Source organism: Mesorhizobium sp. M6A.T.Cr.TU.014.01.1.1 (assembly GCF_004022765.1).
GTDB lineage: Bacteria > Pseudomonadota > Alphaproteobacteria > Rhizobiales > Rhizobiaceae > Mesorhizobium > Mesorhizobium mediterraneum.
Window position 1 is genome coordinate 1 of the sequence record NZ_RZPG01000008.1, and the last position, 115,343, is coordinate 115,343.

A 115,343-nucleotide genomic window follows, 5' to 3' on the forward strand; every position below is an offset into this window, starting at 1 on the left:
CGCCGTCGTCTCGCTCGAAGAAGGCTACGGCGACTTCACGATCGACAGCTACGTTCCGCATGTCGTCGGCGGCGTGAAGTGGACGCAGGGCTGGGGCGCGATCACCGGCGTCGTTGCTTACGACAGCGCCTACGAAGAGGTGGCCGGCAAGGTTCGCCTCGACATCACGCCGATGGAGAACCTGTCGCTGTTCATCATGGCCGGCTACGGCACGGACGACAACCTCACGGATCCGGACTGGAGATTCCCCGCCGGCGGCCGCGGCATGTACAAGCTGTGGAGCGGCAATTGGGCAGTCTGGGGTGGTGGCACCTACACCATCAACGAGAAGACCTCGTTCAACACCCAGATCTCGTATGACGAGGGCGAAAACCTCGGCGTCGTGGCGAACATCGCCTATGACATCGTCCCCGGCCTGACGATCACGGCGGAAGCCTCCTACTTGCACGCCGGAGAGTTCGGCGAGGCCGGCTTCTCCAACTGGACCGGTGCGGACGACGAGGACAGCTTTGGCGGCCAGCTCCGCTTCCAGCGCTCGTTCTAATCAGCATCGTCTGACTGAACTCGAACCCGGCGGGCAACCGCCGGGTTTTTTCGTATCGGCCTGGCTGTCAAATTGCGTATGCATGGCGTCGCCAGGCGGAGCAGGAGCGAAGCGACGTCGCGGAGACCCTGGATTCACGCCGTTACATCAGCCGAAGAATGCAGCGGCTCAGAATGAAAGCCGTAGCGATCCTTCGCGCCCCCCTCTGTCCTGCCGGACATCTCCCCCACAAGGAGGGAGATCGGCCGTCATCACCGCTTTCGCCAACGTCCAACGTTGATGAACAGGCTCTGTCAGCGAAGCTGCCGATCTCCCCCCTCGTGGGGGAGATGTCCGGCAGGACAGAGGGGGGGCGCTGTCCCTCCAGCGTCTCGAAAGATTCTGCACCGCAGCAGCGCTTGGAAAGAACAGGATAGGCGTTCGCTTCGCTTGGGAGGGAAGAAGGTATAGTGGCATTTAGCTAATCGTTGGGGATTGGCGGCTGAAGGTCGGCTGGCAGCAAACTTATGCGATCCAAAGCCTCGCGGTCCACGCAATGTGGACCGCCGACCAAGTCAAATCTCTGCAAGATCGCCCAGCGACTGTATCAGCGGCTGAATTTCGTTTTCATAATTCTTCCAGCGCTTGACGGACGATTTGTAAATCGGTTGCCGAACCTGCCAGCGACTGGGCGTGTTGACCGCACCATCCCTGTCGAAAAAGCGCAGGCAGGCGTCATCCCAAGGGAGCCCGAGATAATCTATGAGGCGCCGCGACTGCGCTTCCTGGTCTTCCACCAGCGTTTCGTAGCGATTTTCGAAGATCAGGCCCGGAAAAACCTCGTTCCAATGCCGCATCAGGCGGTCATATTCGCGATAATACAGGCCTAGTGTTTTCAGGTCGGTATTGTAGCTGTGTCCCTCGCTGAAGTTGAGGACAAAGCAAGAGACGCAATTGTCGATGGCGTCACGACGGCAATGAATGATGCGCGCGTTGGGAAAGAGAAGGCCGATAAGGCCGATCAGTTCAAAATTGTGCGGCTCCTTATCGACGACGCGAAGCGCGGCAGGCGCCCGCTCCCGCAAATAGGACAGGTGCTCTTCGGCCAAGGTTCTGGACAGGTCTTCCGTGATCGACATGATTGGCTGGTTCAAATTCCCAGCCGCTGAGGTTTTGAGGCCGATTGCATTCGCGACCCGCCTTAATTTGCTAAGCTCCCCTGCACCATGAACAACTGGATGGCTGGCGCAGATCTGCTCCGTCAGCGTCGTCCCCGAGCGGGGCATGCCAACCACGAACACAGGCACTTCGGAAGGATTTCCATAGCCGGCCCTGGTAGCTAAAAAGTCCGGCGTGAAGATTTCAATCATCGAGTCGACCCAGCGACGATACAAGTCGATATCGAACTCGTAGCCGGAGGCCTGTTTCGCCTTGTTGAAATGGTCGAATGCCTCACTATAGCGCTTGAGGTCGTTCAGCACCTTGCCGGCGGCATAATGGAGTTGCAGCGCGCCGGCTGGATGGAGCTTCGGGCTGGCGAGTTCACGAAGGATGAATTGGAGTTCCTCAGGCTCTTCGGTGAACTTTCGCGTCTGTACAAGGTCGTTGTAGGCGCTCGGCACCTCAATGCGACGTTCGATCGCTTCTTTCAGGTAGACGGCGGCTTCATCCATGCGCCCCAGGCCGCTAAGCGCGCTGGCCAGACCCGCTCGAACCTTGGGATGGTCGCGGTTGATTTTCAGCGCCTTCTCGTAGAGCGGCAATGCCATGTCTGGTTTGTCAAACGCTATGTAAGCGCGCCCCAGTGCACAAAGTGCCTCGATAAGGTCAGGCTGCAGTTTCAAGGCGTACTGCATATGCTTGATTGCTGGCGAATATTCGCTGACCTTCACATAGGCCTCGCCCAGGCTGAGGTGGTAATAGGCGTTTTTAGGTTCCTCGCCGACCGCCCGTGCGAAATATCGCAAGGCCATCTCATTATCATAACCCAGATATAAGGTCCCCAAGATGTACAACGCGAGCGGATGGTTTGGTGTGCGCGCCAGAACGCGAAGGCATAGATCCTGAGCCTCGTCGAGGCGCTTTGCCTGCTGATGGATATATGCCTGTTTCAGCAGCGCGTCGTCGGCCTGCGCACGCGATTGAGCGTTTCCTTGATTCACTATCGGCGTCAGTATCGGCGCCTTCGCTTTTGGCGCGGGGCCGGGCTTGAGGTGCTTGGACCAGGCAGGCGGGAGTCGATTGTTCATGATATCTCGCTAGCAAAACGAGCGGGGAAAATCCAGCATGCTGGTTGCAGCCAAGGGGAGCTTGCGCGGCCAACTGTGCCGCGCTAGCAAGAAGCCCCTTTGGAACGAGCCTTTGCCATGCGCCAGCGCCCTCCCCTCACGCCAATCATCAGCGCGCTTCCTTCGACGGTGCCGTTTGTCGGCCCGGAGGCGCAGGAGCGGGACCGCGGCCGCGCGTTTCGCGCCCGCATCGGCGCCAATGAGAGCAGTTTCGGGCCGTCGCCGCGCGTCATCGCCCGCATGGCCGGTGTCGCCCGCGACATGTGGATGTATTGCGACCCCGACAATCACGATTTGAAGGTGGCCGTCGCCGCGCATCTCGGCGTCAGTGCCGAAAACGTGGTTGTCGGCGAAGGCATAGACGGTTTGCTCAGCCTCGTGGCGCGCATGTATGTGGCGCCCGGCGATGCGGTGGTCACCTCGCTCGGCGCCTATCCGACCTTCAACTTCCATATTGCCGGCGTCGGTGGCCGGCTGGTCGCGGTTCCCTACGAGAACGACCGGGAAAGCCTGGACGGCCTATTGGCTACGGTCGCCAAGGAAAACGCGCCGCTGGTCTATTTGTCCAACCCAGACAATCCGATGGGAAGCTGGTGGGAGGCGGCCGAGCTCGTCCGCTTCATCGAAGCCCTGCCAGAAACCACCATGCTGGTGCTCGACGAGGCCTATGGCGAGATGGGCCCGGCCTCGGCGCTGCCGTCGATCGATATCTCCAGGCCGAACGTCATCCGCATGCGTACCTTCTCGAAGGCCTACGGATTGGCCGGCATACGCTGCGGCTATGCGGTGGCGGACGCCCAGGTGATCCGCGATTTCGAGAAGATCCGCAACCATTACGGTGTCAGCCGCATGGCGCAGATCGCCGGCGTCGAGGCGCTTGCCGATCAAGACTATCTGGAGAGTGTGGTGGCGCGGGTCGCTGCCGGCCGCCGGCGCATCGCAGAGATAGCCGAAGCGAACGGGCTGAAGCCGCTGCCTTCGGCAACAAATTTCGTCACCATAGACTGCGGCGGCGACGGCGCCTTCGCGCTAAGTGTGCTGCAGGCGCTGCTGTCGCGTGACGTGTTCATCCGCAAGCCGATGGTGCCGGTGCTCGACCGCTGCATCCGGGTCAGCGTCGGCCTCGACCACGAGCTCGACATCTTTGCCGAGGAGCTGCCCGGTGCGCTGGCGGCGGCGCGGGGGAACTGAGGATCGCAAAGTCGTCGTTTCGGCCTGCCGCTATTTCCCCCCGTCACCGAGCAGGCACATGACCCGCTTCAAGGCGTCCGCAAGCTCGGCGGCTTCGTTGTCGGCCAGGCCAGCCGTCAGCCGGGTGAGATCGCGATCCGCCGCCGACTGAAGCGTGGCCAGCTCCGAGTTTCCCCGCGCGGACAGCGACAGGATGCGCCGACGCCGGTCGCCCGGGTCGGCACGCAGTTCGGTCAGGCCCATGGCGGCGAATTTTCTGAGGATCCGCGTGACATAGGCCGGGTCCAGCCGGAGTTCGCCGGCAATCGAGGACGCCGCCGGCCCAAGATCGAGATGGAATGCCTGCGCGAGAAACCCTGCCTCGCCGCTCGGGTTGGCAGCGCCGACGCCCGCCCGGTGACCCAGCTCGAACAGCACCCGCGCCTCGGTTAGCGTGTAGGTACTCTGCATCAAGGTCTCGTCGAGCAGCCCGATCAAGCTGGTGTAAAACCGGTTGAAATGGCGGATTTCGGTGACCATCGCATTCCGCACATCCGGCATGTCGGGCTCCTTCTCAGGAAATTCTACACCCAGATCATCACCATATTATTTGACTTAGTCAACCATTCAAAAAAACACAATCCCTATCCTGCAATGCATTCAGATCTTGAATTAATTGAACGTTCGTTTTATTATTGCACCTCTCGATGAGGTGACCATGGCGCGCACGACCGGTTCCGACGGGGAAAAGACCGAAGCAGCGGTCCGCGAGGCGGCGGTCAGCCTGATCGCGCGTCTTGGCTACGAGGCGATGTCGATGCGCCAGCTGGCCGCCGAGGTCGGCGTGCAGGCGGCCGCGCTCTACCGCTATTTCCCGACCAAGGAAGACCTCTTGTTCACGCTGATGCGCGAGCACATGGAAGGGCTGATCGAGGCGTGGGACGCGGCGCGCCCGACCGTGGCCGATCCGGCGACGCGGCTTGCCGCCTATGTCGAAAACCACATCGCCTTCCACATCGAGCGGCGCCACTCCACCCATGTCTCGAACATGGAATTGCGCAGCCTGTCGCATGACCGCCTGACGCAAGTCCTGCGCATGCGCACGGCCTATGAAAAGGAACTGCGCGCCATTCTGCGCGACGGCGCAGAAGCTGGCGTCTTCAGCGTCGAAGACACCGGGCTGACGGCCATGGCTCTGATCCAGATGATGACCGGCGTCATCGTCTGGTTCCGGCCAGGCGAGCGGCTATCGATCTCGGAGGTAACCGCCACATATCTTTCAATGACGATGCGCCTGGTTGGGGCAGCCCATGGCGCGACTACGACCTACGGCGCCGTGCGCGCCTTCGAACGCGCAAGGACGCTGTAGCACTTTGATTTTGCGCATGGTCCCTCCCGAAATCGGAATCGAATTCGATTTCGGGGCCATGCGCCGGGAGGAACGGCATGTACACGCACACACTCAACTTCGGACTTGACGAAGACATCGAGGCGCTGCGCGACCTGGTGCGGCGCTTCGCCCAGGAAAAGATCGCGCCGATCGCCGCCGAGATCGACCGCTCGAATGAGTTTCCGGCGCATCTGTGGCGCGAATTCGGTGGGCTCGGCCTGCTCGGCATCACCGCCGATCCGGATTTCGGCGGCACCGGCATGGGCTATCTCGCCCATGTGGTCGCAATGGAGGAGATTTCGCGTGCCTCGGCCTCGGTCGGCCTCTCCTACGGCGCCCATTCCAACCTCTGCGTCAACCAGATCAATCGTTGGGCGACGCCGGCACAGAAGGAAAAATATCTGCCTACGCTGTGCAGCGGCGAAAAGGTCGGCGCGCTGGCAATGTCGGAATCCGGCGCCGGCTCCGACGTCGTGTCGCTCAAGCTGCGCGCCGAAAAGCGCAACGACCGCTACGTGGTCAACGGCACCAAGATGTGGATCACCAACGGCCCGGATGCCGAGACATTGGTCGTCTATGCCAAGACCGATCCGGAACTCAGTTCGCGCGGGATTACCGCCTTCATCGTCGAAAAGTCGATGGCCGGCTTTTCCGTGGCGCAAAAGCTCGACAAGCTCGGCATGCGCGGCTCGAACACCGGCGAACTGGTTTTTTCGGATGTCGAGGTGCCGTTCGACAATGTGCTGCATGAGGAAGGGCGCGGCGTCGAAGTGCTGATGTCGGGCCTCGATTACGAGCGCACCGTGCTCGCCGGCGGTCCGATCGGGCTGATGGCGGCGTGCCTCGATGTGGCGGTCCCCTATGTGCACGAACGCAAACAGTTCGGGCAGCCGATCGGCGAGTTCCAACTGGTGCAGGGCAAGCTCGCCGACATGTATACGGTGATGAACGCCGCACGCGCCTACGTCTATGCCGTCGCCGCCGCCTGCGACCGCGGCCAGACGAGCCGCAAGGACTCCGCCGCTTGCGTGCTGTTCGCAGCCGAGAAGGCGACGCAGATGGCGCTCGACGCCATCCAGCTACTGGGCGGCAATGGCTACATCAACGACTATCCGACCGGCCGGCTTTTGCGCGACGCCAAGCTCTACGAGATCGGCGCCGGCACCAGCGAAATCCGCCGCTGGCTGATCGGGCGGGAAATCATGGCAGAGGGAATATAGTGGCACTATCTTGAAAATTGCCATTTATAGTACAACATGCCATATATTCGAAATATGGCACGTTTCTGGAACGAGGCGACAATGGCGAGCGGAACGAGAAAAGCTGGGTTTGACGAAAATCCGCAAACGCAATTCGAGGCCGGATCTCGGAAGGCTCCGCTCCGGGTTCCAGCGAAACGCGAGCGCGTGAAACTTGGCGAAGGCGGACGCTTCGTTATCCCGGCAGCGATGCGCGAGGAAATGGGCGTGAAGCCTGGTGAGGACTTGATTCTTCATGTCGAGAACGGCGAGTTGCGGGTAAGGTCGTGGCTCCAAAATCTGCGGCGCGTCCAGGCGGAATTGTCGGCTTTGAAAAAGCCGGGCGAAAGCGTCGTCGACGAATTTCTCAAGGAGCGGCGCGAAGAACAGCGCCGAAGCGATGAGCGTTTGGACCGGCTTCATGCCGAAGGAACGGCGAGGAAGGGAGCGAAGTGAAACCCTACGTCATGGACAGCTCCGCGGCGCTTGCGATCCTGCTCAACGAGAAAGGCACCGATATCGCCTTGGGTTTCGCGCCGGACGCACAATGCAGTTCCGTCAATGCGGCCGAAATCATCGCCAAGCTGATCGACAGAGGACGCAGCATGGAGGAGGCCGCGGACGACCTCGCCAGCCTCGGCATGCCGGTCGCCGTCTTCGACGAAGCGATGGGCATCGCAGCCGGGCAGCTTCGCGAGCTGACGCGACATCGCGGCTTGTCGTTGGGCGACCGGGCCTGCCTCGCACTGGCAATTTGCGAGAATGCCATTGCCGTCACCGCCGATCGCGACTGGGGCGACCTGGATATCGGCTGCAAGATCGAACTGATCCGGTAACGCCATGACCACCCTCACCTCGCAGATCTCGCCCGCCTCCGACACCTTCCGCGCCAATGCCGAGCGCATGCGGGCGCTGGTCGTTGACATTGCGGAAAAGGCGGCAACCGTCGAGCGTGGCGGCTCGGACGAAGCGCGCGAACGGCACCAGAGCCGCGGCAAGCTTTTGCCGCGCGAGCGCCTATCGCAATTGCTCGACACCGGCTCGCCATTTCTCGAGATCGGCCAGTTCGCGGCGTGGTCGATGTATGGCGAAGACATCTCATCGGCCGGCCTCATCGCCGGCATCGGCCGTGTCGAAGGCACCGAAGTCATGGTCGTCGTCAACGACGCCACGGTGAAGGGCGGCACCTATTATCCGCTGACGGTGAAGAAGCATCTGCGCGCGCAGGAGATCGCGCTCCAAAACAAACTGCCTTGCGTCTATCTGGTCGACAGCGGCGGCGCCAATCTGCCCAACCAGGACGAGGTGTTCCCCGACCGCGACCATTTCGGCCGCATCTTCTACAATCAGGCCAACATGTCGGCTTCAGGCATACCGCAGATCGCCTGCGTCATGGGTTCGTGCACGGCGGGCGGCGCCTATGTGCCGGCGATGTCGGACGAGACGATCATGGTGCGCAACCAGGCGACCATCTTCCTCGGCGGCCCGCCGCTGGTGAAGGCCGCCACCGGCGAGGATGTCAGCGCGGAGGAGTTGGGTGGCGCCGATGTGCACACGCGGCTTTCCGGCGTTGCCGACCACTATGCGCTGGACGACGAGCATGCGCTGGCGATCGCACGCCGCATCGTCAAGAACCTGAATCGAAAGAAGGAGATCGGGCTGGCACTTCGCGATCCGATTCCGCCGCTTCATGCAGCCGATGAGCTCTACGGCATCGTGCCGACGGATCTGCGCCAGCCTTATGACGTGCGCGAAGTGATCGCGCGCATCGTCGACGGCTCCGAGTTCGACGAGTTCAAGCAGAATTACGGCACCACGCTGGTCACTGGCTTTGCCCATCTCAACGGCATGCCGGTCGGCATCATCGCCAACAACGGCGTGCTGTTCTCCGAAAGCGCGCTGAAGGGTGCGCATTTCATCGAGCTGTGCTGCCAGCGCAAGATCCCGCTGATCTTCCTGCAGAACATCACTGGTTTCATGGTGGGGCGAAAATACGAGGCCGGCGGCATCGCCAAGGACGGCGCCAAGCTGGTGATGGCCGTCGCCACGGCGCGCGTGCCGAAGGTGACCATGATCATCGGCGGCTCGTTCGGCGCCGGCAATTACGGCATGTGCGGACGCGCCTATTCGCCGCGTTTTCTTTGGATGTGGCCTAATGCCCGCATTTCGGTGATGGGCGGCGAGCAAGCGGCAACCGTGCTTGCGGTCGTCAAGCGCGAGGGCATCGAGCGCAAGGGTGGCGAATGGAGCGCGGAGGAAGAGGCGAAATTCAAGAAGCCGATCCTGATGAAATACGAGCATGAGGGCCACCCGCTCTATTCGTCAGCCCGCCTCTGGGACGACGGCATAATCGATCCGGCCAAGACGCGCGAGGTGCTGGCGCTCAGCCTTTCCGCGGCGCTCAACGCCGAGATCGAGGAGACAAGGTTCGGCGTGTTCAGGATGTGACGATGAGCGAAAGCGATCAGAGGATTCGCGTTCATATCGGCGACATCACGAAGCTGGCGGTCGATGCCATCGTCAACGCCGCCAACACCTCGCTCTTGGGCGGCGGTGGCGTTGACGGCGCCATTCATCGAGCGGCCGGCCCTGAACTTCTGGCGGAATGCCGAACACTCAATGGCTGCAAAGTCGGCGACGCTAAGCTCACCAAGGGTTACAGGCTGCCGGCACGCTACATCATCCACACGGTCGGGCCGGTCTGGCAAGGCGGCGGCAAACGCGAAGCCGAGTTGTTGGCCTCCTGCTATCGCCGGTCGCTCGAACTTGCCGCCGCCAAGGGTTGCCGGACGGTGGCATTTCCGGCGATCTCGACCGGTGTATACCGATATCCAAAGGACCAGGCGACGCAGATCGCCGTTGGCACCCTGCGTGCCTTCATCGGCCAAAACGCGATCCCGGAAACCGTCATCTTCTGCTGCTTCGACCAGCAAACGGCGGAACTATACGAGCAGGCGTTGCTGCTTGGCGGAGCGTGACCGGCACAGGTAAGAAAATCCATCCATAGTTTTCAGATTTATTTTCGTTCACCGATCTGGCCAGATGAAAGAATCGCGACTATTGCTCATTGCAAATACCAATGGGGATTGGGCGAAGATGAGACTGCCGCTTTTTCAGAAAACAACTATGTCTGCACTTGCAGGATTGCTTATGTTAGCGGCACCTGACGCTAGTGCAACCGAATCGCTGGCGGGAAGCAAAGGCGACAGCCGCTACCCTGTGTATTTCGCGCCGGGCTCTACGGGAGGCTGTCAGAAGGCATACAAGGCCTATGTGGCGACTGGCAGCCATTCCGCCTATGCGTCGACCCCCTTCAATTGGGCGACCGAGTTCGTGGTTTGCGCGCGTGCGAATGCATTCGTCGCAAAAGGCTGCAGAGACGCTGGCGCTGAAAGACTGTCAATCCGCCCGGAAGCAATACAAGGTCACGACAGCGGGAGTCTGCAGCATCGCCGCCTCCAAGTAGCAATGCCTGTTGCCTCAGTTCATTCCAAGGGGGAAAAATGAAACCGAGATACGTCCAGAGAACAATTACATCGATACTTGCAGGATTTCTTATACTCACGGCACCTGGCATCGGAGCGGCGGAATCGTTGGCGGGAAGCAAAGGCGACACCCGTTTCCACCCGTTTTTGCCGCGGAACTCGAAGGATCCGTGTACCAAGGCTTACAACGCCTATGTAGCGGCCAGCGGCCATTCAGCCTATGCGACCACCCCATACATGCGGGTGACTTCATTGTACATCATCTGCGGGTCGCGCTTGAATGCACCGTCACAGAAAGCTGCCGAAGAGCTGGCATTGAAATCCTGTCAGGCCACCCGCAACAGTTACAAGGTCACGACAGGTGGGGGTTGCGAGGTCGCAGCCTCCAAGTAAGCAGTCCTCGCTTACCGATACTTTGACAATGGCCGGACTGCAAAGCAGGGTGTTGCCACAGCTCGCGTGAAGGAGCATTCGCGCCGTTGGCGGCAAGCTCTGGCTTTGGAGGTCCCATGTTCGCCAAAATCCTGATCGCCAACCGCGGCGAGATCGCCTGCCGGGTGATCCGCACGGCACGCAAGTTGGGCGTGCGTAGCGTTGCCGTCTATTCCGACGCCGACGCCGGGGCCCTGCATGTCGAGATGGCCGACGAAGCTGTGCATATCGGTCCCTCGCCTGTCGGCGAAAGTTATCTGCGCGGCGACAAGATTGTCGCGGCGGCTTTGGCCACCGGCGCGGAAGCCATCCATCCCGGCTACGGTTTTCTGTCGGAAAACCCTGATTTCGTCGACCAGGTGACGGCGGCCGGGCTCGTCTTCATCGGCCCGTCGGCCGCCTCGATCCGCGCCATGGGGCTGAAGGACGCGGCCAAGCGGCTGATGGAGAAGGCCGGGGTGCCGGTGGTGCCCGGCTATCACGGCGAGGCGCAGGAGATCGTGCTGCTCGCCTCCAAGGCACGCGAGATCGGCTATCCCGTTCTGATCAAGGCGCGCGCCGGTGGCGGCGGCAAGGGCATGCGGCGCGTGGAACATCCCGACGACTTTTCCGAGGCGTTGTCGGGTGCGCGGCGCGAGGCCAAGGCCGCTTTCGGCGACGACCGCGTGCTGGTCGAGAAATATGTCGAGAAGCCGCGCCACATCGAGGTCCAGGTGTTCGGCGATATCTTCGGCAATGTCGTGCATCTCTACGAGCGCGACTGCTCGGCGCAGCGCCGCCACCAGAAGGTGATCGAGGAAGCCCCCGCCCCCGGCATGACACCGGCATTGCGCAAGGCGATGACGGAGGCGGCGGTGAAGGCCGCCAAGGCGATCAACTATTCCGGCGCCGGCACGATCGAGTTCATCGTCGACGCCTCGCAAGGGCTGAAGGCCGACCGCTTCTGGTTCATGGAAATGAACACCCGGTTGCAGGTCGAGCATCCCGTCACAGAAATGGTCACCGGAGCCGATTTGGTCGAATGGCAGTTGCGGGTGGCCGCCGGCGAAAAGCTGCCGAAAACGCAGAGCGAGATCACGCTCTCCGGTCACGCCTTCGAGGCGCGCATCTATGCCGAGGACGCGGCAAAGGGTTTTTTGCCGGCGACGGGCACGCTGCATCACCTGAAATTTCCGGATACTGCGCCCGAGGGCGCCAGCATGCGGATCGAGACCGGTGTGCGGGCGGGCGATGTCATCTCGCCCTTCTACGACCCGATGATCGCCAAGTTGGTGGTGCACGGCAAGAACAGGCAGGCGGCGCTCGAAGCCTTGGGCATAGCCCTTTCGCGGACCGAGATCGCCGGCTCGACCGTCAACACCGCCTTTCTCGCGGCTCTTGCCGCTGACGCGGATTTTTCGGCAGGCGATGTCGATACCGGTCTGATCGGCAGGCATCAGCAAGCACTGACCGCAGTCCCGCCGCCGAGCAGCGAGATCGTCGCCGCAGCTGCATTTGCGGCATCCGGCGCCGGGGCTCAGGCGCCGTCCAACGACCCGTGGTCGTCGCTTGCCGGCTATGCGCATTTCCACACTGTTCCGCGGCGCACGCGGCTGCGCTACGGCGAGGACGAGATCGTCGCGCTTGTGTCGGTAATGCGGCCGGACGGGCGCTTCCAAGTGGCACTGGAGCCGCCTTATGACAGCGCCAATCCGCTTGATCTTCGCGCCGCCCCTCGCCTCGCCCGCTGGCCAGGCAACGTCACCGTGTTCGAAGGCGCCGTCGGTTACAGCTTCGCGGTGCCGGACCCGTTGGCAAGGGCCGACGAAATCGCCGCCGGTTCAGACAGCCTGCGGGCGCCGATGCCGGGTCTGGTCAAGCTGGTGCGTGCAGCCAAGGGCGAGGTCGTCATCAAAGGCCAGCCGCTGTTGATTCTGGAAGCGATGAAGATGGAGCACACCATTTCCGCTACTCATGACGGGACGATCGCCGAAATCGCTGTCGAGGGCGCGCAGGTCACCGACGGGACGGTGCTGGTTCGCTTTGCCGAGGAAGCCCACGGCTGACCGCTGCCCTTCATCCATAAGGCGACGTCGACGACTCCCGCCACAATCGCATGCCCAATGAAAATGGCCGGGTCAGACCCGGCCATTTTCGTTTACCGAAGGCGACGCCAATTGTTACGGCTGGATCGGCGCGTATTTGCCGTCGTGCCACTGGTTGATGTCGTAGCTGACGTTCTTGAGGTCGCCCTTTTCGTCGAAAATGACTGAGCCGACGACGGTGCTGATCGGCTCGCCGTTCTTCAAAGCTTCGGCAACCTTGGTCGGGTCGTCGCTGCCGGCGCGCTTGATGCCCTCGGCAAAGGCCTGGATCACGGCATAGGAGAACAGCGTGAAGCCCTCGGGAACGAAGCCGCCCGCCTTGATCTTTTCGACGGCCTCTTTGGCTTCGGGCTTCGCCTGCGGATCCGACGGGAAGACGAACATGGTGCCTTCGCCGGCCGGACCGGCAACCTGCCAGAATTCCGGCGTGGCAATCGAGTCCGGCATGATCAACTGATACTTCAGGTTCTGTTCCGCCGACTGGCGCAGGATGAGGCCGGCTTCGGGGTGATAGCCGCCGAAGTAGACGACGTCAGCCTTCAGGTCCTTCAGCTTGGTGACAAGCGCCGCGTAGTCCTTTTCACCGGCGTTGATGCCCTCGTAGAGGATCTCGTTGAGACCGTTCTGGTTCATCGTTGCCTTGACGGCATCGGCAACGCCCTGCCCATAGGCGCTCTTGTCGTGCATGATGACGACGTTCTTGCCGGCATATTTCTTGGCGATCCACGGGCCGATGAAAGCGCCCTGGGCATCGTCGCGCGTATAGAGGCGCATGATCGTCGGCCAGCCGGCTTTCGCCGCCGCGTCGGTCAGCACCGGGTTGGACGAAGCCGGGCTCATCATCAGCGCGCCGGCTTCGGCGTAGACAGCCGAGGCCGGAATGCTCGAGCCCGAGCAGGCATGGCCATCGATGAACTTGACGCCGTTGGCAACGATGCGGTTGGCGACCGAAACCGCCTGTTTCGGATCACACTGGTCATCCTGGACGTCGAGCTTGATCTGGCGGCCGTCGACACCGCCGGCCGCGTTGATCGCGTCGGCGGCGGCTTGCGCGCCCTGCTTGAACTGGTCGCCGATGGTGGCAAGCTGACCGGTCATCGGTCCGACCACCGAAAAGGTGATGTCGTCGGCGAAGGCAATCGGCGCACTCATCATCAGGCCTACTATGGCCGCGCTCAAAATACCCAACTTCTTCATGGTGATATTCCTCCACTCTCGCGCGGCCGCCCCGGCCGCGCCTCTTCCAGAGTGGGCGGGAGAATTTCACCCTTCGCCAAGCCTGTCTAGACGCATCGGCGGCACTCGATTGGGCCTGCAACGTTTCTGTTTGACCATGATCTTTTTCCAAAAAACCGGTTTCCACTTTTTGGGATCATGGTCCCGAAAACGCAAAAGCCGCGCCGGCCTTGTTCCGGCCGGTCGCGGCTTTTGTCGATCGAACCATCCCGAACGCTCCCGCGCCCCGAAAACCGCTCGCCTTCCCTGTCCGTCGCGCAGCTTGGCGTATCCAGCCTGCCGCGTTCTCGTCATTGTTGGTGAGACCGTCTTGCGCGGCCTTGTTCTTACCGGTCCGGCCGTCTTGCGCGGCCTCGACCTGAAGCGTCCCTGTCGGTGATCTCAATGCCTGATGAACTCAGGGCCCGATGAACTCAGGGCCAACTTAGTGCATCGTCATCCATTCGCGGGCTTCGCGCAGCGCCCTGGCGATCTCGACCTTCGACATGGCGGCCGATAATTCCGAGCGCAGTTCCGCGGCGCGGACCGAGCCCTTGATCGCGGCGATGTTGAACCATTTGTGAGCGGCGACGACATCGGTCTCGCAATCGCGGCCGGTCGCATACATCATGCCCAGTTCGAAAAGAATGTCGGCCTGGGCAGTTGCCCCCATGGCGCCGAAGCCGGCTTCAGGCATTTCAAAACGTGCCATTTCAATCCCCTGTTCTAGCCCCTGTCAGGCTCCCGAGAGCTGCCTCCTTCTGTCCCTTGGTATCTGTTGATAACCCTTGGGGCGGCCGCTCTTTCGATGCTTTCGAGAATGAACCGGAGGCTTGAATCCGTCGTTAAGTGGCGTGCTTAATTTGAGGAAAACAAAGCTAAAACAAGAGGTAAACGCGGGAATTCGTTAAGGATGCAAAGCCAGCAATTTCGCCGGTTTGGGCTAAATTTGACGAAAATTTGCGAGGCGCAAATCAAGACTCCGCTAACCACGGGAGACAAAGCCAGCATACCCGTCGTTTCATTTTTCGCCGACGAGACCGTCTCGGGCGGCCAGAAAATCCTGAAGTCTTCCCCAGCGGCACCGCTTTTGTTTTGCCGGGAGGTGGATTAGCTTACGTTTGCGTAAAGGGCAGACCGGACGGGCGGAACATCCGACCGGAAGCCCACAGGGAGGAAACATGTTTCGCAAAATCAGCATGGCCCTTGCGGCCACATTGATCATGGCCGGCACGGCTTGGGCCGATCCGATCGAAGGCAACTGGAAAACGCAAGCCGGTTCGACTGCCGCCATTGCTGGCGGCGGCGGCGCATTTTCCATCACGCTCAAATCAGGCAAGTTTGCCGGCAAGCGCATCGGTTCGTTCAAGGTGTCCGGCGCCAACAAATATACGGGCACCATAACCGACCCGGAAACCGACAAGACCTACTCAGGCAAGGCCTCGGTCTCAGGCGCCTCGCTCAAGATGAGCGGCTGCGTGCTCGGCGGGCTGATCTGCAGGAGCCAGACCTGGCACAAGCTCTGATCGTTTCCGCTGCCACAAATTTGAAAACGGGGCCGCGAAGGCCCCGTTTTTGCTTTCGCCGTCTGTTTGGGACGGATCGATCGTGCGAGCCGCGCGCCTTCTGCACTTAACAGCAATTTTTGCGCGTCCTTCGTCCGTATCACCAGCAAGATCGGGGACAGCAGCAAGACTGCGGCGACGCTCGTGGCCGGCGACGGCGCGGTGGGCGGCGGGCACTCAACAACTCGTCAATGAATTTGAACCGCAGATGAACGCTGGCATCAGAGCCGGTTCAGTCGGGCTCGGGCATTTTCGTGCGTATTGAAGGAGACACCACGCAATGCTCGCTCGCCGCTTCACCATCGTCTGCCTGCTGCTGAGCCTGTTCGGAATGTTGTTCGCCATCCTCGTCGCCGAGGCAGGCCGTCCGGCCCGCTCCTGGGACCAGGCCAATTCCTGCCGGTTCGGTTGCGTGAACCATTTTCGCCCCTGAACCGACAAAGACCTCGAGAGACAAAAGCAAAAGCCATGAACCGCATCGTCGCCAACGCCCTGAAAACCCTTCGACTCCTGCCGCGGGCGGCGCTTATCCTGGCCGTGCTTTCGGCGCCGGTTCTGGCCGTGCCCTCGATGCGCGCCGATGCCGGCTCGACGATCGAAGCGCCGGCGTTGAAGAAGAACGGCGTCGGCTTTGTGCTGTTGATCAGCCTGCGGCGTGGTTAGAGCCAATCGACCTTCATCGAAATCCCAATCGACCTTCATCGAAATCACTGAAAAAGAAAAACGATGTTTTGGCCGCGTTCAAGGCGGCATACCCCTCCCAACCGCATGGCCAAGCCTCTATATTGGGTCATGGAAAAGCGAATCTATCCCCAAGCCATAGACTCAGTCGTGATGCCGGAGCCGTTTGGCCGGCAGAGCTTCAATGATGCCGGAAAGGCCGTCGCGGCCTTGCAGGTCCTTTACGACCGCAACACCAAATTCCTGCGCGATTCGTTTACGGCGCTCGCTGCAGGCGGCGACAACAACAAGCGCTACCGGGCCTTCTATCCCGAGGTCGGCGTCACCACGACTTCGTTCACCCAGATCGACTCGCGGCAGGCATACGGCCATATGCCGACGCCTGGGCATTTCTCGACCACCATCACCCAGCCTGCCCTTTTCGAACGCTATCTCACCGAACAGCTTAGCCTGATCATGCGCAATCACGGCGTTCCAGTCACGGTTTCGGAATCGACGACGCCCGTCCCGCTGCATTTCGCGTTCCTGGAAGGCTCCCATGTCGACGGCACCGCAGCCGAGCGCATCAGGCGGCCGATCCGTGACCTGTTCGACGTGCCGGATCTCGACGGCACCGACGACCAGATTGCCAACGGCACGTTCGAAGTGGCGTTAGGCGAAGCCAGGCCACTGGCGGCGTTCACGGCGCAACGCATCGACTATTCGCTGCACCGGATGTCGCACTACACGGCGACCAGTCCCCAGCATTTCCAGAATTTCGTGCTGTTCACCAACTACCAGTTCTACATCGACGAGTTCGTCGCCCGTGCGCACGAGTTGATGGCGAAGGGCGGCGGCGGATATGTCGAATTCGTCGAGCCGGGAAATGTCGTCACCAAGGCTGGGCAAAACGCGCCTGGCGCTGGGGTGGCGCCGCCGCGCCTGCCGCAGATGCCGGCCTATCATCTGAAGAAGCCGAACCATGGCGGCATCACCATGGTCAATATCGGTGTCGGCCCCTCCAACGCCAAGACTATCACCGACCACATTGCGGTGCTCAGGCCGCATGCCTGGGTGATGCTCGGCCATTGCGCCGGCCTGCGCAACACCCAGGCGCTGGGCGACTATGTGCTGGCGCACGCCTATGTGCGGGAAGACCATGTTCTGGACGACGACCTTCCGGTCTGGGTGCCGATCCCGCCGCTGGCTGAAATCCAGGTGGCGCTGCAAGAGGCGGTCGCCGAAGTCACCGGCCTTTCCGGCTACGACCTCAAACGTATCATGCGCACCGGCACCGTCGCCACCATCGACAACCGCAACTGGGAGCTGCGCGACCAGCGTGGGCCGGTGCAGCGGCTGTCGCAGTCACGAGCGATCGCGCTCGACATGGAATCGGCTACGATCGCAGCCAATGGTTTCCGTTTCCGCGTGCCTTACGGCACCCTGCTTTGCGTCTCCGACAAGCCCCTGCATGGCGAATTGAAGCTGCCTGGCATGGCGACCGAGTTCTACAAGCGGCAGGTGGCACAGCATTTGACCATCGGCATCAGGGCGATGGAAAAGCTGGCCGAGATGCCGATGGAACGGTTGCATTCGCGCAAACTCAGAAGCTTTTCGGAAACGGCGTTCCAGTAGGACCGATCGGCTTCATCGGCCGGAGCATGGCCGTAGCATGATAACATCGCGGCAGGGCATTTCGTCATCTTGATTGGCTGCATTTCTGCCGATAAGCAAAGTAGATGGCACGCGTTCGAAACATGATGGCGTCGGTGGCATTCGTCGCAATGCTCGGCTGCTCGGTTGCGCTGGTGGCCGGGTTTTTCGGAACGCTGCATCCGGCCTTCGATTCCTTCGCCCATTTCCGCGTCCACCTTGCCGTGCTGATGGCGCTTTGCGCGCTGCCGCTGCTCGTGACTTCATTTCGCCTGCAGGCGGCCACAGCGCTGCTCTTTGCCGTGGCTGCCTTTGCCACCACGTCGAACGCGCTGCCCGTGCCCCGCCTGTGGCCGGTCCAGGCAGCCTACGAAGTTAACCCCGGTGACCAGACGGTCTACCCCGATGACCAGCCGGTCTATCGCCTGCTGCAGATGAACCTGCGGTTCAACAATCCGACGCCGAAGAAAGTGCTGTCGCTGATCGGCCGGACCAATCCGGACGTGATCGCTCTCGATGAAGTGTCGGAGATGTGGACGACCGAGCTTGGCTATATTGCCAGCGCCTACCCCTACCGGATCCTCTGCCCCTACCCCAATGGCGTGTTCGGCGTTGCGCTGCTGTCCAGACGACCGTTTGCCGCCGGTACGCAACCGCGCTGCGACAGGCGCGGTGCGATGGCCATCGCGACGGTCGATTTCGGCGGAACCGACGTCGACGTCGCCGCCATGCACCTCACCTGGCCATGGCCGCGCAACCAATCACGGCAGATCGGCGGATTGTCGGAGGAACTCGCCTCGCTTGGCGAGACGTCGATCCTGGCATGCGATTGCAACGCAGTGCCGTGGAGTGCCGCCGTCCGGCGCGTCGCAGATCTTGGCAAGCTGACAGTGGTGCCTTCGCCGGGGCCGACCTGGCTCTATATCAAGCTGCCGGATTTCCTGCGCTTCGCCGGACTGCCGATCGACCAGGTTTTCAGCAAGGGCGCGGTTCTCATCCATTCGGTGTCGAGGCTGGGAGGCACAGGCTCCGACCATCTTCCGGTGATGGTGGAATTCTCGCTTAGGCCGGAAGAAAAAAAGCCGGTCGACGAAGATGAAACCGCGACCGCTTCCGTGACACAGAACGGCAAGTTTCGAAGCTGAGCGCCTACTGCTTGCGCAGGGCACCAACGAGGTGCTCGACATGGCCGCCGTCGCGATGCTCGCGCGCGTCGAAGGCGTTCTGTTTCGCCTCGTATTCGGCATAGACGGCCTTGATCCGGCGCCTCGCCTCGCGGTGCGTCTTGCTGCACAACCAGTTGTCGGCGAACTCCAATCCAGTGATCGATTTCTCGGTGGCCCGCATCATTGTCCTGGCGATGCGGCCGTGGCTATGCTCGTGGGCACGAACGCCCGCGAAAAACCGCTTCCAGCGCTTCTGAAGCGCCGGCGTCGCGGCTGAGGCCATGCGGGGCAAGGTGTAGGTGAGATCGAGTGTCCCATTGGCCTGCCGCAGATGGCAGACACCACCCTCCCTGCGAACCTCAAGGTCCCAATTTACGGTATAGGCGGTCAGCGCGATGGCGTGTGTCATGAAGCCGTGCCTCTTTGGACCCTTGCGGTCCATGGCCCCGATCAGGGCGGCGCCCGTGGTTCCTGATATGTCGTAGGTCCGGGTCTTGACCAGCACCTTCGTGTCAGCCGATGCCGATGGTGCGAAGCCGCACAAGGCGCCAATCGCTGCAAGGCACGTCAGGATCGCCACGCGCATGGTCATCTCTCCGGGTCAGGAAGGAAGGGAACCACAAGCGCCGCGCCGCTTCAACGTTTTTTAGAGGCCGCAAATGTAGCGGGCCTCACCGACTGACGGTCGAGACCGACGCGGCGATTCTGGCGGACTGCCGTTTGATAGGCTACATGTTCTGGTAGACAGGTCCCTCGCCACCTTGTGGCGGCACCCAGGTTATGTTTCGGTTCGGGTCCTTGATGTCGCAAGTCTTGCAGTGGACGCAGTTCTGCGCGTTGATGACGAAGCGCACGTCCTTCGCCTCGGGATCGGCGGCGGCGTTGCCATCCTTGTCGACCCATTCGTAGACGCTGGCCGGGCAGTAGCGTGTCGAGGGCCCAGCAAAGACATCGTGCTCGGAACGCTGCTGCAGATCCATATCCGCGACCAGCAGGTGGACAGGCTCGTTTTCCTCGTGGTTGGTGTTGGAGAGAAACACCGAGGACAGGCGGTCGAAGGTGAGCACGCCGTCCGGCTTCGGATAGGCGATCTTCTTATGCTTGGCGGCCGGTTCCAGCGTCGCATAGTCGGCCTTGCCGTGCTTCAGCGTGCCGAAGGGCGAAAAGCCGAACAGCGTGTTCAGCCACATGTCGAGGCCGCCAATGCCGACGCCGACGACGGTGCCGAAGCGCGACCACAATGGCTTGACGTTGCGCACCTTCTTCAAATCCTTGCCGATGTCGGTCGCCCGCCATGCCGCCTCGTAAGAAGCCAGTTCGTCATTGCCGCGACCGGCGCCGATCGCCTCGGCGACATGCTCGGCCGCCAGCATTCCTGAGAGCACGGCATTGTGCGAGCCTTTAATGCGCGGCACGTTGACGAAGCCGGCGGCACACCCGATCAGCGCGCCCCCGGGGAAGGACAGTTTCGGCACCGACTGCCAGCCGCCCTCGGTGATGGCGCGGGCGCCATAGCCCAGCCGCTTGCCGCCCTCGAATGTGCCCTTGATCGCCGGATGGGTCTTGAAGCGCTGGAACTCGTCGAACGGCGACAGATAGGGGTTCTTGTAGTTGAGGTGGACGACGAAGCCGACCGCCACCTGGTTGTCCTCCAGATGGTAGAGGAAGGAGCCGCCGCCGGTCTTCATGTCGAGCGGCCAGCCGAAGGAGTGCTGGACAAGGCCTGGCCGGTGGTTCTCCGGCTTGACCTGCCAGAGCTCCTTGAGGCCGATGCCATATTTGCCGGGCTCGCGGCCGTCGGAAAGATGGTATTTGGCGATCAGCTGCTTGGCCAGAGAGCCGCGCGCGCCCTCGCCAATCAGCACGTATTTACCCATCAGCGCCATGCCCGGCGCGAAGCCCGGGCCATGCGTGCCGTCCTTCTCGACGCCCATATCGCCGGTGACAACGCCGGTGACCGCGCCTTCGTCACTGTAAATAAGATCCACGGCGGCAAAGCCCGGATAGATCTCGACGCCCAGCGCCTCGGCCTTGGTCGCCAGCCAGCGGCAGACATTGCCGAGTGAAACGATGTAGTTGCCGTGGTTGTTCATCAGCGGCGGCATCAGGATGTTGGGCAGATGGAACGAACCGGCGGGGCCGAGGACCAGGAAATGGTCTGCCGTGACCGGTGTCTTGAACGGATGCTCCTCTTCGTCACGCCAGCCCGGCAACAGCCGGTCGATGCCGATCGGATCGACGACGGCGCCGGACAGGATGTGGGCGCCGACTTCGCCGCCCTTTTCCAGGACGACGACGGAAAGCTCGGGATTGACCTGCTTGAGACGGATCGCGGCGGCGAGGCCGGCCGGACCGGCGCCGACGATAACCACGTCGAATTCCATGCTTTCGCGTTCGATCTCGCTCATCAACCCCTCACTGCCCAGAGTGCCGCGCGCCCATTGGACGCGCAAAGGACACTCTGGCAACTTTTATTTTCGCATGATCCTTTCCAAAAAGTGATTTCACTTTTTGGGGTCATGCGAGCGCATTTGCGCATCTTGCTGGCTTATCCGCTGCATAGCGCATCAATTCGCGACGCGAAACCGGCGCTGACGTGACAATGCCGATTTCGTCAAAAAGTCGCGCATCGTACTACAAAATCGCGATTTGGGGTCCACCCGAACATCGATCTGGGCCAGGCTCATTTCCAAGGAGAGCCGTCGCCCTCACGTTTTTAATTGTTCGACGGCTTGCTTATCGTCCATACTTCGCGCCATGCGCATATACGGGCCGACTGGCTTTTCATCGACGCGCTTTTTTTCCTCGCCCGGACGGATTTGCCGGGCGCTCGTTTTGGCCCTTTTGCCGCTGGCGCCCATTGGCGCCCATGCCGAGCCGCAAAGGGTCTGGGCGGCCGGAGCCTACTCCTTTTCCGACGAGCTCGGCGGCTTCCGCATCACCAGCGCCTCGGGCGTCGGGACAAAGGAGGACCCGCTTGTCATCACCGAAGAGCTGAATTCGGCAACGCCGGTTACACTGACTATCCGCACGACAAAGCCGATCCAGCCGTTCGGCACCGCGGGCCAATTTGCCAACGGCCTCATGTATATGCGCATCGACGTGCTCAACAACAGCGGCCAGGCCTGGGTCGAGTTCCAGTTCGAGCTCCAGGAGGTGCTCCACCGGCCGAGCGTGTTCGGCGACGGCCTGTCATTCGACCAGCGCAACAAGACGCCTGACAACATCTGGTCGAGCAGCTTTGCCGATTTCGATCGCGACTTCGAACCCTATGACCGGCTGCTGTTCAAGAGCGGCAAGATCGACCCGCTGAAGACAGCAAAATTCGATTACCTGATCACCGACTACACACCGCGCTGGACGTTCTATCTGGTGCAGGATCCCCGTATACCGTCGAGCTGAACTTGCAAATTCCTGCCGCGCGGCCGAATGTGAAGGCATGACTGCCGTTCCCCGAGACAACCGACCTGATATCGCCGACCTTTTGACCTTCTACGCCAGCGCGGGCGTCGATGAAGCGCTCGAAGACGAGCCGGTGAACAGGTTTGCCGAGGCTGCGTCAAGGCCACCTGAGCGGGCGCCAGCGACGGTTACGCCGCCAACTGGTGAAAAAGGCGCCGCACTGCCACGCTCGACCAGCGTCTCACGCGCCGAAATGGGCGAAAGGCAAGCTGCGGCACCGGCGGTGCGCGCGCCGTCGGGCACAGCGACGGTGCCCGACGAAGCGCAAGCGGCATTGGCGCGCCAGTTGGCAATGACGGCCGCAACCCTGGACGAGCTTCGCCAGCACATGGCGGCGTTTGACGGCTGCAATCTCAAGTACACCGCCAAGAACCTGGTGTTCGCCGACGGCAATCCGAATGCCGCTGTCATGCTGGTCGGCGAGGCGCCCGGCCGCGACGAGGACATAGAGGGATTGCCGTTCGTCGGCCGCTCGGGCCGGCTGCTCGACCGGATGCTGGCTGCGATCGGCCTCGACCGCACATCGGCTTACATCGCCAATGTCATCCCCTGGCGGCCGCCGGGCAACCGCACGCCGACACCGCACGAGACCGAGATTTGCCGGCCGTTCATCGAACGGCAGATCGAGCTGGTCAATCCGAAGGTGCTGGTCAACCTTGGCGGCCCCTCGGCAAAGACGCTTCTCAACGTCACCGAGGGGATCCTGCGGCTGCGCGGCAATTGGCGCGTCCACACGACCGCCTCCGGCATTGTCATTCCCGCCATGCCGACCCTTCACCCGGCCTATCTCTTGAGAACCCCCGCGCACAAGAAGCTGGCGTGGCGGGATTTCCTTGAGGTGAAGGCGAAACTGCGGGCGCTGGGTTGACGACCAGCGTTTCCTCGCCCCGCAAAGCCGGGAGAAGCGCCATAACCTGCCAGGTAATTGAAATACATCCGGTAGCGGCCTAGTCATGCGCTCATGACAGCAACCCAGACCTCCGCCGGCAGCCTCATTCGCGAATGGCGCACGCGCCGGCGCATGAGCCAACTCGATCTCGCCATGGAAGCCGAAATCTCACAGCGGCATCTGAGCTTCGTGGAGAGCGGTCGCGCGGCACCTTCGCGCGACATGGTGCTGCATCTGGCCGAGCAGCTCTCGATCCCGCTGAGGCAGCGCAACCAGCTCCTGCTGGCCGCGGGTTTTGCCCCTAGCTTCAGCGAGCGCTCGCTCACCGATGCCTCGCTGGCGCCGGCGATGGCGGCCGTCGAGATCGTGCTCAAGGGGCACGAGCCCTTCCCAGCGCTCGCTGTCGACCGGCACTGGAACCTGGTGTCGGCGAATGCCGCCATCGGCCCGTTCCTGGCCAATGTCGCCGAGCCCTCCTTGCTGAAGCCCCCGGTCAACGTGCTGCGACTCAGCCTGCACCCGGGTGGCGTCGCGCCGCGCATCGTCAACCTCGCCGAATGGCGCGCGCATCTTCTCGACCGGCTGAAACACCAGAACGACGCCTCAGGCGACCCGGTCCTGGTCGAACTGGAACGCGAGCTTCGGACCTATCCGTCCGGCCTGAACGGCGCACGACCGGTGCCGGTCGAGCCGAACGCGATCGTGCACCCGCTGCGGCTTGCCCATGGCGATGCTGTGCTGTCGTTCATCAGCACGATCACCGTGTTCGGCACGCCGCTCGACGTGACGCTGTCGGAACTGGCGATCGAATCCTTTTTCCCTGCCGATGAGCAGACAAGGACGGTGCTGGTGCGATTGGCGAAGGAGCGGGCCGAGCCGTTCTGATCATCCTTGCGGCGGGGTCGCCTGTCGGGTGCGCGCACGTTCGAGGCCAAGCTGGCGCTCGCGCCAGATGATAAAGATGCCGGCGGCAACGACGATCAGGCCGCCGATGAGCATATGAACCGTCGGGACGTCGCCGAAAGCAAGATAGCCGACGGCTATGCCGAGTATCATAGACGTGTACTCGAAGGGCGCCACGACCGAGGCCTCAGCATGGCGATAGGCTGCCGTCATCAGTATCTGAGCGACCCCGCCGCAAAAGCCTGACACAACCAGAAGGCCTGCCTGCACCGGTGTCAGCGCCTGCCAGCCGAACGGCAGCGAAAGCAACGCCAGGACGCTCGCCGTCACCGAAAACCACAGCACGATGGTTGCCGTCGGCTCGCTCTGGACGAGATTGCGCACCAGCAGCATGGCTACGGCCGAGATCGCGGCCGCGACCAGGGCGGCGATGACGCCGAGCACCTCCTGATCGCCGAGTGCTGCGCCCGAGCTAAGAAGCGTCAGTTCCGGCCATGAGATGACCACCACCCCCACCAGCCCGACCGCAACCGCGCTCCAGCGATAGACGCGGATCGCTTCGCCGAGGAAGATCGAACTGAACACCACCACCAGCAGCGGCTGTGCGTAGTTCAGCGTGATCGCCTCGGGCAGCGGCAGACGCGTCAGCGCGAAAAAGCCGAGGCCCATGGCGCAGACGCCAACAACGCCGCGCGCAATGTGGTTGAGCGGGCGTTTGGTGGAAAATGCGGTGCCAAGCTTTCCCTGGAAGGCCAGGAAGATGATGATAGGAAAGATGGCGAAGAAGGAGCGGAAGAAGACGATCTGGCCCGCCGGCACCGTGCCCGCCGCCTTGATGCAGGACGACATGCCGACAAAGACCGCCACCGACACGATCTTGAGCATGATCCCGGTCAGCGTGTTGTGTCCGCCGGGATGATCTGTAGGGCTCACTTAGCAGTTGCTTCCTGGATCGCTGCCCAGATGCGCGCCGGCGTTGCCGGCATGTCGATGTGCCTGATGCCGTAGGCGCGATACAGCGCATCCGTCACCGCGTTGAGCGCGGCCGGCGTCGCTCCGATCGTGCCGGCCTCGCCGGCCCCCTTGATGCCGAGCGCATTGGTGGTCGATGGCACATTGCGGGTCTCGAAATGGAAGAACGGTAAATCGTCGGCGCGCGGCATGGCGTAATCCATGAAGCTCGCCGTCAACAGCTGCCCGTCCTCGTCATAGACCGTGTTCTCGGTCAGCGCCTGGCCGATGCCCTGGACGACGCCGCCATGCACCTGGCCAGCCAGCAGGATCGGGTTCACGGTGACGCCGAAATCGTCGACGATCGTATAGCGAACAATCTCCGTCGTGCCGGTGTCGGGATCGATCTCGACCTCGCAGATGTGGGTGCCGTTCGGATAGGTGCATTCGTCCTGCACGAACTCGCCAAAGCCTTTGAGATCGTCCGGGTTCTTGGCGGCCTTGGCGACGCTCGAAAAATCGATCGTGCGGTCGGTGCCGACGATTCGGGCGACGCCGTTGGACAATTCGATGTCGCCGGCCGAGGCTTCCAGTTCATCCGCGGCGATGCGCTTGATCTTGTTGGCCAGATCCTCACCCGCGCGAGAAGCTGATACACCGCCAAGAGGGATCGAGCGCGAGCCGCCAGTGCCGCCGCCGGCCTTCAGCTCGTCGGTGTCGCCTTGGCGGACCTGGATCTTGTCGATATCGAGATGAAGCTTTTCCGAGAGGAATTGCGCATAGGCGGTCGCGTGCCCCTGCCCGTTGGTCTGGGTGCCGATCTTCAGCGTCACCGTGCCGTCGCCGTTCAGTTCGACAAAGGCCGGCTCAGAGCCCGGAAAGGCACAAGCCTCGATATAGGTCGCCATGCCGATGCCGCGGATCTTTCCTTCAGCCTTCGACTGCGCCAGCCGTTCCGGGAACGCCTGCCACTCCGCCTGTTCGATGGCGCGATCCATATGGCCTGCGAATTCGCCGGTATCATAAAGGCGGTCGGTCTGGGTGCGATAGGGAAACTGCGCAGGCCGAATGAAATTGCGCCGGCGGATCTCTTCGACGGGAAGGCTGAGATCGTGGGCGCAGGCGTCGACGAGCTTTTCCAGCAGGAATGCCGCTTCCGGGCGGCCGGCGCCGCGATAAGCATCGACCGGGCAGGTATTGGTGTAAAGGCCGGTCACCGAAACATCGAGCGCCTGGATATCGTAGACGCCGGTCGACATGGTGACGCCGATATAGGGGATGAACGGGCCGTATTGCGAGATGTAAGCGCCGATATTGGCGAGGAGATCGACCCTCATGCCGAGGAAGCGGCCGTCCTTGTCCATCGCCATCTCGGCGGTCACGACATTGTCGCGGCCTTGCGCATCGGTGAGGAAATGCTCGGTGCGGTCGCCGGCCCATTTGACCGGGCGGCCAAGACGCTTGGCAGCCTCGAGCACCAGCGGATGCTCGCGATAGACGAAGCTTTTCGGTCCGAAGCCGCCGCCGACATCCGGCGTGATGACGCGCAGCTGGTTCTTCTTGATCTTGAACACATCGGCCAGGATGTACTGCATCGAATGCACGCCCTGCGAGCCCGTGGTCAGCACGAAGCGGTTCTCTTGCGTGCTCCACTCGCCGATCGCCGAGCGCGGCTCCATGTAGTTGCAGACCAGCCGGTTGTTGATGAATTCGATGCGAGTGACATGCGCCGCCCCGGCGAATGCTGCCGCGGTCTTCGCCTTGTCGCCGATGTGATAGCTGAAGGCGCGGTTGGAGCCGAGTTCCGGCCAAACCAGCGGCGTGCCTTCGTCAAGCGCCGTGGCGGTGCCGGAGGCGGCATCCTCGCCCTCGTAATCGACCTCGATCAATTCGGCCGCGTCCTGCGCCAGCGCGCGGCTGTCGGCGACGACGAATGCGACGGCGTCGCCGACATAATTGACCCGGTCGCGGCAAAGGACCGGAATGTCGCGGGTCGGCGCCTTGGTGCCGTCCGGCTGCCTCTGCATGACGCCGGATTTCAGCTTGCCGAGATGAGCAAGATCCGCACCGGTCAGCACCAGATGGACGCCAGGTGCCGCCTTGGCCGCCTCGGTCGAACCGATGGTGAAGCTTGCCTTGGCCACCGGCGAGCGCAGGACGTAGCCGTGCAGGAGGCCGGCCGGCTGGATGTCGTCCGTATAGCGACCGAGACCTTTGAGGAAGGCCTGGTCCTCGCGACGCAGCACAGATGCGCCCATGCCGAATTTCGGAGTGACCACGGTCATGGATACCTCGCGATGATGTGGAGAACGAGTGCCTGAAATAGGCATTGCGCCAGTTTTGTCGAGTGACGGTTTCGTGTAAAGAGCGCGGGCTTCAAATTTTTAGACCAGCGGACCCACTTGCCGCTGCGGGAATCGACAGGAAACCCCACCGAATGCGCACTGACACCGGCCAGGTCTTCAAGCTCGAAGACTATCGCCCCAACGACTATCTCATTCCGGAAACCAGCCTGACTTTCCGCCTGTCGCCAGAAGCCACGCGCGTCACCGCCGAACTGACGGTCGAACGCCGCGACGGCGTGGCGGCGTCAGTGCCACTGGTGCTGGATGGCGATGGCCTGACGCTCAGCCGCATCGCAATCGACGGCCGGACACTCGCGCCGATGGATTTTTTTGCCACGCCCGATCAGCTGACGATCACCACGCCGCCCGCAGCACCCCGCTTCCAGCTCCTGATCGAAACCGAGCTAGCGCCGGCACACAACGAAGCCCTGATGGGCCTCTATCGCTCCAGCAACGTCTATTGCACGCAATGCGAGGCCGAGGGCTTTCGGCGCATCACTTATTTTCTCGATCGCCCCGATATCCTGTCCGTCTATACGGTGCGCATCGAGGCGCGGCGCCACGAGGCGCCACTGCTTCTTTCCAACGGCAACCCGGCGGGCAGCGGCGAACTTGCCGACGGCTGGCACTATGCGGTCTGGCACGACCCCTTCCCCAAGCCGTCCTATCTATTCGCACTGGTGGCGGGCGCGCTCGGCAAAGTCGCAGACAGCTTCATCACGCTATCCGGTCGCACGGTCGATCTCGGCATCTATGTCGAGCCGGGCAAGGAGCGGCTCGCCGGCTACGCCATGGACGCCCTGAAGCGGTCGATGAAATGGGACGAGGAGGCGTTCGGCCGCGAATACGACCTCGACGTTTTCAACATCGTCGCGGTGTCCGACTTCAATATGGGCGCGATGGAGAACAAGGGCCTCAACATCTTCAACGACAAATATGTGCTGGCCGACCAGGAGACCGCCACGGATGCCGATTTCGCCAATATCGAGGCGATCATCGCGCACGAGTATTTCCACAATTGGACTGGCAACAGAATCACTTGCCGCGACTGGTTCCAGCTTTGCCTGAAGGAAGGGCTGACGGTTTTTCGCGATCACGAATTCTCGGCCGACCAACGCTCGCGAGCGGTAAAACGCATTGCCGAAGTGCGCACGCTCAGGGCGCATCAGTTTCCCGAAGACCAGGGGCCGCTGGCGCATCCGGTGCGGCCGCGCCGCTACCGCGAGATCAACAATTTCTACACGGCGACGGTCTACGAAAAGGGCTCGGAAGTGGTGCGCATGATCCGCACCATTCTGGGCGCCGAGACGTTCCGGGCCGGCATGGACCTTTATTTCCAGCGCCATGACGGCGAGGCTGCGACGATCGAGGACTTCATCAAGGTGTTCGAGGATGTGTCCGGCCGTGACCTGTCGCAATTTTCGCTCTGGTACCATCAGGCGGGCACGCCCAATCTGACGATCAGTTCGACGCACAATGCGGCGACCCAGGAATTCACGCTCGAGATCGAGCAGTCGGTGCCGCCGACGCCGTCCGAAAGCCGCAAGCGGCTGATGCACATTCCGCTGGCCTTCAGCCTGGTCGGCGCCGATGGCAAAGCGATAGCCTATAGCGGCGTCGAGGGCGCCAGCGTCGAGGACGGCGTCATCCACATCCGCAAGCGCCGGCATATGGTGCGCTTCTCGGGCGTTGCCGAGCGCCCAGCCGTGTCGCTCAACCGCGGCTTCTCGGCGCCGGTGACGCTTTCCGTCGAGCAGAAGGCCGACGATCAGTTCTTCCTTGCCGGCCATGACGACGATACCTTCTCGCGCTGGCAGGCGTTCAACACGCTTTTGACCGACTCCCTGATATCCGCCTTCCGCCAGGTCCTTGGCGGCAAGCGGCCCAATTTCGCATCACGGTTGACCGATCTTGCCGGCAAGATCGCCGGCGACGAGACACTTGAGCCAGCCTATCGGGCGCTGGCTCTGGCGCTTCCGAGCGAAGCCGATATCGCCCGTGACATCGGCAAGAACATCGACCCCGATGCCATCCTCTCGGCCCGCGAGGCGCTGACGGCCGCGATCACCGAGACCAACAGCGAGATATTCTCCCGCCTCTACGATCGACTGGCCGACAAGGACGCTTTCAGTCCGGATGCGGCGAGCGCCGGGCGGCGGGCGCTGCGCAACATCCTGCTCGACTATCTCTCGCTGCTGCCGGGAAGCGCGGCGCTTGTGGCCCGGCATTTCCAGTCCGCGACCAATATGACGGACCGCGCCGCTGCATTGACCGTGCTTGCGCTCCGCCACAGCGGTTCGCCCGAGACGGTCAAGGCACTGGCTGACTTTGGAGCGAAATATGCGACCGATCCTCTGGTGATGGACAAGTGGTTCCAGATCCAGGCCAGCGTGCCAGGCCCGCAAACCATTCATGCGGTGCGCGCCCTGACCGGCCACCCGGCCTTCTCTATGGCCAACCCGAACCGGGTGCGCTCGCTTGTCGGCACGTTTTCCAGCGCCAACCAGACCGGCTTCCATCGCGCCGACGGCGAAGGCTACCGGTTTTTCGTCGAAACGGTCTTGCAGGTCGAAAAGCGCAACCCGCAGTTGGCCGCCAGGCTGGCGACGGCACTCAGATCATGGCGCTCGCTCGAACCTGCCCGGCAGGCCAAGGCAAGGGAAGCGCTGCTATCGATTGCCAATGTCGAGAACCTGTCGGCTGATTTGCGGGACATCGTCGAGCGCACTCTTGCGTGATCCCTCCCCCTTGAGGGGAGGTTGGACAGCCGCCGAAGGCGGATGGACGGGTGGGGTCGCTGCGGCAGTGCGCGGCCTCGACCGATCCGCCTGCCTCGACCGTTGATTCAAAGATGGAGCGCTTCGCCGACGACTCCTACCGGCCCTACGGGCCACCCGCCCCTCAAGGGGGAGGGAGATCGGCGGCTTTAGCCATTATTTTAGTCGATTTTTAATCTTTTTTCGCCGCGCCTCTGGACAAGGCGAATCACCTTTGATTCTTTAGCTGAAGATTCGGAAGTGCGGCGTCGCCGGATCGTCAAGCAGATTCAAAATCGGGGAGAGCCATTTATGGCGAAGGCGGACGCGTGGGGCGCGCCCGGAGGGACGGCTTTTGAGCGGCGTGAGGCGAGAAGCGATGGTCTCGCCGGCAATGCGCGGCTCATCGCCGAACCCGCCTACCGACGGCTCCTGGCAGCCGAGCCATTGTTGCGCCGATCGATACCGGCCCTGATCATCATTTTCCTGCTCGTCATCGCGGCGCTGCGGTTCCTGTCGCTGATGAACGAGCGCGACGACGTGGAACGCGACGCCAAGGCGATCCTCTCGCTCGCGGCGGGCCAACTGGCCAGTTCGATTAGCGTCGATGCGAAGATGGCGCCGGGCGCGACGCAGGACCTGTTGGAGGGCATTAGCCGTCAGGGCGCCATGGGCCGAAGCCACGTGCTTGCGGTCACCGACGGCGCGCTCAAGATCATTGCCGTGACACCGCTATCGACGCGCTGGGAGGGGCGACCGCTCGACGGCATCGTCCAAGGCGGTCAACCGCTGTTCATGTTCGGCGACCGCGCCGGCGTCATGGAGGTCAGCATCGGCGGTCAGGACTGGTATGCGGCAGTGAGCCTGGCAAGTGGCGGAAAAGGCGCTGCCGCAGCACTCGTTCCGCAGGAAGCGGTCTTCGACACGTGGCGCAAGACCGTTTCGCTCAACGTCACCCTCTTCGTGCTGACAGCCGGCGTGCTGATCATCATCCTCTACGCCTATTTCGGCCAGGCGGCGCGCGCCCAGGCCGCCGACCGTATTTATCTCGAAGCACACCAGCGCATCGACATGGCGCTGGTGCGCGGCCGCTGCGGCCTATGGGACTGGGACATGGTGCGCGGCAAGATGTACTGGTCGCGCTCGATGTACGACATGCTGGGCTACGAGCCCTGCGACACGATGCTGTCGTTCGGCGAGGTCGACGAGATCATCCATCCCGAGGACGGCGACCTGTTCGAGCTTGCCAACAGGATCGTCGCACGCGAGATCGATCACATCGACCAGGTGTTCCGGATGCGCCATGCCGACGGACAATGGGTGTGGATGCGCGCAAGGGCGCAGGTGATCGACCCGGAAGCGCCGGAGATCCAACTGATCGGCATCGCCGTCGACGTCACCGAGCAGCGGCACCTGGCGCTGCGCTCCGAGGCCGCGGATCTTCGCCTGCGAACGGCCATCGAAAACATCAACGAATCCTTCGTGCTCTGGGATTCCGCCCAGCGTCTGATCATGTGCAATTCCAAGTACCAACAGGATAACGGCCTGTCGGATCGCGACGTGATGCCGGGCGCCTCGCGCGCCGTTCTGGAGGAACGCATGCTTGCCTTCGCTTCGGAGCGCCGGCTTGCCAACACCAACGGGCAGCAAGGCGGCGTGACCTTCGAGCGGCAGCTTGCCGATGGCCGCTGGCTGCAGGTCAATGAGCTCAGAACCAGGGACGGCGGCACCGTCTCGGTCGGCTCCGACATCACCCAGATCAAGCTGCACCAGGAGAAGCTGGTAGACAGCGAGCGCCGGCTGATGGCGACGATCCACGACCTCAGCCTTGCCCGCCGGGCGGAGGAAGAGCGGTCGCGCGAACTGGTCGAGCTCAATCGCGAATACATGAAGGAAACCGAGCGCGCCGAGGCCGCGAACCGGGCCAAATCCGAGTTCCTGGCGAACATGTCGCACGAACTGCGCACGCCGCTCAACGCGATCATCGGCTTCTCGGAGCTGATGGAACAGGCGCTGTTCGGGCCCTTGGGCTCGCCGCGCTACGAGGAATATGCCACCGACATCAACGGCAGCGGCAAATATCTTCTGGGCGTCATCAACGACATCCTCGACATGTCGAAGATCGAGGCCGGCCAGTTCTCGATGGATCAGGAGGAAATCGACCTCTGCCCGCTGATGAGGGAAACGGTGCGCGTCATCTCGCTGCAGGCAGCGGAAAAGTCGATCACTGTCGAAACACGCATCCCCGATTCACTGACGCTTTTCGCCGACCGCCGAGCAATCAAGCAGATCGTCATCAACCTCCTGTCGAATGCGGTGAAATTCACCGGCCAGGGCGGCCGCATTGCGGTAAGGGCCCGCAACACATCCAGCGCCCTGGTCCTGACGATCGAAGACAATGGCTGCGGCATCCCGAAGGAGGCGCTGAGCAAGCTCGGGCGGCCGTTCGAGCAGGTGCAGAACCAGTTTTCCAAGAGCCATGCCGGATCCGGCCTTGGCCTTGCCATCTCACGCTCGTTGGCCGAGCTTCAGGGCGGCGCCTTGAAGATCCGCTCCACCGAAGGCACCGGCACGATCGTGTCGGTGCGCATTCCGATCAAGAAGTCGACGCAGCCGGTCAGGGCGGCGGCCTGACCCTCAGTTGTCGTGAAGCGGTTGGAACTTTCGGGAACGCCGGAGGGACAGCGCCCCCGATGCTCTCGCCGAAACAGCCGTTTTGACGTTACGCCCTCATGGTCGTTTCGCACGAAGCAGAAGGTCGAAATCTTTCCTGACCTTTTGCGACGTCTCCTTGAGGTGCGCTTCCAGCACACCGAAATCCGGCAGGTCGGTGACCGCCAGAAGCAGATCCGAAAGCCCCGGCGGAACGTCGTCCCGTTCGAACACGCCGGTGAGGCAGAGCCGTATCATCTGAGTCAGCGCCAGATAGAGCGCATAGGCATCGCAAAGCTCCTGCCTGACCTGGGCTTCAGCGAAATCCGGCGCCAGCCTCGACAGGACTTCCGCTGTCCCGGTGACCCGGCGGCCGGCTTCGACCTTGCCCGTGATCACCGCCACCTGCGCGATGAATTCGAGATCGATGAGACCACCCTGGATCAGCTTGATGTCCCAGAGATCGCGCGGCGGCTTCTCCTTCTCGATCATCGCGCGCATCTCGGACGCTTCGGCCATCACCTTGGCGCTGTCGCGCGGCAGGGCAAGCACCGCCGCCACCTCGGCCTCGACCTCGGTGCACAGCGCTGGATCACCACCGATCGCGCGAGCCCTGGACAGCGCCATGTGCTCCCATGTCCAGGCGTCCTGGCGCTGATACTTCTTGAAGGCATCGACATGGGTCGCCACTGGCCCCTTGTTGCCGGACGGCCGCAGGCGAAGGTCGAGCTCGTAGAGAACGCCCTCGGCGGTCGGCGCGGACACGGCCGATATCAGCCGCTGCGTCATCCTGGAGTAATAGTGGGACGGGGCGAGCGGCTTGTCGCCGTCGGATTCTTCGGCATCGGTGTCGTGATCATAGAGCAGGATGAGGTCGACGTCGGAGCCGGCCGTCAGTTCGCGGCTGCCGAGCTTGCCCATGCCGAGCAGCGCAACAGTGCCGCCAGCGACGCGGCCGTGCCGCAGCGCGAACTCGGCGATGACCGCCCGCAGCGCCGCGTCGATGGTAAGATCGGCCAGATCGGAAAAGGCACGGCCGGCGCGGACCGGATCGATCGAGCCGGCAAGCAGCCTGACGCCGATCAGGAATTTTTGCTCGGAAGCAAAGATACGCAAGCGGTCGAGCACGTCCTCATAGGCCCTGTCGCCTTCGAGGAAGGCGGCGAGACGCGCCGAGAGATAGGCGCGGTCCGGCAGCTCGGTCAAAAGGGCCGGATCCAGCAGGCCATCGAACACGTGCGGGCGGCGCGTGATGATAGCGGCCAGCCGGGGAGCCGCGCCCATGATCGTCGCCATCAGCTTCAGCAGAGCGGGATTGGACTGGAGCAGCGAGAAAAGCTGGATACCGGCGGGCAGGCCGGCAAGAAACTCATCGAAGCGTATCAACGCCTCGTCCGCCCGGCGCGTCTGGCCGAAGGATTGCAGCAGCGCCGGCGTCAGTTCGGTCAACCGCTCGCGCGCCTCGGCCGACCGGGTGACGCGATAGCGGCCGAAATGCCAGCCGCGGATAACGCGGCAGATGTCGCTCGCCCGCTGGAATCCCAATCTCTGCAGGGTCTGCAACGTGTCGGGATCGTCGACATCGCCGGTAAAGACCAGATTGCCGATGCCCGCCGAAAGCTCGGGCGCGGTTTCGAAAAGCGCTGCGTAGTGGCGTTCGACCTGATGGAGTGCAGCGCGGAACGCCCCGGCAAAGGCCGCCGTATCGGCAAAACCGAGCATACGGGCTATGCGTTCAAGCCCTTCGTCATCTTCCGGCAGTATATGCGTCTGCTCGTCGGCGACCATCTGGATGGCATGCTCGACGCGGCGCAGGAACCAGTATTGCCGGGCGAGCGCGTCGCGTGCATCGGCCGTGATCCAGCCGCGTGCCGCAAGTTGGCCGAGCATCGGCACGGTCTCGCGGCCGCGCAGCTCGGCGAAGCGGCCACCGGCGATGAGCTGCTGGGTCTGGACGAAGAATTCGATCTCGCGAATGCCGCCGCGGCCGAGCTTGACGTTGTGGCCCTTCACGGTGATCTCGCCATGGCCCTTGTGGGCGTGGATCTGGCGCTTGATCGAATGAACGTCGGCAATCGCCGCATAGTCCATGTATTTGCGCCAGATGTAGGGCTGGAGGTCCTTCAGGAACGCGGCACCGGCGGCGAGATCGCCGGCCACCGGTCGCGCCTTGATCATGGCAGCGCGCTCCCAGTTCTGCCCGCGCGCCTCGTAGTAGCGCAGTGCCGCCTCGACCGGGATCGCCAACGGCGTCGAACCGGGATCGGGACGAAGCCTTAGGTCGGTGCGGAAGACATAGCCGTGTTCGGTGCGGTCCTGGAGAATGCGGACCAGCCGGCGCGTCAGGCGCGAAAACAGCTCCGTCGCGTCGAGCGGATCGACGACGGCAGGTGCCTGCGGGTCGAAGAAAACGACGAGGTCGATGTCGGAGGAGAAGTTCAGCTCATGCGCGCCAAGCTTGCCCATGCCGAGCAGAATCCAGCCCGACCGGCGCGCCGGATCCTCGGGGTCCGGCAGGTTGAGCTTGCCTTGTCCGTGCGCGTCGCGAAGCAGAAAGTCGACAGCAGCGCGGGTGCAGGCGTCGGCAAGACTGCTGAGCCGCCGTACCGTGACGGCGGTTTCAGCCTCGCCTGCAAGATCAGCCAGTGCGATCAGGACATGCGCTTCCGCTTTCCATTGCCGCAGCTCCATCATCAGGCTGCTTTCGGAGATGGCTTCCGCCCGCGCGGCCTTGTCGATCGCCGTGCCGATCGTAATCAGCCGGGCCTCGACGGTTTGATCGAAAAGCGCATCGAGTATCTGCGGGCGGCGGCGCACTGTGTCGCGCAGAAACGGCGACAGGTCGAACACCGCGGCAAGGAAATCCTGGACGGCGCCCTTGCCGGCGAGAAATTTCGCCAGCCGAGTAAGCTCCTCTTCCTGCGCAGTGGAAGCGATTTCCGACAATTCCCGCCTGACGCGGTTCTGATCCAGGGGAACGAGCTTTGCCGCCGGCTTCAAGAGCCAGTTGGTCTGTTCCGCAGCCGCCCTCACCGCCATCAGCGATCCTCCCGTTCGGGAAAACTCATGACGACGGACAATCCGGGATCGGCCGGCAGAAGATCAAGCCGTCCGTTGTGGAATGTCATGATTGCCTTGGCGAGGCTGAGGCCCAGGCCGGAACCCGGCTGCGAGCGACTTTTCTCCAACCGCACGAAACGCTCGGTCGCCCTGGCGCGATCGGCATCGTCGGGGATGCCGTGGCCGTTGTCTGTGACGGAAAGCCTGATTTCCCTGCCGACGCGATCGAGCGCCACGCGGACGGACGGCTTGGCTGTCGAGTCGGTAGAATATTTGATCGCGTTGTCGACGATGTTCGACAGCGCCTGGCCGATCAGCTCGCGATTGCCTTCGACGGCGAAGGCATCCTGCACCGAAGTCTCGAGTGTCACCCCCGCCTCCTCCGCCACCGGCTCGTAGAGCTCGACGACATCGCGCACGGACGCAGCCAGATCGACCCGGCTGGTGCTTTCGGAGGAATAGCCCGCCTCCAGCCTGGAGATCATCAGGATGGCGTTGAAGGTTTTTATCAGCTGGTCGGACTCGGCGATGGTCCCTTCCAGCGCCTGCCGGTAGTCGGCGGCCTTGTACTTACCGGAAAGCGTCGCCTCGGCGCGGTTGCGCAGCCTAGTCAGCGGTGTCTTCAGATCGTGGGCGATGTTGTCGGAGACCTGCTTCAGCCCTTCGTTGAGCGTGGCGATCCTGGCCAGCATGGAATTGAGGTTTTCGGAGAGGCGGTCGAACTCGTCGCCTGCGCCGGTGACCGGCAGCCGGCCGGAAAGATCGCCGCCCATGATGCGGCGGCTCGCCTCCGACACCGAGTCGATACGCTTCAGCGCCGCGCGTCCGACAAAGAACCAGATCAGAAGCCCGCCAAGCCCCATCATGCCCAGCGCCAGCATCAGCGCGCGGCGGATGACGGCGCGGAACCGCTCCGGCTCGCCGAGGTCGCGACCAACCAGCATGATCATCTGGTTCGGCAGGCGCAACACCAGCGCAATGGCGTTATGCCCCTTCTCGCCCTCCACTTGCACTTCGTTCTGGCCGGACTGGGTGTCGTTCGGGTCGGCGACCGGATTGCGTTGCCGCTCGAGCTCGGCCTCGCCGAAGCGCCGGTAGGAAAACGGCTCTGTCGTCCAGCCTTCGGCCTCGAGAACGCCGGGCTCCAGGCTCTGCACGTTTCCGGTCAGGATCTGGCCGTTGGTGTCGGCGATCAAATAGAGATTGGCGCCGGGCTGGCGGGAGCGCTGCTCGACCACGCGGACCAGCAGCGGCAAGCCGCCGCGCTGATAGGCCCGGGCGAGGCCGAGCACCTCGTCGTTGATCGTGTCCTGGGTCTGGCCGGTCAGCATGCGCGCCGACAGCGAGGTCATGTAGAAGACGAGCAGCACCGCGCAGATGGCGAACAGCAGGAGATAGAGCGCCGAAAGCCGCGCTGCCGTCGTCCTCATGATGGCCGGCATGGAAAGAGCCATGCTACCCGCTCTTGAGCATATAGCCGGCGCCACGAACCGTGTGCAGGATCGGCTTGTCGAAGCCCTTCTCGATCTTGCCGCGCAGCCGCGAGACGTGAACGTCGATGACGTTGGTCTGCGGATCGAAATGGTAGTCCCAGACATTCTCCAGCAGCATGGTGCGCGTCACCACCTGGCCGGCATGGCGCATCAGATACTCCAGAAGCCGGAACTCGCGCGGCTGCAGCGTGATCTCGCGCGCCGCGCGCCGCACCGAATGCGAGAGCCTGTCGAGCTCAAGATCGCCAACCCGGTAGACGGTTTCGGCTTCCCTGGCGCTGGCGCGGCGGTTCAGCACCTCGACCCGGGCCAGAAGCTCGGAAAAGGCATAGGGCTTGGTCAGATAGTCGTCGCCGCCGGCGCGCAAGCCGGTGACCCGGTCGTCGACTTCGCCGAGTGCCGACAGGATCAGCACCGGCGTCGTGTTGCCTCTTGATCTCAGACCGGCGATGACCGACAGGCCGTCGCGGCGCGGCAACATGCGGTCGACGACCATCACGTCATAGTCGCCGGAATCAGCGAGCGCTAAGCCGGTTTCGCCATCGCCGGCGACATGGGCGGTGTGTCCGGCCTCAGTGAAGGCTTTCTGGAGGTAATCGGCCGCTTCGCGATCGTCTTCTATGACGAGAATCTTCATGGGACCGTTATACGCGATTTCGCTGGAAGATTGAGTGGCCGGCATATGCATCGTGGCCTCACCAGAGCGTATCGCGAACAAAGTGATTCAAGGATACGCCGTAAGTCTTTGTTTTGGAATGTCGTTGTCCCAAAGCCACCGGCACCCTCGGATCAAGACCGAGGCGGGCTTTTGGGCGACATGCTTCGTTGTTTGAGCATGTCGTCATCCCAAAACCGCTTCACACTTTTGGGCGACATGCTTCGTGTTTGAGCATGCCGTCATGCTCTGTTCGAGCGGCAGCGGGCGATGGGAGTCCGCTGCCGCTGGGGAACACGATGACTGACTGACTAACGTATTCAGGCCCCGTGCTTTCCGGTGCGGCGGCTCGGGGGGTGTTGAAAACCGCCGCACCGGAAAAGTCTGGAACGTCAGCCCTTGGCGACAGGCAGCGCGACGAAGCGGTTGCTATCGTCGCGGGTGATCTGCATCAGCACCGCCTTGCGGCCCGACTTCACCGCGTCGGCCATCGCCTTGGCGACATCGTCGGTGCCATTGACCTCCGTCGAATTGACCGAGGTGATGACGTCGCCCGGCTGGATGCCGCGATCGGCGGCATCGCTGTCGGGGTCGACATCGGTCACCACAAGCCCTTTGCCATCGTCGGATCTGGTGACGGTGAGGCCGAGATCGGCCAGCGTGTCGGCCTTTGGCGGAGCGGAAGGCTGCTGGTCGGCCGAAGCCTCCTTGTCGCTTGAAGGCAGCGTGCCGAGATCGACCTTGACGGTCGCACTCTTGCCGTCACGCCACACCGTGACGTCGACCGGCTTGCCGGGCTGGTAGGCGCCGATCAGGCGGGCGAGCTCCTTCGGCGAAGAGACGTCCTTGCCGTCCACCTGAGTGATGACGTCGCCAGCTGTGATACCGGCCTTCTTGCCGGGACCATCGTCCTGGGCGCTGGAGACGAGCGCGCCCTTGTCGGAGTTCAGCCCCAGCGATTCGGCGATTTCGGAGGTGACCGGCTGGATCTCGACGCCGAGCCAGCCGCGCTGGACGGTGCCGTCCTTCATCAGATCCTGCACGACAGCCTTTGCCGTCGAGGCAGGAATGTCGAAGGCGATACCGACGCTGCCGCCGGACGGCGAGAAGATCGCGGTGTTGATGCCGACGACCTGGCCGTTGAGGTTGAAAGTCGGGCCGCCCGAATTGCCGCGGTTCACCGAGGCGTCGATCTGGATGAAGTCGTCATAGGGGCCGGCGCCGATATCGCGGCCACGGGCCGAGACGATGCCGGCGGTGACCGTGCCGCCGAGGCCGAACGGATTGCCGACGGCCACGACCCAGTCGCCGACGCGAACCTTGGAATCATCGGCGAAGTCGACATAGGTGAACTTGCCGTCGCCTTCGACCTTGAGCACCGCGAGATCGGTGCGCGGGTCTGTGCCGACCAGCTTGGCGTCGAGTTCCTTGCCGTCATGCATCACCACCGTGAAGGACGAGCCGTCCCCGACGACATGGTTGTTGGTGACGAGGTAGCCATCCTCGGAGATGAAGAAACCGGACCCCTGGGCGACCGGCCGCGGCTGGCGGTTCTGATCACGGCGTCCGAAGCGCCGCATTCCATCCTGGCCCCCCTGATCGCCAAAGCCACGGAACTCCCTGAAGAAGCGGCGCAATTGCGGATCGTCGGGAAGATTGCCGAAGCCGTCGGGCAGGTCGGAGCCGTCGGCGGCGGTCGATTCTATCTTGGCTTTGACGCGTACACTGACGACCGCCGGCGAAACGCGCTCGACCACATCGGCGAAGCTCGGGACCTGCGGCGCCTCGACACGCACGGCCTCGGCCAGGACCGGGGCTGTCACGGTGGCAACCGCGCCGAAGCCGATCGCGCCGGCAATGGCCACTGAAGCTGCGGCAGCCATCAGGCGTTTGCGGGTGCGGGGATATGAACTGGGGGCAATATTCATGGGTCTCGTATCCTCTTCAAGGGATGCGCTTCGGTCGGCATCCTCGGGCAAGAGAAATAGAGGGGCGCACATTACGGCGCCATTTCCGGTGCATGAAACTTTCGTAATGTTTGCGGGTGGCCGCCGCCTTCAGTCCCGGTGCAAAATAGTGTCCAGCTCCGCCTGTTCCTCGGCGGTCAACGCATTGGTTGCCGTCGAACGGCGCGAACGGGCGGTCAGCACGAGGAAAATCCCGCCGGCAAGGAGCAGAAGGACAGGCGTGCCCCAGAGCAACGCATTGCGCAGGCTGAAGCGCGGCTTCAAGAGCACGAACTCGCCGTAGCGGGAAACGATATAGTCTATCACCTGCTGGTCGGTGTCGCCGGCAACGAGGCGCTGGCGCACCAGCACGCGCAGGTCGCGGGCAAGGTCGGCATCGGATTCGTCGATCGACTGGTTCTGGCAAACCATGCAGCGCAGCTCTTCCGAAAGCGTCCGCGCCCTCGCCTCGAGCGCCGGGTCGGCCAGAACCTCGTCGGGCTTCACCGCGAGTGCGGCGCCGGCAAACAACAGCGTCAGCAGCAGGATCAGCGAAGCCAGCGAAAATCTTGCGGTCATGGCAGGCTCGCGGAAGGCACGGCTCCGGTCGACTTGCGGCGGCGCGACGGTGCCCCGACGCGCAGGCGCCGGTCCATGAGCGACATCGCAGCACCTGCCATCATGACCAGGCTGCCCCCCCAGATCAGCGTCACCAGCGGCTTCCACCAAAGCCGCACCACGACGGAGCCGTCGGTCCCTTCGTCGCCAAGCGAGAGGTAGAGCTGGCTGAACCCAATCGTCTTGATACCGGACTCGGTCGTCGTCATCTGTCGGACCGGATAGGAGCGCTTGGATGAGGTGATTATGGCGGTTGTGCTTCCATCGGCGTCGAGCAGGGCAAAGCGGCCACGATCCTCGCTGTAATTAGGCCCCTGGGCCGGATAGAGCCCTTCGAAACGCAGCGTGTGGCCGGACAGTTGCACGGTCTCGCCCGCATGCATCGACAATATCTTCTCGGTGCCGAAGCAAAGCGTGCCGACGATGCCCAGCGTCGTCAGCCCGAGGCCGAGATGGGCGAGCGCGGTGCCGAAGACCGAACGCGGCAGGCCGGCGAAGCGCCTGAACATGGTGCCGGGCGCGACAGTGCCAAAGCCGGACTTGACGGCAATATCGGTGAGCGCGCCGCAGATCAGCCAAAAGGCCAGGCCGACGCCAAGTGCTGCGAACACCGACGCGCCGTCGATGAACAAGGCCGTCACCAGCACGGCCAGAAGCGCTGCGGCGAAGGCGACCATCAGGCGCTGGGCGACGGCGAAGATGTCGCCGCGCTTCCAGGCCAGCAGCGGCCCGAACGGGACCACGACCAGAAGCGGCACCATCAGCGGGCCGAATGTCAGGTTGAAGAACGGCGCGCCGACCGAAATCTTGTCGGCTGAAACGGCCTCGACCGCCAGCGGATAAAGCGTGCCGATCAGCACGGTGGCGGTGGCCGTGGTCAGGAACAGATTGTTGAGGACCAGCGCCCCTTCGCGCGAGATTGGATGGAACAGGCCGCCGGCCGTCAGCCTCGACGCGCGAAAGGCGAACAGCGCCAGCGATCCGCCGATGAACAGTGTCAGGATGCAGAGGATGAACACGCCGCGCGTCGGATCGGTGGCGAAGGCGTGGACCGAAGTGAGCACCCCGGAGCGCACCAGGAAGGTGCCGAGCAGCGACAGCGAGAAGGTCAGGATCGCCAGCAGCAGCGTCCAGATCTTCAGGGCCGAGCGCTTCTCCATGACGATCGCCGAGTGGAGCAGCGCCGTGCCCGCCAGCCATGGCATAAAGGAGGCGTTCTCGACCGGATCCCAGAACCAGAAGCCACCCCAGCCAAGTTCGTAATAGGCCCAGTAGGAGCCCATGGCGATGCCGCCTGTCAGGAACATCCAGGCGACCAGCGTCCATGGCCGCACCCAGCGCGCCCAGGACGCGTCGATGCGGCCTTCGATGAGGGCGGCGACCGAGAAGGAAAAGCAGATCGAGAAGCCGACATAGCCGAGATAGAGCAGCGGCGGATGGATGGCGAGACCGAGATCCTGCAGGATCGGATTGAGATCGCGGCCCTCGATCGGCGCCGGATTGAGCCTGGCGAACGGGTTGGACGTCGCCAGGATGAACAGGAAGAAGGTGGCGCCGATGGCCCCTTGCACGGCCAGCACATTGGCTCGAAGCGTCGCAGGAAGATTGCTGCCGAAAGCAGCGACGAGCGCGCCGAAGAAGGTCAGGATCAGCACCCAGAGCAGCATCGAGCCTTCGTGATTGCCCCAGGTGCCGGTGATCTTGTAGATCAGCGGCTGCTGCGAATGCGAGTTGTCCCAGACATTGGCCACCGAAAAATCGGACGTTGCATAGGCTATCGCCAGCGCCGCGAAGGACAGAGCGGTCAAGGCGAAGCCGGTCACCGCGACCGGACCGCCGACGGCCATCATCTTCTGGTTGTTCATGCGCGCGCCGAACAGCGGTACCAGCGTCTGCACCAAGGCCAGCGCAAACGCCAGGACCAGCGCGAAATGTCCGGTTTCAACCAAGGCTGTTACTCACTCTTGCTCTCCTGCCACACGCCCTTGGCCTTGAGACCGTCGGCCACCTCCTTGGGCATGTAGTTCTCGTCGTGCTTGGCCAACACGCTGTCGGCGACGAAGACGCCGTCCGGGCGAAACGTGCCTTCAGTGATGACGCCCTGCTCCTCGCGGAAAAGGTCGGGAAGAATGCCGGTGTAGGTGACTTTCACCTGCTTCTGATTGTCGGTCACCGAAAAGGCGACAGTGGCCCCCTGGCCGCGCTCGATCGTGCCTTTTTCGACGAGGCCGCCGAGCCTGATACGCTGCCCGGGCTGCAGGCTGGCGGTGGTCAGATCGGCGGGCATGTAGAAGTAGGAGGCCTTCTGGCCGAGCGCGTAGAAGGTCAGACCGGTGGCGGCACCGAGAAAGGCCAACCCTCCGGCGATCACCGACAGTCTTTTCTGCTTGCGCGTCATGTTTTACTCCGTCGCCGTCAGACCAAGCGAGACGGCAAAGGCGGTGAATTTCTTCGCTTCCTCACTATCGGAGCCAAAAACGGCGATACCGCGATTGAGCGCGTCGCGTGCCTGATCGGCCTTGCCCAGCACGACATAGGAACGAATAAGCTGCATCCATCCTTCCGCATCGCGCGGGTTTTGACGAAGTTTTTCATCAAGTCCCGCAACCATGGTGTTGATCATCGCTTCCCTGTCCTGCGGCGACATCGACGAGGCGGCATCGACATCCCCGGCGCCCGGGCCTTTTGCAGGCTCTCCCGAAGCGACGCTCCGCTTGGCGGATTCGGCCAGTGCCTGCTCGACGGCGCCGCGCCAGGCTGAGTCCTGCGGCAAGGCCGCTAGCATTTTCTGCCAGCCAGCTGTCGCCTCCTCAATGCGGCCTTCCTGCGCCATGCCCATCGCCAGATAAAAGCTCGCCTTCGGATTTGCCGGATCGAGCTTCAGCGCCGCCTCGAAAGCGGCCTGAGCGTCGGACGAAACAATGCCGCCCGCTGCGTTGGCGATCGCCTCGCCGAGGCCTGCCTGGCGGGCGGCGCTGTCACCGTCGAGGCGAATGGCGTTGCGATAGGCCGTCACCGCATCGGCGAAGCGCTGCATGCGCAGATAGATGGGCGCCAGAACGTCCCAACCCCTGCCATCGGACGGATTGGCGGCAAGGTGAGCCTCGGCGCGTGCCACCAGCTCGTCCACCGAACTGTCGGCGGGATTCTTGGTCAGCCGCTCGCTGAGCGGCTGCGACGGCAGATCGGGCGAGCCCAACTGGCTGTACAAGCCCCAACTGACCAGCGGAACCACCAGGACCGCGGCCGTCGCAACCAGCCTGGTCGCCATCGACGGCTGCCGCGCCGCTGCCTTGTCGGCGGGATCGGCCCCGGCCCCGGCATTGTCCAGGCGAAGGATGCGGCGAGCGATTTCGGCACGCGCCTCTTCGGCCTCCGCCGGCTGGATCAGGCCGCGCGCCACGTCTCGGTCAAGCTCCGACAGCTGGTCGCGATAAACTTCAAGGTCATGATCGCTGCTCGCCGAACCATCCTTCGGGCCGCCGGCCAGCGGCAGCAGAACCGCCAGGCTTGCACCCAGCGTGAGAATGGCAGCTATGACCCAGAACAGCATGCTTCTTCCAATAACGGCAGAGCCCTGCCCTGCCAACACAGGCATCCTGCGACGCTTTGACGGCAGGTGCGTCGCATGTGCTTGATTGATGTCAACCGGACCTATCCGCCCAGTCGTTACGTCAGCGGCGTCCAGCTGCCATCGGCGTTGCGGCAAGCGGTTCCGCGCGCGGTGGCGCCGGCGGCGCCGGTAAAGACCGTATGGGTGTATTGCCGGCAGTCCTGCGAGCCGACACGATAGGGCTGGGCGGCGACAACCTCGCCATAATGCGCCGACCGATCGCTCTTCCACGTCACCTTCTGGCCACTCGCTGTGTACTCGAGCGCCTTGTATTCCGCCTCCAGCGCCTTGCGCTTCTCGGAATCCTTCAAGCCGGCACCGATCGATCCGCTGACGAGGCCGCCGCCCATGGCGGAAATGATCATCGTCGCGATCTTGCCGTCAGTTGGCGGCGTGGCGGCAGGCTGCGGCGCCACCGTGGGGGCCGGGCTGTTGCCCAGCGTCGTGCAGCCGGAAACGGCCAGCAGTGCGGAAACGAGCGCGACGCGAATCTTCATGCCAACAACCGGTTTTCTTGAGTTAGAGCTGGGAGCCGCGCCATCGGGGAAGTCGGTGTGGCCATTAGTGTTGATGTTTGTCCGAAATTTGGCCGCGGCCGACGCTCCGGGACCAATCGACATGCCGCCATATCACGCACCGGCGATCAAGCATCATTGAAGGCTCCGAAATCGAACCACTGCCTTCAACCCGCCCATGCCGGACCGTTCCAGAGCCAGAACGCCTCCATACTCATTGACGAGGTCGGCGACAATGGCAAGTCCAAGCCCGGTCCCCGGCTTGGACTCGTCGAGCCGCCGTCCGCGCCTCAGCGCCTCGCGCGCCTTGTCTTCGGGAATGCCCGGGCCGTCATCCTCAATGCTGATCTCGAACAGATTGACGGCACCCTCCTTGCCGGCGCCACTCGTCTTGTCGGAGATTGGTGCCACCGACACGGCGACCGCGCTCTTTGCCCATTTCATGGCGTTGTCGAGCAAATTGCCAAGCAATTCTTCCAGATCCTCGCGTTCGCCGGCAAAAACGATATCGACTGCCGGCAGCGAAAGCGAGAGAGCGGTCTGCGGGTTGAGTTTTTGCAGCACGCGCACCATGCGCTGGACCAGCGGCGCCACCGGCGTACGGTAGACGACGCTGTCGCGTTGCGCCGCGACGCGGGCGCGCTGCAGATAGTGGTCAACCTGCTTCTGCATCGAGGCGGCCTGCTCGGCTATGAGCTTGCCCTTGGCGCCGCCAAGCGCCCGCCCCTCGTTGATCAGCACCGCCAGCGGCGTCTTCAGCGAATGGGCGAGGTTGCCGACCTGCGTGCGCGAGCGCTCGACGATACGCTTGTTGTTTTCGATCAGCGCGTTGGTCTCGTTGGCAAGCGGCTCGATCTCGGCCGGGAAGCGGCCGTCTAGCCTTTGCGCGGTTCCCTCGCGCACCATGGCGAGAGCGTTCCTGACCCGGCGCAATGGCTGCAGGCCCAGCAGGATGGCGATGGCGTTGATGGCGATCATGCCGACGCCGAACAGGGAAAGATAGGTCAGAAGGCGACGCTGGAAGGCGTCTATCTCCTGCTCGAGCTCGGTCTGGTTGCCCATGACACGGAAGCGCGCCGCGCGATTTTTCGCGTCGAGAACGAATTCGCTCTCGAACACTTCCAGCTCCTCGCCATTGATGCCTTCGGTGGCATAGCTGCGCTGGAAGCTGGCATTGAAGGGAACCTCGGCGACGCTTGGCGACGGGATCGTCTTGGTCATCGAGGAGGAGTGCAGATCGCCGCGCACGCCTTCCGACGCAGGCTCCACCGACCAGTACCAGCCGGAATTCGGCTCCGAGAACCGGAGATCGCCAAGGTCGGGAGCGCCGGTCAACGAACCGCCTTCGGACACGCCGACCGAGCCGATCAGGTTGAACAGATGCGCCGACAGCAAGCTGTCGAAACCGCGCTCGCTCGCCTGGCGATAGAGCGTCGTGATCAGCGTGAAGATGACGACCAGGGTGAGTATCGCCCAGACCGTGGAAAAGGCGATCACCCGGAACGCCAGCGAACGCGGCCAGAACCGCAGCGAAAGCGGCGTTCTTGCAGTCTGTTTGAGCGGTTCCGCCTTACGCCTCCGGCTCACGCATTCGATAGCCCATGCCGCGAACGGTTTCTATCATGTCGATGCCCATCTTCTTGCGAAGCCGCCCGACAAAGACCTCGATTGTGTTGGAATCGCGGTCGAAATCCTGATCGTAAAGATGCTCGACCAGCTCGGTGCGGGACACGACCTCGCCCATATGGTGCATCAAATAGGCAAGCAGGCGGAATTCATGCGACGTCAGCTTCAGCGGCACGCCGTCGACATCGGCCTTGGAGGCCTTGGTGTCGAGCCGCAACGGCCCGCAGGTCAACTCGGACGACGCATGGCCGGCCGCACGCCGGATGAGCGCGCGAACCCTGGCTAGCACCTCTTCGATGTGGAACGGCTTGGTGACGTAATCGTCGGCGCCGGCGTCGATGCCGGATACCTTGTCGCTCCAGCGATCGCGCGCCGTCAGAATCAGGACCGGCATCTTGCGGCCACCGCGCCGCCAGCGCTCAACCACACTGATGCCGTCCATCTGCGGCAAGCCGATGTCGAGCACCACGGCGTCATAGGGCTCGGTATCGCCAAGGAAATGCCCTTCCTCACCGTCGAAGGCCCGGTCGACGACATAACCGGCATCGACCAACGCGTCTGATATCTGCCGGTTGAGATCCTTGTCATCTTCGACGACCAGTACGCGCATGCTGGATCAACACCTGTTGAAGAATTGGTCAGATATAGGCCGATTCCGGCACGCTGGGAAACGGCGGGTCAATTCTGCGGAACGACGATCTCTGTGCGGCGCGGGCGCTGTCCCTCCTTGCCTGGAACCAGCACGACGATGACGCAGACCGGCTGGCCACCGCGCGTCGACTGCGATGCCTTGGCCAGCGTGCCGCCATTCTGCTCGGCGACCTGCTGACCGATCGCGTAGCAGTCGGAGGCAGCCAGGACGACCGGCCGGTTCTGCTCGGGCACGACGACCGGCAGCGCCGTCGCCTGCGATGCGAACAGAGCGGCCGCTGATAGCGCCAATGTCGCGGTTCGGAAGTGGGAACGAAGCGTTTTCATGGTCAGCGTTCTAACGCATCGGTGCTGAACGTGAAATGAACAGTGGACGCCTGCAACACATGCCTATCCCACCCCTGAAACGCGAGACAACCGACCTTATGATTTCGCCGCCCCAACCCGGCAAAATTCAACGAAGCGCCAGTCTAGACTGTGTTGCAGCCATATTGAAAGCGCGTCAGGCGTTTTCTTCCGTCACGGCGCGAAAGCGCAGCAGCCCGTGATAGGCCGAAAGGTCCTCGTCGTAACGGCCCTCGGTGAATTCGAGCCTGAGATTGAGGCGGTGATGCTCGTCGAGCGCGAGCGCCGCATCCTGGAGCCGGGCGCTGACCATGTCCATCACATCGAGCATTTCTTTCCTGGCCTCGGACTTCGACCAGAAATGCAGCGTGAAAAGCTGCTCGGCGTCGTTCTCCATGCCCGTTGTCCAGTCGTAGACGCTGGTCCGGCCGACGGTGACATAGGGAAACGGGACATTTTCCGGGGCATGGTCGAACAGTTTAGCGCCGCCCAATGCCGCTGACAGGGAACCGTCACCGTTCAGCGTTTCGAACAAGGCCTTCTGCAGCGCGGCCGCCGGCGCGGTCATCGTCTTCTCCCTCGCCCGTCACGACTGAACAGGCCTTCACCGTCAGCGATTCCTGCTTGCAGCGTAGCCGCGTTGACGTTCTGGCGCCAGATCACGGGACGGTCGGGATTTATCGAAAATCGGCTGCGGTCAGCACGTACATGCTCTTGCCGGTACGGGCATAAGCATTCCTTGCGACGTCATGTATGGGACCGACAGCCGCATCGAAGGCGGCGAGATATGTGGCTTCGGCTGTCGCCGTCCCCGACGGTGCCGTCGAGATGGCATCTACATCGACAAAGAAAGAAATCTGGGACATGCCGTCATAGCCGACGAAGCGGATCCGTCGGCTCGCTTCGTCGTAGCTGCGGCTTTGGTTTGGAAATGTCAGGCTCATGACTTGACGCCGTTAAGCGGCCCCCGCCTTCTTGACTGCCGCCCGCTTTTTCTTGGGGGCGACGGGATTGAGGGCCTCCGCGGCGCGGTCGGCCTCTTCCTTGGCCAGCCGCAGCGCCCGCAGCCTTGCCGTCTTGATGATCCTGGCCTTGGCTTCCGAAACATATTCGGCCGTTGCCTGGTTTCGCTCCGCGGTTTTCTTCTGCTTTTCCATGAAGCGCGCCTCAGCTTTTTCCATTATATTCTGACTGAATTCCGCCATCGATAAAATCTCCTTCTTGACTGAGATTATGAAAGTGAGTTTCTCTTCTAAAATAGGTACTCGGGCAGAAAAAATCAATTCCAGGATTATTTTATGCTCATCGAATCCATGGAAATGAAACTGCCAAATAATACTGTCAATAGTTTCCGATAAAGGACTAATATTTTTTGGCACTCCTATCTATCGAGTGCCAAAACGCCTATACAAGGGCGTGGCCGCCTAAGCCGGCCCCAGAAAGAAGTTCCCATGAAATTCCGGCCACTCCACGATCGCGTCGTTATTCGGCGCGCCGAAAGCGATACCAAATCCAAGGGCGGCATCATCATCCCCGACAATGCCAAGGAAAAGCCGCAGGAAGGCGAAGTGATCGCCGTCGGGCCAGGCGCGCGGGACGAAAGCGGCGCGCTGATCGCACTCGATGTCAAGGCCGGCGACCTCATCCTGTTCGGCAAATGGTCGGGAACCGAAGTCAAGATAGACGGTGAGGACCTTCTGATCATGAAGGAGGCCGACATCATGGGCATCATCGACAAGAGCGAGATGGGCATCACCGACAAGATCGTGGCTGCCAAGAAAGCCGCCTGATTGGAGCGCCGCGCGTCCTCTTGGACGCGCAGAGGATGCTCCAAGTTTTTGATTCAGGCGGGTGCTGCCAGCGCCTTGCCACAACCAATTGAACGGGACGAAAAAACATGTCTGCCAAGGAAATCAAATTCTCCACCGATGCGCGTGACCGGATGCTGCGCGGTGTCGAAATCCTCAACAACGCCGTCAAGGTGACGCTCGGTCCCAAGGGCCGTAACGTCATCATCGACAAGGCCTATGGCGCGCCGCGCATCACCAAGGACGGGGTGACGGTGGCCAAGGAAATCGAGCTTGCCGACAAGTTCGAGAACATGGGCGCCCAGATGGTGCGCGAAGTGGCCTCGAAGACCAACGATCTCGCCGGCGACGGCACCACCACCGCCACGGTGCTTGCCGCTTCCATCCTGCGCGAGGGCGCCAAATTCGTTGCCGCGGGCATGAACCCGATGGACCTCAAACGCGGCATCGACCTTGCGGTCACCGCCGTCGTCAAGGAAATCCAGGCACGCGCCAAGAAGGTCAAATCTTCCGGTGAAATCGCGCAGGTCGGCACCATTGCCGCCAATGGCGATGCCACCGTCGGCGCCATGATCGCCAAGGCGATGGACAAGGTCGGCAATGACGGCGTCATCACTGTCGAGGAAGCCAAGACCGCAGAGACCGAACTCGACGTCGTCGAGGGCATGCAGTTCGACCGTGGTTATCTCAGCCCCTATTTCGTCACCAATGCCGAGAAGATGCGCGTCGAGCTGGAGGACCCTTATGTCCTCATCCACGAAAAGAAGCTTGGCAATCTGCAGGCGATGCTGCCGATCCTCGAAGCCGTGGTGCAAAGCGGCAAACCGCTGGTGATCATCTCCGAGGACGTCGAAGGCGAAGCGCTGGCGACGCTGGTCGTCAACAAATTGCGCGGTGGCCTCAAGGTCGCGGCAGTCAAGGCGCCGGGCTTCGGTGATCGCCGCAAGGCGATGCTGGAAGACATCGCCGTGCTCACTGCCGGCCAGATGATCTCGGAAGACCTTGGCATCAAGCTCGAGAACATCACCATCGACATGCTCGGCCGCGCAAAGCGCGTGCTGATCGAGAAGGACACGACGACGATCATCGACGGTGCAGGCGAGAAGGCCACGATTCAGGCGCGTGTCCAGCAGATCAAGGGGCAGATCGAGGAAACCACTTCCGACTACGATAAGGAGAAGCTGCAGGAGCGGCTAGCCAAGCTCGCCGGCGGCGTCGCGGTCATTCGCGTCGGTGGTGCGACCGAGTCCGAGGTCAAGGAAAAGAAGGACCGTATCGACGACGCGCTGAACGCCACGCGCGCGGCGGTGGAAGAAGGGATCGTTCCCGGCGGCGGTGTCGCTCTGCTGCGCGCCAAGGCCGTGCTGAACGGGCTGACCGGAGCCAATGCCGATGTGACGGCGGGCATTTCGATCGTGTCGAGAGCGCTCGAAGCGCCGATCCGCCAGATCGCCGAGAACTCCGGCGTCGAAGGTTCGATCGTTGTCGGCAGGCTCATGGACAGCAAGGATCACAACCAGGGTTTCGATGCTCAGAACGAGATCTATGTCGACATGATCAAGGTCGGCATCGTCGACCCGGCAAAGGTGGTGCGGACCGCGCTCCAGGATGCCGGTTCGATCGCGGCATTGCTGATCACTGCGGAAGCCATGATCACCGACATTCCAGCCAAGGATGCCGCGCCTGCGGCCGGCGGCGGCATGGGGGGCTACTGACCATCGCCTAGACAAGCCTGCAGCGCCCGGCCGGAAAGGCCGGGCGACCGATCCCGACATCAACCAGGAGGAACTGTTCCGTGGCCATACAAAGCAGCAAGCCATCTCTCGCGCGTCGATGGGAAGATTACCAGCCGGCCAAATCCACGCTTTTGTGGGCATGCGCGGCAACCTTCGTCGCCACGCTGATCGTCGGTTTCAACTGGGGCGGCTGGGTGACCGGTGGCACCTCGCGCGCGGCGGCGACAACCGCCGGCGACGTGGCGCGCGGCGAGCTGGCCTCGGCGGTCTGCGTCGATCGCTTCAACGCAGCGCCCGATGCGGCCGCCAAGCTTGTAGAGTTCAAGGCCCTGACCGACAGCTACAAGAAGCGGCAGTTCATCGAGACGGGCGGCTGGGCGACCATGCCCGGGAAAACCTCGCCCGACAGGCTGGGTGCGCAAAGCTGTGCGGTCGCTCTCGCCGCCTGATATCATCGACCTCTCCGAGAGAAACGAGCTCTACACGAGAGCCTGAAAGAAAACCGCCGGGGCATCTCCCCGGCGCGCGGCCCGCCGGCAAGGAGATCGATCCATGATTGCGTTCGTCCCGAAGCCAAATGCCGTCGCGACAATCAAAGCGGTTGAGGAAAGTCGCTTCGATCGCATTCGTAGACTTGCCGATAAGCATAGGAAAGCTGACACCGGCACGATACGCCGCGACCCGCAAAAGACCGGCGACAAACGCCCTATGTGACGCCCGCGTGCCGCCACCTCACGAAACCGGTGCCGCACCGCCCTCTTCGGTGCGCCGCGCTATGAATTCGTCGAGGACGTCTGATGTGACAGCGGCCGAGGGCGGTGGCCGGAAGTCGGCCAACAGTCGTTTCCAGATGCCGGTGGCGCGCTCCGTGGCGGTTCTTGACCCGGCCTGCGTCCAGTTGCCGAAATTCGACCAGTCGGCCACCAGCGGCTCGTAGAATGCGGTGCGGTAGCGCGCCATTGTGTGTCCGGCCGAGAAGAAATGCCCGCCCGGCTGCACTTCGGCGATGGCCTCGAAGCCGATCGCATCTTCGTCGCCTGGCGTCGCCGCGCAGAGTTCGGCGACCGTCTGCAGCGCCTCGATATCGGTGATCAGCTTCTCGAAGGAGACGCTCAAGCCGCCTTCGAGCCAGCCAGCCGCGTGGATGCATACCGTCGCGCCAGCAAGCACCGAGCCCCACAGCGCGAACTGCGTCTCGTGGGCTGCCTGCGCGTCCGAAATGTTGGCGGCGCTGCCGCCGCCGGACCGCCAGGGAAGGCCGGTGAAGCGCGCAAGCTGACCGGCGCCGAGCGTCGCCTTGATGTGCTCCGGTGTGCCGAAGGCCGGCGCTCCGGATTTCATGTCGACATTGGACGAGAAGGAACCATAGACGACCGGCGCGCCTGGCCGCACGATCTGGGCCAGCGTCAGCCCGACCAGCGCTTCGGCATGCTGCAGCGTCAGCGCGCCGGCCACCGTGATCGGCGCCATGGCGCCGGCCAGGCAGAAGGGCGTGATGATCAACACCTGCCCCGCCTTGGCAAAGTCGATGATGCCTTGCGCCATCGGAATGTCGAGCTGACGCGGCGAATTGGTGTTGATGACGGTGTAGCAATAGGCCCCCGAACGGAATTCGTCCTCGGACAGGCCGCGCGCCAGCCGCAGCATCTCGAACCCGTCCTCGACCTGCGGCGTGCCGCGCGCGAAAATGAACGGGAACTTGTCGGACAGCGTCAGCTGAGCCCGGTTGACGGCATAATGGCGCAAACGGTTGTCGATGTCCTGCGGCTCGATGCAAGGCCCCAGCATATGCAGGACGTCGAAATGCTGCACCAGCCGAATGAGATCCTCGAAAGCGGCAAGCGTCCCCGGCCGCCGGCCGCGCTCTAGATCGGTGACGTTCGGCGCGCCGGATCCCGCCAGGAACGTCATCGAGCCGAGCTCGAGCATCAGGTCTCGGGCACGGTCGCCGGCGTGCGCCCGGATCGATTTCGGCGCCGAGGCCAGCGCCGCCGCGACGATGTCGCGGCCGAGGCGCACCATCTGACTGTCCTCGTCGACCAAAGCGCCGGCACGGGCAAGAATGAGACGCGCTTCCGGCAACAGCACCTTGACACCGAGTTCCTCGAGCACGCGCAGCGCCGTGTCGTGGATCGCGGCGACGTGGTCGGCCGAAAAGACAGGCTGCGGCAGGAACGGGTTCTTCAGCGAACGATAGTCCGGCCGGCGGCTGCTCTCGCTGCCAGCCTCGCCGGTTCGTCCGCGCCTGCGTTCGCGCCTGAGGTTGCGTGCGGCGTCATCGACCATGGCGGATACTCCTCATTGCCGTATTGCCTTGCCCTGGGGATCGTAGGGAGAGGCCGCGATGACGCGCGCCGGCCGTTCGTTAGGGGCGGCAGGATACTTGCACTGTACATATGTGTCTAGTATGGTTGTATGCAGCTCTCCCCCATGCCTATTGTGCGGCCATGATCATGATTGCTCCGCGGGACGAGCCGGCGCCCGGCAACATCAAGGTGACGCGCTGGGACTGGATCAGTCTTGCGCTCCAGACATTGATTTCAGACGGCATCGAAAGCGTGCGCGTGCTGCCGCTCGGCCAGAAGCTCGGCGTTTCGCGCTCAAGCTTCTACTGGTATTTCGATAGCCGTCAGGATCTGCTCGACCAGTTGCTTGCCCATTGGCGGGATACCAACACCAAGGCGATCGTCGAACGCGCGCAGCGGCCCGCCGAAAGCATCATCATCGGTGTCATGAACGTGTTCGAATGCTGGGCGGACGAGCGCCTGTTCGATCCTAGGCTCGACTTCGCCATCCGGGAATGGGCGCGTCGCTCCGATGACGTGCGCCGGGCAATCGACCAGGCCGACAATGACCGCCTGGGCGCGATCCGCGACATGTATCGCCGGCATGGCTATGACGAAGAGGATGCCTTCATCCGCGCCCGGGTGCTCTACTACATGCAGATCGGTTATTATGTGCTTGACCTCAAGGAGCCGGTCGAGGCGAGGGTCAGTCATCTCGCCGCCTACCTGCGCAGTTTCACCGGCCAGGAGCCAAGAGACGCCGACGTGGCGCATTTCATGCGCTTTATCGCGGCGCGGTAATATTGAAAGCGGATGCGCGCCTGCAAAGCGGTGGAGGTGGCCCCTCAAACTCCTATCTAAAAACTGTAACGCGCAAGTCTACCTCGCCCTTGTGAGCGGCGCCAAAATGAACGAATAGTCTTGGTAGGCGCGTCGCCCTGAAATTGCCCCCGTGCAGTTTCTCACTGGGAGGCGTAGCCGCAGCCGGATCCTGGAATGGCCAGTCCTTTGAAACCACGCAAGAGAAGAGGTCCGATTGCCGCAAGACTGCTGGCTGCGGATGCGTGGTTCGATTCCTCGCTCTACGAGATCGGCTTCAAGGCGCGCCGGTTCTGGGAAGCGGCCACCATTTTTTTCCGGCGCTTCCGCGTCTCCGGCTGGCGCCGCGGCATCATCGAACTGTTGAGCGAGGGTTTCACGCTCGGCGCCGGCGGCATCGTCGTCATGCTGGCGCTTGCGCTGCCAGCCTTCCAGGAGACCGCCGGCGACTGGCGGGCCCAGGGTGATTTCGCCGTCACCTTCCTCGATCGCTACGGTAACGAGATCGGCCAGCGCGGCATCATCCAGCGCGATTCGGTGCCGGTCGACGAGATGCCCGACCAGGTCATCAAGGCGGTGCTGGCCACCGAGGATCGGCGTTTCTTCGATCACTACGGCATCGATGCGCTCGGCCTTTCGCGCGCGATCTTCGCAAATGTGCGGGCGAATTCCGTGGTGCAAGGGGGCTCGAGCATCACCCAGCAGCTGGCCAAGAACCTGTTCCTGACCAATGAACGGACATTGGAACGCAAGATCAAGGAAGCCTTCCTGTCGCTGTGGCTCGAGGCCAATCTGTCGAAGAAGGAGATCCTGCAGCTCTATCTCGATCGCGTCTATATGGGCGGCGGCACCTTCGGCATCGAAGCGGCCGCTGATTTCTATTTCGGAAAAAGCGTCAAGGATCTGAACCTCGCCGAAGCAGCGATGCTGGCCGGCCTGTTCAAAGCACCGACCAAATACGCGCCGCACATCAACCTGCCTGCTGCCAGGGCGCGGGCCAATGTGGTGCTGTCCAATCTCGTCGAGGCCGGCTTCATGAGCGAGGGTCAGGTGCTGCAGGCGCGGCTGCATCCGGCCGAGATCGTCGACCGCGGCGAGCAGAAAAGCCCGGATTACTACCTCGACTGGGCATTCGAAGAGGTCAAGAAGATCGCGGCGAAGTCCGGCCAGCATTCGCTGGTCGCTCACACCACTTTCGACGCCAACATCCAGAAGGCGGCGGAAGAATCGATGGAGTTCCATCTCCGCCAGTTCGGCAAGGAATACAACGTCACCGAAGGCGCCATGGTCGTCATCGAAACCAATGGCGCAGTCAGGGCGATCGTCGGCGGCCGCGACTACGGTGCCAGCCAGTTCAACCGCGCCACCAAGGCGCTGCGCCAGAGCGGCTCATCGTTCAAACCCTATATCTATGCAACGGCGATGGAGCACGGCTTCACTCCGGACTCCGTCGTTTCCGGCGGGCCGATCTCCTGGGGCAGTTGGTCGCCTCACAATTACAATGGCGGGTCGGCAGGCAAGGTCACGCTGATCACGGCGATGGCCAAATCGATCAACACCGTGCCGGTGCGGCTGGCCAAAGATTATCTCGGCATCAAGCCGATCAAGGCGATAGCGGAAGCCATGGGCGTCGAATCGCCGCTCGAATCGCACAAGACGATGGTGCTCGGCACTTCGGGCATGACCGTGATGGACCAAGCGACAGGCTATAGCGTCTTCGCCCAGAACGGCTTTGTCGGCTCCCGGCATGGCATCACCCAGCTCGTCACCCATACCGGCGAGATGGTTTACGATTTCGCCAAGGATGCGCCGCCGCCGCATCGTGTGCTGTCGGAACAGGCGCTGAAATATATGAACACCATGCTGGCGGCGGTGCCGGTGATGGGCACGGCGCGGCGCGCTGCCCTTCCCAACATCGTTTCGGCCGGCAAGACCGGCACCACGCAATCTTACCGTGATGCCTGGTATGTCGGCTTCACCGGCAACTACACGGCTGCCGTGTGGCTCGGCAATGACGACTTCACCCCAACCAACAACATGACCGGCGGCTCGCTGCCGGCGATGGTGTGGCAGCGGCTTATGGTCTATGCGCACCAGAATATCGATCTCAAGCCGATCCCCGGTCTCGATCATCCCTTCGTCGACGAAAAAATTGCCGCCAAGGCCGAGGACGCGGAAAAGAAGAACGCCGAGCAGGCAGCGGCGGACGCCGCCGCCGAGCGCCCGCCGGTGCTGTCCAGCCAAACCACGCGGGCGCTCAAGGACATCACGAGGCTGTTCCAGTCGGCGCCCGTCCTCAAGGCACCTGCGACGCCGGAGACCCTGTCGGCGCTTTGACGCCCGCACACGACGGGTCATGCTCGCGCAGGCAATTCCACAGAGGTCCGCTTGCCATGGCCCCCTGCCCCGCGATATCCCCGAGCGGCACTCCTCTTTCCCGCGGCTCCTCATGCTCAAAAACGCATTCCTGACGCTCCTCGCGCTTGCCATAGCCATCGGCGGCGGCGGCGGCGGCGTCTGGCACGCTCTCAAGACGCAGGATGGCATCGGCGCGATCCGGATCGGCCCATGGACGGCGTTTCCCGATATCGGCACGCAGGCGGCGGACCCCTATTCGAAAGCCCGTGTGGCGCGCGAGGGTGTGCTGGCGCTCGGGCAGGCAGAGGGCCTGTCTTTTGTCGCCGAACGCGATTCCGGCGGCGAGCAATTGAAACGTCAATGCGCCTACGAAATCGAAGGCGGATTTCCAACGGCCCGGTTCTGGACCCTCTATGCCGCCGATCAGTCGCTCGGCGTGATCGAGACCGACAAGCCGAGGCTTGCGGCACTTCAATCCTACCAGGTGCTGCGCCAGCCCGACAATTCGGTGGTGATTTCCGTCGGCCACCGCCCCGCGCCCGGCAACTGGCTGCCTTCCGACGGCTCCGGTCGGATGTATTTCGTGCTGACATTCTACGACACGCCGATCGCCAGCAGCACGGGTCTTTCGGATATCACGCTACCGCAGATCCTGAAGGTCGGCTGCAATGCGTAGGCTGCTGCACGCGATCTTGCTCGGCCTGCTTGGCGCCGGTGTCGTGCATATCATCGTGCTGCTGCTCGTCCCGGAATTTTCCGAACGCGATGCCTGGTCGCGTCTGGCCATGGCCTCGGACCTCTATAGGATGACCAGGCTGGACGCAGAGGCCGGCGGCACGCCGGTGGTAAAATCCGTCGATCCACTGTTTTACGCGGCGGCTTGCCGGTTCGATCTGTCCGAAGGGATGGTGCGGATCAAGGCACCCGGAAACGTCCCGTTCTGGTCCGTATCGGTCTATGACCGCAGCGGCCACAACATCTATTCCTTCAACGACCACAGCGCGACCGGTAGAGTGCTGGACAGTATCGTGCTGACGCCGGCGCAAATGATCGAGATCCGCAAGAATCTTCCCGAGGAATTGCAAGGGGCAATCTTCGTCGAGGCGCCCATCGACGAAGGCATGTTCGTCATCCGCTCCTTCGTGCCCGACGACAGCTGGAAGCCGGTCGTGTCACGGTTTCTCGAGCAGAGTTCCTGCGAGCTGCAGGATTTCTAAAGGGATCCCGAAACTCAGTGGTGCGGAACAGGCAGCGTCCCTGACGAGCCTGGCATCGAGCCCGGCTTGTCCCGACCGGCGCCTGTCCGGCTCTCGCCCGTCAGTGGCCGTTGCTCATAACGGACGCCGGGGAAAATGATCACCGCCGCCGGCGTACCGGTGTTTCGTTCTGCTCGATTGGTTGCCGCCGTTCGCGGCACGAAAGACAGTACCATGCCCATGGTTCGTGCATTCCTCTCGGTTGCCCCGGAGCACAACGCAACGCCTCCAATCTGATTAAGGACGGCAGTAGGTTAACGGAACGCTAACGGATCGCCGCTAACTTGATCTTTGTTCTTGGGAAATGCGAAACCGACACAGTCCCGGTCGAGCATGGTCCAGATTGTGTCGAGTGTCAGGCGTATCCTTCGTGTCAGCTTCGGATTTCAGGCAAATCGCTATACGGGCTGAATCGGGAAAGGCTGAAAGGCTGTTCCGTGCCGCGGTGTCGGCGTTCTGTTCGCTCACCCGCCCTTCGCGCCGGGAGATCGCACAGCTTGAAGATCTGACGCTTCCACTTTTCGCCAATGTGTCGGTCGAATCGCGCCGCTACGTCGCTGCCGCCCTTTCCGAGTGCGAATATGCGCCCACGGCGCTGGTCCGGCGGCTTTGCGAGGAGCCGGTCGACATCGCCGCCCCGCTGCTCATCCGCTCGCGCGCGCTCAGCAACATCGATCTCATCGCGCTGATCGGGCGGCACGGCCTGCCGCATGCGCGCGCCATTGCGCGCCGCAAGGACCTGAACCCGACCATCGCCCACCTGATCAAGGCGCTTGAAAAGCCGACGCTGGTGAGCGTGCGGCAGCCCGAGACGATCGCCAAGACGGCGCCTGAAAGCGCCGAAGTCGCCGCGCCTGATGCCGACAGGCAGCAGGAGCCCGGCCCCGCCGCCGAAAATGCGCGGCGCCGGCTGCGGTCGATGATGCGTGCCGACGTGGAGAGCGGCGCAACCATCAATCCGTTCACCGGCTCAGAAACCTATGTCAAACTGCGCGAGACGGCGCTAACCGGGAACGCCGCATTTTTCCAGACAGCACTGGCCGACGCGCTCGAAATCGGTTTTTCAACGGCGCGGTCGCTCACCGCGAACCAGAATTACACATCGTTGCTAGCCGCCCTGCGCGCGCTCGATCTCGGGGAAGATAGGGCGTTCCTGATCACCGTCGCCGTCTACCCCACAGAGTTTCCGCATCCGCAGGCCATCCGCATTTTCCTCGACCGGTACCGCCTGCTGCATCGCGACGCAGCGCTGGACAGGGTTCGCGGCTGGAAGGCCGAGGCACTGTCGAAGGCCATTCGCAGTACCGGGCCCGTCGCGACAAACGCCGACATCCGCAAGGCGGACAGCGACAATGCTGCCATCAGCCTTAAGGCGCGTCGCGTCTGAAGGGATTCATGCGACGCGCGTTAAGTTTTTTGTTTTTATGCATGTCGTTATCCCAAAACCGCTGCGCACTTTTGGGCGACATACATCAAGGCGCGGCGCGTCTGAAGAGATTCAAGCGAACGCTTTAAGCCTTTGTCTTTCATGCATATCGTTAGAGCGACTTGACGGAAATAAGCTCCTCGACGGGAACAGCGCCGGCCTCGATCTCGACCACCCAGATGTCGGGATCGAATTTTTTCTCCCTTTCCAGTCGTGCGTCAAAGACGGCGGCATCGTCGCCGGCGCCGAGCAAACCGAAGAAACGGTCGTCGGGTCTGGCCGAATCGTAGCTCGTCTGCGGCGCCGGTCCAAACAAGGCAACCTCGCCCTGGCGGCCACGTGCCAGCACGAAGACCGCGCCGGCCTCGGTCGCGCCGCGCTTGACCACGGCGGCGAAGCCCCCGGCGCTGAAAACCCGGCGCAACAGGGCAGACACCCACAGATCGGTGGTTACGCGCATGGCAGGATTCTGGACGACATCGCACGGTACTTAGAGCAAAGGTCCGAAAACCGAAATCGGTTTTTGCCCATCGGGTTGGCGAACGGCTCGACCGTCAGGCGTCGACTGTCAGTTGGTCAGGCCGATCTCGCGCATCTTGACGTAGACGACCTCGTCGGGCTCGCCGGTCTCCGGCAACCCGAACAGCGACTGGAACTCCTTGATCGCTGCTTTGGTGCGTGCCCCGACCACGCCATCGAGCTGCATGTCGTCATTGCCAAATGCCTTCAAACCGGCCTGGATCTTGATAATGCGAGCGTCGGGTGCCTGCGCCGACGCATCCGCCGGCGCCGAAGCGGAAACGGGAATCGCAGCCATGTCGTGCGGGCGGGGAACCGGATGCGGCACGACCGTCGAGGCGGTTGGCGTGGCGCCTAGTTGATCGAGCAGAACGCTGTCGATCTCGCCGGAAGCGTTGAGCCCGACCTTCTGCTGATAGGCTTGTATGGCGTTGCGCGTGTTGGGGCCGGAAATGCCGTCGACCGTGCCGGAATAGAAATCCAGATCCTTCAAGATTCCCTGGACCTGCTCGACGACCGGATCGCTCTTGATCGGTGCCGGAGCCGGGCCCGGCCGCACGATGTTGATGGTGGTCTCTGGCTCGTCGGCGTCTGCGCGAGGAAAGCCCTCTATGCTCCTGGTCGCGAAAAACGCGCCGGCATGAGGAAAAGGCTGATACCACAGTGCATTCGCCGAGACGTAGAACAGCGTCACCAGGAAGGCGGTCGAACCGCCGACCAGAATCGGATTGCGCGAGATCAGGCTGCCGACGGCGACCGCGCCACCCTGGAAGGCATTGCCGCGGCGCTTGACCGCCTTAGGCTGTTTTGCGGAGCGAGCCATGCCTGTCCCCTTTTGTCTCCGCCTTGGCCGCAGGCATCGGCAGCACGCCGGGCTTGTCCGTCGACCGTCCCTTCGGTCCGTTCACCGGCAAGCTGATCGTTACTGTGGTGCCCTCGCCCGGCATGCTTTCGATCGACATCGTGCCGTCGTGCAGCGCCACCAGGCCTTTCACCAGCGACAGGCCGAGCCCGGTTCCCTCGAAGCGGCGCGTATAGTCGTTCTGGATCTGCATGAATGGCTTGCCGAGATTGGCAAAGTCTTCCTCGGCGATGCCAATGCCGGTGTCCCTGACCCAGAAATGCAGTCGCGAGCCGATCCGCTTGGCGCCGACGATGACATCGCCGCCATCGGGCGTGAACTTGATGGCATTGGAGACGAGATTGATGAGTATCTGCTGCACGGCACGACGGTCAGCGTTTATCTCGCCGGCATCCGGTGCGATCTGAGCCTGCAGATCGATGTTCTTAGCCTCGGCCTGCAGCCGCATCATGGACTGGCACATTTCGACCGCTTCCACGAACCGGAACGGTTCCGGCTCGGCCGCGTAGGTGCCCGATTCGATCCTGGACACGTCGAGTATCGAGGTGACGACGGCAAGCAAATGCTGGCCGGACTCCTTGACCAAGCCGACATATTCCTTCTGGCGCGGATCCTTGAAGGTGCCGAACATCTCATGCAGCAGCATGTCGGAGAAACCGATGATGGCGTTCAACGGCGTGCGAAGCTCGTGGCTGACGACCGCCAGAAACCGTCCCTTCGCCACTTCGGCAGACGCGGCCGCCTCGTTCGCAGCGGCAAGCTCTTCGCGCAATCCGGCGACTTCGTCGTTTTCGCGCAAGACGAGCGTGAAGACGTCCTGCTGCTCTTTCGCCCGCATCAGCTCAAGGGAAAACGGCCGGTAATTGTCCGCCGTCGGGCCGTTGCCGTTTTGCGGCAGTCGGACGCGAAGATCGAGCCGGCGCGCCGGCGCGCCATCGCGCATGTCGGCCAGCGCGCTGAGGTATGCGACACGATCGGACAGATGGATACGATCGAACAGACCGGTACCGAACAGCAGCTCCGGCTGCAGCTTCAGGATCGTGCGCGCTTTTGCCGACGCATCCAGAATCTCGCCATGCCTGCCGACCCGCAGGACAACGGCGTCGATAATGTTCTCGAGCCGTTCGTCGGTCGCCGGATCGAGCTGCGCGCTGGCCGGATTGCCAAGTGCTGCGATACGCGGAATGAAAGTGAGCGCCCAGGCCAGCGGCAGCAACCAATGCCACGCCGCGATTTCTGCCGCGCCGAACGGGAAGACAGAACCGACAAAAGGCTGCAGCGCGATAGCGACAAATGCGGATACGGCACCCCACAATGCAGCGCGACGAGATGCGCCGATCCACCAGGCTTCGAACGGCAGCGCCACGACAAGCATGGCGACCGGAGAGGCCAGACCGCCCGCCGCGGCAATGACACCGGCAAGGGCAAGACTGCCCATAGCCAGGGCGACCTGGCAGGCGAACGCCATCTTACCCGATGCCGCCACCAGCAAAGCGGCAAACCAGCAAAGGCCGAAAGTCACAAAGATCGCAGCCATGGTCACGGCCGCGCCCATGCCCGAGGTGACCAGCGTGACTGCTGCACCTGCGGCGAAGAACGGAGCGGCCAGCATGACACCGATAAACCGGCGCTGGCACCGACGATCGTTCTGTCCGAGGATGGACGGATGAACCATACGTTCGCAACCGGCTGACATCGCGCCGGGCAACTCAACGTATCTGGTCCCGATCGAACTCAACTCAACGCACTCGCACCCGGTCGTGAACAGCCCTGCTTCGCAGGTTGCTTTTGTTGATCTGAAACTCGCATCCAGCGTTTAAGGAATGGATAAGGCGTGACCGACCAATGCCCGGCCTGAGGCAAATATTGGGAGACCGTCGCAGCAAAATCTGGGCAATTGCAGCCATAGTAAATGGAGCGTTATCCGAGCGGATCGTCCTTCTGCCTCTGACAGTCGCCGCCGGCACGCCACACTTCTGGGAAATATCTATAGCAAACAGCCAGATAGATGGTTAACCTTAAGTGAAGAAAATCGGCGGGATTTGAGGCAAACGCGTTGCAAAATGCTTCGTTTCGAATTTGCCTAAAATTTGAGGAAAATTTTCGCTGACCAGGCAAGCCGTCCTTTGCGCGTCTATGCCACTATCGTACCCATAAAGAGGTCATGCCGCACGAATGCATGATCGGGTCATTGATGAGGGCATACAGATGGGCTTTCTGATAAGAATGGCTTTCTGGTTTTCGCTGGTGCTTCTGGCGCTGCCGCTGAATGTCGGCTCCGGCGAGACAGGCTACCAAAGCGTCGGGCCGATCCAAGCGTTGTTTGCGGCACGCGAAGCGGTCGGCGATATTGCCGGCATATGCGAGCGCAAGCCCGACGTCTGCGAGACCGGCAAGTCCGCAATGCACACGATCACCGCCCGAGCCAAGGAGACCGCCAAGATCGCGGCCGCCATGTTGGACGACAAGACCGCCGAACCCGACACGGCGACAACGACCGGCAGCGTGCCCGAGGACATCGTCTTGCCCGCGAGAGTCGACTTGCCGATGAAAGTCGACTTGCCGGCGAAAAACTGAGATATTTTTCAGCCGCATCTGTCGCTGCACCGCAGGCCCTCCGCCCTCTCGACGCCTAGGGTATTTTCCTCTTTTTTCGTGACGCAGCGTCGCCGGATGACTATATCCGGGGTGATGACCACGACGATCCAAACGATCCGCGACGACTTCTCCCTGCTTGACGAGTGGGAAGACCGCTATCGCTATGTGATCGAACTGGGCGAGGCCCTGCCGCCGTTTCCCGATGAGGAACGCAACCCCGCCAACAAGGTGCCTGGCTGCGTCAGCCAGGTCTGGCTGACCACTGAATATGGACCGGGGCCCGACCCAGTCGTCACCTTCGCCGGTGATTCGGACGCCCATATCGTGCGCGGCCTCGTCGCTATCATGCTGGCGCTGTTTTCGAGACGACCCGCCAGCGAGATCCAGAAAACCGACGCGGAAGCCACGCTGAAGGCACTCGGCCTCGACGAGCACCTGTCGCCGCAACGCGCCAATGGTCTTCGTTCTATGGTCAAGCGCATCAAGCGCGACGCCGAGGCGGCCTTGAGGCAGACCGCCTGATTAGGCCACAGCGGGATTGGCCTGCATGATGGCGAGCCCTCGCATATGGCGCAACGCCTATCGATTGCTCCAGCAATGCCCCAAAAGCAAAACGGCGCCCGAAGGCGCCGTTGATCGTCTAACCCAGGTTGGGAAAGACAGCCGGTATCAGCGCCCCTTGCGCTTGCGGCCGAGACCCATCTTCTTGGCAAGCTGTGAGCGGGCGGCAGCATAGTTGGGAGCAACCATCGGATAGCTTGCGTCCAGGCCCCATTTTTCACGATACTCGTCGGGCGTCAGACCGTAGTGGGTCATCAAATGGCGCTTCAGCGACTTGAACTTCTTGCCGTCTTCAAGACAGACGATGTAGTCGTCATGGACGGAGCGCTTCGGGTTTACTGCCGGCTTCTGCTTGTCGGCAGGAGGCTGTTCACTGGCCCCGCCCACGCGCCCGAGGGCGGCATGGACATCGGCGATAAGGCTCGGCAGCTCGCCGACCGGCACCGGATTGTTGCTGACATAGGCGGCTACGACATCGGCCGTCAATTCGATCAGCGCATCACTATTTCTGGAAGGTGTTTCGATAATATCCATGGCTTCATGGCCCCAACGAGAGTTGTTTCTATCCGCGCCCTATTTTTGGCAGGTCGGGCACCGCGCGAAATTTTTGCAGGAAAGAGCCTCTGCGATTCGCGTCGCAGCATTCTAATGAGCCAGTGCACCAAGTAAGTCAATTCGCTTCTTGTGCTATATTCATCGATGTTAATAAAATATTCCACGATCAGCTTCAATCTTTCGTGCACTCTGTAACTTTGCGATATTTTCTGGTCAGACCAGTGGCGGCTGACGCAGCGTCAAGCTGCCGTTACATCCGTGATGGACAGTAAAAATATCTGAATGCTTGGCTATGCTTGGTTGTAGCGTAAGCTATTTGGTTGTTTTCAGAGTCTACGAAACCATAGGTTGCGATTTATCCCTGCTGTCTGCGAGCAAGCCGGAAATCGGCGCTGCGGACCGGCACCGGGCCTTCATTGTGGCGTGATGTACTTTCCATAGACCCAGCCGGTGACGAAATTGCCGCTTTGGGCCGGATCGTGCCAGACTTCGCACCAGCGATAGCGGACTTTTTCCACCTGCTGCGAGGCCGGCTGATTGGCGATGTCGAGCAGGTTTATGCCGCCGGTGCATTTGCCGGTCATCTGCAAAACGGCACCGTTGGGATAGGCGGCCTGCTTCTGCGATGACCCGGCCGGATATTTGCGCACGTTGAGTGTGTCGCCAAACGGAACGTTGGTCACTTGCCAAGCTGCGAACACGGTTGCATGAGATTGGCCGGTAAAGGCCAAAACAGTCGAGGCGACGGCGAAAGCCGCGGCAGCGTGAAAACGGAATTTCATTTTTTCTCTCTCCTCCGGCTCATCTTCTGGAGCTCGGCGCAAAACATATATTCCGGCTCTTGAACCTGCGCTGATCGGCGTGTTCATTCTCCATTCAAGTAACTTCCACAGCGAGACGCAATGACCAGAACCCCAGCATTTCCGACTGTCAGCCCGCCACAACCAGAGAAGCGACCGGTCTTCGATATACATCATGGAGTAAACCGGACGGACGACTATGCCTGGCTGAGAGCCGACAATTGGCAAGAGATGTTCAGGGACCCGTCCCTGCTCGACGGCCAAATCCGCGCCCATCTCGACGCCGAGAACGTCTATCAGGCAGCGTTGATGGCCGACACCGCCCAATTGCGGACGCAGCTTTTCAAGGAGATGAAGGGCCGCATCAAAGAAGACGATTCTTCGGTGCCGATGAAGGATGGGCCATACGCCTACGGGTCATCTTTCAAGCTTGGCGGCGAGCAGCCGCGTTATTTCCGAACACCGCGCGGTGGCGGCGACGAGCAGATCCTGCTCGACGGCGACCTCGAGGCCGAGGGCAAGGCCTATTTCCGCCTTGGCGGCGTCGACCATTCGGCCGATCACGGCAAGCTCCTGTGGGCGTTCGACGACAAGGGCTCTGAATTCTTCACGCTTCGCGTGCGCGATCTCGCCAGCGGCGAAGAGTTGCCGGATAGGATTCCGGACACAGGTGGCGGCGGCGTGTGGGACGCAGGCAACGACGGATTTTTCTATACCCGTCTCGATCCCAACCACCGTCCTTCCAAGGTGCTGTTCCATACCCTTGGCGACAGTCATGAGAACGACCGGCTGATCTATGAGGAAACCGATCCAGGCTTCTTCATGAACGTCGGCGGCACGCGCTCCAACGAGTGGATCATGATCGGCATCAACGATCACGAGACGTCGGAGTACCGACTGATGAGCGCCAGCGAGCCGTTCGCCGAACCGAAGCTGGTTTCGCCGCGCGAGACCGGCCTGCAATACGACCTCGAAGAAGGCGGCGACATCTTCTTCATTCTCACCAACGCCGACGGCGCCAAGGATTTCAAGATCATGACGGCGCCGGCGAACGACCCGGTGCGTGCTAACTGGCAGGAACTGGTGCCGCACGAAGCGGGCCGGCTGATCCTCTCGGTGATCGGCTTCAAGGACCATATGGTCAGGCTTGAACGCAAGGAAGGCCTTCCGCGCATCGTCGTGCACGATCGCAAAAGCGGCGAGGAACACCTCATCTCTTTCGACGAGGAAGCCTTCTCGCTCGGCCTGTCGGGATCCTATGAATACGACACCGAGATCATGCGCTTTTCCTACTCGTCGATGACGACGCCGGCGCAGGTCTTCGACTACAACATGCGCACCCGCGAACGTGTGCTGCTGAAGACCCAGGAAGTTCCGTCCGGTCACGACCCGGACCATTATGTGACGCGGCGGCTGATGGCGCCCGCCGCCGACGGCGAACTGGTGCCGGTCTCGCTCATCCATCACCGCGAAACACCGCTCGACGGATCCGCGCCTTGCCTGCTCTACGGCTACGGATCCTACGGCATCACGGTGCCGGCCGCGTTCAACACCAACTGCCTTTCACTGGTCGATCGCGGCTTCGTCTACGCAATTGCCCATGTCCGCGGCGGCAAGGAAAAGGGTTACGGCTGGTACGACGACGGCAAGCGGGCGCACAAGATGAACACGTTCACCGATTTCGTCGCAGTCGCACACCACCTCGTCGCCGAGCGCTACACGGCCCATGACCGCATTGTCGCCCAGGGCGGCTCGGCCGGCGGCATGCTGATGGGCGCGATCGCCAACATGGCGCCGGAATGTTTTGGCGGGATCGTGGCCGAGGTTCCGTTCGTCGACGTGCTGACCACGATGCTCGACGCGACCTTGCCGCTGACGCCACCGGAATGGCCCGAATGGGGCAACCCGATCGTCTCGGAGGAAGACTACCGGACGATCGCAGCCTACTCGCCCTACGACAATGTCGCCGCGCTCGACTATCCGCCGATCCTGGCGCTTGCCGGCCTCACCGACCCGCGTGTCACCTACTGGGAACCGGCCAAATGGGTAGCGCGGCTGCGCGACCGCAAGACTGGCGACAATCCGGTGCTGTTCAAGATCAACATGGACTCCGGCCATGCCGGCGCATCCGGCCGGTTTTCCAGGCTCGAGGAAATCGCCTTCACCTATGCCTTTGCGCTGAAGGTGGCGGGCAAGGCCACCACAGCGCCGGCCGCCCTTTTGGACGCGCAAAGGGCGCTGTAGGAGCTTGATCTTGCGCATGATCCTCAGCGGAAATTCGATTCCGATCCCGGGTCATGCGCTACTGATTTTCTGCTCGCAATTGCGATGGCCGCGCGCTACCCAATGCGCGGCTTTTCGCGGCCGCCAACCAAAATCACCCAGTCACTCCAAAGGGTCTGCCATGTTGCTCGTCGACGTCTATCTCGACAAATCGCCTATCCAAGGCATTGGTGTTTTTGCCAAGAACCACATTCCCCGCGGCACACTGGTTTGGAAGCTCGATCCCAATTACGACCGGCGCATCCCTGTCGAGACCTATGAGCGCGAAACCGGGCCGATCAAAGCCTATCTCGATCGCTATTCCTATCCCGACCGGCGCGACCCCAACTACATCGTCTTCGAAGCCGACGACGCGCGCTACATGAACCATGCCGATGACCCGAATTGCGACGTCGCCTCGCCCGAGGAGACATATGCGTTGCGCGACATCGCGGCCGGCGAGGAATTGACCTGCGACTACAATCATTTCTTCGAAACCGGTTTCGATTTCCTGGGCGATCGCCACCCGTAATCGAACATTAGCTCGAAGGCTACTTGCGTGCCGGATAGCCGTTGGGATGCGGCGGTATGGCCTTCAGATAGGCTGATATCGCCGCCCGGTCCTCGGGCGTCAGCTCGGCCATGTTTCTCTGCACATCGACCATGGCGCCACCCACGGAATCGAAATCCGGCGTGAAGCCGGTTTCGAGATAGTAGGCGATATCGGTCTCTGACCAGTCACCGAGCCCGCCTTCGCCCGAAGTGATGTTCGGGACGATGCCGCTGCCTTCGGCGGCCGCAGCACCCGCTAGCCACTGGCTTTTCTTGCTGCCACCGATGAAATCCCGCGGCGTATGACATTCGCCGCAATGGCCAGCCCCTTCGACCAGATAACGACCTGCCAGCACCGGCTGCGGCGTCCCGTCCGGAAAGGAAACCACCGGCTGATCGCCCAAATAGAGACGTTTCCACAGCCCGATGCCGCGACGGATGTTGAACGGGAATCCTAGCGCATTGGGCGGCGCCTTGCCGGCGACAGCGGGGAGCGTCTTCATGAAGGCATGGAGATCGGCAATATCGGTCGGCTTCATGCGCGCGTAGGATGAATAGGGAAACGCGGGGTAAAAATGTTCGCCGCCCGGCGACACACCCTTCAGCATGGCGTTGGCGAGGTCTTCCACCGACCAGGCGCCTATACCGTCCTTGGCATCCTGCGAGATGTTCGGGGGCACGAAGATGCCGAACGGCGTCTTGAGTTGGAGACCGCCGGCCAGTTGAAGGCGCGCATCGCCCTGCGAGCCTGGCTTCGCATGACAGGACGTGCAGCCGCCGGCATAAAAAATGCGCTTGCCCCTGGCGGCATCGCCGGGGCCGAGCTGCGCCAGGGTCTCAGGGTCTAGCCTGACCGGCGCCGACAGGAACCAGCCGGCAACTGCGCCGGCGGCGCCTAGAAGAAGGGTCGCGCCGACGAGTTTTTTCAGCAGGCGCATCGCCCGCTATCAGCCCTTCTTTATCCTGTAGGTCTGGTGGCAGGTGCCGCAATCACCGCCAATGGTATTGAACTGCGCCTTCAAGGCATCGACGTCGGCAGGGGCGGCGGCCGCCGCAGCCTTGACGTTGGCGAGATACTTGCCCTCAACCTCCTTGAAGCCGGCCATATCTTCCCAGATCTTGGGAGCAGCCGTGGTGTCGCCGGTGTCGCTGCCCGCCGGGAAAAAAGTGTCGACGTTGGCATGGAATTTCTCCGCGTTGGCCTGCAGCGCCTGCAACGCCGTCAGCACGGCGGCGGCGTCGTAGGGGGCCTCGCCCTTGACAACTTTCGACAGCTGGCCGGCGATCTTTCCACGTTCCTTCATCAGGGCCTGCCGGTCCTGGATCGGATCGGCAAACGCCGCCGAACCGGCGAAGGCGAGCATCGAGATGGCGAGGATAAGCTTTCTCATTCAACTGGCTCCATGGTGAGGATGTTCGGGTGAAGGTCGGAACTGATCGATAACGGCAAAGGTGGCTTAAAAATTCCGGAAATTCGCCTCACGCTTATGTGAATTTTTGCGACAGTCGTTCTTGTGTGGAAATGAGCGACCGATCTCGAGCCAAAAGAAAAGCCCCGTTTCCGGGGCTTTTCTGCAACTCGAACGGCTTACGCCTTTTCGTATGTCTCGAGAACGTAGTCCCAGTTGATGAGACTGTCGACGAAGGCTTCGAGATATTTCGGCCGGGCGTTGCGATAGTCGATGTAATAGGAGTGCTCCCAGACATCGACGCCCAGGATCGGCGTCGCGCCATGGACCAGCGGGTTCTCGCCGTTCGGGGTCTTCGAGATCGCCAGCTTGCCGTCCTTGACCGAAACCCAGGCCCAGCCCGAACCGAACTGGGTGGTTCCGGCGGCGATGAAGTCCGCCTTGAATTTGTCGTAGCCGCCAAGATGGCTGTCGAACGCCTTTTGCAGCGCGCCGGGCAATTTGTTGCCGCCGCCGCCCTTCTTCATCCACTTCCAGAAGTGGATGTGGTTGTAGTGCTGGGCGGCATTGTTGAAGAGCCCGGCATTCTTGCCGAAGGACTGTTTTACAACGTCTTCGACCGACAAATCGCCCAGGCCGGCTTCGGCAGCCAGCTTGTTGCCGTTGTCAACATAGGCCTTGTGGTGCTTGTCGTGATGGTACTCCAGCGTCTCCTTCGACATGTAAGGCTGCAAGGCCTCGTAGTCATAGGGCAAGGCGGGCAGTTCAAAAGCCATCGGTCGTACTCCTCGTGGAAAAATCCGGTGTCGATACCGGACTAACATAGGTCTGGATTGATGTGGAGCAACTCCGGAATGAAGCGCCGGTTCGCTTTTTAGCCAGTCAGCTTTAGCCAGTCATCCGGCCGAAGTCGAATGCGCCCAATCCCAATAGAGTTCGCGCGCCTTCTTGGCTACAGGCCCGGGTTGTAGATTGCGGTCCTCGATGCGGGTGACCGGCACGACTTTCGAATGGTTTCCCGTCGAGAATATCTCGTCTGCTTCGAGGAAATCGCGCACCGACAGCGTCTTCTCGGTGGTCTTGAACCCGTACTCGCCAAGCAGCGTCATCGTCCGCGAGCGGGTGATGCCGGACAGGAACGTGCCATTCGGCGCCGGCGTCAGGACATGGCCGTCCTTGACCAGGAAAATGTTCGAGGTTCCGGTCTCGGCGACATTGCCCAACATGTCGAGCACCAAGGCGTTGTCGAAGCCGCGCATCTTGGCTTCGAGGATGGCACGGCCGTTGTTGGGATAGAGGCAACCGGCCTTGGCATTGGTCGGCATGGTTTCGATGGTCGGGCGCCGGAACGGCGAGACGCTGACCGAAAAGCCCGCCGGCGAGATCATCGGCGATTCGTAGAGGCAAAGGCAGAAACGCGTCGAGGCCGGATCGGCCGGCACGCCCATGTAACCACCATGCTCGGCCCAGTACATCGGCCTGATATAGACCGCCGTCTTGCCGTCGAACTTCTTCAGCCCGTCCCAGGTCAGTCCGACGATCTTTTCGGTGCTCATGGATGGTTTGAGACCAAGCGCGATCGCCGAGGCGTTCACCCTCGCGGCGTGGCGGTCGAGGTCGGGGGCGACGCCCTCGAACCAGCGGGCGCCGTCGAACACGCTGGTGCCGAGCCACATGGCATGGCTGCGCGGCCCCAGAATGGCGACGTTGCCTTCGTGCCAGTCGCCGTCCACGAAGGTCCATGTCGCGGATTGCGCCGCAGTCGCCAGTGTCATCGCTTGGTTCCGTTTCAGAGCTGTCCTGTGTCGCCAATGGAAGATGCTTTGGCGTCTGCCGTCAACGGGCATCGCTGAGATTTGTTGAGGCCAGCGCTATGTGAACTGCAATCTGTGCTTGCGCCTTGCCCTGCCTCGCCGCAAAACTGTCATCATGCACCATGCGGCTTACGTTTTCGACGCCTACGGCACGCTGTTCGACGTGCATGCCGCCGTACGCCGTCATGCCGACCAGATCGGGCCAGACGGCCAGCTGCTTTCGGAGATCTGGCGCGCCAAGCAGCTGGAATATTCCTGGGTGAGGACGCTGATGGGCGCCTACGCCGATTTCTGGCAACTCACCGAGCAGGCGCTCGATTTCGCCTTGCGTAAGGTTCCCTCCGCAGACAAGGGGCTCAGGGCCAAGCTGCTCGACGCCTATTGGCGGCTCGACTGCTATCCGGAGGTGCCGGCCGTGCTCAAGGCGCTCAAGGCATCGGGCGCGAGACTGGCGATCCTCTCCAACGGCTCGCCTGAAATGCTGGAAGCGGCGGTCAAATCCGCCGCGCTCGACCAGGTTCTGGACGACATCTATTCCGTCGATGCCGTCAGGCGCTTCAAGACCGATCCGTCGGTCTACGACTTGATCACGACAGGCTGGCGCCTCTATCCGGGCGCGGTGTCGTTTCAGTCATCCAACCGCTGGGACGTCGCCGGCGCGACCAAATTCGGCTTCCGGACAGTCTGGATCAACCGCTCCAACCAGCCCGAGGAATACCGGGACTTTCCGCCGGCCCTGATCCTGCCCTCGCTCGAAGGCCTGTTGGCCGGAGGCTAGCGCATGACCCCAAAGTCGGAATCGATTTTTGGAAAGGATCGTGGGCAAAGTAAAAGTGCCACAGCGTCCTTTACGCGTCCAAATGGACGCGGCGCCGTAGGCCTGTTGCCTCGGTGCAACAGCGGCGGCGCCGTCACAGCTTTGCCTTTGTTTGTCCACCCTCAGGCCAGAATCGGAACCGCCTATCGCGCCGGGGCATTGGTAGGGCCGGCGCCGTAGTGATCGGCGTATTCATGTTTTGTTTCGATTTGAGACCTAAAAAAAGGCAACCATGTCCACAACCGAAATCGAATCCTATCGCCTGAGCCGTCGCGGCTTTCTCAACGCCGCTGCGCTCGGCGCCGCCTCGATTGCGGTTTCCGCCTGCACCACGGTGGGAGGGCAGCCGGTTCAGCCTCCGCCGCCAGTCAGTGTCGAGCCGCCGCTCCTGGACTATGCAACAATGTACGCTCCGGTCAGCGACGGTGGGTTCGACCTCCCGGGCATACCGTTCGAGAAAATCGACGAGCAATTTCTGCGTCAGATCGTTCCCGATCCGACCGGCCAACGGCCCGGCACCATCGTCGTCGATACGGCCGGCCACCACCTCTATCTCGTGCGTCCGGGCGGACAAGCCATCCGTTATGGCGTCGGACTGGGTCGTGCCGGTTTCGAATGGTCGGGCGACGCCGTCGTCCAATGGAAGCAGAAATGGCCGAAATGGACCCCGCCGGACGAAATGATTGCCCGGCAGCCTGAGCTCGCAAAATACAGCGCCGACAATGGCGGCATGCCCGGCGGCCTCACGAACCCGCTCGGCGCGCGTGCGCTCTATCTCTTTCAGGGCAACCAGGACACACTTTACCGCCTGCACGGCTCGCCGGAGTGGAACTCCATAGGTAAATCGGTGTCATCTGGCTGCGTTCGCTTGATAAATCAGGACATTATCGATCTCTACGACCGCGTGCCCGGCAAGGCGCCGGTGATCGTTACCTCCGGTGTCGGTGAACCGATGGATGCCCCAGTAAACCGGAAGGCCATTCCGATCGATGACGGCGTGCCGGAAGGATCGATCCTGCTCGGCGCGGCCAGAACAATCTCGGACTCGATTTTCTGAGCTGGTCGAAAGTGCTGGAGGAGCGGACATTCGCCCTTCTCACTGTCGATCCGGACACGCCAAAGCATTCATGCACCCCGCCGAGTTCTCTGCCGCCGTCACTTGGCGGAATCTCGAAACACGCCGGCGTCCACGTCGAGCATGAAGCGGCTCACAAGAGCCGCGCATTCTCTATGATGGGTTTCCAAGAGCTGGTGTCCGCTTTCGAAGACGTGGATCTCCAGCGCATCAAGGGTGCGGTTGTATGCCATGATCTCGTTGATATCAAAGAAGGGATCGCGCCTACCCCAAAGCAGAAGGCACGGCGGCTGATGCTCGGAGTGGTAGGCCCGGATGGTCGGGAAACGCGCAATGTGCGACCCGTAATCGGAGAAGATCTTGAACTGGATATCGATGATTCCGGGCCGCGACAGACGCTCCCAGTCGAGATGCCAACCCTCGGGAGGATAGAGAGACGCCAGGCGCTCCGGCTGCTCTCCGACATACTGGTATCGGGTCGTCTCGAAATTCATCCAGTCGGGGAGCTTGGCCCTGTTCTCCTCGGTCGGGTCGGCAAAGAACGCCTTCGGGGCGTCCCATCCCTGCCCCAGCCCCTCCTCATGCGCATTGCCGTTCTGGACGATCAGACCACGGATGCGGTCCGGCCGGCGTGTTGCGAGGTGATAGCCTACCGGGGTGCCGAAATCGTGGATAAACAGGAAGAATCCCTCGAGGTCCAGCGCAGCGAGGAACGCGTCGATCGTGTCGGCAATGTTCTCGAACGTGTAGTCGTAGGCATCGGCGGATGGCGCGGAGGAGTAGCCGAAACCAGGCAGATCCGGCGCAAGGACATAGGCGGTTTCCGCCAATGGCTCGATGATGTTGCGATACATGTAAGACGAGGTCGGATAGCCGTGCAGCAGCAGGATCGCCGACCTCGCCGGGTCGCCGGCATGCCGGTAGAAGATGTCCAGGCCTTTGACATCGATGGTCTCGTGGCGGGTCTTGTGGTGATGGTTTTGCATCTCTCATTCCTCCTTCTCGTGCCGGACGTGACATCGCCCTGGCCTCGAAACCGGATTTCCATATTATAGCGGTTACAGTGCTTGTAACCGGATAACAGGTCAGACGAGGTTAGGTTCCGTGGCGAACGCACATACGCAATGGGTGCAGGAGCACTTCATTGGCGGGCACCCCGCCCTCGACCTGGCGAACGCCGTGTTCAATCGGCGGGTGCCCGAGCAGGATAACGAACTGCTTAAATCCGCCCGGGACATCGGAAACTGGTTCAAGGCATCGGGGCTTGCAGATGCTCGCCAGGCAGAAGCGGTCGCCAGCATAACGGGCGAACCGCTCATCGAACGGGTCCACGCGGTGCGGGAGGCGTCGGCCCGGGTCTTCGGGGCGATCGCCGCGGGCCGGCCCCCCGCGATGGAGGCGCTGAGCTTCCTGTTTTCCGGTGCGGCAAGCGGGCTTGCCGCCGGGTCCATCTTACCGACCGACGCGCGACCGGAACTCACTTTGGTCGAGTGGCGGAACCCGGCCGCCGTCACGGCCTTCCTGGCCGTGCTGTCGGTGGAAGCCTTCTTCACCCTGTCGCGGGAAAGGCTGCGCTCCTGTCCGCGCTGCGGCTGGCTTTTCCTGGACACGTCGCGAGGCGGGAAACGCCGCTGGTGCAGCATGCGGACTTGCGGAAACCGCGAGAAGGTGTCGCGCCACAGGGAGCATGCCTAACCGAACGGCTTCATCGTGATGTAGCGGCAGAGACAAGACCACAGCGGATGCCGTCGGCCGCCACATCTATCTTGGCGCTACCGCGTCCAGTTGCGCAAATGCGCTATGGCTGCTCAGGTTCGGACCACGTCGAGGCCCGCGGAAGGCTGAAGGTCCGCTTCCAAGAAATCAAGCCTCAAAGCTGCCAATCCTGCTTCGGCCCAGAAGCAGTCATCAAAAAGGAGCCGAACTCGCCGGCTGAACTGGCCAAGAACTCTCGTGAATAACCGAGGTTTCTCGAGCCTACATGGCAGGTCAACACGGTTGTCCAGTCATCCTCCGGCAAGACGCGGCAGCAGGAAAATTTCAGCACCTTCTGGCAATTCCTTCGACCAGGTATCGCGATAGATCGTCCCGTCTATGGCGACGGCAATGCCGCGATCGATCAAGGGCTCCAGGCCGGGATACTGTTCAGCCAGCTTCCTGAACAGCTCCCTTATGTCCTTTGCTTCGATGTCGACCTTGTTCTTGCCTCCGGCGGCCGCGCCAAGCGATCCCCAGAGCGTCACTTCAACCATCAGCCTGCCCGTTCGGCCTCGATCGCCGCCAGGATGCGCGGCGGCGACATCGGGATATGCGTCATCCGCACGCCCGCGGCGTTCGACACCGCATTGGCGATCGCCGCCAGCGGCGGCACGATCGATGTCTCGCCGACGCCGCGCACCCCGTAAGGGTGGTTGGGGTTGGGGATCTCGAGGATCTGCGTGTCGATCATCGGCAGGTCCGAGCAGACCGGGATGCGGTAGTCGAGGAAGCCAGCATTCTGAAGCCGCCCGTCCTTGCCGTAGATATACTCCTCGTTGAGCGCCCAGCCGATGCCTTGCGCGGCGCCCCCCTGGTACTGTCCCTCCACATAGGTCGGGTGCACCGCCTTGCCGGCGTCCTGGACGACGGTGTAGCGCAGCACCTTCGTGGCGCCGGTCTCGGGATCGACCTCGATATCGCAGATATGGGTGGCGAAGGAGACGCCCGCGCCATCGGCGACGAGTTCGCTGTGGCCGGCAATCGGCCCTCCAGTTTTGCCCGACTCGGCCGCGATCTCCTTCAGCGACAGTTTTCCGAGGTTGCCGTGCTTCTCGCCCTTGGCGACCGCATGGCCCTGTTCCCAGGCCACGTCGTCGACGGAAATGTCCCACATCTGCGCGGCGCGTTCCCGCAGGACCTTGATCGCGTTGCGGGCGGCCGAGATCGTCGCCATAGAGGACGAGAAGGTGCCCCGACTGCCGTCCGTCATATCATTGTAACCGAGGCTGGAAGTATCGGCGACCACCGCCTTGACCTGCTCATAGGCGATGCCAAGTTCTTCCGCGGCCACCAGCGACAGCGAAGCGCGCGAGCCGCCGACGTCAACGGTTCCGACGGCAAGCGAGACCGAGCCGTCCATGCCGATGTTGAGGTCCGTACAGGTCTGGCCGCCGAAGTTGAACCAGAAGCCGCAAGCCATGCCGCGGCCCTGGTTCTTGCCGAGCGGAGCCTTCATGTGCGGGTGGTTCTTCGCCGCTTCGAGCGTCGGGCCGATGCCGATCGGGCCATATACCGGGCCGTAGGACGATCTGGTGCCCTCCTGCGCGGCGTTTCTGATCCGGAATTCGACCGGGTCCATGCCGATCTCCTTGGCCAGTTCGTCGATTGCGCTCTCCACCGCGAAGGCAGCCATCGGCGCTGACGGCGCGCGATAGGCGGCGGTCTTCGGCCGGTTGACCAGAACTTCATAGCCGACCGTCTTGACGTTCTCGAGCCTGTAGCAGGCAAACGCGGTCATGGCACCGATCTCGGCCCACATGCCGGCATAGGGGCCGCAGGAATAGCGCAAGGTCGCCTCGGCTGCGGTGATCGTGCCGTCCTTGCGGGCACCGATCTTGACGTCGATCGAGGTGGCACTTGTCGGCCCAGAGGCGCGGAACACCTCGTCGCGCGTCATGACCAACTTAACCGGCCGGCCAGCCTTGCGCGACAGCGCCAGCGCCACCGGCTCGGCCCAGACATGAGTCTTGCCGCCGAAACCGCCGCCGATCTCCGACGAGGTGACGCGCAGCTTCGAGGCTTCCATGCCAAGCAACTGGGCGCAATGCTGGCGATAGACGAAATGCCCTTGCGTGCAGACCCAGAGGTCGGCGGTCCCGTCGGAGCTGACATTGGCCACGCAGGCATGCGGCTCGATATAGCCCTGATGCGTCTGCTCGGTCTTGAAGGAACGTTCGACGACGAAATCGGCCTGGCCGAAACCCTCATGGATGTCGCCATGGCCATACTGGGTGCGCTTGGTGACGTTGGAAGGCTTGACGGGCTTCTCCTCAAGGCCCTCGGTGAAGATCGCGTCGTTGAGCAGGGGTGCCGTGTGCTTCATCGCCTCGTCGACATCGGTCACATGCGGCAGCACCTCATAGTCGACCTCGATCAGCTTCAGCGCTTGCCTCGCTATGCGGGCGTCGACCGCTGCGACCGCGGCCACCGCATGGCCGTCATAGAGCGCCTTCTTGCGCGCCATGCAGTTGTCGAGGATGTCGTACATGGCGGCATCGCCATCGGTGAGGTCAGGCAGGTCGGCGGCGGTGATCACCGCCTTCACGCCGGGGAGCTTCTCCGCCTTCGACGTGTCGATCTTCCTGATCGTGGCGTGGGCGTGCGGGCTTCTCAGAACACGCCCGACCAGCTGGCCGGCCATGTTGAAATCCGCGCCGTAGCGGGCGCGGCCCGTCACCTTGTCGACGCCGTCGGGACGGATGGGGCGAGTGCCGACGGATGTGAAATTGCGCCCCGCGAAACGTGGATCGAAATTCATCGTCAGGCTCCCTTCATCACGCTGGCAGCGTCCTGGACGGCGCGCACGATCTTGTCATAGCCGGTGCAGCGGCAGAGATTCCCGGCGAGGCCAAAGCGGATTTCCTCCTCGGTCGGGTCGGGGTTCTTGGCCAAAAGGTCCTTGGCCGCAATCAGGAAGCCCGGCGTGCAGATGCCGCATTGCAGTGCTGCGTGTTCGAGGAACTTCTGCTGCAGCGGATGCAGCGTGTCGCCATGCGCCATGCCTTCGACGGTCTCGACGCGCCGGCCCTCGGCCTCCGCGCCAAGCACCAGGCACGAGCACACCAGCCGGTCGTCGAGGATGATGCTGCAGGCGCCGCAGTCGCCGGTGCCGCAGCCTTCCTTGGCACCGGTCAGGCCGAGGCGGTCGCGCAGCACATCGAGCAGCGTCTCGTCCGGTTGGCAAAGGTATTCGAAATTGTCGCCGTTGATTGTCGTTGAGACTGCTACGCCGGCCATCATTTGCCTCCTGCACGTGCATAGGCGGTCATGGCGGCCCGCCTGGCCAGCACACCCGCAACTTTTCTTCTGAATTCGACGGTGCCGCGCTTGTCGTCGATCGGACGGCAGGCCCCCGCGCAGACCTTGGCGAGCCGCTCAAGTGCTGCTTCGTCCATCTTCCTGCCGATGAGGGCCTCGGCGGCCTCCTCGACCAGCAGCACCGTCGCGGCCACGGCGCCCAGGGCCACGCGGGCCGCCTTGACGACACCTTGCTCATCGAGCGTCAGGTTCACGCCGGCGCTGACCACGGCGATGTCCATCTCCGTGCGTGGAATGAAACGCAGATAGGCATCGCCGGAGCGCGGCGCGCGCCTGTCGAGCAGGATCGCCTCGATGATCTCTCCCTTGGCGAGCGACGTCTTGCCCGGCCCGGTCGGCACGGTTTCCACTGGGATTGTGCGCTTGCCTCCGGGCCCGATAACCAACGCCCTGGCGTGGGCGGCCACCAGCGCCGGCACGCTATCGGCGGCCGGCGAGGCGTTGCAGAGATTGCCGACGATGGTGCAGCGCCCCTGTACCTGCTTGGAGCCGATCAGCTTAGCCGCTTCGACGACGCCAGGCCATGCTGTCTTCAGGGCCGCGTTCTCTCCCAATGCAGCGCAGGGGACCGCGGCACCAATGCTGAAGCCCTCCGCCGTTTCCCTGATTTCGCTGAGCCCATCGATCGCCTTGATGTCGACGATCAGCTCGGGTTCGATGAAGCCGCCTTTCATCCTCACCAGCAGGTCGCTGCCTCCGGCGAGAATGGCGGCTGTGCCGGACGAGCCGGTCAACTGGCCAACGGCGTCTTCGATTGAAAGCGGACGTATGTAACGCATCGTCTCCCCTTGGTTATCGCAATCTCATCAACCGTTATAAGGAGTCTCCTCACAATGGCCACCCGGTTCTGCATTTGCGGCAATTCAGCTAGGGCCAACCTGAAATGACGTGTGCCGTGACGGGATTTTTCAGACTCGGCGCCCGGCCGATTCCCACCTTTTTGGGTCCGATGCTCTCAGCGCCCCCTGGCGAGACTGCCGAGAATGCCGCGCACGATCGCCCGTCCCACGGACGAGCCGACCGAACGAACCACCGATTTGATCGCCGCCTCCGCCACCGTCTGGCGATTGGATGGGCGCCGCGCCGGTGCTCGGCCGGTGGTCTGGGGGGCGGGATCGTCATTGCCGAAGCCTGGAATGGTCCAGCGCGAGCGGCCGCTCTCCTGCTGCTGCGCCTCTGCGTCCAGAGCGTCCTTGGCTTTTTTCTGCAGCATCTCGAAAGCCGATTCGCGATCGATGGTCTGGTCGTACTGCCCCGCAACCGGGCTCTCAGTGATCAGCTTGCGGCGCTCGTCAGACGTGATCGGACCAAGTCGTGACGACGGCGGGCGAACCAGCGTCCGTTGGACCATCGAAGGAGCGCCCTTCGCTTCCAGCGTCGAGACCAGCGCCTCGCCAGTGCCGAGCTGTGTGATCACGGTCGCGCAGTCGAAGTCGGGATTGGGCCTGAACGTCTCGGCGGCCGTCCTCACCGCCTTCTGCTCCCGCGGCGTATAGGCGCGAAGCGCGTGCTGCACCCGGTTGCCGAGCTGGGCCAGAACCGTTTCAGGGATATCCAGCGGATTCTGGGTGACGAAGTAAACGCCGACGCCCTTCGAGCGGATCAGGCGGACCACCTGCTCGACCCGGTCGATCAGCACCTTCGGCGCATCGTCGAACAGAAGGTGCGCCTCGTCGAAGAAGAAGACCAGCTTTGGCTTGTCGGGGTCGCCGACTTCAGGCAGCTCCTCGAACAGCTCCGACATCAGCCACAAAAGGAATGTCGCATAGAGCCGGGGATTCGCCATCAGCTTGTCGGCGGCCAGCACGCTGATGGCGCCGCGCCCGTCGCGGGTGGTGCGCATGATGTCGGCGATCCGCAACGCCGGCTCGCCGAAGAAATTCGTCGCCCCCTGCTGCTCCAGGACCAGCAAGGTGCGCTGGATAGCGCCGACCGAAGGCTTGGTGACATTCCCATAGCGAGCCCCGATTTCCTGGGCGCGATCGGCAATGTTGGCAAGAAGCGCCTGCAGATCCTTCAGATCCAGCAGCAACAGGCCCTCCTCGTCGGCGATACGGAAGGCGATGTTCATGATGCCTTCCTGTGCCTCGGAGAGGTTCATCAGCCGCGACAGAAGCAGCGGCCCCATTTCCGAGACGGTGGCGCGTATCGGATGGCCCTGCTCGCCGAACAGATCCCAGAAGATGACCGGAAACTCCTGGAATTCATAAGGATCGAGCTTGACCTGCTCGGCGCGCTTGACCAGAAAATCCTGTGCCGTGCCCATCATGGCGATACCGGACAGGTCGCCCTTGATGTCGGCGCAGAAGACCGGCACGCCGGCATTGGAGAAACCTTCCGCCAGAATCTGCAAGGTCACGGTCTTGCCGGTGCCGGTCGCACCGGTGACCAGGCCGTGGCGATTGCCATACTGAAGCAGCAGATTTTCGGCGCGCTGGTAGCTGTCATCAGGCTTGCGGCTGGCCCCTATGAAAATACTGGTGTCGTCAGCCATGTGTCGGGTCTCCGCAAACCTGAAGTGTTGAACGCCCTGATCTATTGAAAGTAACCGGGCTCGCCGCAGGTATAATGACGCCATTGCGCAGCGACAATGGCCATGGTCGAAATTGAGTTTTTTGGAGCTTGCGGATTTTGCGCATGTTTGGCAATCGGTTGACGGTTCGCTGTCGCAGGAAGCGTGTTGCATTGTGATCTGCGACGGGGAACCGTAGACTGATGTTCCAGGCCGATGCGGCCGATAAGACGAGGAGAGCGGATGGGCGCCGGTGCCTTGAACCACGATGCCGAACTTCCGAACCCTGACCGGCAGCGGTGGCTGGCCCTTGCGGAAAAAGCTCTGGCCGGCGGATCCTTCGAGGAAAAGCTCGTGTCCCATACGGACGATGCGATCCGCATCGAGCCGCTCTATGATCGTTCGGTCACCGCAGAGCCTCTCGCGCGGGCAAATCCGAGATCGCCGTGGATCGTCAGCCAGCGTATCGACGATCCGGATATCGGCCGCGCCAAAGCCCAGGCCCTGGAAGACGTCGCACAGGGCGCCACCGGATTGTCGCTTGTCTTCGAAGGCGCGCCGAATGCGTTCGGCTACGGCCTGCCGAGGACTGCCGAGGCGCTGGAGACCGTGCTGGACGGTGTGCCGCTCAATCGCACCCAGGTCCGCATCGACGCCCATCCCTGGAGCCGCGCCGTGGCCGACTGGCTGGTTGCGTTCTTGAGCAAGCGCCGGTCAGATCCGGCAAAGCTCAACCTTTCATTCGGCATCGATCCGGCGGCGATATTTGCCGGAACCGGCCGGTTGCGCATGTCGATCGAAGCCCTGCAGGCGTCGATGCCGCAGTCCCTGGCGCATTTTTTCTCGATGGGCGTGCCCGGGGTTCTGCTGGAGGCAGACGGGCGCGTCTTCCACAATGCCGGCGCCACCGAAGCGCAGGAGCTGGGCACCATGATGGCTTCGGCGGTCTCCTATCTCCGGATGTTCGAGGAGGCGCGCCAGCCGCTTGTCTATGCGGCGCCCCATATCGGCTTTGCGCTGAGCGTCGACCAGGACCAGTTCGTGTCGATGGCCAAGGTCAGGGCCCTGCGCAGGCTGTGGGCGCGTGTTCAGGAGGCATGCTCGATCTCCGCCTCTACCGCCAACATCCATGCCGAGACGTCCTTCCGAATGATGACTTTGGCAGACCCGGAGACAAACATCCTGCGCAGCACCATTGCCGGTTTTGCCGCGGCGGCCGGCGGGGCGGATTCGATCTCCATCCTGCCGCATACGATAGCGCATGGCCTGCCGGCGGGCTTTGCCCGCCGTGTCGCCCGCAATACGCAACTGATCATGGCCAACGAAAGCCATATCGATCATGTCGTCGACCCTGCTTGCGGTTCGGGCGCCGTCGAAGCACTGACCGCCGAACTCTGCGAAGCGGCCTGGGAAGAATTCCAGCGGATCGAGGCGGAAGGTGGCGTGCTGTCCAGCCTGCAGCAAGGACACATCCAGAAACGGGTTCAGGCCGCCTCCGCCCGCCGCAATGCTGCCTATCAGGCGGGCGAGCGGGCCATCATCGGCACGACGCTTCACCCGTCGAAGACCGAACGTCCGGTCGAGACGCTGGCGGCAGAGCCGCGACCCGCCTTCACGGAAGGCGTGGCGGTGTGTGAGCCGCTGTTTCCGATCCGCATCGATCAATCGATCGGAATAGCAACATGATCCCGGATTTCAGCCAAGTCGGCTGGTCGACGCCGCGCCGGGCGCCGGTCGAGGTCAAGGGCCAGCGGATGACGCCGGAAGGTCTGGCCATCAAGCATCTGTACAATCAGGGCGACCTCAAGGGATTGCCGCATCTCGACACTTATCCGGGCCTGCCGCCATTCGTGCGCGGCCCCTACCCGACCATGTATGTCCAGCAGCCCTGGACGATCCGGCAATATGCCGGCTTCTCGACGGCGGAAGAGTCGAATGCTTTTTACCGGCGCAACCTTGCGGCCGGCCAGAAGGGACTGTCGGTCGCTTTCGACCTCGCCACGCATCGCGGCTACGACAGCGATCATCCGCGTGTTGTCGGCGATGTCGGCATGGCCGGCGTCGCCATCGATTCCATCCTCGACATGCGCCAGCTCTTCGACGGCATCCCGCTTGATGAAATGACGGTGTCGATGACGATGAACGGCGCGGTGCTGCCGATCATGGCGCTCTACATCGTGGCGGCGGAAGAACAGGGGGTTGCGCAGAAGGATCTCGCCGGGACCATTCAGAACGACATCCTGAAAGAGTTCATGGTGCGCAACACCTACATTTATCCGCCAAAGCCTTCGATGCGGATCGTGTCCGACATTTTTTCCTACACTTCGCAGCACATGCCGAAGTTCAATTCGATTTCGATTTCCGGCTATCACATGCAGGAGGCAGGGGCGACCGCCGACCTCGAGCTCGCCTATACGATCGCCGACGGCATCGAATATGCCCGCGCCGGCGTCGCCGCCGGTCTCGATATCGACCGCTTCGCGCCGCGCCTTTCGTTCTTCTGGGCGATCGGCATGAACTTCTTCATGGAAGTCGCCAAGCTGAGGGCGGCGCGCCTTTTGTGGTCGAGCTTGATGCTGAAGAACTTCTTGCCGAAGGACGAGCGTTCGCTGTCGCTGCGCACCCATTGCCAGACTTCGGGCTGGTCACTGACGGCGCAGGACCCCTACAACAACATCGTCCGCACCATGATCGAGGCAATGGCGGCGACGCAGGGTCATACGCAATCGCTGCACACCAACTCCTTCGACGAGGCGATGGCGCTGCCGACGGACCATTCGGCTCGCATCGCCCGAAACACGCAGTTGATCCTGCAAAAGGAATCCGGCACCACCCGCATCATCGACCCGTGGGGCGGCTCTGCCTATCTCGAACGGCTGACACATGATCTGGCGGCGCGCGCGCTTGCCCATATCGAAGAGATCGAGGGCCTGGGCGGCATGGCCGCCGCAACCGAAAAAGGCATACCCAAGCTGCGCATCGAAGAGGCTGCCGCGCGCACGCAGGCACGGATCGACTCCGGTGAGCAGATACTGGTCGGCGTCAATGCCCACCGCCCCGGGACTGATATCGAGGTCGACGTGCTGAAGATCGACAACGCCGAAGTCAGAGCGCGACAATTGTCGAAGCTGCAAAGGCTGAAAGGCACACGCGACGTCGGCGCGGTCGAGAGCGCGCTGGATGCGCTGAGCCGCGCTGCGGAGAGCGGCGAAAATCTGCTGGAGTTCGCCATTCGCGCCGCACGCGCCAACGCCACGGTCGGCGAGATTTCGCTGGCGCTGGAAAAGGTCTTCGGCCGCCATGTCGCCTCGGTCCAGACGATCTCCGGCATCTACCGCAAGGCGCTTGGCGACAGTCCGGTCGTCGACCGGCTACAGGACAAGATCGTGGCGTTCGAGGAGAAATCCGGCGGCAAGCCGCGCATTCTCGTTGCCAAAATGGGACAGGACGGCCATGACCGCGGCCAAAAGGTCATCGCCACTGCCTTTGCAGATCTCGGCTTCGACGTCACCGTCGGGCCGATGTTTCAGACGCCGGAAGAGATCGCCAGGCTCGCGGTCGAGCATGACGTGCATATCGTCGGCGCCTCGTCGCTGGCAGCGGGGCACCTGACGCTCATTCCCGAACTCAAGGATGCGCTGAAGAAGCTCGGGCGCGACGGCATGCTGATCGTCGCCGGCGGCGTCATCCCGCCGCAGGATTACGATGCCGTGCTGCAGGCGGGTGCCACGGAAATCTTCCCGCCAGGCACAGTCATCCCTGAAGCGGCGGAACGGCTGATCGATCGGCTTCTGCAAGTCAAGTAATGTGAGTTATAATGTCTGTTGCAACGACAGCACGTTGAGTTATAATCAGCGTTGCAACAGGATGTCTCACCATGAACACGACCATTCGCAAGATCGGCAATTCCGAAGGCGTGATCCTGCCCAAGGAAATTCTCGACCGCCTGAACCTGAAAGCGGGCGACAGCATCGTTATCGTCCAGGAGGGCGATGAGCTTCGCCTGCGCCGCACCGAGGACACCGCCGAAGAGTTCGAACGCAAGATGAAGATCGCGCGTGAGCGGATGAAAAAGTACGAGGTTGCCTACCGCGCGCTCGCAAAATGACCGAGTATCATTCGAGAGAATTCGTGGAGGCGCTTCACGCCGAGCAGTTGCGCCTTCACGGAGGAGCAGCAGGTATCCGCGACCAAGGAATGCTGGAGTCGGCGCTTTATCGACCGCAACAGAGAGAGATCTATGACGAGCCCGACCTCTGCGAGTTAGCATCCGCGTATCTTTTCGGCATCGCCAAGAACCATCCGTTCGTCGATGGCAACAAACGCACCGCTTTTGCCGCAGCCGACCTGTTTCTCTATTTCAATGGGCTGAGTGTCGAAGCCGAGCAGGCGGATATCATTCAATTGGTCATGATGGTCGCCGCCGGCGAGATCGACGAGGCCGGCGCGGCGGCATTCTTCCGCGACCATGTCATCAAGGTCAAGGACTAATTGTCGGAGAGCTTGACGATCTCCCATTCCTTGCCGTTCACCACGGCAATTTCGCCGATCCTCTTGCCGTACAAGGCCAGGGCCATCGGTGAAACATGTGAAATTGTGCCCTTGGCCGGATCGGCCTCATCCTCGCCGACGATCTTCCAGTGTACCTTCCTGCCGTCATCGCCTTCCAGCGTGACGCCCATGCCGAAGCGAACCAGGTCGCTGCCTGGTTCCGGCACGGAAAGCTCGGCGCTTTCACGCCGCGCGGTCCAGTAGCGCAGGTCGCGCGAGATGAGCGCGATGCGCTCGCGATCGGCCCTCTTCTCCGCCCTGCCCAGGTCATCGCGCAGGGCAGCCAGTTCGGCGTCGATCATCGCCAGGCCGCGTTCCGTCACCAGATTGCGGTGATGGCTGATCGGCCGCTCGCCGATGCCGGCAATGGCGTTTTCGCTATCCTCTTCGCGCGTGAAGGCTCTGCTCATTAATCGAACTTATGCCTCGCGCGGCGACTTCACAAGCCATTGCCGCAAACCGGGCCGGGGCCGATCCGGCCTGGCACGATTCCTGCGGTGCGATGGCCGAACGCTGGGAATCTGTGCCGATGTTGAACAGACGAAAATTGCTTACGCAGACCGCCGGCTTTGCCGTCATGGGCCTCTCGCTCGGCAAGGCAGCGGGGGCCAGCCTGCCCGGTATCGACAATGCCTCGATGCGCGGCTCGATCAATGCTGCTGACCTCGGCGTGCACCCCGGCGCGCTTGACGACCAGAGCAAGGCCTTCGCCCGGCTGCTGCGCAACGCAAACGACCGCGACATGCCGGTGTTCCTGCCGCCGGGAACCTATGTCGTATCCAACCTTTCGCTGCCCAGCCGTGTCAGGCTTTCCGGCGTGCCGGGTGCATCGCGGATCGTCTATGGCGGCAACGGCCATCTGCTCATGGCGGAACAGGCCGAGCACATCGAATTCACCGGGCTGGTGTTCGACGGCACCAACCGCTGGATGGGCGACTACGCGCAAGGACTGCTCGACCTGCGCCGCGTCGCTCACCTCGTCATCGACAATTGCCAGATATCAGGCAGCGGCAAGAACGGCCTGGCGATCGAACACGCTTCGGGCCGCATCGAGCGCTCGGAAATATCAGGCGCTGCCGACTCCGGCATCTATTCGGTCGAAGCCACCGGCTTGGCGATATCAGGCAACACTGTGTCCGACTGCGCCAATGGTGGCATCCTCGTGCACCGCTGGCAAGCGGCCGAGGACGGCACGATCGTCAGCGGCAACCGCGTCGAGCGTATTCAGGCGCGTAGCGGCGGAACCGGCCAGAACGGCAACGGCATCAATGCGTTCCGCGCCGGCAACGTCATCATCTCGGGCAATATCGTCTCGGACTGCGCGTTTTCGGCGATCCGCGCCAACAGCGCCAGCAATCTGCACATCACCGGCAACACCTGCTCGCGGTCGGGCGAGACCGCCGTGTATTCCGAATTCTCGTTCGAGGGGGCGATCCTCAGCAACAACATCATCGACGGCGCCGCCAACGGCATCTCGATCGTCAATTTCAACGAAGGCGGCCGTATGGGCGTGTGTTCAGGAAACATCGTCCGCAATCTCTCGACCAGCGGCCCCTATCCTGCCGATTCGCCCGGTTTCGGCATCGGTATCAACGTCGAGGCCGATACCACCGTCTCCGGCAACGTCGTCGAGAATGCGCCGCTCTACGGCATGCACATCGGCTGGGGGCCGTTCATGCGCAATGTGGTCGCTACCGCAAACGTCATCCGCAAGGCCGGGACCGGCATCGCCGTCACTGTGGTCGAGGGCGCCGGAACGGCGGTCATCTCCGACAATGTCATCGATGGCGCCCAAAACGGCGCGATCGTCGGCCACCGCTGGGCCGAGCCGGTGACCGGCGATCTCGCCTCATCTGGCAATGCCGGCTATGCGCATCTGACCATCGAGCGCAATCATGTGAGCTGAATGCCGTTCTCAGCTCAATGCGGCGGTGGGCCTGACAGCGCCAACCTTGGCGCCGACCCGGCTTTGGATGGGTGGATTTGCCTGCTCGATCAGCTTCGCCGCCAGCGCCTTGTCGGCGTGCAAAAACCTGGCCATGCATGCCACGACCATGACTTCCGCCGCACGGCCAGCGCCATCATCGCATTTCAACGCCACGCCAAGGCCAAGCTCGGGCAAAGCCGCGCAATAGACGCCTTCGGCCCCTCCCTTCACAAAAATCCGGCCGGGGGCGGCCTCCATCAGCGCAACATCAGCCCTGCCTGTGCCGGCAACCAGAAAGGGCTCGACCATGCAGGCGGAAAGCAGCCGCTTTGCGGCCTTGGCGCGCACGGGTTCAAAGCCGACGCCGGTCGCCATGCGGGCAAAGCCGAGCGCGAAGCTGCGTAGCGGCACGGCATAGGTCGGGATCGAGCAGCCGTCGGTGCCGCAATGATCGATGTCATGGGCGGCCCCGGTCACCGCTTGCATCGCATCGCGCACCATCTCCTGCGAGGCATGGCCTGATTTGACATAGCCGCGATGGGCGATACCGGCGTGAACGCAGGTGCAGAGGAAGCCCGCATGCTTGCCTGAGCAATTGTTGTGCAGCGCGTTTGGCAAGGTGCCGGCGCTGGCCAGCGCAACCGTCGCATCATGGCTGGACGGCCAATGCGCGCCGCATTCCAGCGCCGCCTCGTCCAGTCCGGCTTTCGCCAGCATCGCCCGCGCCAGTTCGACATGCGCCGGCTCACCGGAATGCGAGGCGCAGGCAAGCGCCAGTTCGCGGTCGCCGAAACCAAACGCATCGGCGGCGCCGCTTTCGACCAGCGGCAGCGCCTGGATAGCCTTGACCGCCGAGCGCGGAAATACCGGGCGGGCCGTATCGCCGATTTCCCAGACCGGCTTGCCGTCGGCATCGAAAACCGCAACGGCGCCACGATGCGCGCTCTCGACCACAGCGCCGCGCAAAACTTCGACCAGAACCGGATTTGTCATGATTTCCCCGCTAACGCATGACCTCGAAAATCGGAATCGATTTTCGAAAAGGATCACGCGTAAAATCAAAGTATTACAGCGTCCTTTTGCGCGCCCTAACGGGGCGCAGGGCGCTGTAATGCGGGCCGCTTTTATCTGATCCGGTCGAGAATGGAAACGTAGTTGGCGACTGCGGCGCCGCCCATGTTGAAGATGCCGCCGAGCTTGGCGCCTGGCACCTGAATGCCGCCGGCTTCGCCGACGAGCTGCATGGCGCTCAGCACGTGCATCGACACGCCGGTAGCGCCGATTGGATGACCCTTGGCCTTCAGCCCGCCGGACGGATTGACCGGCAGCCGGCCGTCCTTCGCCGTCTCGCCATCCAGCGCCAGTTTCGCGCCCTCACCCGGTTTCGCCAGGCCCATCGCCTCATATTCGATCAGCTCGGCGATGGTGAAGCAGTCATGCGTCTCGACGAAGGACAGATCGTCGAGCGTCACGCCCGCCTTCTTCAGCGCCTGGTTCCAGGCATGCTCGCAGCCTTCGAAGGCAAGTATGTCGCGCTTCGACATCGGCAGGAAATCCTGCACATGCTCGTTGGCGCGGAAGGCGACCGCGCGGCGCATCTTCAACGCCGTCGCCGTGCCGGCAAGGACCAGGGCTGCGGCGCCGTCCGAAACCAGCGAGCAGTCGGTGCGTTTCAGAGGCCCAGCGACGAAGGGGTTCTTCTCGCTCTCGTGCCGGCAGAACTCATAGCCGAAATCCTTGCGCATCTGCGCATAGGGATTGTCGACGCCGTTCTTGTGGTTCTTGGCGGCGATCATCGCCAGCGCGTCCGACTGGTCGCCATAGCGCTGAAAATAGGCTTGCGCGATCTTGCCGAAAACGCCGGCGAAGCCTGCCGGCGTGTCGCCCTCCTCGGGCAGATACGAGGCCCTGAGAAGGTTCCTGCCGATCTCTGGGCCGGGCGTTGTCGTCATCTGCTCGGCGCCGACCACGAGCACGATTCGGGCCGCATTGGCATCGATGGCGCGGATGCCTTGCCTGACCGCCGCCGAGCCGGTCGCGCAAGCGTTCTCGACGCGGGTTGCCGGCTTGAAGCGCAGCCGGTCGTCGGCCTGCAGGACCAGGCTTGCGGTGAAATCCTGCGCGGAAAAGCCGGCATTGAAGTGGCCAAGCACGATCTCGTCGACCTCGTCCGGACCGATGCCGGCATGATCGAGCGCTTCGGTTGCGACCTTGGTGATCAGGCTCTCCAGCGTCTCGCCTTCGAGCTTGCCGAAGCGCGAATGCGCCCAGCCAACGATGCATGCTGTCATGGCAATCTCCATCCTGCGGGCCCGGGCTACGCGATGTCACGGCGCGCCTCAGCATTGTTCAAGCATGAACCGTTCCGCCGACTTCGTGAAGGGCCAGAACCACACAATCGCTTGATCTTGATATCTGGTCATAGCGCCTGACCTTTGCCACAAAATCAGGCTGGATTTTTGTTGATTGATCCGTCAATAAAAAATAATCTTGTCGCAACAGGGCCGGAGCAAGAATGCCGAAAGTCGGAATGGAGCCGTTGCGCCGCAGGGCGCTCATCGACGCGACGATCTCAGCGATCGGCGAGCGCGGGTCGCTTGATGTGACCATGTCGGAAATCGCCGGGCGCGCCGGCGTGTCCTCGGCGCTTGCCCATCACTATTTCGGCGCCAAGGACGAGCTTTTGCTGGCAACGATGCGGCACATCCTGGCCGAGCTGACCGCCGACATGCGGCGCGCGCTTCGATCGGCCAGCACGGCACGCGAGCGCGTCTCGGCGGTGGTCGCCGTCAATTTCTCCGACGCCCAGTTCCGGCCGGAGACGATTGCGGCCTGGCTCGCCTTCTATGTCGAGGCGCAGAAATCGGCAGCACTTCGCCGCCTGCTTAAGGTCTATGCGAGGCGCCTGCATTCCAATCTGTTGAGCGGGCTGACCGGCATCCTGCCGAGAAGCGAAGCCGACCGCGTCGCCGAGGCGACAGCGGCGCTGATCGACGGGCTCTACATCAGGCGCGCGCTGAAGGACGGCGTGCCCAATGCCGCGACCGCGATCGCGCTGATCGAGGATTATCTCGAAACGAAACTAAGCCGGCGGAGCGCGCAGTGACGTCCAAGCGACCCAATTTCCTGATCGTCATGGTCGATCAGCTCAACGGCACATTGTTCCCGGACGGGCCGGCGGACTTCCTGCACGCGCCGCATCTCAAGCTACTGGCGGCGCACGCGACGCGCTTCAAGAACAATTACACCGCCTCGCCGCTCTGCGCACCAGGCCGGGCCGCGTTCATGAGCGGCCAGTTGCCGTCACGCACCGAGGTCTATGACAACGCTGCCGAATTCGTCTCGTCGATCCCGACCTATGCGCATCATCTGCGCGCCGCCGGCTACCATACTTGCCTGTCCGGCAAGATGCATTTCGTTGGGCCGGACCAGTTGCACGGCTTCGAGGAGCGGCTGACCACCGACATCTATCCGGCCGATTTCGGCTGGACGCCGGACTATCGCAAGCCCGGCGAACGGATCGACTGGTGGTATCACAATCTCGGCTCGGTGGCCGGTGCCGGTGTCGCCGAGATCACCAACCAGATGGAGTATGACGACGAGGTCGCTTTCCACGCGGTGCAGAAGCTCTATGATTTCGCCCGCGTCTCCGACGACGCTTCGCGCCGGCCGTGGTGCCTGACGGTTTCCTTCACCCATCCGCACGACCCCTATGTCGCCCGGCGGCGCTATTGGGATCTCTACGAGGACTGCCCGGCGCTTGAGCCCGAGGTGGGCTTCATTCCCTACGACAGGCAGGATCCGCATTCGCAGCGGCTGTACCGGGCCAGCGACTATGACAGCTTCGAGATCACGCCGGAGCAGATCCGCCGCGCGCGGCGCGGCTATTTCGCCAACATCTCCTATCTCGACGACAAGGTCGGCGAGTTGCTTTCGGTGCTGCAACGCACGCGAATGCTCGACGATACGATCATCCTGTTCTGCTCGGATCACGGCGACATGCTCGGCGAGCGCGGCCTGTGGTTCAAGATGTGCTTTTTCGAGGGCTCGGCGCGGGTGCCGCTGATGATCGCCGGCAAGGGCATACACGCCAAGCTGATCGAGACCCCAGTCTCCAATCTCGATGTCACGCCGACGCTTTGCGACCTCGCCGGCATCGACATGAGCGCGATTGCGCCATGGACCGACGGCCAGTCGCTGCTGCCGCTGCTCGACGGCAAGGAACGCACTGCGCCGGTGCTGATGGAGTATGCTGCCGAAGGCTCCAACGCGCCGATGGTGGCGATCCGCGAGGGCCGCTACAAATTCATCCATTGCGAGATCGATCCGCCGCAACTGTTTGATCTTGAATCGGATCCGCTCGAGCTGACCAATCTCGCCGCCGACCCGGCACATGCCGCTTTGGTTGCTGGTTTCACCGAAAAGGTCCGGGCGCGCTGGGATATGGCGGCCTTCGACGCCGCCGCGCGCACCAGCCAGGCGCGCCGCTGGGTGGTCTACCCGGCGCTGCGCAACGGCACTCACTACCCCTGGGAATTCCAGCCGCTGCAGAAAGCTTCGGAACGCTACATGCGCAACCACATGAACCTTGACCTGCTCGAAGAGCAGAAGCGCTTTCCGCGAGGCGAATGATGGCACTTGTTCCCTCGCTCGCTGATTTCATGGCGCATATGAACCATGCTTGAGGCGGATTTCGTCATCATCGGCTCCGGCTCGGCCGGCTCGGCCATGGCCTACCGCCTGTCGGAGGATGGCAAGCATTCGGTGATCGTCATCGAGTTCGGCGGCAGCGATGTCGGGCCGCTGATCCAGATGCCGTCGGCGCTGTCGATCCCACTCAACATGAGCCTCTACGACTGGGGCTTTGCCAGCGAGCCGGAGCCGCATCTCGGCGGCCGCGTGCTGGCGACGCCGCGCGGCAAGGTCATCGGCGGCTCGTCCTCGATCAATGGCATGGTCTATGTGCGCGGCCACGCCCGCGATTTCGACCATTGGGCCGAACAGGGCGCGGCTGGCTGGGGGTTTGCCGACGTGCTCCCCTACTTCAAGCGCATGGAGGACAGCAACGGCGGCGAGAATGGCTGGCGCGGCCACAGCGGCCCGCTGTCGGTGCAGCGCGGCTCAAGGACCAATCCGCTCTACGGCGCGTTCGTCGAGGCAGGCCGTCAGGCCGGCTTCGAGCTGACCGACGACTACAACGGTGCGAAGCAGGAAGGCTTTGGGCCAATGGAGCAGACCATTCGCGGCGGCCGCCGCTGGTCGGCGGCGAGCGCCTATCTCAGGCCGGCGCTGAGGCGGAAAAATGTGAGCTTGGTCAAGGGCTTCGCCCGGCGGGTGATCATCGAGAATCAACGCGCCACTGGTGTCGAGATCGAAACGCGCAAACGGATTCAGGTGGTCAAGGCGCGACGTGAAGTGATCGTTGCAGCCTCCTCGATCAATTCGCCCAAGATCCTGATGCTGTCCGGCATCGGCCCGGCCGAACATCTCAGGGAATACGGCATTCCGGTGGTCGCCGACCGGCCCGGCGTCGGCCGCAACCTGCAGGACCATATGGAGCTCTATATCCAGCAGGAATCGACGCAGCCGATCACGCTGAATTCGGTGCTGAACCCCTTCTCCAAGGCAATGATCGGCGCGCAATGGCTGTTCTTCAAGTCAGGTCTCGGCGCAACCAATCATTTCGAGGCGGCCGCCTTCGTGCGCTCGCGCGCCGGCGTCGACTATCCTGACATCCAGTATCATTTCATCCCGGCGGCGGTTCGCTATGACGGCAAGGCAGCGGCGAAGGCGCACGGTTTCCAGGCGCATGTCGGGCCGATGCGATCGAAGTCGCGCGGTTCTGTCACGCTGCGCTCGCCCGATCCCAGATCGAAGCCGGTGATCCGCTTCAACTACATGTCGCATCCGGACGACTGGACCGAGTTCCGCCACTGCGTCCGGCTGACGCGCGAGATCTTCGGCCAGTCGGCATTCGATCTTTATCGCGGCGAGGAGCTCTCGCCGGGCTCGCACGTGCAGTCGGACGACGATCTCGATGCCTTCATCCGCGACCATGCCGAAAGCGCCTACCACCCTTGCGGCACCTGCAAGATGGGTCGCGCCGATGATCCGATGAGCGTCGTCGATCCGGAATGCCGTGTCATCGGCGTCGAAGGGTTGCGGGTCGCCGATTCCTCGATCTTCCCGCGCGTCACCAACGGCAATCTCAACGCGCCGTCGATCATGACAGGCGAAAAGGCGGCCGACCACATTCTTGGCCGCACGCTGCTGGCGCCGTCCAACCAGGAACCATGGATCAATCCGCGCTGGCAGGTGTCGGACAGATAGGCCATGATCCGGCGGACTGCTCCGCTCTGGCGAAGACGATTGGAGAACAGCTATGCGCGCCCAACCAACGGCATCGCACTATGTCAACGGACGCTACATCGACGACGAGCAGGGTGCGCCACTGCCGGTCATCTATCCGGCAACCGGCGAGACCATCGCGATGCTGCGTTCGGCGACGCCGAACGTGCTGGAACTCGCGATCGAAGCGGCGCGTGCAGCCCAACCGGCCTGGGCGCGGCTGAAGCCGGTCGAGCGCGGACGCATCCTGCGCCGCGCCGCCGACATCTTGCGCGCGCGCAACACCGACCTGGCGCGCATCGAGACGCTTGATACCGGTAAGGCGATCCAGGAGACGCTGGTGGCGGATGCGCCGTCGGCAGCCGACTGCCTCGAATATTTCGGCGGCGCGGTCGCTGCCTATAATGGCGAGGCCTTCGATCTCGGTGGACCCTTTGCCTATACAAGGCGCGAGGCGCTGGGCGTCTGTGTCGGCATCGGCGCCTGGAACTATCCGATCCAGATCGCCGGCTGGAAATCGGCACCCGCACTCGCCATGGGCAACGCCATGGTGTTCAAGCCGTCTGAGAACACCCCATTATCGGCGCTGGCGCTCGCCGAAATCTATACCGAGGCCGGCCTCCCCGACGGGCTCTTCAACGTGGTGCAAGGCTATGGCGATGTCGGCGCCGGCCTCGTCGGGCACGATGTCGTCGCCAAAGTCTCGGTGACGGGCTCGGTGCCGACTGGGCGCAAGGTGCTTTCGCTCGCCGGCTCGAAGATGAAGCACGCCACCATGGAGCTCGGCGGCAAGTCGCCGCTGATTGTCTTCGACGATGCCGATCTCGAAAACGCCATTGGCGGCGCCATGCTCGGCAATTTCTATTCGACCGGCCAGATCTGCTCCAACGGCACGCGAGTCTTCGTGCAGAAGGGCATCCACGACCGTTTCGTCGAACGGCTGGTCGAGCGGACCAAGAAGATCCGCATCGGCGATCCGCTCGACCCGGAAACGCAGATGGGACCGCTGGTCTCGAAGGCGCAGCACGAAAAGGTCATCGGCTATATCGAGGCAGGCAAGCAGGATGGCGCTGTGCTCGCCTGCGGCGGCAATGTGCCTTCGCTGCAGGGTTTCCAGGGCGGCTTCTTCGTCGAGCCGACGGTTTTCACCGGCGTCACCGACACGATGCGCATCGCGCGCGAGGAGATTTTCGGGCCAGTGATGAGCGTGCTCAAATTCGACGGCGAGGACGAGGTGATCGACCGGGCCAACGATACCGAGTTCGGCCTTGCCGCGGGTGTGTTCACGCGCGACCTGCCGCGCGCCCACCGCGTTATCGCCGAGCTGCAGGCCGGGACCTGCTGGATCAACGCCTACAATCTGACGCCGGTCGAAATTCCCTTCGGCGGCTTCAAGCAGTCGGGAATCGGGCGGGAAAACTCGCTTGCCGCGCTGGCGCTCTATTCGCAGCTGAAGTCGGTCTATGTCGAGACCGGGGATGTGGCGAGCCCGTATTGAGGCACGCGGCTACTGCTGGTCAGCCGCAGTATTTGCCAGACTGGAAATCCGGTCGGATGCAAGCTCGATGAATGCCTTGACCAGGGGCGAAAGATGCCGGCTGCTCGGATATAGGACATGCAGCCCGCCAGCCGGCGTCGTGTAGTCCCGGAGAACGCGGCTCAGCCGCCCCCCATTGATGAGGGGCTCGGCGATGCTGTGCGGCAATTGGGCGATGCCGAAGCCTGCGAGCGTGGCCGCAACGACCGCCTGCATTTCATTAGCGGCGAAGCGCCCGGCCACCGTGACCGTCTCCTGACCGTGTGGCCCGTCCAGCACCCAATGGGTGCCGGAGGTCGAAGGGCCTGCGATGACGCACTGGTGGTGCGCGAGATCCGCCAGGCGTTTCGGCATCCCGTGCCTTGCGAGATAGTCCGGGCTGGCGCAGAGCAGCCTGTGCGTGGAGCCGAGTTTGCGGGCAATCAGCGTCGAATCCTGTAGGATGCCGGTTCGGAAGGCGAGATCTATACCGTCCTCAACCAGGTTGAGCTTGTCGTCGGTCAGGCGGAGCTCGACCTTGGTCTTCGGGTACATTGCCAGAAAGTCGACCACGGCAGCTGTGAGGAAATGGCTCCCGAAGCCAACGGGCGCCGAAATGCGAATCGTGCCCGATGGCTCCGCCTTCGCTTCCGCAAGGCGCAGATTTGCTTCCTCGATCGTCCGCAGCGCCTGGCTGCTCTGCTCGTAATACAGACGCCCGGCATCCGTCACGTTGAGGCTGCGCGTGGTGCGCTGCAGCAGGCGGACCCCAACCTCACGCTCGAGCGCGGCAACGCGTCGACTGACCGTCGTCTTGGGCATGGCAAGCAGCCGCGCGGCAGCGGTGAAGCTGCGAGCTTCGACGACGCGAGCGAACACCACGATATCATTGAGATCGATCATTGTATCCGCATATGGGACAAAGTTTTCCAATTATATGCAATTGTGCATCAATGTGACAAACCTTAATTTTGCTCCACCGCAAAAAAGGAGCAACCACATGACCACTAAACGAAGCATTCTAGTCACCGGCGCCACAGGCCAGCAAGGCGGCGCAGTTGCGCGTGCCTTGCTGTCGAGCGGACATCGCGTCAAGGCATTAACGCGCAGGCCGGACAGCGATGCCGCGCGGCAATTGGCGTCGGCAGGCGCCGAGATCGTGACCGGCGATCTCGGCGATACGGCCTCCGTTATGAAGGCTGCAAAAGACGTCGACACCATGTTCTTGATGGGCAACAGCTACGAGGCCGGGATGGAAGAGGAGACCCGCCAGGGGATTCTGGCCGCCGATGCAGCCAAGGCTGCCGGCGTCGGACATTTGATCTATTCGTCCGTTGCCGATGCCGACAAGAAAACCGGCATCCCGCATTTCGAAAGCAAATATCTCGTCGAGCAGCATGTCGAACGGCTCGGCCTTCCCTATACAATCAGCGCCCCGGTTGCTTTCATGGAGAATTTCGTCGCGCCGTGGTCGATCGGCGCGCTCAGCCAAGGCACGCATGCTTTCGCAGTGCCCGCCAAACGCCCCCTCCAGCTGGTCGCCCTGGCGGACATCGGCGCCTTTGTTGCCACCCTGGTCGAGCGGCGCGAGCGCGTGTTCGGCAAGCGTTTCGATTTCGCCGGAGACGAGTTGTCCGGCGAAGACCAGGCCAAGATCCTTTCGCAGGCCATCGGCCGCCCGATCAACTATCAGGAAATTCCGATCGCGGTGGCCCGCCAGCAAAGCGAGGACGTAGCGCTGATGTTCGAGTGGTTCGACCGCGTCGGCTACGACGTCGATATCGCGGCTTTGCACCGAGATTTCCCGGAGGTCCGCTGGCACAGTTTTGCTGACTGGGCGCGGAAGTTCGACTGGAACGCTCTTGAGCAGGCATCTTAAGCCCGACTGAGTTCCCCGTTTGCGATGATGCCCGGCGGAAGCGGATCAGCGACAAGCTGGACCGCTTCCCTTGCATGGTCCTCTCACCCTGGATGCGATGAGGCGCTACCTAGAAGGTCTGATTGTAAGCGCCGACTTCCGGGCTGCGGCGCAGCACTGCATCGACGCCTTCGAACATCTGCCGGCGCCGCTCCGACGACACCGGGCTCTCCACCACCACGACAAGCTCCGGCTTGTTCGATGACGCCCGCACCAGGCCCCAGGTGCCGTCCTCGGCAACGACGCGCACGCCATTGACTGTGATCAGCTCGGCGATCTTCTGGCCGGCGAAGACAGTGCCGTCCTGCTTCATGGCCTGGAAATCGGAAACGACCCGCTCGACCACACCGTATTTCAGTTCGTCGGCGCAGTGTGGCGACATGGTCGGCGTGCCGAAGGTCAGCGGCAGGGCGCGATAGAGATCGGCCATGCTGCTGCCCGGGCTGCGATCCAGCATCTGGCAGATGGCGATGGCTGTGATGAGACCATCGTCATAGCCGCGCCCGATCGGCGGATTGAAGAAGAAATGACCGGATTTCTCGAAACCAGCGATGGCGCCAAGCTCAGCCACGCGCCGTTTTATGTAGGAGTGGCCGGTCTTCCAATAATCGGTGACGGCGCCATCGGCGCGCAACGCGGCGTCGGTGTTGAACAATCCGGTCGACTTGACGTCGACGACGAAGGTCGAGCCGGGATGCAGTCGCGCGATGTCGCGCGCGAGCATGACGCCGACCTTGTCGGCGAAGATCTCGTTGCCTTCATTGTCGACCACGCCGCAGCGGTCGCCATCGCCGTCGAAGCCAAGCCCGACGTCGGCTCCCGTCTCCAGCACCTTGTCGCGGATCGCGTGCAGCATCTTCATGTCTTCGGGATTGGGATTGTAGTTCGGAAATGTATGGTCGAGCTCGACATCGAGCGGGATCACCTCGCAGCCGATCCGCTCCAGCGCTTCAGGCGCGAAGGCGCCGGCAGTGCCGTTACCGCAGGCGGCGACCACCTTGAGCTTTCGTGATATGCGTTTCCCAGTGGTCAGGTCGTCCAGATAGGTTTTGCGGAAATCCGCAACGAAGTCATAGGAGCCGCCGCCGACAAGGTCGAAGTCGCCGGCAAGCACGATCGTCTTCAATGCGCTCATTTCCTCCGGACCGAAGGTCAGGGGACGCGCCGCCCCCATCTTGACGCCGCTCCAGCCGTTTTCGTTGTGCGAGGCGGTGACCATGGCGACGGACGGCGTGTCGAGCGCGAACTGGGCAAAATAAGCCATCGGTGACAGCGCCAGCCCGATATCCCTGACCCGCGCGCCGGCGGCCATCAGCCCGGAAACCAGCGCCAGCTTGATTGCCAGCGAATAGGAACGGAAATCATGCCCGGTCACGATATCCGGCCCGGCGCCCAGGCGCCGGATCAACGTGCCGAGCCCCATGCCGAGCGCCTGAACACCGATCAGGTTGAGCTCCGGCGGCTCCGCAGAGCCCGGATGGCCGAACCACCAGCGCGCGTCATACTCACGAAAGCCGGACGCCTTGATAAGCGCCGAGGTTTCAAACTCGAAGGTGTTGGGACGGGCTTCGCTAACGATCTTCAGGGGCAAGACAGCAACTCCAAGCGGCTGGAATCAGAGTGGTTTCAACGCAGGTGGCCGATGCCTATAACACGAGCCTTTAAGCCGTGTTTATCCCCCAGGAAACTGAAACCTGTATGACGTTAAAGCGAAAGCGGAAGAAATGCGACAGAAGCGCTGCCATTGGCGCTTGCAGGAACGAAGTGCGGCGGCTATAAGCCCGCGGTCTGGTCACGGAGTGTAGCGCAGCCTGGTAGCGCACATCGTTCGGGACGATGGGGTCGCAGGTTCAAATCCTGCCACTCCGACCAGAAAAAACAAATACTTAGGCGGCCCGAATACCGCCTACCCCACAGAAAACCGGAAACAGCATCTAGGCACCTCGGTGCAGCTGGCAGACGCATGATTATCAAGCGCTATCTATGCCATTGCACCCGCCAGCCCGGATCGGCTTGTTTCCGCACCGACCAAAGCCAAGACCACATTAACCACTCGCGATTTTGCAGATGGTGCTCTCTGAGGCCGCGCCATCCAAACTAGTCTGCTGCGCGCCAAAAGCTCGCAACCGCCGACAGCTGTCGAATGACTTCAATGGGCAGGAAGCGGTCCGACCGGTTCTGGTAAGACGCGCGAGAATGCAAAAATTCAATCCGGTGGGTCCGACGTCTCGAACTGACCCGAAGACAACATCCATACTTCGAGCTACAGCCTGCCCCTCTGCGCCTCCATATCGCAACTGGCGATATGACCGCCTCGCGACTACAGCGCGGATTGTTTCGTTGTTTCCGCTGCGTCCTCAGTCCCGCCGCCCTCTCATCGAGTGGACCAGTCTCGTTTCGCGTCGCCCCGTTCCTTAGAACTGAGGCGATGGAACCGCGAATGGAATAGGACAAGATCGAGCAACGGTCGCCGGATAGTGCGCCGCCTCAGCTTTATCCACCTATGGAATAAATCGATAGGGGGATAAACACATGATCGAGCCCGAACAGGAACTCGTAGCCCGTAGTGCGGCAAGTGGTCAGGCCGGACGCGTCAGCGTCAGCATTCCTCTTCCCGCATTCGTTCATCGACCGCACAGCGAAGAAGCGTGCGCTTTTCTTGCGGCATGCCATGAACGCTGCGTTTGAACTCAGGCATCGGCGTCAGCGTTTTCATGATGAAAATTATCGGCCGCATCGAGCGCGCCGGCAACCGCCACGCCGCCGAGCGAGCAAAGAGCGAGTGTCCCGAGACAAGCCGGGAGCCTTAACCGCCTGATGCTTGCAACACCTTGATCTAAGCGCAATTTGCCTCATTCAAACAGACGAGGACAGTGGGCCAGCCTGCCCCTACGGTAGGAGATCGTTCTGTCGAACTCGTCCGGGGGCAATTATTGTGCGGAAACAGGGGCAACCTCGCGATTCTTCATGCAGACACTATGGCAGTTCATGCGCTCGCATCCCATAGGGGCGACATTGTCGAAGAACGATTGGGGGAATGACGATTTTCTCGGTGTTACCGCAAAAATCTACAAACCCCATTCGGTGATAGGCCGCCAGGATGACGATAACGATGAGATATTCATCGTAAAATCGGGTTGGGCCATCCTTTCCCACGGGCTACCGGACGGAGAACGGCAGATCATCGACACTCCCCTCACGGGGGACATTGTCGGTTTCCGTTCTGTGGACGGACCACGTTTAGCATCGCTGGCGTCCATAACCGAACTAACTGTTTATGAAATTTCCAGTAAGGAACTTGTCGAGGCCATCTTGTCGGAAGGCCGTCTCGGGAAGAAGATCGTCTGCTCCCTGGCCCGCCTGAACGCCATCCTTGCCGAACATCTCATGAATACCGGGCGGCGGACCGCGATGAGCCGCACCGCCCATTTCCTGCTCGAGTTGGAGGAGAGGCTCTCCATGGTTGGCTTGTCGGCCCATGGAAGATATGAGTGTCCCCTTACGCAATATGACTTGGCCGACATCCTCGGAATGACCACCGTTCACGTCAACCGAACGTTGGGGGAACTCCGCAAGGCCGATCTCGTCTCTTTCAAGGCGGGCCATGTACAGGTGATCAACCGCAAGAAGCTGGTCGAAATAGCCGGATTCGACAACGAGTATCTCAGGTAACGGCTATCTCCTAGAGCGGCAGCGCATGGGCCATTAGCAAATTTTCCGCTGGAAGACGACCCTCGGCCTTCGCTGGAACAGTTCCAGCCAAATGTTTCCGGACGACTGGTCGCGCGCGGCCTGGCGCGGCAGCGATATATCTCGACCACAGGGTATCCGCATCCGGCGTGCGGTGAAGGACGGGCCGAGCGGAATCTAACCTCGTCCGTGTTGAGCAATATGCAAAAGGCCCGACCATCATGACCGACGGCGACACGGCCTATCGCGCTGCGAGAGCGTGCCGCAGAATAAGTGCAAGTGGCTCACACACTGCGGCAGATCCATCGGGTGTTCTCACACCTAAAGCGTTGGGCAACGATATCAAAGCGCTGCGACCTGACCATGCCAACCACCACCTTCAGGAATCCTCGCGTATCGCTGCAATCGCTGCAGGCACGATCCCGATCGTCGTTCGACTACCAGCGGCTTGAGATGGCTAAGCCGTCCCATCCCTGCGTCTCCAGGCAGATTGCCGCGCCCTGGGTTCCAGCTTGACGTCCGTTTGCGGCGAAATTTACCGAAAAAGCAACCTATGTTAGAGACTGCTTATAAATAGATCTTACACTGCCCAACCTATTCTCGCCAAGGAGGGAGTGAGGAACTGCAAGAGACTCAAACCGGGGGCATCGAGTGCGGTTGGCGCGTGGAGTGCCCTACTCGACGCGTGTACCTCAATCGCGCCAGAGCGAGAGGCAATGATGACAAGACAATCTTTTATAACAGTACTTGTCGGGCCGAGCGAGTTACTCCGAGAAGGCCTTAGTCGAATCCTGGAAGCGGCAAAGTTTCGTGTCCTTTTCTCGGCGGCTTGTGTTCACGATCTTCTGCAGAAGCCGCTAGCCCAGCACCGGTCCATCTTGCTCATCATAGATGTCGGCGGTACTGATGCGGATGCTGAATTCGCACAAATTGCAGAATTCAAAGCGATTTATCCGACCAGCCATGTCGTCGCGCTAGCCGATCACTGTCGATCGACCGATATAGTTTCAGCTTTTCGTGCGGGGGCAGACGGGTATTTGATAAAAGTCGCTGCTTACGACACCTTCATCAAAGCTCTCGAATTGGTTATGCTAGGGCAGACGGTGTTACCTGCCGAAACTTCAACGGCTATTCAAGATATAAGGCATGATCTGAAACCTGACGCGGTAGCTGATGAGTTAACAAATGCGGTTGTTAAAGTGGAGCATGAGGATCAAGAACTATCAATTTTGTCAGATCGGGAAAACTGTATTCTACGTCGCTTAATCGAAGGGGAGTCTAACAAAGCCATCGCGCGCGAGATCAACATTGCCGAAGCTACGGTGAAGGTACACGTCAAGGCCATCCTCCGAAAGATCCGGGTCCGCAACCGTACACAGGCTGCAGTTTGGGCGATGAACCATGGCATGCTTACTGCCGCGTCTGGCAATGGCCCGTCAGGGAACGAAAAGATAGCAACTCAACCGTCTCACCATCCGCAAGATCTGCTTAAAGCACAAAAGGGGTACCACTCTCTCGATAATATTCATTCAATGAGACCCGCTTCCCTGCCTTGATATATCGGCATTCGGGCTGGTGCCTTCACTTGCCAAGCCTCACCCTGATACGAGGCTCCGCGATCAAGAACGTCCAGGTTCAAATCACCCTCGGCGGTGGCAACGAAAGAGGTGCGCCGTTTGTACTGGAAGCGGGCCGTCTCCGATCGGTTTTCCTCAAATCATGCGGCAAGCGTTGTCGTCTGTTCCTGCGTCGGCGGGATGTGCGTGACGCGGTAGCGTTGTCCAAGCGGCACGGGCTTCGGCCGAGGACGTGAGAACTGACGAAAGGAATATGAGGCGGGGCCAGGTCCGCTATGGTTACCTCACCTCTATGATGAAGTTGCAAACGGCGCAGCCATCCTGCGAATGCATGTTGGAGCCGCAGCCGGTTCGAGACGCTGCGTCGGTAAACCAAGATTTCCGCCTCTTCGTTGCGTTCGATCGCTTCTGTCCCGTTTGCCATCAAACAAGTTCGCCTGCAGCGCAGCAACCTGGCTATTGGACGAAGGCCGCGCTTTATCCGGAAGGAGTGCCCACAAAGGGATAGTTGTGCCGCTGGCGGCGAAGGGTCACGATAAGGCAGAGTCTTGCCTGTCGATCCGTACTCGACCAGTTCGGGACGGGATGGCCACCATTGAAAGCCACGCGCCATGGCCATGGATACAAAATACAATTCCGACCCCGTCGCTCCTTCGTCACGGGCGGCTCGCCGCGGGGGAATGAAGGCCGCCCTGCTTGCCTTTGGGCTCTGCGGGGTCGCCGCCCTGGGAGGGGCCGCGATCAGAGACTGGCGGGCCGTCGAGGTTGTTTCCGGACCCGTGATGCAGAAGGTCGAGGATATCTCCGGGGCCGTGATGCACAAGGTCGAGGTTGTTTCCGGCGCCGTGGTGCACAAGGTCGAGGTTGTTTCCGGAGCCGTGGTGCAGAAGGCCGCGGATGTCTCCGGAGCAGTGGGGCAGAAGGTGTCTGCTGCTATCGATAGCTGGCTAGAGCAACCGGTTCAAACCACGGCCGAACCCTCCCGCGCGATCGTTTCGGATGCATCGGCCGCGGCGTTGGTCGATCGGAGCGTCGTCCCTGCCCTCCCCACCAGTGCCGAGCGCCCCAAAAACCTCAGCAATGCGCCAGGCGTGCCAACCGGAGCCCTGTTTGTCGTCGGCGACCGCCTCAAGGTCGCGTTCTACGAGCGCATCGACGTCGAGGAAGACAAGTGGGGGCGCGCGTCCTCGGCCTTGCACGGCATCCAGCAGCGTCCGGAACTGAGCGGCGAATATATTGTCCAAGAGGACGGCACGATTTCCGTGCCTTTGCTTGGCTTCATTCCGGTCGCCAACCGGTCGACGCAACAGGTACAAGCCGACCTGGTGGAAACCTTCAATCAACTGCTGGGCCGCGACGGACTGGTCAACATCCTGGCGCTGGAGCGCCCGCCCATTTACGTGCTGGGGCCGGTCAAGAGTCCTGGCTCGTTCAAGTACGCGGCCGGTATGACGATCCTGCACGCGATCGCGCTGGCCGGCGGACTCGACCGGGCCGAGAGCGAGCCGTGGCAGAAGATCGAAACCGTGCGTGAGACCCAGAAGCGGAGCGGGGCGATCGATGCCATGTTGAAGTTGCTCGCGCGCGCGGCGGTGCTGAAGGCCGAGCGCGACGGTACGGAACCCACTATCCCGCGCCAGTTGCTGGAGCTGGCCGGCGCGACCGAAGCTGCCAACCTCGTCAACGAGCAGAGCGACCGGCGCAAGGCCGTCGCCACGGCCCGCAAGGATCGCGAGCGCGCGACCATGCAGGCGCTGGAGGCGGCCAAACAGGATGTTGTCGCTTATGGGCGCATGGAGTCGCTCGACGAACTCGTCAAGCTGCGCCAGGAGCGCGTCAACAGCATGCGCACGCTCGTGGACCGCAAAGTTCTCAGCATTACGGTGATGAATCAGATCCAGAGTGAGTTGTCCGACGCGGAACAGCGTCAGCAGGACGCCGTCAACCAGTACGCGAGCGCCAAGCAGCGCCTCGCTTGGCTAGAGTCTGAGGTGTTACGGACCCGGGCCGACCTCAGGAACGATCTGGAGGTCGAGATCGAGGCCACGGAGAGCCAGATCGCGGCCAATGCGCGCGAGTTGAACGTCAGCGAAGGCGTCCTTTACACGTTGCCGGTGACCCGCGCCCAGTTTGCGAAGGACGCAAACAGCGCAACTTATCAAATCGTGCGGCAATCGGCAGGCGGGCCGGTCAGCATCGAGTCCGTTGGGATGACCCTGTTGCAGCCAGGCGACCTCGTCAACATCATCGTGGGCCAAAGCGAGCCAAGAGAGCCGGCCGGTTCGCCGGTCCCGACCTCGTCTCCGACCGGCAATAGCTTGCCGGCCGCGTGCACTCTCTATGATGTAAGGCATGGCTGCGTGGTGGCAGAGCAGTCGATTGGTCCGAATTGATGCCTAGGCAAAAGGATTGATTTGAATGGATAAATTCATCGGGACGAAGCAGGAAGGGGACGCTCTCCACGGCCGGGGCGTGCTCCAATCGGAAGAAGAGTGGGAAGCGCGAAACCACCATCTCGCCGACAGTTTGAGTCGCCTCATCGACGAGCATGTCCACTTCTGCACCGGCAAGGCGCTAGACATCGGGTGCCAGAACGGGGAACTGACCGACCGCTACGCCGCCGCGACCGCGCTGAGCTGGCAAGGCATCGAACCGGATCTCGACCGCCCGACGCGGTCCGAAGCCGGCCTGGAGATGCTCCCGGGCGTCGCCCACGCCCTGCCCTTCGGCAATGAAAGCTTTGACTGCGTAGCCCTGGCGAACGTGTTCGAGCACATCAAGCCGGCCCTGCACAACGCGAGCATGAGGGAGATCTACCGGGTGTTGGCTCCAGGCGGGATCCTGGCCGGGCAGATCCCCAATCCGTATTTCCCGATCGAATCCCACAGCCGTCTGCCGTTCTTCGGTTTCGTGCCCCGCAAGCTTCAGCCGCTTTACTGGAGGCTGACACCGACGGGATGGGACTTCGAGAAGGCCCATTTCTTCATCGTCACGATGCGGCATGTGAAGAAAGCGGCCGCCGCTGCAGGCTTCTCGACGGTGCTGGCCCGGGACTTCAACTATCGGGCCGAGGCTATCCCCAAGGCCCTGCGCTGGGCCGCTCGGTTTCACAGCCGGCTGGGTATCATGCCTTGGGCATGGCAATTCGCCTTCCGGCGGCCGGAACACTAGTAGTCTAGCGCGCGTCCCGCTGAAACCAGAGCGTGGCGTTGGCGAAGTAATTGGCCGATGAGACGGTATCGAGGACCGGGGCGGTCGCATCAGAGACGGCCTCAGTCGTTCGTTTTTTGGCCTTGCGCAGTCAATGTTTGAGCTTGGCGGAAAAAATGTCCAATGGGCAAAGGTGTATGTCAGAATCTCTTGATGTCTCAGTTATCGATGCGGAACCCTATCGTGTGGCTTCAGACGAGCACCTGCCTCAGGATACGGTCATCGACGTTAGTGTGGAGACCTTGCAGAACATTGCGAAACTTGAGACCGATTGGAAGGAGCTCGAAGCGCGAGCAACTCACTCATTCTATCTGTCCTGGCTCTGGATCGGAACTTGGCTGCGGCATCTGCCGGGGGGCGCGCAACCACATGTTCTAGTCGCTCGGACGTCAAGCAGGATCGTTGGCCTGGCGATTATTTGCCGGCGGAGGGCGTGGAGTTTCGGGCGGCATGCGCGGGCGCGTTGGCTGCTCAATGAAACCGGAGACGTTCGTTTCGATCGATTGTTCATCGAATGCAACGATATTCTTGCGGATCGATCCCTGGCCGATGCCACTCGAGTGGCATGCGTCGAGGCCTTGGCGCATCACTTGCGCCGCTCTGACCAACTGGTGCTCTCCGGAATTGATCCGGACTTCGAGTTGGCCGCTTGTCGCACCGCGGGCCGGGCCGGGCTCCTTACCGAGGTGAAAGCAGAAGAAACGGCACGGTGGACCGATTTCGCCAAAGTCCGCCAGAAAGGCGGAAATTACCGCGCCACATTGGGCCGCAATACTCGCCAAGCGGTAAGCCGTGCCATGCGGTTATATACGGAACGCGGCCCCATTGCGTTCCGGACTGTCGAAGTGACATCGGAGGCGCTCGCCGCGTTTGATTTGCTCGCCGAGCTTCATCAGGCGCGGTGGGGACGCAAGGGAGCCTTTGCCAATCCAAGCTTCCGTCGATTTCACGAGGAGCTCATTGCACGCGGAGTTCCCACCGGGACCGTCCGCATCTCGCGGACGTTGGCTGGGGACCAGACAATTGGGGTCCTGTACAATTTCGTGCATGACGGCTGTGTTCTCAACTATCAAAGCGGCTTTCTGTATGAGCGCGACGGCCGGCTCAAGCCCGGGCTTATCAGCCATGTTCTGGCTATTGAGGACAGCATCGGACGCGGGGAGTGCGGCTACGATTTTCTGGCAGGCTCCGCCGGGCACAAGTCCCACCTGGCCAATGCGGAGCATTCCATGAAGTGGATCGCAATAGGCAGAGACAGTCCAGAGCGCCGCATAGAGGCAAAGCTGCGCGGTGCCAAGCGGGTGCTAGAGACCATTGCTACTCACATGAGACAGGCCGCGGCTTGAAGTGTCGACCAAAAAAAGGACCCGCCACTCAGTGTCAAGTGGGCAGCAGGTTCTTGTGGTCGGCGGGTGTGGCCTTCGGCAGGCGAGGATCCATGGGAGGTGCGCTTTGTATGCGTTGTGCGATGTGACCATTGTTGGTGCTGGCCCCTATGGACTGTCGGTAGCTGCACACTTGCGCGGACTGGGCATTGACTGCCGGATAATCGGCAGCCCGATGGAGAGCTGGAAAACCAAGATGCCGAAAGGCATGCTGCTCAAGTCAGCTGGGTTCGCATCAAACCTTTCTGATCCCGAGCATGCTTTTACTCTTCGGCAATTCTGCATCGAGCACGGCAATCCTTATGACCATTTGGATCTTCCAATTCCGCTGGAAACATTCTCCGCCTACGGGTTGGCGTTCCAAAAACGCTGCGTGCCGGGCGTGGAAGACGAGGAACTCGTTTCCTTGGTTCCGGCTCCAGAAGGATTCGATCTTCGCATGAAGAGCGGGCTATCCTTCAGGACGCGCAAGGTGGTGATTGCAACAGGCCTGACCTATTTCCGCCATATCCCCGAGTTGTTGTCCCGACTGCCCAGCGATAAGCTTTCGCATGCCGCTGACGTTCACGACCTCCAAAGATTCCGGGGGCAGCGGGTCGCGGTACTCGGAAGCGGAGCATCCGCAATTGATATAGCGGTGCTCCTGAACGAAGCGCAGGTCGACGTTCAGCTTATCTCGCGCAAGCCGGCCATCATTTACAGTGGCCGGTGGGGAGGCTCAGGCTCGCACCCGGTGCTACGCCGCCTAGCACGTCCCGTTTCTGGAATCGGCCCCGGTTGGAAACATCGACTGTTCGCGGACTGGCCTTGGCTCTTTCGGTATTTCCCCGAGTACTATCGACTTGAAATGGCAGAAAAGTTTCCCTCGCCGTCCGGAGGGGAGCCAATGAAAGATCGGGCAGCAACCATTCCTTTGCTTGTAGGACGCTCGCCACAGGAGGTGAGATTATCAGAGCACGAAATACAATTAAAATTGCTTTCCATGGACGGCAACACTCAAGTCGTAGAGGCAGATCATGTAATCGCGGCGACCGGCTATAAGGCCGACGTGCGTCGTTTGCCTTTCTTAAGCTCTTCAATTGTCGAACAGCTGCTTCTTGTCGGAAAAACTCCGAGGCTGTCCGCGAACTTCGAGTCGTCCATCCCGGGATTGTATTTCGTCGGGCATGTATCGACGACGACGTTTGGACCGGTCATGCGTTTCGTGTTTGGCACCGACTTCACCTCTCGCACGATATCAAGGCACCTGGCGAGTCTGCATCCTAGGCCGTGGCGAGAATCACCTCGCACGAGTGCGGGGCAGCACCGCTCCGCTGTCGACATCTTCAGCCCGGAAATGCCTGTGAACACTCACCTTGAACCAATCAAGGGAAGTCAGTCTTCTCGCTAGAATTGGGACTATCATGCCTAGTCAGGTGACAAATTCATCGCAACACAGTCTGGCAGCCGATGGCGCACCGACACCCCTGGTCTTAGGAGGAGGAATAAACGGCCTGTCCGCTGTACGCAGCTTGGCTCAAGCGGGGCTTCGGCCGATTGTAGTCGTTGAAACAAAATATGATGTGGCAGCTGTATCGCGATATGCCCGACGAGTTACCGTTTCCACGTTTAATGGCGAAGAATTTGTAGAGGAATTAGTTCGACTGCGAGAGGGAATGCCTCATGGAGGCGTAATAATATTTGCCGATGACCGTCCGCTATTGGCCGTGTCGCGGTACCGTGACCGTGTAGCTCCCTGGTTCGGCTTCCAACTCCCACTCCACCGACTGCTGGTCGACTTGACTCTGAAGGAGCCGTTTTTTCGTCTGGCCCAGCGCGGTGGCTTTCCGGTGCCAAAAACCCTCTTGGCGCATAACCATGGTGACTTGAACGGCCTGCGTGAGCTTCAGCCTCCATTGTGCGTGAAGCCAAACAGCCGTTCCCCGGCGTATGACGGCTCTTTTAAGAAAGCCTATCGCATCGAGACCCAAGCCGGCGCTCGGTTGCTCTGCGAGCAAGTGCTGGACGCGGCGGGGGAGGTGATTGTTCAGGAGTGGATCGAGGGGTCGAATGATTCCATCTACTTTTGCCTGTGCTACCTGCGCCCGGGTGCTTCGGTCGCCTTTACGGGCCGCAAAGGCCGTTCCTGGCCGCCTCAGATCGGCGTGACCGCTAGTTGCTGGGCGGCGCCAGAAGTCGCCGAGGAATTGGAGGATCTGACAATCCGCTTCTTCCGATCAATCGGTTTGACAAACGGCTTCGCCAGCATGGAATTCAAGCGCGACCAGCGTGACGGTGTATTCCGATTTGTCGAGCCAACCGTTGGCCGGGTCGATGGGCAGGTGGAGATCTCGGCCCTGTGTGGCATCAATCTCTGTCATGTCGGCTATTGCGATGCCGCCGGGCAGTCATACCCACGCTTGGAGCTTGATCCGACCCACGTCTGGCGCGATGATTTCAGGGATTTCATCTCGGCCAGGTTGCTTGGCGTCGGCTGCTACTATCCACCGGGTCACCGGATTCACAATGCTTACTGGCGCTGGGGCGATCCGGGTCCGGCCCTGCTGGAAACAGCAAAAGCCGCGAAAGAAACGCTGCGCCGTGTGATCTGGCGCCCCGTCAAGACTGAACTGGTTTCAACGTACCGGAAAGATCAACCAGGGTTGAGGTGCTGATTGTCTCAGCGTCATCTCTGCCATGGAGCGCACTTCACGGGGCTCTCGGTCGACATCCGGTGTGCCATTGAAGGGCTCCTGCAGCACCGCAGCCATGTGCTCATTGGCCGAGTTTTGTGACTTCGCCCAAGGCGGTGCCTTATCCGGAAGGAGTGCCCACAAAGGGATAGTTGTGCCGCTGGCGGAGAAGGGTCACGATAAGGCAGAGCTTTGCTCGTCGGCCCGGGCTCGACCAGTTCGGGACGGGATGGCCATCGTTGAAAGTGAAAGCCACACGCCAAATGGCCACGGATACAGAATACAATTCCGAGCCCGTCACTCCCTCGTCACAGGCGGCCCGCCGCAGGGGAATGAAGGTCCTCCTGCTTGTCTTGGGGCCCTCCGGGGTCGCCGCCCTGCGAGGGGGGCGGTAAGAAACTGGGAGGCCATCGAGGGATGATTGTTCTGCATGGATACATTCTGTGCTGGCCGGGGACTTCAACTGTCGGGCCGAGGCTTTCCCTAAGGCCCTTGTGTTGGGCCGCTCGGCTGCCGGGTGGGCCGCGCCAGCCGGTCGCTAGGGTCTCAGACTAGGCCACAGAAGCGGGCAGATCGAATGGAGCGCGCGTGCTGACAAATCTGAAGCCTGACTATGTCGCGATCCAGCGGCGCTGCAAGGACACACGGTCGCCCGAGCGCCTGATCGCGCACTACGAACTCGAACGCCGGCTCGCGGATCGACTGCGGGCCGCCTCCCGAGACGAGCGCTCCCGACTCTATCCCGAGGTCTATTCGGAACTGTTCAACAGCCTGCCGGACCATCCGCAGAAAGCCGCCGTCGGCTCGCGCACGGACCGGATCGCGAAACAGGTCAGGGTCCTCAAGCCTCTGATGGGGCGCGGCGACGTGTACCTGGAGATCGGCTGCGGAGACGCCTCGCTGCCCTTCGCGCTGTCCGGGATCACCCGTCAGGTAGTGGGCCTCGATGTCACGGACGCCCTGGTGGATTTCGCCGTTGCTCCAGCCAATTTCCGCTTCCTGAAGACGGACGGGGTCGAGATCCCGCTCGCGGACAACTCCGTCGATCTGGCGCATTCGGACCAGCTCATGGAGCATCTGCACGTGGAGGACGCCGAGGCTCAGCTCCGGGAGATCCACCGGGTGCTCAGGCCCGGCGGGCACTATGTGTGCACGACCCCTAGCAGCGTCACGGGGCCGCACGATATCTCGATGTTTTTCGACGAGGTGGCGACGGGCACGCACATGCGGGAATACGACTTCCGTTCACTGCGCGCCCTGATGCTCCAGGCGGGCTTTCGCCCGATCGAGTTCCCGCTGGTGGTCGCCGGATATTGGCTCGCCACGCCGCCCTACCGGCTGCTGCACGGCATCGAACGGGCTCTGCAACGGCTTCCGGCTCGGTTGCGGCGCAATCAATTGGCCCTCGTCCTGATGGGCATCACGGCAGTCGCCACCAAATAACAGCGCCGGACTTCAGGGCGCGGCCGGGACTTCCAGGTGCCTTGCCATTGGAGCGCGCGAGTTCATTGTCAATCCGGCAAGATAAGTTTGGCAGTTTCGCCTCCGGCAGGCCCTTTGCGAGCAGCAGCATGTCTGGGTCTTTTGATGTAGCCCATCCATACATCAAAATATCCACCAGGCGCTCCTTGCTTTCGCCCTTACGTGATTGTTTCATCAGGGAAATCCTAATGAAGGCGCTGCCGTTCATTAGAAAGAATTGCACTTGTGCGCATGAGCGCTCCCAGCGATCGGAATCCACGTATGACTTCTGACTGCTGCCTTGAGCTCGCCTTTATCCAATTTTCTGGCGCGGGCGAGGACGATCGCCATGGCGCGTTGGGCGCGAGCTGGAATTTTCATGCTGTCTCGGCTCGGCCGGGACATCGATTAATTCGACCCGTCAGATTCGGCGTCAGTCAGCCTCTTGTGGAGCCGGCACCGCCCCCTCCAAACTCTTTGGATAAAGTCGAGCTGAGACCCGGGATCATAATGCCGGTTCTCGAGAATGATGGTTTGGAGGTCCTGGCATTCATGCTCGATGCGGAGCAGAACGTCATCCGCGAGATAGGCGTTTGCCTCAACGAAGAGGAACGTCGGCGCGCCGAGGGATTGAGACTGGAGCGGGACCGCCGCCGCTTTGTCGCTACCCGTGGGCAGCTGCGCCGGGTCCTCGCTTCAAAATTGGGAATCTCGCCGTCCGACGTCGAACTAGAATATGGACGCCTAGGCAAACCCCACCTCTCGCACCGCATGCCTGCTCGCGATCTGCGCTTCAGCGTCTCACGATCCGGAGATGTCGCGGTCGTCGCCCTCTCGACCAGGCAGGAGGTCGGGGTGGACATCGAGGCAGTTCTCCCTGTGCCCGAAGAGGACGAGATCGCAGCGCTCTGCTTTTCCGCCTCCGAGTATGGGTCCTACACCGCCCTTGGTCCGGAAGACCGGCTGGAAGGCTTCCTCCGGCGCTGGACCCGGCTGGAGGCTATCTCTAAGGCCCTGGGGTGCGGCTTAGGACAGCCCCTCTCTTGGGATGAAAGGGATTGGGCTGTCCGTAGGTTCGTACCGAAACCTGGGTACATCGGGACCGTGGTAGTCCGGAATTGAGTGGTAGTCCGGAATTGAAGTGTCCGCGATGCCATCATTCACTTACGATACACAGCGGATAAACGAGGAGCTCGACCAATTCCATTGGACTGCGCGCAAGTTCGTTCGAACCGCACTTGTTTCCCACACTTCGCGGTGGGTCGCGATCGAGAACACGGGACAGCGCTTCACTGACATGTCCCGGGCGTACGGAGAACGAGGCGGCAGTTTCATCGATGAAACCGTCGTGCTGGAGGAGCTGGGACGCGGGAACCACTTTGGCTCCGTCGTGAATCATGGAGAAAGTGATCGGAAGGCCATATGTCGGCGGACGTGATGCAGTTCCCGGAGCTTCTCGCAGACCTCGCGGTCAAGGACATCAAGGTCTGGGTAGAGGGCGACCGGCTGCGGTGCAACGCCCCAGCTGGCGCACTGACGGCGGAGTTTCGCGACCAGTTGCGGGACCGGAAGGGCGAAATCATTGCGTTTCTGAATATGGCCACGGCGGCGGCCCGGCAACAGCCTGCAATCATTCCCCTGCAGTCTGGCGGAACACGCACGCCCATTTACGCCGTACCCGGGCATGTCGGGGTGCCCTTCTCATTCTCGGACCTGTCGAAGCACCTGGGCGGCGATCAACCGTTTTACGCACTTCAACCGTCTGGCTTCGATGGGCAGAGCGAGCCGATGGACCGCGTCGAAGATATCGCCGAGTACTTCGCCCGCCAGATCGTCGAATATCAGCCCACCGGTCCGTACATCATCGCCGGTTACTGCTCCGGCGCTGCAACCGCTTTCGAACTGGCGAAAATCCTGGGTCAACGCGGAGCGGAGGTCCCATGCATAGCGCTCTTTGGCCCTCTTCATCCCACCACCTATAAGGAATTGCCGCGTCTGCTGTATTTCTTTGCCAGGCGTAGCGCCGTTTCGTTCCTGCGAGATATGGCGAAGCTGCCGACATTCGGCGCCCGTCTCCGATATTTCGGCAGTCGCCTCCGGAATCTCGGCGAGTTCGTCCGCGCCCTCGTGACCCTTGTTCGCAAAAGCAAAGAGCCTGTCACGACAGATCCGGTGCTGGCGAGCAGAGCTCGACTCAAATCCACGGCGATCACGGCTTTGCGGCGGTACATTCCCACTCCGTATTCGGGTCGAGTATGCATATTCCTTCCGAACAAGGCCTGGCTGCGATCGGGTGCAGCACCGCACCGATGGCTTCGAGTGGTGCCCCATGCCGAATTTTATTTCGGGCCTGAGGACTGCAACGGTCCCCTTATGCTCGAGGAACCGGACGCACCTGCCATCGCACAACTTTATCGCCAAGCAACCCAAAAAGCTGAAACGATTGACGTGATTTGATTTTTTGATTTCCGCGATGGGGAGCGTATCTCATGAATGAAGTCCTACCTATCGCGGCGGAGGGCGTAGCGCTTCCCCTGCTGAAAGATGCCGATCATCAGGCGCTGATTGTCGAGTTCAATAGCACGGCAGCGCCCTACCCGTCCGACAGGACGATCATCGATCTCTTCCGCGACCAGGCGACGCGTAGTCCTGACGCTGAAGCGATCCGCTTCGGCGACGCAACGCTGACATACCAGCAGCTCAACGAACGCTCCAACCAGATGGCCACGCATCTGAGCTCGACCGGCGTGGGGCCGGGTCGGATTGCCGTTGTGTTCATGGAGCACTCCATTGAAGTCGTCGTCGCGATCTTAGGCGTCCTGAAGTCCGGCGCAGCCTATGTGCCGGTGGATGCGGCAACGCCGAAGGGGCGTCTGGCAACAATCCTGAAGGACATTGCTAACGGGACCGACGGGCGGGCGCCGGTGGCGATCACTCAGGCGCGCCTGCAATCCGTCATTTCCCCGAACCTTGCCGACATTTTCGTGCTCGACGCCGATTTCGCGTCGATTGTGAATCAGCCGGGCTCGGCCCGACCGTCCGCTGCCACTCCGGACGGCGCCGCCTATATCATCTTCACCTCCGGCTCGACCGGCACGCCCAAGGGCGTCGTGATCGAGCACCGGAACCTGGTGAACTACATCTGGTGGGCCGCTCGGGTGTACAGTTCGGGCGAACGTCTCGCATGGCCCCTTTTCTCACCCCTCGCCTTCGACCTGACCGTTACGACGCTCTTCACGCCACTCATCACCGGCGGCCGCATCGTGGTCTATCTTGGTGATCCCGGAGTCCAGAGCATGGTCGTGCTCAAGGTCATCGACGACAATGCCGTCGATATCATGAAGCTGACGCCGGCGCATCTCGCAATGATCCGCGACCGCAATCTTGAGACCACAAGGCTGCGCAAGTTCATCGTGGGTGGCGAGGACCTCAAAACCGAGTTGGCTCGCGATATCACGAAAGCCATCCCCCATCCTATCGAGATCTACAACGAGTACGGACCAACCGAAGCCACCGTGGGCTGCATGATTCACCATTTCGACATCGACCGGGATCAATCCGCATCGGTGCCGATCGGCGTTCCGGCCGCCAATGCGGGCATCTACATCCTCAACAAGGCACATCAGCCCACCTCCCCAGGCATCATCGGTGAGATGTTCATTGCCGGCGACGGTCTCGCGAGAGGCTATTTCAATCGCCCTGACTTGACCGACGAGCGTTTCCTCACGGTCACCGATCCCCGAGATGGGTTTTCGAAGCTGCGGCTGTACAGGACGGGCGATCTCGCCCGCTGGAACTCGGAAGGGCGCCTGGACTTTCTCGGCCGCGCCGATCATCAGGTGAAGGTTGGTGGCGCGCGTGTCGAGCTGGGCGAGATCGAAGCGCGGCTTCTGAAGCACCCGCACGTTCAGGAATGCGCTGTCGCTGCCATCGCCACCTCGGTGGCAAAACCAGCGACACAAGCGCGTTATTGCGACCGGTGCGGTGTTGAGTCCAGCCTGCCCGGCACGACATTCGATGCGGCAGGCGTCTGCAATCTATGCCGGGCCTTCGACACCTATGTCGACAAGGCGCAGACCTATTTCAAGACATCGGATGACCTCCAGGTTCTCATCGCGGAGATGCAGGCTAACCGGAAGGGACCTCACGACTGCATCGTGCTGTTGAGCGGCGGCAAAGACAGCAGTTTTATGCTGTGCAAGTTCGTCGCCATGGGAGTAAAGCCGCTTACCTTCACCCTCGACAACGGTTTCATTTCGGAAGGAGCCAAGGCCAATATCAGGCGGCTCGTGAACTCCCTCGGCGTGGATCACCACTGGGGAAGCACGCCGCATATGAACGAGATCTTCGTCGACAGCCTGAAACGGTTCGCGAACGTCTGCAACGGTTGCTTCAAGACGATCTACACCCTGGCCACGAACGTCGCCCGCGAACGAGGGATCGGGTACATCGTGACGGGGTTGTCCCGCGGCCAGTTCTTTGAGACGCGCCTGACCGAGGAGGTCTTCAAGCGGGACGACTACGATCCGGCCCGTCTGGACGCGCTCATCGCCGAGGCGCGCAAGGAGTATCACCGCCGCGAGGATGCTGTGTCGCGCTATCTCGACGTGGATGCCTTCCGGAACGACTCAGTATTCGA

102 protein-coding genes and 2 tRNA genes (1 of these 104 running past the window's edge) are annotated in these 115,343 nt (G+C 62.0%); 58 read left to right on the plus strand and 46 right to left on the minus strand.

The window, feature by feature from the left end:
• Positions 1-544, plus strand: a 544-nt coding sequence (locus tag EN885_RS10780; protein ID WP_164897819.1) for a porin, incomplete at its 5' end; no start/stop codon positions are given.
• A 554-nt stretch (positions 545-1,098) separates the two neighbouring features.
• On the opposite strand, the gene EN885_RS10790 is transcribed toward EN885_RS10780, so the two are convergent.
• Positions 1,099-2,772 (minus strand): tetratricopeptide repeat-containing sulfotransferase family protein, encoded by a 1,674-nt coding sequence (locus tag EN885_RS10790; RefSeq protein WP_128241940.1) that lies wholly within the window; start codon positions 2,770-2,772, stop codon positions 1,099-1,101.
• A gap of 117 nt (positions 2,773-2,889) precedes the next feature.
• On the opposite strand from EN885_RS10790, the gene EN885_RS10795 reads away from it, so the two are divergent.
• On the plus strand, positions 2,890-4,002 hold the full coding sequence (locus EN885_RS10795) for a pyridoxal phosphate-dependent aminotransferase (protein WP_095486582.1): 1,113 nt from the start codon (positions 2,890-2,892) through the stop codon (positions 4,000-4,002).
• A gap of 30 nt (positions 4,003-4,032) precedes the next feature.
• Here the strand turns inward: EN885_RS10795 and EN885_RS10800 are convergent, their stop codons facing one another.
• Positions 4,033-4,542: a MarR family winged helix-turn-helix transcriptional regulator gene (locus EN885_RS10800; RefSeq protein ID WP_095486581.1), complete on the minus strand. Its 510-nt coding sequence runs from the start codon at positions 4,540-4,542 to the stop codon at positions 4,033-4,035.
• A 157-nt stretch (positions 4,543-4,699) separates the two neighbouring features.
• Between EN885_RS10800 and EN885_RS10805 the strand changes: the two genes are divergently transcribed.
• The 7 genes from EN885_RS10805 (at position 4,700) to EN885_RS10845 (ending at position 12,571) form a co-directional block, all read left to right on the plus strand.
• Positions 4,700-5,350: a TetR/AcrR family transcriptional regulator gene (locus tag EN885_RS10805; protein WP_095486580.1), complete on the plus strand. Its 651-nt coding sequence runs from the start codon at positions 4,700-4,702 to the stop codon at positions 5,348-5,350.
• 77 nt (positions 5,351-5,427) lie between these two features.
• Complete coding sequence (locus EN885_RS10810) at positions 5,428-6,591, plus strand: isovaleryl-CoA dehydrogenase (RefSeq protein ID WP_127205178.1); 1,164 nt, start codon at positions 5,428-5,430, stop codon at positions 6,589-6,591.
• A gap of 81 nt (positions 6,592-6,672) precedes the next feature.
• The gene (locus EN885_RS10815) at positions 6,673-7,065 is read left to right on the plus strand and encodes an AbrB/MazE/SpoVT family DNA-binding domain-containing protein (protein WP_095486632.1); all 393 of its coding nucleotides are present in this window, start codon (positions 6,673-6,675) and stop codon (positions 7,063-7,065) included.
• Complete coding sequence (locus tag EN885_RS10820; RefSeq protein ID WP_095486578.1) at positions 7,062-7,445, plus strand: type II toxin-antitoxin system VapC family toxin; 384 nt, start codon at positions 7,062-7,064, stop codon at positions 7,443-7,445. Before EN885_RS10815 ends, EN885_RS10820 begins: the two co-directional genes overlap by 4 nt.
• A gap of 4 nt (positions 7,446-7,449) precedes the next feature.
• Complete coding sequence (locus EN885_RS10825; RefSeq protein ID WP_095486577.1) at positions 7,450-9,057, plus strand: carboxyl transferase domain-containing protein; 1,608 nt, start codon at positions 7,450-7,452, stop codon at positions 9,055-9,057.
• A gap of 2 nt (positions 9,058-9,059) precedes the next feature.
• On the plus strand, positions 9,060-9,587 hold the full coding sequence (locus tag EN885_RS10830; RefSeq protein ID WP_095486576.1) for an O-acetyl-ADP-ribose deacetylase: 528 nt from the start codon (positions 9,060-9,062) through the stop codon (positions 9,585-9,587).
• Between the two features lie 1,016 nt (positions 9,588-10,603).
• The gene (locus EN885_RS10845; RefSeq protein WP_128241941.1) at positions 10,604-12,571 is read left to right on the plus strand and encodes an acetyl/propionyl/methylcrotonyl-CoA carboxylase subunit alpha; all 1,968 of its coding nucleotides are present in this window, start codon (positions 10,604-10,606) and stop codon (positions 12,569-12,571) included.
• Between the two features lie 114 nt (positions 12,572-12,685).
• On the opposite strand, the gene EN885_RS10850 is transcribed toward EN885_RS10845, so the two are convergent.
• Positions 12,686-13,807, minus strand: coding sequence for an ABC transporter substrate-binding protein (locus EN885_RS10850; protein WP_128241942.1), 1,122 nt, complete (start codon positions 13,805-13,807; stop codon positions 12,686-12,688).
• 463 nt (positions 13,808-14,270) lie between these two features.
• Complete coding sequence (locus tag EN885_RS10855; protein WP_027152750.1) at positions 14,271-14,537, minus strand: sel1 repeat family protein; 267 nt, start codon at positions 14,535-14,537, stop codon at positions 14,271-14,273.
• Between the two features lie 469 nt (positions 14,538-15,006).
• Here EN885_RS10855 and EN885_RS10860 point away from each other — a divergent pair, with 469 nt between their 5' ends.
• The 5 genes from EN885_RS10860 (at position 15,007) to EN885_RS10875 (ending at position 18,848) form a co-directional block, all read left to right on the plus strand.
• Positions 15,007-15,351, plus strand: coding sequence for a DUF2147 domain-containing protein (locus EN885_RS10860; protein WP_128241943.1), 345 nt, complete (start codon positions 15,007-15,009; stop codon positions 15,349-15,351).
• A 319-nt stretch (positions 15,352-15,670) separates the two neighbouring features.
• On the plus strand, positions 15,671-15,823 hold the full coding sequence (locus EN885_RS33525) for a hypothetical protein (RefSeq protein ID WP_164897820.1): 153 nt from the start codon (positions 15,671-15,673) through the stop codon (positions 15,821-15,823).
• Between the two features lie 35 nt (positions 15,824-15,858).
• Positions 15,859-16,053 (plus strand): hypothetical protein, encoded by a 195-nt coding sequence (locus tag EN885_RS10865; RefSeq protein ID WP_095486571.1) that lies wholly within the window; start codon positions 15,859-15,861, stop codon positions 16,051-16,053.
• A 171-nt stretch (positions 16,054-16,224) separates the two neighbouring features.
• Entirely contained in the window at positions 16,225-17,685 is a 1,461-nt protein-coding gene (locus EN885_RS10870) for an AMP nucleosidase (protein ID WP_245493053.1), read from the plus strand.
• Between the two features lie 104 nt (positions 17,686-17,789).
• Positions 17,790-18,848, plus strand: a complete 1,059-nt coding sequence (locus EN885_RS10875; RefSeq protein WP_128241945.1) for an endonuclease/exonuclease/phosphatase family protein — start codon at positions 17,790-17,792, stop codon at positions 18,846-18,848.
• A 4-nt stretch (positions 18,849-18,852) separates the two neighbouring features.
• On the opposite strand, the gene EN885_RS10880 is transcribed toward EN885_RS10875, so the two are convergent.
• On the minus strand, positions 18,853-19,455 hold the full coding sequence (locus tag EN885_RS10880; RefSeq protein ID WP_127205174.1) for a DUF922 domain-containing protein: 603 nt from the start codon (positions 19,453-19,455) through the stop codon (positions 18,853-18,855).
• Positions 19,456-19,597: 142 nt separating this feature from the next.
• Entirely contained in the window at positions 19,598-21,277 is a 1,680-nt protein-coding gene (locus EN885_RS10885; RefSeq protein ID WP_128241946.1) for an electron transfer flavoprotein-ubiquinone oxidoreductase, read from the minus strand.
• A 349-nt stretch (positions 21,278-21,626) separates the two neighbouring features.
• Here EN885_RS10885 and EN885_RS10890 point away from each other — a divergent pair, with 349 nt between their 5' ends.
• From EN885_RS10890 to EN885_RS10900, 3 genes are all read left to right on the plus strand, one after another.
• Positions 21,627-22,271 carry a hypothetical protein gene (locus EN885_RS10890; RefSeq protein WP_127205172.1) on the plus strand — a complete coding sequence of 215 codons (645 nt, stop codon included), beginning with the start codon at positions 21,627-21,629 and terminating at the stop codon, positions 22,269-22,271.
• A gap of 37 nt (positions 22,272-22,308) precedes the next feature.
• Entirely contained in the window at positions 22,309-23,199 is an 891-nt protein-coding gene (locus EN885_RS10895; protein WP_128241947.1) for a uracil-DNA glycosylase, read from the plus strand.
• A gap of 93 nt (positions 23,200-23,292) precedes the next feature.
• Complete coding sequence (locus EN885_RS10900) at positions 23,293-24,105, plus strand: helix-turn-helix transcriptional regulator (protein ID WP_128241948.1); 813 nt, start codon at positions 23,293-23,295, stop codon at positions 24,103-24,105.
• Here the strand turns inward: EN885_RS10900 and EN885_RS10905 are convergent, their stop codons facing one another.
• Both EN885_RS10905 and EN885_RS10910 read right to left on the minus strand, forming a co-directional pair.
• Positions 24,106-25,008, minus strand: a complete 903-nt coding sequence (locus tag EN885_RS10905) for a DMT family transporter (protein WP_128242049.1) — start codon at positions 25,006-25,008, stop codon at positions 24,106-24,108.
• 44 nt (positions 25,009-25,052) lie between these two features.
• Positions 25,053-27,359: a xanthine dehydrogenase family protein molybdopterin-binding subunit gene (locus tag EN885_RS10910; protein ID WP_128241949.1), complete on the minus strand. Its 2,307-nt coding sequence runs from the start codon at positions 27,357-27,359 to the stop codon at positions 25,053-25,055.
• A gap of 152 nt (positions 27,360-27,511) precedes the next feature.
• Between EN885_RS10910 and pepN the strand changes: the two genes are divergently transcribed.
• On the plus strand, positions 27,512-30,157 hold the full coding sequence (gene pepN, locus EN885_RS10915; protein ID WP_128241950.1) for an aminopeptidase N: 2,646 nt from the start codon (positions 27,512-27,514) through the stop codon (positions 30,155-30,157).
• Between the two features lie 330 nt (positions 30,158-30,487).
• Positions 30,488-32,809, plus strand: coding sequence for a PAS domain-containing sensor histidine kinase (locus tag EN885_RS10920; RefSeq protein WP_126102915.1), 2,322 nt, complete (start codon positions 30,488-30,490; stop codon positions 32,807-32,809).
• Positions 32,810-32,905: 96 nt separating this feature from the next.
• Here EN885_RS10920 and EN885_RS10925 read toward each other — a convergent pair whose 3' ends face one another.
• The 15 genes from EN885_RS10925 to EN885_RS10995 form a co-directional block, all read right to left on the minus strand.
• Positions 32,906-35,866, minus strand: a complete 2,961-nt coding sequence (locus tag EN885_RS10925; RefSeq protein WP_128241951.1) for a bifunctional [glutamine synthetase] adenylyltransferase/[glutamine synthetase]-adenylyl-L-tyrosine phosphorylase — start codon at positions 35,864-35,866, stop codon at positions 32,906-32,908.
• A complete protein-coding gene (locus EN885_RS10930) occupies positions 35,866-37,341 on the minus strand; it encodes an ATP-binding protein (RefSeq protein WP_095486560.1) in 1,476 nt (491 codons plus the stop codon). The genes EN885_RS10925 and EN885_RS10930 overlap by 1 nt, the downstream gene beginning before the upstream one ends.
• A 1-nt stretch (position 37,342) precedes the next feature.
• Complete coding sequence (locus tag EN885_RS10935) at positions 37,343-38,017, minus strand: response regulator transcription factor (RefSeq protein WP_164897821.1); 675 nt, start codon at positions 38,015-38,017, stop codon at positions 37,343-37,345.
• A 410-nt stretch (positions 38,018-38,427) separates the two neighbouring features.
• Positions 38,428-39,963: a Do family serine endopeptidase gene (locus EN885_RS10940; protein WP_127289131.1), complete on the minus strand. Its 1,536-nt coding sequence runs from the start codon at positions 39,961-39,963 to the stop codon at positions 38,428-38,430.
• A 129-nt stretch (positions 39,964-40,092) separates the two neighbouring features.
• On the minus strand, positions 40,093-40,560 hold the full coding sequence (locus tag EN885_RS10945; RefSeq protein ID WP_128335178.1) for a cytochrome c-type biogenesis protein: 468 nt from the start codon (positions 40,558-40,560) through the stop codon (positions 40,093-40,095).
• Positions 40,557-42,548, minus strand: a complete 1,992-nt coding sequence (locus EN885_RS10950; protein ID WP_128241954.1) for a heme lyase CcmF/NrfE family subunit — start codon at positions 42,546-42,548, stop codon at positions 40,557-40,559. The genes EN885_RS10945 and EN885_RS10950 overlap by 4 nt, the downstream gene beginning before the upstream one ends.
• Positions 42,549-42,553: 5 nt before the next feature.
• Positions 42,554-42,997: a cytochrome c maturation protein CcmE gene (ccmE, locus tag EN885_RS10955; protein WP_095486555.1), complete on the minus strand. Its 444-nt coding sequence runs from the start codon at positions 42,995-42,997 to the stop codon at positions 42,554-42,556.
• 3 nt (positions 42,998-43,000) lie between these two features.
• Positions 43,001-44,152: a c-type cytochrome biogenesis protein CcmI gene (gene ccmI, locus EN885_RS10960; protein WP_095486554.1), complete on the minus strand. Its 1,152-nt coding sequence runs from the start codon at positions 44,150-44,152 to the stop codon at positions 43,001-43,003.
• 116 nt (positions 44,153-44,268) lie between these two features.
• Positions 44,269-44,709, minus strand: a complete 441-nt coding sequence (locus tag EN885_RS10965; protein WP_128241955.1) for a hypothetical protein — start codon at positions 44,707-44,709, stop codon at positions 44,269-44,271.
• A 153-nt stretch (positions 44,710-44,862) separates the two neighbouring features.
• Positions 44,863-46,314, minus strand: coding sequence for an ATP-binding protein (locus tag EN885_RS10970; protein ID WP_128241956.1), 1,452 nt, complete (start codon positions 46,312-46,314; stop codon positions 44,863-44,865).
• A complete protein-coding gene (locus EN885_RS10975) occupies positions 46,298-46,963 on the minus strand; it encodes a response regulator transcription factor (RefSeq protein WP_023800820.1) in 666 nt (221 codons plus the stop codon). Before EN885_RS10975 ends, EN885_RS10970 begins: the two co-directional genes overlap by 17 nt.
• A gap of 68 nt (positions 46,964-47,031) precedes the next feature.
• Positions 47,032-47,331: a hypothetical protein gene (locus EN885_RS10980; protein ID WP_128241957.1), complete on the minus strand. Its 300-nt coding sequence runs from the start codon at positions 47,329-47,331 to the stop codon at positions 47,032-47,034.
• A gap of 175 nt (positions 47,332-47,506) precedes the next feature.
• Positions 47,507-47,917, minus strand: a complete 411-nt coding sequence (locus EN885_RS10985) for a DUF3168 domain-containing protein (RefSeq protein WP_128241958.1) — start codon at positions 47,915-47,917, stop codon at positions 47,507-47,509.
• 109 nt (positions 47,918-48,026) lie between these two features.
• The gene (locus tag EN885_RS10990; protein WP_128241959.1) at positions 48,027-48,293 is read right to left on the minus strand and encodes a DUF1488 domain-containing protein; all 267 of its coding nucleotides are present in this window, start codon (positions 48,291-48,293) and stop codon (positions 48,027-48,029) included.
• A gap of 12 nt (positions 48,294-48,305) precedes the next feature.
• Positions 48,306-48,554, minus strand: a complete 249-nt coding sequence (locus EN885_RS10995; RefSeq protein WP_095486548.1) for a hypothetical protein — start codon at positions 48,552-48,554, stop codon at positions 48,306-48,308.
• A 246-nt stretch (positions 48,555-48,800) separates the two neighbouring features.
• Here EN885_RS10995 and EN885_RS11000 point away from each other — a divergent pair, with 246 nt between their 5' ends.
• The 4 genes from EN885_RS11000 (at position 48,801) to EN885_RS33530 (ending at position 51,607) form a co-directional block, all read left to right on the plus strand.
• On the plus strand, positions 48,801-49,139 hold the full coding sequence (locus EN885_RS11000; protein ID WP_095486547.1) for a co-chaperone GroES: 339 nt from the start codon (positions 48,801-48,803) through the stop codon (positions 49,137-49,139).
• Positions 49,140-49,246: 107 nt separating this feature from the next.
• Positions 49,247-50,872, plus strand: coding sequence for a chaperonin GroEL (gene groL, locus EN885_RS11005; protein WP_095486546.1), 1,626 nt, complete (start codon positions 49,247-49,249; stop codon positions 50,870-50,872).
• Positions 50,873-50,952: 80 nt separating this feature from the next.
• Positions 50,953-51,342, plus strand: coding sequence for a hypothetical protein (locus EN885_RS11010; protein WP_128241960.1), 390 nt, complete (start codon positions 50,953-50,955; stop codon positions 51,340-51,342).
• Between the two features lie 103 nt (positions 51,343-51,445).
• Positions 51,446-51,607 (plus strand): hypothetical protein, encoded by a 162-nt coding sequence (locus tag EN885_RS33530; RefSeq protein WP_164547001.1) that lies wholly within the window; start codon positions 51,446-51,448, stop codon positions 51,605-51,607.
• Positions 51,608-51,625: 18 nt separating this feature from the next.
• Here the strand turns inward: EN885_RS33530 and EN885_RS11015 are convergent, their stop codons facing one another.
• Positions 51,626-53,179: a trimethylamine methyltransferase family protein gene (locus tag EN885_RS11015; protein ID WP_127289115.1), complete on the minus strand. Its 1,554-nt coding sequence runs from the start codon at positions 53,177-53,179 to the stop codon at positions 51,626-51,628.
• A gap of 161 nt (positions 53,180-53,340) precedes the next feature.
• Here EN885_RS11015 and EN885_RS11020 point away from each other — a divergent pair, with 161 nt between their 5' ends.
• The 5 genes from EN885_RS11020 to EN885_RS11045 all read left to right on the plus strand — a co-directional run bounded on the left by EN885_RS11020 (position 53,341) and on the right by EN885_RS11045 (position 58,998).
• Complete coding sequence (locus EN885_RS11020; protein ID WP_128241961.1) at positions 53,341-53,979, plus strand: TetR/AcrR family transcriptional regulator; 639 nt, start codon at positions 53,341-53,343, stop codon at positions 53,977-53,979.
• 195 nt (positions 53,980-54,174) lie between these two features.
• The gene (locus tag EN885_RS11025) at positions 54,175-56,334 is read left to right on the plus strand and encodes a PBP1A family penicillin-binding protein (protein ID WP_128241962.1); all 2,160 of its coding nucleotides are present in this window, start codon (positions 54,175-54,177) and stop codon (positions 56,332-56,334) included.
• 112 nt (positions 56,335-56,446) lie between these two features.
• Positions 56,447-57,031, plus strand: a complete 585-nt coding sequence (locus EN885_RS11030; protein ID WP_095486541.1) for a DUF1214 domain-containing protein — start codon at positions 56,447-56,449, stop codon at positions 57,029-57,031.
• Positions 57,024-57,572: a DUF1254 domain-containing protein gene (locus EN885_RS11035; protein WP_095486540.1), complete on the plus strand. Its 549-nt coding sequence runs from the start codon at positions 57,024-57,026 to the stop codon at positions 57,570-57,572. Before EN885_RS11030 ends, EN885_RS11035 begins: the two co-directional genes overlap by 8 nt.
• Before the next feature lie 409 nt (positions 57,573-57,981).
• Entirely contained in the window at positions 57,982-58,998 is a 1,017-nt protein-coding gene (locus EN885_RS11045) for a hypothetical protein (protein WP_128241963.1), read from the plus strand.
• A gap of 151 nt (positions 58,999-59,149) precedes the next feature.
• Here the strand turns inward: EN885_RS11045 and EN885_RS11050 are convergent, their stop codons facing one another.
• The 3 genes from EN885_RS11050 to EN885_RS11060 form a co-directional block, all read right to left on the minus strand.
• Entirely contained in the window at positions 59,150-59,497 is a 348-nt protein-coding gene (locus EN885_RS11050) for a DUF1491 family protein (RefSeq protein ID WP_128241964.1), read from the minus strand.
• 108 nt (positions 59,498-59,605) lie between these two features.
• A complete protein-coding gene (locus tag EN885_RS11055; protein ID WP_128241965.1) occupies positions 59,606-60,379 on the minus strand; it encodes a peptidoglycan-binding protein in 774 nt (257 codons plus the stop codon).
• Complete coding sequence (locus EN885_RS11060; protein WP_128241966.1) at positions 60,354-62,093, minus strand: PAS domain-containing sensor histidine kinase; 1,740 nt, start codon at positions 62,091-62,093, stop codon at positions 60,354-60,356. Before EN885_RS11060 ends, EN885_RS11055 begins: the two co-directional genes overlap by 26 nt.
• Positions 62,094-62,626: 533 nt before the next feature.
• On the opposite strand from EN885_RS11060, the gene EN885_RS11065 reads away from it, so the two are divergent.
• Together EN885_RS11065 and EN885_RS11070 are read left to right on the plus strand one after the other, a co-directional pair.
• Positions 62,627-62,995 carry a DUF5330 domain-containing protein gene (locus EN885_RS11065; protein WP_128241967.1) on the plus strand — a complete coding sequence of 123 codons (369 nt, stop codon included), beginning with the start codon at positions 62,627-62,629 and terminating at the stop codon, positions 62,993-62,995.
• A gap of 114 nt (positions 62,996-63,109) precedes the next feature.
• Positions 63,110-63,538, plus strand: coding sequence for a SufE family protein (locus tag EN885_RS11070; RefSeq protein ID WP_095496748.1), 429 nt, complete (start codon positions 63,110-63,112; stop codon positions 63,536-63,538).
• A gap of 147 nt (positions 63,539-63,685) precedes the next feature.
• Here EN885_RS11070 and EN885_RS11075 read toward each other — a convergent pair whose 3' ends face one another.
• Together EN885_RS11075 and EN885_RS11080 are read right to left on the minus strand one after the other, a co-directional pair.
• A complete protein-coding gene (locus EN885_RS11075) occupies positions 63,686-64,111 on the minus strand; it encodes a MucR family transcriptional regulator (RefSeq protein ID WP_023800837.1) in 426 nt (141 codons plus the stop codon).
• 434 nt (positions 64,112-64,545) lie between these two features.
• Positions 64,546-64,914, minus strand: a complete 369-nt coding sequence (locus tag EN885_RS11080; RefSeq protein WP_095486534.1) for a hypothetical protein — start codon at positions 64,912-64,914, stop codon at positions 64,546-64,548.
• Positions 64,915-65,034: 120 nt separating this feature from the next.
• On the opposite strand from EN885_RS11080, the gene EN885_RS11085 reads away from it, so the two are divergent.
• The gene (locus EN885_RS11085) at positions 65,035-67,176 is read left to right on the plus strand and encodes a S9 family peptidase (RefSeq protein ID WP_128241968.1); all 2,142 of its coding nucleotides are present in this window, start codon (positions 65,035-65,037) and stop codon (positions 67,174-67,176) included.
• A 160-nt stretch (positions 67,177-67,336) separates the two neighbouring features.
• Positions 67,337-67,726, plus strand: coding sequence for an SET domain-containing protein-lysine N-methyltransferase (locus tag EN885_RS11090; protein ID WP_126102929.1), 390 nt, complete (start codon positions 67,337-67,339; stop codon positions 67,724-67,726).
• Between the two features lie 19 nt (positions 67,727-67,745).
• Here the strand turns inward: EN885_RS11090 and EN885_RS11095 are convergent, their stop codons facing one another.
• The 5 genes from EN885_RS11095 to EN885_RS33535 form a co-directional block, all read right to left on the minus strand.
• The gene (locus EN885_RS11095; protein ID WP_128241969.1) at positions 67,746-68,684 is read right to left on the minus strand and encodes a cytochrome c; all 939 of its coding nucleotides are present in this window, start codon (positions 68,682-68,684) and stop codon (positions 67,746-67,748) included.
• A 9-nt stretch (positions 68,685-68,693) separates the two neighbouring features.
• Positions 68,694-69,137 (minus strand): cytochrome c, encoded by a 444-nt coding sequence (locus tag EN885_RS11100; protein WP_095486530.1) that lies wholly within the window; start codon positions 69,135-69,137, stop codon positions 68,694-68,696.
• Between the two features lie 197 nt (positions 69,138-69,334).
• Positions 69,335-69,931, minus strand: a complete 597-nt coding sequence (locus tag EN885_RS11105; RefSeq protein ID WP_128241970.1) for a superoxide dismutase — start codon at positions 69,929-69,931, stop codon at positions 69,335-69,337.
• Between the two features lie 120 nt (positions 69,932-70,051).
• A complete protein-coding gene (locus tag EN885_RS11110; protein ID WP_128241971.1) occupies positions 70,052-70,930 on the minus strand; it encodes a branched-chain amino acid aminotransferase in 879 nt (292 codons plus the stop codon).
• Positions 70,931-70,991: 61 nt separating this feature from the next.
• On the minus strand, positions 70,992-71,267 hold the full coding sequence (locus EN885_RS33535; RefSeq protein WP_158302625.1) for a hypothetical protein: 276 nt from the start codon (positions 71,265-71,267) through the stop codon (positions 70,992-70,994).
• Between the two features lie 139 nt (positions 71,268-71,406).
• On the opposite strand from EN885_RS33535, the gene EN885_RS33540 reads away from it, so the two are divergent.
• From EN885_RS33540 to EN885_RS11120, 3 genes are all read left to right on the plus strand, one after another.
• Positions 71,407-71,485 (plus strand) — tRNA-Phe (locus EN885_RS33540).
• Positions 71,448-71,747 (plus strand): HAD-IA family hydrolase, encoded by a 300-nt coding sequence (locus EN885_RS33545; RefSeq protein ID WP_158302624.1) that lies wholly within the window; start codon positions 71,448-71,450, stop codon positions 71,745-71,747. The genes EN885_RS33540 and EN885_RS33545 overlap by 38 nt, the downstream gene beginning before the upstream one ends.
• Positions 71,748-72,018: 271 nt before the next feature.
• Entirely contained in the window at positions 72,019-72,843 is an 825-nt protein-coding gene (locus tag EN885_RS11120; RefSeq protein ID WP_128241972.1) for a L,D-transpeptidase, read from the plus strand.
• 98 nt (positions 72,844-72,941) lie between these two features.
• Here EN885_RS11120 and EN885_RS11125 read toward each other — a convergent pair whose 3' ends face one another.
• Positions 72,942-73,847, minus strand: coding sequence for an alpha/beta fold hydrolase (locus EN885_RS11125; protein WP_128241973.1), 906 nt, complete (start codon positions 73,845-73,847; stop codon positions 72,942-72,944).
• 118 nt (positions 73,848-73,965) lie between these two features.
• Between EN885_RS11125 and EN885_RS11130 the strand changes: the two genes are divergently transcribed.
• On the plus strand, positions 73,966-74,556 hold the full coding sequence (locus EN885_RS11130; protein ID WP_095486525.1) for a CGNR zinc finger domain-containing protein: 591 nt from the start codon (positions 73,966-73,968) through the stop codon (positions 74,554-74,556).
• Positions 74,557-74,867: 311 nt separating this feature from the next.
• On the opposite strand, the gene EN885_RS11135 is transcribed toward EN885_RS11130, so the two are convergent.
• The 5 genes from EN885_RS11135 to EN885_RS11155 all read right to left on the minus strand — a co-directional run bounded on the left by EN885_RS11135 (position 74,868) and on the right by EN885_RS11155 (position 80,431).
• Positions 74,868-75,113 carry a MoaD/ThiS family protein gene (locus EN885_RS11135; protein ID WP_095486524.1) on the minus strand — a complete coding sequence of 82 codons (246 nt, stop codon included), beginning with the start codon at positions 75,111-75,113 and terminating at the stop codon, positions 74,868-74,870.
• Entirely contained in the window at positions 75,113-77,377 is a 2,265-nt protein-coding gene (locus EN885_RS11140; protein WP_126102935.1) for a xanthine dehydrogenase family protein molybdopterin-binding subunit, read from the minus strand. The genes EN885_RS11135 and EN885_RS11140 overlap by 1 nt, the downstream gene beginning before the upstream one ends.
• 2 nt (positions 77,378-77,379) lie before the next feature.
• Positions 77,380-77,856, minus strand: coding sequence for a (2Fe-2S)-binding protein (locus EN885_RS11145; protein ID WP_126107184.1), 477 nt, complete (start codon positions 77,854-77,856; stop codon positions 77,380-77,382).
• Positions 77,856-78,716, minus strand: a complete 861-nt coding sequence (locus EN885_RS11150; protein WP_095486522.1) for a xanthine dehydrogenase family protein subunit M — start codon at positions 78,714-78,716, stop codon at positions 77,856-77,858. Before EN885_RS11150 ends, EN885_RS11145 begins: the two co-directional genes overlap by 1 nt.
• A 176-nt stretch (positions 78,717-78,892) precedes the next feature.
• Positions 78,893-80,431 (minus strand): helicase HerA-like C-terminal domain-containing protein, encoded by a 1,539-nt coding sequence (locus EN885_RS11155; protein ID WP_128241974.1) that lies wholly within the window; start codon positions 80,429-80,431, stop codon positions 78,893-78,895.
• A gap of 261 nt (positions 80,432-80,692) precedes the next feature.
• Between EN885_RS11155 and EN885_RS11160 the strand changes: the two genes are divergently transcribed.
• The 4 genes from EN885_RS11160 (at position 80,693) to EN885_RS11175 (ending at position 84,940) form a co-directional block, all read left to right on the plus strand.
• A complete protein-coding gene (locus EN885_RS11160; RefSeq protein WP_128241975.1) occupies positions 80,693-82,135 on the plus strand; it encodes a methylmalonyl-CoA mutase subunit beta in 1,443 nt (480 codons plus the stop codon).
• The gene (scpA, locus tag EN885_RS11165) at positions 82,132-84,255 is read left to right on the plus strand and encodes a methylmalonyl-CoA mutase (RefSeq protein ID WP_128241976.1); all 2,124 of its coding nucleotides are present in this window, start codon (positions 82,132-82,134) and stop codon (positions 84,253-84,255) included. The genes EN885_RS11160 and scpA overlap by 4 nt, the downstream gene beginning before the upstream one ends.
• A 71-nt stretch (positions 84,256-84,326) precedes the next feature.
• A complete protein-coding gene (locus EN885_RS11170) occupies positions 84,327-84,557 on the plus strand; it encodes an AbrB/MazE/SpoVT family DNA-binding domain-containing protein (RefSeq protein WP_127289086.1) in 231 nt (76 codons plus the stop codon).
• Positions 84,554-84,940: a type II toxin-antitoxin system death-on-curing family toxin gene (locus EN885_RS11175; RefSeq protein WP_128241977.1), complete on the plus strand. Its 387-nt coding sequence runs from the start codon at positions 84,554-84,556 to the stop codon at positions 84,938-84,940. Before EN885_RS11170 ends, EN885_RS11175 begins: the two co-directional genes overlap by 4 nt.
• On the opposite strand, the gene greA is transcribed toward EN885_RS11175, so the two are convergent.
• A complete protein-coding gene (gene greA, locus EN885_RS11180) occupies positions 84,937-85,410 on the minus strand; it encodes a transcription elongation factor GreA (RefSeq protein WP_126102940.1) in 474 nt (157 codons plus the stop codon). The genes EN885_RS11175 and greA overlap by 4 nt on opposite strands.
• A gap of 119 nt (positions 85,411-85,529) precedes the next feature.
• Between greA and EN885_RS11185 the strand changes: the two genes are divergently transcribed.
• On the plus strand, positions 85,530-86,906 hold the full coding sequence (locus EN885_RS11185) for a TIGR03808 family TAT-translocated repetitive protein (protein WP_128241978.1): 1,377 nt from the start codon (positions 85,530-85,532) through the stop codon (positions 86,904-86,906).
• A gap of 9 nt (positions 86,907-86,915) precedes the next feature.
• Here the strand turns inward: EN885_RS11185 and EN885_RS11190 are convergent, their stop codons facing one another.
• Together EN885_RS11190 and EN885_RS11195 are read right to left on the minus strand one after the other, a co-directional pair.
• On the minus strand, positions 86,916-87,920 hold the full coding sequence (locus EN885_RS11190; protein WP_128241979.1) for an asparaginase: 1,005 nt from the start codon (positions 87,918-87,920) through the stop codon (positions 86,916-86,918).
• Positions 87,921-88,051: 131 nt separating this feature from the next.
• Positions 88,052-89,218, minus strand: a complete 1,167-nt coding sequence (locus EN885_RS11195) for an acetyl-CoA acetyltransferase (protein WP_128241980.1) — start codon at positions 89,216-89,218, stop codon at positions 88,052-88,054.
• 224 nt (positions 89,219-89,442) lie between these two features.
• Between EN885_RS11195 and betI the strand changes: the two genes are divergently transcribed.
• From betI to betB, 4 genes are read left to right on the plus strand one after another with little or no spacing between them, the layout of a single operon-like run.
• A complete protein-coding gene (gene betI / locus EN885_RS11200) occupies positions 89,443-90,033 on the plus strand; it encodes a transcriptional regulator BetI (RefSeq protein WP_128241981.1) in 591 nt (196 codons plus the stop codon).
• Positions 90,030-91,559 carry a choline-sulfatase gene (betC, locus tag EN885_RS11205; RefSeq protein ID WP_128241982.1) on the plus strand — a complete coding sequence of 510 codons (1,530 nt, stop codon included), beginning with the start codon at positions 90,030-90,032 and terminating at the stop codon, positions 91,557-91,559. The genes betI and betC overlap by 4 nt, the downstream gene beginning before the upstream one ends.
• 45 nt (positions 91,560-91,604) lie before the next feature.
• Positions 91,605-93,257 (plus strand): choline dehydrogenase, encoded by a 1,653-nt coding sequence (betA, locus tag EN885_RS11210; protein WP_128241983.1) that lies wholly within the window; start codon positions 91,605-91,607, stop codon positions 93,255-93,257.
• A 52-nt stretch (positions 93,258-93,309) separates the two neighbouring features.
• Positions 93,310-94,773, plus strand: coding sequence for a betaine-aldehyde dehydrogenase (gene betB / locus EN885_RS11215; protein ID WP_128241984.1), 1,464 nt, complete (start codon positions 93,310-93,312; stop codon positions 94,771-94,773).
• A gap of 9 nt (positions 94,774-94,782) precedes the next feature.
• Here betB and EN885_RS11220 read toward each other — a convergent pair whose 3' ends face one another.
• Positions 94,783-95,694 (minus strand): LysR family transcriptional regulator, encoded by a 912-nt coding sequence (locus tag EN885_RS11220; protein WP_126102948.1) that lies wholly within the window; start codon positions 95,692-95,694, stop codon positions 94,783-94,785.
• A gap of 97 nt (positions 95,695-95,791) precedes the next feature.
• Between EN885_RS11220 and EN885_RS11225 the strand changes: the two genes are divergently transcribed.
• The gene (locus EN885_RS11225; RefSeq protein ID WP_126102949.1) at positions 95,792-96,670 is read left to right on the plus strand and encodes an NmrA/HSCARG family protein; all 879 of its coding nucleotides are present in this window, start codon (positions 95,792-95,794) and stop codon (positions 96,668-96,670) included.
• Between the two features lie 109 nt (positions 96,671-96,779).
• Here EN885_RS11225 and EN885_RS11230 read toward each other — a convergent pair whose 3' ends face one another.
• A complete protein-coding gene (locus tag EN885_RS11230; protein WP_126102950.1) occupies positions 96,780-98,300 on the minus strand; it encodes a phosphomannomutase/phosphoglucomutase in 1,521 nt (506 codons plus the stop codon).
• Between the two features lie 204 nt (positions 98,301-98,504).
• Here EN885_RS11230 and EN885_RS11235 point away from each other — a divergent pair.
• The 9 genes from EN885_RS11235 to EN885_RS11275 all read left to right on the plus strand — a co-directional run bounded on the left by EN885_RS11235 (position 98,505) and on the right by EN885_RS11275 (position 110,686).
• Positions 98,505-98,581 (plus strand) — tRNA-Pro (locus tag EN885_RS11235).
• Between the two features lie 1,143 nt (positions 98,582-99,724).
• The gene (locus EN885_RS11240) at positions 99,725-100,381 is read left to right on the plus strand and encodes a Crp/Fnr family transcriptional regulator (RefSeq protein ID WP_245465500.1); all 657 of its coding nucleotides are present in this window, start codon (positions 99,725-99,727) and stop codon (positions 100,379-100,381) included.
• 734 nt (positions 100,382-101,115) lie between these two features.
• Positions 101,116-101,955, plus strand: coding sequence for a response regulator transcription factor (locus tag EN885_RS11245; protein WP_126102952.1), 840 nt, complete (start codon positions 101,116-101,118; stop codon positions 101,953-101,955).
• A gap of 701 nt (positions 101,956-102,656) precedes the next feature.
• Positions 102,657-104,369 carry a polysaccharide biosynthesis/export family protein gene (locus tag EN885_RS11250; protein ID WP_128241985.1) on the plus strand — a complete coding sequence of 571 codons (1,713 nt, stop codon included), beginning with the start codon at positions 102,657-102,659 and terminating at the stop codon, positions 104,367-104,369.
• Positions 104,370-104,394: 25 nt separating this feature from the next.
• Positions 104,395-105,147 carry a class I SAM-dependent methyltransferase gene (locus EN885_RS11255; protein ID WP_128241986.1) on the plus strand — a complete coding sequence of 251 codons (753 nt, stop codon included), beginning with the start codon at positions 104,395-104,397 and terminating at the stop codon, positions 105,145-105,147.
• A gap of 176 nt (positions 105,148-105,323) precedes the next feature.
• Positions 105,324-106,532: a GNAT family N-acetyltransferase gene (locus tag EN885_RS11260; protein ID WP_128241987.1), complete on the plus strand. Its 1,209-nt coding sequence runs from the start codon at positions 105,324-105,326 to the stop codon at positions 106,530-106,532.
• 124 nt (positions 106,533-106,656) lie between these two features.
• On the plus strand, positions 106,657-107,961 hold the full coding sequence (locus tag EN885_RS11265) for an NAD(P)-binding domain-containing protein (RefSeq protein WP_245493061.1): 1,305 nt from the start codon (positions 106,657-106,659) through the stop codon (positions 107,959-107,961).
• A 388-nt stretch (positions 107,962-108,349) separates the two neighbouring features.
• The gene (locus tag EN885_RS11270) at positions 108,350-109,225 is read left to right on the plus strand and encodes a hypothetical protein (protein ID WP_128241989.1); all 876 of its coding nucleotides are present in this window, start codon (positions 108,350-108,352) and stop codon (positions 109,223-109,225) included.
• 606 nt (positions 109,226-109,831) lie between these two features.
• Complete coding sequence (locus EN885_RS11275; RefSeq protein ID WP_245493054.1) at positions 109,832-110,686, plus strand: class I SAM-dependent methyltransferase; 855 nt, start codon at positions 109,832-109,834, stop codon at positions 110,684-110,686.
• On the opposite strand, the gene EN885_RS11280 is transcribed toward EN885_RS11275, so the two are convergent.
• Positions 110,664-110,900 (minus strand): hypothetical protein, encoded by a 237-nt coding sequence (locus tag EN885_RS11280; RefSeq protein ID WP_128241990.1) that lies wholly within the window; start codon positions 110,898-110,900, stop codon positions 110,664-110,666. The genes EN885_RS11275 and EN885_RS11280 overlap by 23 nt on opposite strands.
• A 281-nt stretch (positions 110,901-111,181) precedes the next feature.
• Between EN885_RS11280 and EN885_RS11285 the strand changes: the two genes are divergently transcribed.
• From EN885_RS11285 to EN885_RS34170, 3 genes are all read left to right on the plus strand, one after another.
• Entirely contained in the window at positions 111,182-111,826 is a 645-nt protein-coding gene (locus EN885_RS11285) for a 4'-phosphopantetheinyl transferase superfamily protein (RefSeq protein WP_245493055.1), read from the plus strand.
• Between the two features lie 300 nt (positions 111,827-112,126).
• On the plus strand, positions 112,127-113,161 hold the full coding sequence (locus EN885_RS11290) for a thioesterase domain-containing protein (protein ID WP_128241992.1): 1,035 nt from the start codon (positions 112,127-112,129) through the stop codon (positions 113,159-113,161).
• 32 nt (positions 113,162-113,193) lie between these two features.
• Positions 113,194-115,343: the 5' portion of an amino acid adenylation domain-containing protein gene (locus EN885_RS34170; RefSeq protein ID WP_245493056.1), read on the plus strand. Its footprint extends 826 nt past the window's final position; only the first 2,150 of its 2,976 coding nucleotides appear in the window; the start codon lies at positions 113,194-113,196; its stop codon lies off the right edge, out of view.

What these genes read in the sequence shown, in the direction of transcription:
- EN885_RS11290 (WP_128241992.1), top strand. Translation starts at nt 112,127, where the DNA reads ATGTCGGCGGACGTGATGCAGTTCCCGGAGCTTCTCGCAGACCTCGCG.
- EN885_RS10910 (WP_128241949.1), bottom strand. Translation starts at nt 27,359, where the DNA reads ATGACCGTGGTCACTCCGAAATTCGGCATGGGCGCATCTGTGCTGCGT.
- EN885_RS10860 (WP_128241943.1), top strand. Translation starts at nt 15,007, where the DNA reads ATGTTTCGCAAAATCAGCATGGCCCTTGCGGCCACATTGATCATGGCC.
- EN885_RS10900 (WP_128241948.1), top strand. Translation starts at nt 23,293, where the DNA reads ATGACAGCAACCCAGACCTCCGCCGGCAGCCTCATTCGCGAATGGCGC.
- EN885_RS11250 (WP_128241985.1), top strand. Translation starts at nt 102,657, where the DNA reads ATGAAGGCCGCCCTGCTTGCCTTTGGGCTCTGCGGGGTCGCCGCCCTG.
- EN885_RS11195 (WP_128241980.1), bottom strand. Translation starts at nt 89,218, where the DNA reads ATGACAGCATGCATCGTTGGCTGGGCGCATTCGCGCTTCGGCAAGCTC.
- EN885_RS11170 (WP_127289086.1), top strand. Translation starts at nt 84,327, where the DNA reads ATGAACACGACCATTCGCAAGATCGGCAATTCCGAAGGCGTGATCCTG.
- EN885_RS11110 (WP_128241971.1), bottom strand. Translation starts at nt 70,930, where the DNA reads ATGACACTGGCGACTGCGGCGCAATCCGCGACATGGACCTTCGTGGAC.
- EN885_RS11255 (WP_128241986.1), top strand. Translation starts at nt 104,395, where the DNA reads ATGGATAAATTCATCGGGACGAAGCAGGAAGGGGACGCTCTCCACGGC.
- EN885_RS10895 (WP_128241947.1), top strand. Translation starts at nt 22,309, where the DNA reads ATGACTGCCGTTCCCCGAGACAACCGACCTGATATCGCCGACCTTTTG.
- betI (WP_128241981.1), top strand. Translation starts at nt 89,443, where the DNA reads ATGCCGAAAGTCGGAATGGAGCCGTTGCGCCGCAGGGCGCTCATCGAC.
- EN885_RS11260 (WP_128241987.1), top strand. Translation starts at nt 105,324, where the DNA reads ATGTCAGAATCTCTTGATGTCTCAGTTATCGATGCGGAACCCTATCGT.
- EN885_RS11145 (WP_126107184.1), bottom strand. Translation starts at nt 77,856, where the DNA reads ATGGCCGGCGTAGCAGTCTCAACGACAATCAACGGCGACAATTTCGAA.
- EN885_RS10790 (WP_128241940.1), bottom strand. Translation starts at nt 2,772, where the DNA reads ATGAACAATCGACTCCCGCCTGCCTGGTCCAAGCACCTCAAGCCCGGC.
- EN885_RS11055 (WP_128241965.1), bottom strand. Translation starts at nt 60,379, where the DNA reads ATGGCTCGCTCCGCAAAACAGCCTAAGGCGGTCAAGCGCCGCGGCAAT.
- EN885_RS11070 (WP_095496748.1), top strand. Translation starts at nt 63,110, where the DNA reads ATGACCACGACGATCCAAACGATCCGCGACGACTTCTCCCTGCTTGAC.
- EN885_RS10815 (WP_095486632.1), top strand. Translation starts at nt 6,673, where the DNA reads ATGGCGAGCGGAACGAGAAAAGCTGGGTTTGACGAAAATCCGCAAACG.
- EN885_RS11090 (WP_126102929.1), top strand. Translation starts at nt 67,337, where the DNA reads ATGTTGCTCGTCGACGTCTATCTCGACAAATCGCCTATCCAAGGCATT.
- EN885_RS10825 (WP_095486577.1), top strand. Translation starts at nt 7,450, where the DNA reads ATGACCACCCTCACCTCGCAGATCTCGCCCGCCTCCGACACCTTCCGC.
- EN885_RS10865 (WP_095486571.1), top strand. Translation starts at nt 15,859, where the DNA reads ATGAACCGCATCGTCGCCAACGCCCTGAAAACCCTTCGACTCCTGCCG.
- EN885_RS10800 (WP_095486581.1), bottom strand. Translation starts at nt 4,542, where the DNA reads ATGCCGGATGTGCGGAATGCGATGGTCACCGAAATCCGCCATTTCAAC.
- EN885_RS10805 (WP_095486580.1), top strand. Translation starts at nt 4,700, where the DNA reads ATGGCGCGCACGACCGGTTCCGACGGGGAAAAGACCGAAGCAGCGGTC.
- EN885_RS11125 (WP_128241973.1), bottom strand. Translation starts at nt 73,847, where the DNA reads ATGCAAAACCATCACCACAAGACCCGCCACGAGACCATCGATGTCAAA.
- EN885_RS11155 (WP_128241974.1), bottom strand. Translation starts at nt 80,431, where the DNA reads ATGGCTGACGACACCAGTATTTTCATAGGGGCCAGCCGCAAGCCTGAT.
- EN885_RS10885 (WP_128241946.1), bottom strand. Translation starts at nt 21,277, where the DNA reads ATGAGCGAGATCGAACGCGAAAGCATGGAATTCGACGTGGTTATCGTC.
- EN885_RS10795 (WP_095486582.1), top strand. Translation starts at nt 2,890, where the DNA reads ATGCGCCAGCGCCCTCCCCTCACGCCAATCATCAGCGCGCTTCCTTCG.
- EN885_RS10810 (WP_127205178.1), top strand. Translation starts at nt 5,428, where the DNA reads ATGTACACGCACACACTCAACTTCGGACTTGACGAAGACATCGAGGCG.
- EN885_RS11035 (WP_095486540.1), top strand. Translation starts at nt 57,024, where the DNA reads ATGCGTAGGCTGCTGCACGCGATCTTGCTCGGCCTGCTTGGCGCCGGT.
- greA (WP_126102940.1), bottom strand. Translation starts at nt 85,410, where the DNA reads ATGAGCAGAGCCTTCACGCGCGAAGAGGATAGCGAAAACGCCATTGCC.
- EN885_RS10990 (WP_128241959.1), bottom strand. Translation starts at nt 48,293, where the DNA reads ATGAGCCTGACATTTCCAAACCAAAGCCGCAGCTACGACGAAGCGAGC.
- EN885_RS33525 (WP_164897820.1), top strand. Translation starts at nt 15,671, where the DNA reads ATGCTCGCTCGCCGCTTCACCATCGTCTGCCTGCTGCTGAGCCTGTTC.
- EN885_RS11185 (WP_128241978.1), top strand. Translation starts at nt 85,530, where the DNA reads ATGTTGAACAGACGAAAATTGCTTACGCAGACCGCCGGCTTTGCCGTC.
- pepN (WP_128241950.1), top strand. Translation starts at nt 27,512, where the DNA reads ATGCGCACTGACACCGGCCAGGTCTTCAAGCTCGAAGACTATCGCCCC.
- EN885_RS10855 (WP_027152750.1), bottom strand. Translation starts at nt 14,537, where the DNA reads ATGGCACGTTTTGAAATGCCTGAAGCCGGCTTCGGCGCCATGGGGGCA.
- scpA (WP_128241976.1), top strand. Translation starts at nt 82,132, where the DNA reads ATGATCCCGGATTTCAGCCAAGTCGGCTGGTCGACGCCGCGCCGGGCG.
- EN885_RS11135 (WP_095486524.1), bottom strand. Translation starts at nt 75,113, where the DNA reads ATGGTTGAAGTGACGCTCTGGGGATCGCTTGGCGCGGCCGCCGGAGGC.
- EN885_RS10850 (WP_128241942.1), bottom strand. Translation starts at nt 13,807, where the DNA reads ATGAAGAAGTTGGGTATTTTGAGCGCGGCCATAGTAGGCCTGATGATG.
- EN885_RS11225 (WP_126102949.1), top strand. Translation starts at nt 95,792, where the DNA reads ATGACCACTAAACGAAGCATTCTAGTCACCGGCGCCACAGGCCAGCAA.
- EN885_RS10880 (WP_127205174.1), bottom strand. Translation starts at nt 19,455, where the DNA reads ATGCGCGTGGCGATCCTGACGTGCCTTGCAGCGATTGGCGCCTTGTGC.
- ccmE (WP_095486555.1), bottom strand. Translation starts at nt 42,997, where the DNA reads ATGACGCGCAAGCAGAAAAGACTGTCGGTGATCGCCGGAGGGTTGGCC.
- EN885_RS11025 (WP_128241962.1), top strand. Translation starts at nt 54,175, where the DNA reads ATGGCCAGTCCTTTGAAACCACGCAAGAGAAGAGGTCCGATTGCCGCA.
- betA (WP_128241983.1), top strand. Translation starts at nt 91,605, where the DNA reads ATGCTTGAGGCGGATTTCGTCATCATCGGCTCCGGCTCGGCCGGCTCG.
- EN885_RS11075 (WP_023800837.1), bottom strand. Translation starts at nt 64,111, where the DNA reads ATGGATATTATCGAAACACCTTCCAGAAATAGTGATGCGCTGATCGAA.
- EN885_RS10965 (WP_128241955.1), bottom strand. Translation starts at nt 44,709, where the DNA reads ATGAAGATTCGCGTCGCGCTCGTTTCCGCACTGCTGGCCGTTTCCGGC.
- EN885_RS11160 (WP_128241975.1), top strand. Translation starts at nt 80,693, where the DNA reads ATGGGCGCCGGTGCCTTGAACCACGATGCCGAACTTCCGAACCCTGAC.
- EN885_RS11095 (WP_128241969.1), bottom strand. Translation starts at nt 68,684, where the DNA reads ATGCGCCTGCTGAAAAAACTCGTCGGCGCGACCCTTCTTCTAGGCGCC.
- ccmI (WP_095486554.1), bottom strand. Translation starts at nt 44,152, where the DNA reads ATGCTGTTCTGGGTCATAGCTGCCATTCTCACGCTGGGTGCAAGCCTG.
- EN885_RS10930 (WP_095486560.1), bottom strand. Translation starts at nt 37,341, where the DNA reads ATGGCTCTTTCCATGCCGGCCATCATGAGGACGACGGCAGCGCGGCTT.
- EN885_RS11085 (WP_128241968.1), top strand. Translation starts at nt 65,035, where the DNA reads ATGACCAGAACCCCAGCATTTCCGACTGTCAGCCCGCCACAACCAGAG.
- EN885_RS11245 (WP_126102952.1), top strand. Translation starts at nt 101,116, where the DNA reads ATGATGACAAGACAATCTTTTATAACAGTACTTGTCGGGCCGAGCGAG.
- EN885_RS11020 (WP_128241961.1), top strand. Translation starts at nt 53,341, where the DNA reads ATGATCATGATTGCTCCGCGGGACGAGCCGGCGCCCGGCAACATCAAG.
- EN885_RS10830 (WP_095486576.1), top strand. Translation starts at nt 9,060, where the DNA reads ATGAGCGAAAGCGATCAGAGGATTCGCGTTCATATCGGCGACATCACG.
- EN885_RS11150 (WP_095486522.1), bottom strand. Translation starts at nt 78,716, where the DNA reads ATGCGTTACATACGTCCGCTTTCAATCGAAGACGCCGTTGGCCAGTTG.
- EN885_RS10925 (WP_128241951.1), bottom strand. Translation starts at nt 35,866, where the DNA reads ATGGCGGTGAGGGCGGCTGCGGAACAGACCAACTGGCTCTTGAAGCCG.
- EN885_RS11100 (WP_095486530.1), bottom strand. Translation starts at nt 69,137, where the DNA reads ATGAGAAAGCTTATCCTCGCCATCTCGATGCTCGCCTTCGCCGGTTCG.
- EN885_RS11065 (WP_128241967.1), top strand. Translation starts at nt 62,627, where the DNA reads ATGGGCTTTCTGATAAGAATGGCTTTCTGGTTTTCGCTGGTGCTTCTG.
- EN885_RS10920 (WP_126102915.1), top strand. Translation starts at nt 30,488, where the DNA reads ATGGCGAAGGCGGACGCGTGGGGCGCGCCCGGAGGGACGGCTTTTGAG.
- EN885_RS11030 (WP_095486541.1), top strand. Translation starts at nt 56,447, where the DNA reads ATGCTCAAAAACGCATTCCTGACGCTCCTCGCGCTTGCCATAGCCATC.
- EN885_RS10870 (WP_245493053.1), top strand. Translation starts at nt 16,225, where the DNA reads ATGCCGGAGCCGTTTGGCCGGCAGAGCTTCAATGATGCCGGAAAGGCC.
- EN885_RS11080 (WP_095486534.1), bottom strand. Translation starts at nt 64,914, where the DNA reads ATGAAATTCCGTTTTCACGCTGCCGCGGCTTTCGCCGTCGCCTCGACT.
- EN885_RS10845 (WP_128241941.1), top strand. Translation starts at nt 10,604, where the DNA reads ATGTTCGCCAAAATCCTGATCGCCAACCGCGGCGAGATCGCCTGCCGG.
- EN885_RS11280 (WP_128241990.1), bottom strand. Translation starts at nt 110,900, where the DNA reads ATGAAACAATCACGTAAGGGCGAAAGCAAGGAGCGCCTGGTGGATATT.
- EN885_RS11000 (WP_095486547.1), top strand. Translation starts at nt 48,801, where the DNA reads ATGAAATTCCGGCCACTCCACGATCGCGTCGTTATTCGGCGCGCCGAA.
- EN885_RS11120 (WP_128241972.1), top strand. Translation starts at nt 72,019, where the DNA reads ATGTCCACAACCGAAATCGAATCCTATCGCCTGAGCCGTCGCGGCTTT.
- EN885_RS10980 (WP_128241957.1), bottom strand. Translation starts at nt 47,331, where the DNA reads ATGAAAACGCTTCGTTCCCACTTCCGAACCGCGACATTGGCGCTATCA.
- EN885_RS10940 (WP_127289131.1), bottom strand. Translation starts at nt 39,963, where the DNA reads ATGAATATTGCCCCCAGTTCATATCCCCGCACCCGCAAACGCCTGATG.
- EN885_RS11050 (WP_128241964.1), bottom strand. Translation starts at nt 59,497, where the DNA reads ATGCGCGTAACCACCGATCTGTGGGTGTCTGCCCTGTTGCGCCGGGTT.
- EN885_RS10935 (WP_164897821.1), bottom strand. Translation starts at nt 38,017, where the DNA reads ATGAAGATTCTCGTCATAGAAGACGATCGCGAAGCGGCCGATTACCTC.
- EN885_RS10875 (WP_128241945.1), top strand. Translation starts at nt 17,790, where the DNA reads ATGGCACGCGTTCGAAACATGATGGCGTCGGTGGCATTCGTCGCAATG.
- EN885_RS10995 (WP_095486548.1), bottom strand. Translation starts at nt 48,554, where the DNA reads ATGGCGGAATTCAGTCAGAATATAATGGAAAAAGCTGAGGCGCGCTTC.
- EN885_RS33530 (WP_164547001.1), top strand. Translation starts at nt 51,446, where the DNA reads ATGATTGCGTTCGTCCCGAAGCCAAATGCCGTCGCGACAATCAAAGCG.
- EN885_RS11015 (WP_127289115.1), bottom strand. Translation starts at nt 53,179, where the DNA reads ATGGTCGATGACGCCGCACGCAACCTCAGGCGCGAACGCAGGCGCGGA.
- EN885_RS10905 (WP_128242049.1), bottom strand. Translation starts at nt 25,008, where the DNA reads ATGCTCAAGATCGTGTCGGTGGCGGTCTTTGTCGGCATGTCGTCCTGC.
- EN885_RS10985 (WP_128241958.1), bottom strand. Translation starts at nt 47,917, where the DNA reads ATGACCGCGCCGGCGGCCGCGCTGCAGAAGGCCTTGTTCGAAACGCTG.
- EN885_RS11220 (WP_126102948.1), bottom strand. Translation starts at nt 95,694, where the DNA reads ATGATCGATCTCAATGATATCGTGGTGTTCGCTCGCGTCGTCGAAGCT.
- betB (WP_128241984.1), top strand. Translation starts at nt 93,310, where the DNA reads ATGCGCGCCCAACCAACGGCATCGCACTATGTCAACGGACGCTACATC.
- EN885_RS10975 (WP_023800820.1), bottom strand. Translation starts at nt 46,963, where the DNA reads ATGCGCGTACTGGTCGTCGAAGATGACAAGGATCTCAACCGGCAGATA.
- EN885_RS10945 (WP_128335178.1), bottom strand. Translation starts at nt 40,560, where the DNA reads ATGACCGCAAGATTTTCGCTGGCTTCGCTGATCCTGCTGCTGACGCTG.
- EN885_RS11140 (WP_126102935.1), bottom strand. Translation starts at nt 77,377, where the DNA reads ATGAATTTCGATCCACGTTTCGCGGGGCGCAATTTCACATCCGTCGGC.
- EN885_RS33545 (WP_158302624.1), top strand. Translation starts at nt 71,448, where the DNA reads ATGCTGGAAGCGGCGGTCAAATCCGCCGCGCTCGACCAGGTTCTGGAC.
- EN885_RS10890 (WP_127205172.1), top strand. Translation starts at nt 21,627, where the DNA reads ATGCGCATATACGGGCCGACTGGCTTTTCATCGACGCGCTTTTTTTCC.
- EN885_RS11060 (WP_128241966.1), bottom strand. Translation starts at nt 62,093, where the DNA reads ATGGTTCATCCGTCCATCCTCGGACAGAACGATCGTCGGTGCCAGCGC.
- groL (WP_095486546.1), top strand. Translation starts at nt 49,247, where the DNA reads ATGTCTGCCAAGGAAATCAAATTCTCCACCGATGCGCGTGACCGGATG.
- EN885_RS11105 (WP_128241970.1), bottom strand. Translation starts at nt 69,931, where the DNA reads ATGGCTTTTGAACTGCCCGCCTTGCCCTATGACTACGAGGCCTTGCAG.
- EN885_RS11175 (WP_128241977.1), top strand. Translation starts at nt 84,554, where the DNA reads ATGACCGAGTATCATTCGAGAGAATTCGTGGAGGCGCTTCACGCCGAG.
- EN885_RS11190 (WP_128241979.1), bottom strand. Translation starts at nt 87,920, where the DNA reads ATGACAAATCCGGTTCTGGTCGAAGTTTTGCGCGGCGCTGTGGTCGAG.